At 58.8% G+C, this 115343-nt stretch carries 102 protein-coding genes and 3 pseudogenes (1 of these 105 running past the window's edge); 50 read left to right on the forward strand and 55 right to left on the reverse strand.

From position 1 onward, the window contains the following. Positions 1–323: 323 nt before the first annotated feature. Positions 324–464: a hypothetical protein gene (locus AB4Z52_RS12765; RefSeq protein ID WP_442218289.1), complete on the forward strand. Its 141-nt coding sequence runs from the start codon at positions 324–326 to the stop codon at positions 462–464. Positions 465–521: 57 nt separating this feature from the next. Here AB4Z52_RS12765 and AB4Z52_RS12770 read toward each other — a convergent pair whose 3' ends face one another. From AB4Z52_RS12770 to AB4Z52_RS12780, 3 genes are all read right to left on the reverse strand, one after another. Further along, entirely contained in the window at positions 522–1829 is a 1308-nt protein-coding gene (locus AB4Z52_RS12770; RefSeq protein ID WP_442218290.1) for a UDP-glucose dehydrogenase family protein, read from the reverse strand. A 256-nt stretch (positions 1830–2085) separates the two neighbouring features. Further along, positions 2086–3021 (reverse strand): glycosyltransferase family 2 protein, encoded by a 936-nt coding sequence (locus AB4Z52_RS12775; protein WP_442218291.1) that lies wholly within the window; start codon positions 3019–3021, stop codon positions 2086–2088. 193 nt (positions 3022–3214) lie between these two features. Beyond that, complete coding sequence (locus AB4Z52_RS12780) at positions 3215–5476, reverse strand: polysaccharide biosynthesis tyrosine autokinase (RefSeq protein ID WP_442218292.1); 2262 nt, start codon at positions 5474–5476, stop codon at positions 3215–3217. A gap of 746 nt (positions 5477–6222) precedes the next feature. Between AB4Z52_RS12780 and AB4Z52_RS12785 the strand changes: the two are divergent. Beyond that, positions 6223–6465, forward strand: a pseudogene (locus AB4Z52_RS12785) (transposase); the annotation flags it as partial. Positions 6466–6650: 185 nt separating this feature from the next. Here AB4Z52_RS12785 and AB4Z52_RS12790 read toward each other — a convergent pair. Then, entirely contained in the window at positions 6651–6791 is a 141-nt protein-coding gene (locus tag AB4Z52_RS12790) for a hypothetical protein (RefSeq protein WP_442218293.1), read from the reverse strand. Positions 6792–7033: 242 nt separating this feature from the next. On the opposite strand from AB4Z52_RS12790, the gene AB4Z52_RS12795 reads away from it, so the two are divergent. Beyond that, positions 7034–7813: a glycoside hydrolase family 16 protein gene (locus AB4Z52_RS12795; RefSeq protein ID WP_442218294.1), complete on the forward strand. Its 780-nt coding sequence runs from the start codon at positions 7034–7036 to the stop codon at positions 7811–7813. A gap of 734 nt (positions 7814–8547) precedes the next feature. On the opposite strand, the gene AB4Z52_RS12800 is transcribed toward AB4Z52_RS12795, so the two are convergent. Next, positions 8548–8775: a hypothetical protein gene (locus tag AB4Z52_RS12800; protein WP_442218295.1), complete on the reverse strand. Its 228-nt coding sequence runs from the start codon at positions 8773–8775 to the stop codon at positions 8548–8550. A 594-nt stretch (positions 8776–9369) separates the two neighbouring features. Between AB4Z52_RS12800 and AB4Z52_RS12805 the strand changes: the two genes are divergently transcribed. Further along, positions 9370–9609, forward strand: coding sequence for a hypothetical protein (locus tag AB4Z52_RS12805; protein WP_442218296.1), 240 nt, complete (start codon positions 9370–9372; stop codon positions 9607–9609). Between the two features lie 372 nt (positions 9610–9981). Here AB4Z52_RS12805 and AB4Z52_RS12810 read toward each other — a convergent pair whose 3' ends face one another. Both AB4Z52_RS12810 and AB4Z52_RS12815 read right to left on the reverse strand, forming a co-directional pair. After that, a complete protein-coding gene (locus tag AB4Z52_RS12810; protein WP_442218297.1) occupies positions 9982–11118 on the reverse strand; it encodes a helix-turn-helix transcriptional regulator in 1137 nt (378 codons plus the stop codon). Positions 11119–11535: 417 nt separating this feature from the next. Further along, positions 11536–12387, reverse strand: coding sequence for a glycoside hydrolase family 16 protein (locus tag AB4Z52_RS12815; protein WP_442218298.1), 852 nt, complete (start codon positions 12385–12387; stop codon positions 11536–11538). Positions 12388–12531: 144 nt separating this feature from the next. On the opposite strand from AB4Z52_RS12815, the gene AB4Z52_RS12820 reads away from it, so the two are divergent. The 7 genes from AB4Z52_RS12820 (at position 12532) to AB4Z52_RS12850 (ending at position 22301) form a co-directional block, all read left to right on the forward strand. Then, positions 12532–13983, forward strand: coding sequence for a hypothetical protein (locus tag AB4Z52_RS12820; protein ID WP_442218299.1), 1452 nt, complete (start codon positions 12532–12534; stop codon positions 13981–13983). After that, positions 13980–15275, forward strand: coding sequence for a polysaccharide pyruvyl transferase family protein (locus tag AB4Z52_RS12825; protein ID WP_442218300.1), 1296 nt, complete (start codon positions 13980–13982; stop codon positions 15273–15275). The genes AB4Z52_RS12820 and AB4Z52_RS12825 overlap by 4 nt, the downstream gene beginning before the upstream one ends. Positions 15276–15468: 193 nt before the next feature. Then, positions 15469–16176: a Crp/Fnr family transcriptional regulator gene (locus AB4Z52_RS12830; RefSeq protein ID WP_442218301.1), complete on the forward strand. Its 708-nt coding sequence runs from the start codon at positions 15469–15471 to the stop codon at positions 16174–16176. 327 nt (positions 16177–16503) lie between these two features. Beyond that, a complete protein-coding gene (locus AB4Z52_RS12835; RefSeq protein ID WP_442218302.1) occupies positions 16504–17274 on the forward strand; it encodes a LuxR C-terminal-related transcriptional regulator in 771 nt (256 codons plus the stop codon). Between the two features lie 156 nt (positions 17275–17430). Then, positions 17431–18414: a hypothetical protein gene (locus tag AB4Z52_RS12840; RefSeq protein ID WP_442218303.1), complete on the forward strand. Its 984-nt coding sequence runs from the start codon at positions 17431–17433 to the stop codon at positions 18412–18414. 533 nt (positions 18415–18947) lie between these two features. Next, on the forward strand, positions 18948–20033 hold the full coding sequence (locus AB4Z52_RS12845) for a glycosyltransferase family 4 protein (RefSeq protein ID WP_442218304.1): 1086 nt from the start codon (positions 18948–18950) through the stop codon (positions 20031–20033). 363 nt (positions 20034–20396) lie between these two features. Then, the gene (locus AB4Z52_RS12850; RefSeq protein WP_442218305.1) at positions 20397–22301 is read left to right on the forward strand and encodes an amino acid adenylation domain-containing protein; all 1905 of its coding nucleotides are present in this window, start codon (positions 20397–20399) and stop codon (positions 22299–22301) included. A 355-nt stretch (positions 22302–22656) separates the two neighbouring features. Here AB4Z52_RS12850 and AB4Z52_RS12855 read toward each other — a convergent pair whose 3' ends face one another. From AB4Z52_RS12855 to AB4Z52_RS12875, 5 genes are all read right to left on the reverse strand, one after another. Beyond that, positions 22657–23076: a hypothetical protein gene (locus AB4Z52_RS12855; protein ID WP_442218306.1), complete on the reverse strand. Its 420-nt coding sequence runs from the start codon at positions 23074–23076 to the stop codon at positions 22657–22659. A gap of 92 nt (positions 23077–23168) precedes the next feature. Beyond that, on the reverse strand, positions 23169–24089 hold the full coding sequence (locus AB4Z52_RS12860; protein ID WP_442218307.1) for a DMT family transporter: 921 nt from the start codon (positions 24087–24089) through the stop codon (positions 23169–23171). Positions 24090–24197: 108 nt separating this feature from the next. Further along, positions 24198–24413 carry a hypothetical protein gene (locus AB4Z52_RS12865; RefSeq protein ID WP_442218308.1) on the reverse strand — a complete coding sequence of 72 codons (216 nt, stop codon included), beginning with the start codon at positions 24411–24413 and terminating at the stop codon, positions 24198–24200. A gap of 109 nt (positions 24414–24522) precedes the next feature. Continuing rightward, on the reverse strand, positions 24523–25620 hold the full coding sequence (locus AB4Z52_RS12870; RefSeq protein ID WP_442218309.1) for a mannitol dehydrogenase family protein: 1098 nt from the start codon (positions 25618–25620) through the stop codon (positions 24523–24525). Next, positions 25617–26525, reverse strand: a complete 909-nt coding sequence (locus AB4Z52_RS12875; RefSeq protein ID WP_442218310.1) for a GntR family transcriptional regulator — start codon at positions 26523–26525, stop codon at positions 25617–25619. Before AB4Z52_RS12875 ends, AB4Z52_RS12870 begins: the two co-directional genes overlap by 4 nt. Before the next feature lie 240 nt (positions 26526–26765). Here AB4Z52_RS12875 and AB4Z52_RS12880 point away from each other — a divergent pair, with 240 nt between their 5' ends. The 6 genes from AB4Z52_RS12880 to AB4Z52_RS12905 all read left to right on the forward strand — a co-directional run bounded on the left by AB4Z52_RS12880 (position 26766) and on the right by AB4Z52_RS12905 (position 34124). Further along, entirely contained in the window at positions 26766–28271 is a 1506-nt protein-coding gene (locus tag AB4Z52_RS12880) for a UxaA family hydrolase (protein WP_442218311.1), read from the forward strand. A 34-nt stretch (positions 28272–28305) separates the two neighbouring features. Continuing rightward, complete coding sequence (locus AB4Z52_RS12885) at positions 28306–29325, forward strand: aldo/keto reductase (RefSeq protein ID WP_442218312.1); 1020 nt, start codon at positions 28306–28308, stop codon at positions 29323–29325. Between the two features lie 186 nt (positions 29326–29511). Continuing rightward, a complete protein-coding gene (locus AB4Z52_RS12890; protein WP_442218313.1) occupies positions 29512–30501 on the forward strand; it encodes an ABC transporter substrate-binding protein in 990 nt (329 codons plus the stop codon). A 97-nt stretch (positions 30502–30598) separates the two neighbouring features. Then, positions 30599–32149 (forward strand): sugar ABC transporter ATP-binding protein, encoded by a 1551-nt coding sequence (locus AB4Z52_RS12895; RefSeq protein WP_442218314.1) that lies wholly within the window; start codon positions 30599–30601, stop codon positions 32147–32149. 29 nt (positions 32150–32178) lie between these two features. After that, entirely contained in the window at positions 32179–33150 is a 972-nt protein-coding gene (locus tag AB4Z52_RS12900) for an ABC transporter permease (RefSeq protein ID WP_442218315.1), read from the forward strand. A gap of 65 nt (positions 33151–33215) precedes the next feature. Next, positions 33216–34124 (forward strand): SMP-30/gluconolactonase/LRE family protein, encoded by a 909-nt coding sequence (locus tag AB4Z52_RS12905; RefSeq protein WP_442218316.1) that lies wholly within the window; start codon positions 33216–33218, stop codon positions 34122–34124. 35 nt (positions 34125–34159) lie between these two features. On the opposite strand, the gene AB4Z52_RS12910 is transcribed toward AB4Z52_RS12905, so the two are convergent. The 4 genes from AB4Z52_RS12910 to AB4Z52_RS12925 all read right to left on the reverse strand — a co-directional run bounded on the left by AB4Z52_RS12910 (position 34160) and on the right by AB4Z52_RS12925 (position 36780). Continuing rightward, the gene (locus AB4Z52_RS12910; RefSeq protein ID WP_442218317.1) at positions 34160–34459 is read right to left on the reverse strand and encodes a putative quinol monooxygenase; all 300 of its coding nucleotides are present in this window, start codon (positions 34457–34459) and stop codon (positions 34160–34162) included. 43 nt (positions 34460–34502) lie between these two features. Continuing rightward, positions 34503–34883, reverse strand: a complete 381-nt coding sequence (locus AB4Z52_RS12915; RefSeq protein WP_442218318.1) for a DUF427 domain-containing protein — start codon at positions 34881–34883, stop codon at positions 34503–34505. Positions 34884–34929: 46 nt separating this feature from the next. Beyond that, positions 34930–36147 (reverse strand): MFS transporter, encoded by a 1218-nt coding sequence (locus AB4Z52_RS12920; protein ID WP_442218319.1) that lies wholly within the window; start codon positions 36145–36147, stop codon positions 34930–34932. Positions 36148–36228: 81 nt separating this feature from the next. Then, positions 36229–36780: a TetR family transcriptional regulator C-terminal domain-containing protein gene (locus tag AB4Z52_RS12925; protein ID WP_442218320.1), complete on the reverse strand. Its 552-nt coding sequence runs from the start codon at positions 36778–36780 to the stop codon at positions 36229–36231. Positions 36781–37185: 405 nt separating this feature from the next. On the opposite strand from AB4Z52_RS12925, the gene AB4Z52_RS12930 reads away from it, so the two are divergent. The 5 genes and pseudogenes from AB4Z52_RS12930 (at position 37186) to AB4Z52_RS12950 (ending at position 41416) form a co-directional block, all read left to right on the forward strand. After that, on the forward strand, positions 37186–37449 hold the full coding sequence (locus AB4Z52_RS12930) for a type II toxin-antitoxin system ParD family antitoxin (RefSeq protein ID WP_442218321.1): 264 nt from the start codon (positions 37186–37188) through the stop codon (positions 37447–37449). Then, a pseudogene (locus AB4Z52_RS12935) lies at positions 37446–37749 on the forward strand (type II toxin-antitoxin system RelE/ParE family toxin). Before AB4Z52_RS12930 ends, AB4Z52_RS12935 begins: the two are co-directional and overlap by 4 nt. Before the next feature lie 361 nt (positions 37750–38110). Continuing rightward, positions 38111–38725 (forward strand): NAD(P)H-dependent oxidoreductase, encoded by a 615-nt coding sequence (locus AB4Z52_RS12940; RefSeq protein ID WP_442218322.1) that lies wholly within the window; start codon positions 38111–38113, stop codon positions 38723–38725. Next, positions 38722–40623: a monovalent cation:proton antiporter-2 (CPA2) family protein gene (locus AB4Z52_RS12945; RefSeq protein ID WP_442218323.1), complete on the forward strand. Its 1902-nt coding sequence runs from the start codon at positions 38722–38724 to the stop codon at positions 40621–40623. Before AB4Z52_RS12940 ends, AB4Z52_RS12945 begins: the two co-directional genes overlap by 4 nt. 55 nt (positions 40624–40678) lie before the next feature. Continuing rightward, positions 40679–41416 carry a transporter substrate-binding domain-containing protein gene (locus tag AB4Z52_RS12950; RefSeq protein WP_442218324.1) on the forward strand — a complete coding sequence of 246 codons (738 nt, stop codon included), beginning with the start codon at positions 40679–40681 and terminating at the stop codon, positions 41414–41416. Here the strand turns inward: AB4Z52_RS12950 and AB4Z52_RS12955 are convergent. Continuing rightward, positions 41413–41589 (reverse strand): annotated as a pseudogene (locus tag AB4Z52_RS12955) (transcriptional regulator); the annotation flags it as partial. The gene AB4Z52_RS12950 and the pseudogene AB4Z52_RS12955 sit on opposite strands and share 4 nt — an antisense overlap. A gap of 68 nt (positions 41590–41657) precedes the next feature. Between AB4Z52_RS12955 and AB4Z52_RS12960 the strand changes: the two are divergent. Further along, positions 41658–41996 (forward strand): transposase, encoded by a 339-nt coding sequence (locus tag AB4Z52_RS12960; RefSeq protein ID WP_442218325.1) that lies wholly within the window; start codon positions 41658–41660, stop codon positions 41994–41996. Here AB4Z52_RS12960 and AB4Z52_RS12965 read toward each other — a convergent pair. The 10 genes from AB4Z52_RS12965 to AB4Z52_RS13010 all read right to left on the reverse strand — a co-directional run bounded on the left by AB4Z52_RS12965 (position 41927) and on the right by AB4Z52_RS13010 (position 53913). Further along, positions 41927–42751: an ABC transporter ATP-binding protein gene (locus tag AB4Z52_RS12965; RefSeq protein ID WP_442218326.1), complete on the reverse strand. Its 825-nt coding sequence runs from the start codon at positions 42749–42751 to the stop codon at positions 41927–41929. The two genes, AB4Z52_RS12960 and AB4Z52_RS12965, sit on opposite strands and share 70 nt — an antisense overlap. 2 nt (positions 42752–42753) lie before the next feature. After that, a complete protein-coding gene (locus AB4Z52_RS12970) occupies positions 42754–43737 on the reverse strand; it encodes an ABC transporter ATP-binding protein (protein ID WP_442218327.1) in 984 nt (327 codons plus the stop codon). A gap of 2 nt (positions 43738–43739) precedes the next feature. Further along, positions 43740–44597 carry an ABC transporter permease gene (locus tag AB4Z52_RS12975; RefSeq protein ID WP_442218328.1) on the reverse strand — a complete coding sequence of 286 codons (858 nt, stop codon included), beginning with the start codon at positions 44595–44597 and terminating at the stop codon, positions 43740–43742. A 4-nt stretch (positions 44598–44601) separates the two neighbouring features. Further along, positions 44602–45606, reverse strand: coding sequence for an ABC transporter permease (locus AB4Z52_RS12980; RefSeq protein WP_442218329.1), 1005 nt, complete (start codon positions 45604–45606; stop codon positions 44602–44604). Positions 45607–45717: 111 nt separating this feature from the next. Next, positions 45718–47619, reverse strand: coding sequence for an ABC transporter substrate-binding protein (locus tag AB4Z52_RS12985; RefSeq protein ID WP_442218330.1), 1902 nt, complete (start codon positions 47617–47619; stop codon positions 45718–45720). 200 nt (positions 47620–47819) lie between these two features. Continuing rightward, entirely contained in the window at positions 47820–49328 is a 1509-nt protein-coding gene (gene arfA / locus AB4Z52_RS12990; RefSeq protein WP_442218331.1) for an arabinosylfuranosidase ArfA, read from the reverse strand. Positions 49329–49557: 229 nt separating this feature from the next. Beyond that, positions 49558–50484 carry an ArsR/SmtB family transcription factor gene (locus AB4Z52_RS12995; RefSeq protein ID WP_442218332.1) on the reverse strand — a complete coding sequence of 309 codons (927 nt, stop codon included), beginning with the start codon at positions 50482–50484 and terminating at the stop codon, positions 49558–49560. Positions 50485–50785: 301 nt separating this feature from the next. After that, complete coding sequence (locus AB4Z52_RS13000; protein ID WP_442218333.1) at positions 50786–51025, reverse strand: BrnA antitoxin family protein; 240 nt, start codon at positions 51023–51025, stop codon at positions 50786–50788. 146 nt (positions 51026–51171) lie between these two features. Continuing rightward, positions 51172–52137 carry a sterol desaturase family protein gene (locus AB4Z52_RS13005; RefSeq protein ID WP_442218334.1) on the reverse strand — a complete coding sequence of 322 codons (966 nt, stop codon included), beginning with the start codon at positions 52135–52137 and terminating at the stop codon, positions 51172–51174. A 120-nt stretch (positions 52138–52257) separates the two neighbouring features. Beyond that, a complete protein-coding gene (locus tag AB4Z52_RS13010) occupies positions 52258–53913 on the reverse strand; it encodes a phosphoethanolamine transferase (RefSeq protein WP_442218335.1) in 1656 nt (551 codons plus the stop codon). Positions 53914–54144: 231 nt separating this feature from the next. On the opposite strand from AB4Z52_RS13010, the gene AB4Z52_RS13015 reads away from it, so the two are divergent. Continuing rightward, positions 54145–54579 carry a response regulator transcription factor gene (locus AB4Z52_RS13015; RefSeq protein ID WP_442218336.1) on the forward strand — a complete coding sequence of 145 codons (435 nt, stop codon included), beginning with the start codon at positions 54145–54147 and terminating at the stop codon, positions 54577–54579. Here the strand turns inward: AB4Z52_RS13015 and AB4Z52_RS13020 are convergent. The 8 genes from AB4Z52_RS13020 to AB4Z52_RS13055 all read right to left on the reverse strand — a co-directional run bounded on the left by AB4Z52_RS13020 (position 54518) and on the right by AB4Z52_RS13055 (position 61199). After that, positions 54518–54745: a hypothetical protein gene (locus AB4Z52_RS13020; RefSeq protein ID WP_442218337.1), complete on the reverse strand. Its 228-nt coding sequence runs from the start codon at positions 54743–54745 to the stop codon at positions 54518–54520. The two genes, AB4Z52_RS13015 and AB4Z52_RS13020, sit on opposite strands and share 62 nt — an antisense overlap. Next, a complete protein-coding gene (locus AB4Z52_RS13025; protein ID WP_442218444.1) occupies positions 54742–55482 on the reverse strand; it encodes a COG4280 domain-containing protein in 741 nt (246 codons plus the stop codon). The genes AB4Z52_RS13020 and AB4Z52_RS13025 overlap by 4 nt, the downstream gene beginning before the upstream one ends. A 65-nt stretch (positions 55483–55547) precedes the next feature. Continuing rightward, positions 55548–56309: a phosphatase PAP2 family protein gene (locus AB4Z52_RS13030; protein ID WP_442218338.1), complete on the reverse strand. Its 762-nt coding sequence runs from the start codon at positions 56307–56309 to the stop codon at positions 55548–55550. 186 nt (positions 56310–56495) lie between these two features. Continuing rightward, on the reverse strand, positions 56496–57986 hold the full coding sequence (locus AB4Z52_RS13035; RefSeq protein ID WP_442218339.1) for an HAL/PAL/TAL family ammonia-lyase: 1491 nt from the start codon (positions 57984–57986) through the stop codon (positions 56496–56498). 4 nt (positions 57987–57990) lie between these two features. Beyond that, positions 57991–58761 (reverse strand): ABC transporter ATP-binding protein, encoded by a 771-nt coding sequence (locus AB4Z52_RS13040; protein ID WP_442218340.1) that lies wholly within the window; start codon positions 58759–58761, stop codon positions 57991–57993. A gap of 31 nt (positions 58762–58792) precedes the next feature. Then, the gene (locus AB4Z52_RS13045) at positions 58793–59497 is read right to left on the reverse strand and encodes an ABC transporter permease (RefSeq protein WP_442218341.1); all 705 of its coding nucleotides are present in this window, start codon (positions 59495–59497) and stop codon (positions 58793–58795) included. 9 nt (positions 59498–59506) lie between these two features. Further along, the gene (locus tag AB4Z52_RS13050) at positions 59507–60232 is read right to left on the reverse strand and encodes an ABC transporter permease (protein ID WP_442218342.1); all 726 of its coding nucleotides are present in this window, start codon (positions 60230–60232) and stop codon (positions 59507–59509) included. Between the two features lie 124 nt (positions 60233–60356). Beyond that, positions 60357–61199, reverse strand: coding sequence for a transporter substrate-binding domain-containing protein (locus AB4Z52_RS13055; RefSeq protein WP_442218343.1), 843 nt, complete (start codon positions 61197–61199; stop codon positions 60357–60359). A gap of 194 nt (positions 61200–61393) precedes the next feature. On the opposite strand from AB4Z52_RS13055, the gene hutC (AB4Z52_RS13060) reads away from it, so the two are divergent. From hutC (AB4Z52_RS13060) to AB4Z52_RS13070, 3 genes are all read left to right on the forward strand, one after another. Continuing rightward, on the forward strand, positions 61394–62149 hold the full coding sequence (gene hutC / locus AB4Z52_RS13060; RefSeq protein WP_442218344.1) for a histidine utilization repressor: 756 nt from the start codon (positions 61394–61396) through the stop codon (positions 62147–62149). A gap of 140 nt (positions 62150–62289) precedes the next feature. Then, entirely contained in the window at positions 62290–62439 is a 150-nt protein-coding gene (locus AB4Z52_RS13065; protein WP_442218345.1) for a hypothetical protein, read from the forward strand. Positions 62440–62525: 86 nt separating this feature from the next. Next, on the forward strand, positions 62526–62660 hold the full coding sequence (locus AB4Z52_RS13070; protein ID WP_442218346.1) for a hypothetical protein: 135 nt from the start codon (positions 62526–62528) through the stop codon (positions 62658–62660). 67 nt (positions 62661–62727) lie between these two features. On the opposite strand, the gene hutC (AB4Z52_RS13075) is transcribed toward AB4Z52_RS13070, so the two are convergent. Further along, on the reverse strand, positions 62728–63462 hold the full coding sequence (gene hutC / locus AB4Z52_RS13075; RefSeq protein ID WP_442218347.1) for a histidine utilization repressor: 735 nt from the start codon (positions 63460–63462) through the stop codon (positions 62728–62730). A gap of 87 nt (positions 63463–63549) precedes the next feature. Then, a complete protein-coding gene (locus tag AB4Z52_RS13080; protein ID WP_442218348.1) occupies positions 63550–64896 on the reverse strand; it encodes a formimidoylglutamate deiminase in 1347 nt (448 codons plus the stop codon). A gap of 100 nt (positions 64897–64996) precedes the next feature. Between AB4Z52_RS13080 and hutI the strand changes: the two genes are divergently transcribed. From hutI to hutU, 4 genes are read left to right on the forward strand one after another with little or no spacing between them, the layout of a single operon-like run. Further along, positions 64997–66307 (forward strand): imidazolonepropionase, encoded by a 1311-nt coding sequence (hutI, locus tag AB4Z52_RS13085; protein ID WP_442218349.1) that lies wholly within the window; start codon positions 64997–64999, stop codon positions 66305–66307. Then, positions 66304–67839: a histidine ammonia-lyase gene (gene hutH / locus AB4Z52_RS13090; RefSeq protein ID WP_442218350.1), complete on the forward strand. Its 1536-nt coding sequence runs from the start codon at positions 66304–66306 to the stop codon at positions 67837–67839. Before hutI ends, hutH begins: the two co-directional genes overlap by 4 nt. Position 67840: 1 nt before the next feature. Next, complete coding sequence (gene hutG, locus AB4Z52_RS13095; protein ID WP_442218351.1) at positions 67841–68641, forward strand: N-formylglutamate deformylase; 801 nt, start codon at positions 67841–67843, stop codon at positions 68639–68641. Positions 68642–68676: 35 nt separating this feature from the next. Next, positions 68677–70350 (forward strand): urocanate hydratase, encoded by a 1674-nt coding sequence (gene hutU / locus AB4Z52_RS13100; RefSeq protein WP_442218352.1) that lies wholly within the window; start codon positions 68677–68679, stop codon positions 70348–70350. Positions 70351–70376: 26 nt separating this feature from the next. Here the strand turns inward: hutU and AB4Z52_RS13105 are convergent, their stop codons facing one another. Both AB4Z52_RS13105 and AB4Z52_RS13110 read right to left on the reverse strand, forming a co-directional pair. Further along, entirely contained in the window at positions 70377–71051 is a 675-nt protein-coding gene (locus AB4Z52_RS13105) for a nucleotidyl transferase AbiEii/AbiGii toxin family protein (RefSeq protein ID WP_442218353.1), read from the reverse strand. A 53-nt stretch (positions 71052–71104) separates the two neighbouring features. After that, on the reverse strand, positions 71105–71308 hold the full coding sequence (locus AB4Z52_RS13110; RefSeq protein ID WP_442218354.1) for a hypothetical protein: 204 nt from the start codon (positions 71306–71308) through the stop codon (positions 71105–71107). A gap of 86 nt (positions 71309–71394) precedes the next feature. On the opposite strand from AB4Z52_RS13110, the gene AB4Z52_RS13115 reads away from it, so the two are divergent. The 7 genes from AB4Z52_RS13115 to AB4Z52_RS13145 all read left to right on the forward strand — a co-directional run bounded on the left by AB4Z52_RS13115 (position 71395) and on the right by AB4Z52_RS13145 (position 79736). Continuing rightward, the gene (locus AB4Z52_RS13115) at positions 71395–71964 is read left to right on the forward strand and encodes a HutD/Ves family protein (RefSeq protein WP_442218445.1); all 570 of its coding nucleotides are present in this window, start codon (positions 71395–71397) and stop codon (positions 71962–71964) included. Positions 71965–72134: 170 nt separating this feature from the next. Next, on the forward strand, positions 72135–73163 hold the full coding sequence (locus tag AB4Z52_RS13120) for a LacI family DNA-binding transcriptional regulator (protein ID WP_442218355.1): 1029 nt from the start codon (positions 72135–72137) through the stop codon (positions 73161–73163). Positions 73164–73306: 143 nt separating this feature from the next. Then, positions 73307–74581, forward strand: a complete 1275-nt coding sequence (locus AB4Z52_RS13125) for an ABC transporter substrate-binding protein (RefSeq protein WP_442218356.1) — start codon at positions 73307–73309, stop codon at positions 74579–74581. A gap of 83 nt (positions 74582–74664) precedes the next feature. After that, the gene (locus AB4Z52_RS13130) at positions 74665–75558 is read left to right on the forward strand and encodes a carbohydrate ABC transporter permease (protein ID WP_442218357.1); all 894 of its coding nucleotides are present in this window, start codon (positions 74665–74667) and stop codon (positions 75556–75558) included. Further along, entirely contained in the window at positions 75555–76379 is an 825-nt protein-coding gene (locus AB4Z52_RS13135; RefSeq protein WP_442218358.1) for a carbohydrate ABC transporter permease, read from the forward strand. Before AB4Z52_RS13130 ends, AB4Z52_RS13135 begins: the two co-directional genes overlap by 4 nt. 8 nt (positions 76380–76387) lie before the next feature. Next, the gene (locus AB4Z52_RS13140; protein WP_442218359.1) at positions 76388–78631 is read left to right on the forward strand and encodes a glycoside hydrolase family 2 TIM barrel-domain containing protein; all 2244 of its coding nucleotides are present in this window, start codon (positions 76388–76390) and stop codon (positions 78629–78631) included. Between the two features lie 25 nt (positions 78632–78656). Continuing rightward, positions 78657–79736: an ABC transporter ATP-binding protein gene (locus AB4Z52_RS13145; protein WP_442218360.1), complete on the forward strand. Its 1080-nt coding sequence runs from the start codon at positions 78657–78659 to the stop codon at positions 79734–79736. Between the two features lie 4 nt (positions 79737–79740). On the opposite strand, the gene AB4Z52_RS13150 is transcribed toward AB4Z52_RS13145, so the two are convergent. Then, positions 79741–80550: a phosphate/phosphite/phosphonate ABC transporter substrate-binding protein gene (locus AB4Z52_RS13150; protein WP_442218361.1), complete on the reverse strand. Its 810-nt coding sequence runs from the start codon at positions 80548–80550 to the stop codon at positions 79741–79743. Between the two features lie 187 nt (positions 80551–80737). Here AB4Z52_RS13150 and AB4Z52_RS13155 point away from each other — a divergent pair, with 187 nt between their 5' ends. After that, positions 80738–82027, forward strand: a complete 1290-nt coding sequence (locus AB4Z52_RS13155; protein WP_442218362.1) for a flavin monoamine oxidase family protein — start codon at positions 80738–80740, stop codon at positions 82025–82027. Positions 82028–82135: 108 nt separating this feature from the next. After that, complete coding sequence (locus AB4Z52_RS13160; protein WP_442218363.1) at positions 82136–84538, forward strand: glucan 1,4-alpha-glucosidase; 2403 nt, start codon at positions 82136–82138, stop codon at positions 84536–84538. Here AB4Z52_RS13160 and AB4Z52_RS13165 read toward each other — a convergent pair. After that, positions 84535–85920, reverse strand: a complete 1386-nt coding sequence (locus AB4Z52_RS13165; protein WP_442218364.1) for a sensor histidine kinase — start codon at positions 85918–85920, stop codon at positions 84535–84537. The two genes, AB4Z52_RS13160 and AB4Z52_RS13165, sit on opposite strands and share 4 nt — an antisense overlap. Further along, complete coding sequence (locus tag AB4Z52_RS13170) at positions 85917–86573, reverse strand: response regulator transcription factor (RefSeq protein ID WP_442218365.1); 657 nt, start codon at positions 86571–86573, stop codon at positions 85917–85919. Before AB4Z52_RS13170 ends, AB4Z52_RS13165 begins: the two co-directional genes overlap by 4 nt. 277 nt (positions 86574–86850) lie before the next feature. Here AB4Z52_RS13170 and AB4Z52_RS13175 point away from each other — a divergent pair, with 277 nt between their 5' ends. Both AB4Z52_RS13175 and AB4Z52_RS13180 read left to right on the forward strand, forming a co-directional pair. Continuing rightward, the gene (locus tag AB4Z52_RS13175) at positions 86851–87834 is read left to right on the forward strand and encodes a glycosyltransferase family 8 protein (RefSeq protein ID WP_442218366.1); all 984 of its coding nucleotides are present in this window, start codon (positions 86851–86853) and stop codon (positions 87832–87834) included. Positions 87835–87940: 106 nt separating this feature from the next. Continuing rightward, positions 87941–88690, forward strand: coding sequence for a glycosyltransferase family 25 protein (locus AB4Z52_RS13180; protein WP_442218367.1), 750 nt, complete (start codon positions 87941–87943; stop codon positions 88688–88690). 36 nt (positions 88691–88726) lie between these two features. Here AB4Z52_RS13180 and AB4Z52_RS13185 read toward each other — a convergent pair whose 3' ends face one another. After that, entirely contained in the window at positions 88727–88981 is a 255-nt protein-coding gene (locus AB4Z52_RS13185) for a DUF2934 domain-containing protein (protein ID WP_442218368.1), read from the reverse strand. Positions 88982–89213: 232 nt separating this feature from the next. Here AB4Z52_RS13185 and AB4Z52_RS13190 point away from each other — a divergent pair, with 232 nt between their 5' ends. The 4 genes from AB4Z52_RS13190 (at position 89214) to AB4Z52_RS13205 (ending at position 91552) form a co-directional block, all read left to right on the forward strand. Continuing rightward, positions 89214–89405, forward strand: coding sequence for a hypothetical protein (locus AB4Z52_RS13190; protein WP_442218369.1), 192 nt, complete (start codon positions 89214–89216; stop codon positions 89403–89405). A gap of 144 nt (positions 89406–89549) precedes the next feature. Continuing rightward, on the forward strand, positions 89550–90536 hold the full coding sequence (locus AB4Z52_RS13195; protein ID WP_442218370.1) for a Tim44 domain-containing protein: 987 nt from the start codon (positions 89550–89552) through the stop codon (positions 90534–90536). A gap of 164 nt (positions 90537–90700) precedes the next feature. Next, positions 90701–90841 carry a hypothetical protein gene (locus AB4Z52_RS13200; protein WP_442218371.1) on the forward strand — a complete coding sequence of 47 codons (141 nt, stop codon included), beginning with the start codon at positions 90701–90703 and terminating at the stop codon, positions 90839–90841. Between the two features lie 501 nt (positions 90842–91342). Then, positions 91343–91552: a cold-shock protein gene (locus AB4Z52_RS13205; RefSeq protein ID WP_442218372.1), complete on the forward strand. Its 210-nt coding sequence runs from the start codon at positions 91343–91345 to the stop codon at positions 91550–91552. 99 nt (positions 91553–91651) lie between these two features. On the opposite strand, the gene AB4Z52_RS13210 is transcribed toward AB4Z52_RS13205, so the two are convergent. The 5 genes from AB4Z52_RS13210 to AB4Z52_RS13230 all read right to left on the reverse strand — a co-directional run bounded on the left by AB4Z52_RS13210 (position 91652) and on the right by AB4Z52_RS13230 (position 99246). Further along, positions 91652–93580 carry a DEAD/DEAH box helicase gene (locus AB4Z52_RS13210; protein ID WP_442218373.1) on the reverse strand — a complete coding sequence of 643 codons (1929 nt, stop codon included), beginning with the start codon at positions 93578–93580 and terminating at the stop codon, positions 91652–91654. Between the two features lie 214 nt (positions 93581–93794). Further along, positions 93795–94094, reverse strand: coding sequence for a DUF6074 family protein (locus AB4Z52_RS13215; RefSeq protein ID WP_442218374.1), 300 nt, complete (start codon positions 94092–94094; stop codon positions 93795–93797). Between the two features lie 105 nt (positions 94095–94199). Then, positions 94200–95948: a cation:proton antiporter domain-containing protein gene (locus AB4Z52_RS13220; RefSeq protein WP_442218375.1), complete on the reverse strand. Its 1749-nt coding sequence runs from the start codon at positions 95946–95948 to the stop codon at positions 94200–94202. Between the two features lie 96 nt (positions 95949–96044). Continuing rightward, the gene (locus AB4Z52_RS13225) at positions 96045–97331 is read right to left on the reverse strand and encodes a DUF763 domain-containing protein (protein WP_442218376.1); all 1287 of its coding nucleotides are present in this window, start codon (positions 97329–97331) and stop codon (positions 96045–96047) included. Positions 97332–97458: 127 nt separating this feature from the next. Beyond that, a complete protein-coding gene (locus AB4Z52_RS13230) occupies positions 97459–99246 on the reverse strand; it encodes an APC family permease (protein ID WP_442218377.1) in 1788 nt (595 codons plus the stop codon). Positions 99247–99509: 263 nt separating this feature from the next. Here AB4Z52_RS13230 and AB4Z52_RS13235 point away from each other — a divergent pair, with 263 nt between their 5' ends. Next, positions 99510–101870, forward strand: coding sequence for a DUF1989 domain-containing protein (locus AB4Z52_RS13235; RefSeq protein ID WP_442218378.1), 2361 nt, complete (start codon positions 99510–99512; stop codon positions 101868–101870). 369 nt (positions 101871–102239) lie between these two features. Here AB4Z52_RS13235 and AB4Z52_RS13240 read toward each other — a convergent pair whose 3' ends face one another. From AB4Z52_RS13240 to AB4Z52_RS13270, 7 genes are all read right to left on the reverse strand, one after another. Then, positions 102240–103577 carry an NAD(P)-binding domain-containing protein gene (locus tag AB4Z52_RS13240; RefSeq protein WP_442218379.1) on the reverse strand — a complete coding sequence of 446 codons (1338 nt, stop codon included), beginning with the start codon at positions 103575–103577 and terminating at the stop codon, positions 102240–102242. 43 nt (positions 103578–103620) lie between these two features. After that, positions 103621–104661 carry a heme-dependent oxidative N-demethylase family protein gene (locus AB4Z52_RS13245; protein ID WP_442218380.1) on the reverse strand — a complete coding sequence of 347 codons (1041 nt, stop codon included), beginning with the start codon at positions 104659–104661 and terminating at the stop codon, positions 103621–103623. Positions 104662–104718: 57 nt separating this feature from the next. Next, positions 104719–105684, reverse strand: a complete 966-nt coding sequence (locus AB4Z52_RS13250) for a PDR/VanB family oxidoreductase (protein ID WP_442218381.1) — start codon at positions 105682–105684, stop codon at positions 104719–104721. After that, a complete protein-coding gene (locus tag AB4Z52_RS13255; RefSeq protein WP_442218382.1) occupies positions 105681–106283 on the reverse strand; it encodes a dimethylamine monooxygenase subunit DmmA family protein in 603 nt (200 codons plus the stop codon). The genes AB4Z52_RS13250 and AB4Z52_RS13255 overlap by 4 nt, the downstream gene beginning before the upstream one ends. Before the next feature lie 12 nt (positions 106284–106295). Further along, positions 106296–107429 (reverse strand): aminomethyltransferase family protein, encoded by a 1134-nt coding sequence (locus AB4Z52_RS13260; RefSeq protein ID WP_442218383.1) that lies wholly within the window; start codon positions 107427–107429, stop codon positions 106296–106298. A 239-nt stretch (positions 107430–107668) separates the two neighbouring features. After that, positions 107669–107947: a hypothetical protein gene (locus tag AB4Z52_RS13265; protein WP_442218384.1), complete on the reverse strand. Its 279-nt coding sequence runs from the start codon at positions 107945–107947 to the stop codon at positions 107669–107671. A 452-nt stretch (positions 107948–108399) separates the two neighbouring features. Continuing rightward, positions 108400–109629: a glycosyltransferase gene (locus tag AB4Z52_RS13270; protein WP_442218385.1), complete on the reverse strand. Its 1230-nt coding sequence runs from the start codon at positions 109627–109629 to the stop codon at positions 108400–108402. Between the two features lie 309 nt (positions 109630–109938). Between AB4Z52_RS13270 and AB4Z52_RS13275 the strand changes: the two genes are divergently transcribed. The 3 genes in view from AB4Z52_RS13275 to AB4Z52_RS13285 are tightly spaced (at most 40 nt apart) and all read left to right on the forward strand, a layout consistent with a single transcriptional unit that may run on beyond the window. Further along, the gene (locus AB4Z52_RS13275; protein WP_442218386.1) at positions 109939–111291 is read left to right on the forward strand and encodes a polysaccharide biosynthesis/export family protein; all 1353 of its coding nucleotides are present in this window, start codon (positions 109939–109941) and stop codon (positions 111289–111291) included. Positions 111292–111331: 40 nt separating this feature from the next. Next, positions 111332–114592, forward strand: coding sequence for a Wzz/FepE/Etk N-terminal domain-containing protein (locus AB4Z52_RS13280; RefSeq protein ID WP_442218387.1), 3261 nt, complete (start codon positions 111332–111334; stop codon positions 114590–114592). 4 nt (positions 114593–114596) lie between these two features. Beyond that, on the forward strand, positions 114597–115343 hold the 5' portion of the coding sequence (locus AB4Z52_RS13285; protein ID WP_442218388.1) for a glycosyltransferase family 4 protein. Its footprint extends 531 nt past the window's final position; the window shows 747 of its 1278 coding nt (coding positions 1–747); its start codon is at positions 114597–114599; its stop codon lies off the right edge, out of view.

The following is a 115343-nucleotide window of genomic DNA, read 5'->3' on the forward strand; positions in this document are numbered from 1 at the left end:
TTGTGGCCGAGCCCTCCCTCAAATCTGTGTCTTAGAATCTCGCGGACAAGCCGCATATTCAATCTCTCCGCTGGCATCGCGTTCCTTCCTCTCAGCGCACCGAAAGGAGGAGCTTCTCACCAGCAGGAAACCCCGACAAACACCCCAACCAGGGGGCGGCATCATCTCGGAACGAGGGGGCGGTTAATTCTCGGAATTGGGGGGCGGCATCATTTCGGAATCAGGGGGCGGCTTGCCTCGGAATTTGCAGTCGAAATCCTGGGTGAGAGTTTGGAGTATCCGTCGAGCCCAAACGCGCTAGTTTCAGAATGGGAGTACTTGCTATGACCAATCGGTTGAAATGGCTGCTTCTCGCGCTTCTGCTCTCAATCACTTTGTGGGGCGGGTTGATGACGGGCGGTGCGTTGGTCATGAGGAGTTTCAACGAGCAACTCGATCTGCACCCAACAGCCGGCGTTAAGTGAACGAACCGCCGCCCTGGCCGCTACGCGGCGACCAGAGCCGTGCGGCTCCAAACTGTTTTAGCTCTTTTTGCCAACTGAAAAATAGCTGAACCCGTGTCTGCTGACCTCTGCGGCGGGGTAAATGTTGCGCAGGTCAACGACAACCGGCTTATTCATGGTGAGCTTCAATCGCTTGAAGTCCAACGCTCGGAACTCGTCCCACTCGGTGACGATGACGATGGCGTCGGCATCAGCTGCGATATCGTAGGGGTCTTTGCCGTAGACCACCGGGCCGAGCATCCCTTTTGCCGCATCCATCCCCTCCGGGTCATAGGCGTGAACGCTTGCGCCGCCGTCGAGCAGAGCCTGGATGACAGTGATCGACGGAGCGTCGCGCATGTCGTCGGTATTGGGCTTGAAGGTTAGCCCGAGGATTGCCACCTTCTTACCCCGGACACTTCCGCCGCAGGCGGCAATGACCTTTCGCCCCATCGCTCGCTTGCGGTTGTCGTTGATCGCAACCGTCGTCTCGATCAAGCGAAGCGGACTGCCAAAGTCTTGGGCCGTCTTGACAAGCGCCAGGGTATCTTTCGGAAAGCACGAGCCGCCATAACCCGGGCCTGCGTGTAGGAACTTATCGCCAATGCGTTTGTCCATGCCAATGCCTTTGGCGACCTTTTGGACGTCCGCGCCAAGCTGCTCGCAAAGATCGGCGATTTCGTTGATGAAGCTGATCTTCATCGCCAGAAAGGCGTTTGCGGCGTATTTGATCAACTCAGATGTCCGGCGCTCGCAAAAGTAGAGTGGCGCCTCATTGAGATAGAGCGGGCGATAGACCTCGCGCATGGCCTCGATTGCACGGGGATCTTCCGTACCGATGACGATGCGGTCCGGCCGCTTGAAATCAGTGATTGCGGCACCCTCGCGCAGGAATTCCGGATTGGAGACGACGGCAATGTCCCTGTCGGGGAACTCCTCACGGAAGATGCGCTCGATCTCGTCGCCGGTACCAACGGGAACAGTCGACTTCGTGACCACGACCGTGAAGTCCCTGACGGCCTCTGCAATCTCGCGGGCAGCCGCGTAGACATAGCTCAGATCCGCGTGACCATCACCACGACGGGAGGGGGTGCCGACGGCTATGAAAACAACATCGGCGGCTGCAACCGAGGCAGCGAGATCCTTTGAAAAACCCAGTCTGCCAGCAGTGCGGTTCTGTCGGATGATTGCCTCAAGGCCAGGTTCGAAAATCGGCACCTTGCCCGCTTCAAGTGCGGCAATCTTTTCCTCAGACTTGTCGACGCAGGTCACGTCATGGCCAAAATCTGCCATGCACGCGCCAGAGACAAGACCGACATAGCCCGAACCTACCATCACGATGCGCATGAAGCTCGCTCTCTCCGAATTTTGAAACGTTAAGTATATTTAACCATTTGGATAGATGTTGCATCGCAGCAAATCAAGTCAAAACTAGCCGCTATGAATAGAAAATAGACATATTGCCGTTGAAACCCGTCCGTCGCATGATTTTCCCAAAGACAGGACATGACAACGCAAATGACGGCTCAAAAGAGAGCTCGCCACTGCCGCTATGCGCGTATGCGATACAGGGTTGCTCCGTGAGCTTACCTGCCGACGATAGTCAACGCCCGTGTATGACCGCGTACTCCGTATGGTGGTGACCGAACAAAGCGCCAACTTTGCCCAGAACCCTCGCCCCAAGCCGCGCACTTTCAAAGCGTTTGGCCGGGTGCCAGAAAAACAGGATAAACGTCATAGCTGCGACAAGTATCGTGCCACATATCCGAACTGTCTCAATTGCAAATCCGAAGCCGGGTGGGCGATGTTTTAGGTTCACAAGGGTATAGGTGTTGCCAATTCTATAGGCACGCTTGAGCATCCAACTGGCTGAGCAGCGTGAAATCGGCATGTCTTCCATAACCGTTGCGTCGCTGGCCCAGGCGAATTTCATTCCCTCCAGCTTAAAGCCGAGAAGCATATCGGTATCTTCTCCACCAAGAAGGCCAAAGCCGGGATCAAACCACGGGGTCGACCGGCTCCGAAAAATCGACGCCTTAAATAGGATGTTGCTGGTCGCCTCCACCCACTCAATCGGCCCTGTTAAAAATTTCGAGAAGTCCGGCAAGTTCGCCTCAGCTAAATGGGGCGGCACGGGCTTCTCGAAAATGCGCGAGACTGGTCCGCCGACAACGTCGGCACCGGTCCACTGCTGGACAAGCAATAGCTCTTCCAACCAGTCCTCACAGGGCCATTCGTCGTCATCAATCATCGCGATGAAGTGGACGTTGGGATTCTTTAGAGCCTCGGCAATAAGCGCATTTCGTGCCTGGGCAATCCCGCGCTCCTCCACCGCGATGGTAACAATCGGAATGTTGAAGCCCGATGCCATCATCTCTTCGCAGGTCGCGATACCTTCTCTCCTGTCGGAATCGTTATCAGCTACAATGACTTGAAAAGGTCTACCTGTTGCCAAGGCGGATATCGCCTTAAGACACCGGGCGAGACCAGCCGGGCGCTGGAACGTCGGTATACAGATGACGACATTGTAGTCTGACATGTCTGACCCTATTGGATGTCCGTTCTGGATGACGCGAAGAAATTTGCGTTGCTACTGGTAGAGACCCATCGACTTATGATGTCGCCCCTCGAGCATCAGAACCACCCAGCAGTTCTCATGCCGCAGATTTTCCTACCGATGGAGCTCTGACAGGGCAGTGGTTGCGATCGGCCTTAGAGCAACGCTCTTGCTATCAACCTTCATGATAATAGGTAGAATAGCGCGAGTGATAATATTCATCCGAGCCAAAATCGCGATACAACTTCATCTTCTTTGCATCGACCTTGTTAAGAATGACGCCTGCGCACTTGTCGTAGAGGCGCGCTTCGTTGGACAGCGTGCTGCGAACGACCTTGCGTGAGGTGCGCCCCCATTCGACAATCATAAGCACGGTATCGAGCAAGGGACTGATCGCGCGAGCGTCCACGACCGGGCCAAGCGGCGGCAAATCAAGCACGATATAGTCGAAGTTCGATTTCGCCTCGTCGAGCAGCCTGATCATGGCCGGCGAGACCAAGAGCTCAGGCGAGTGCGGGATTCGCCGCTTCACGACGGCTGGGAGAAAAGTGAGGCTTGTCTTTGGATCGACGAAGAGTGCCTCTTTCATTGGCCTTTGTCCTATCAGGACCTCCAAAAGGCCATCTTCGGCACCCAGCCCGATGCCGCGGGTGGCGCCGGGATTGCGAAGATCGGCGTCGATCAGCAGCGTTCGGGCGCCCTGCATCGCAAGCATTTCAGCGAAATTTATTGCAATCGTTGACTTCCCCTCGCCTGGCAAGGTGGACACAATGCCAACTATCTTGCTGCCTTTCTCGCTGCCCTGAAGATCGACGGCGATCTTTGCGCTCCGCATCGTTTCGGCAAAGGCAGAATGCGGGTGGTTGACGACGTATCGAAGAAGATCGCTGTTTGGCTTGACGACACGAAGATCGCCGGTCTGCGCCACCTCATTGATAGGCTTTATCTTTTCGACGAGAGGAGCCGAACCAAGATATTCCAGATCAAGATTTTGCCTTACCTGCTCGCCGGTGCGGAAGAACCGATCGCGGAATTCCCGAAACGCACCAAGACCACCACCGAGAACAATTCCAAGAAAGGTAGCAATCGCGACGACAAGCGGCTTCTTCGGCTTGCTCGGTTTGGTCGGCGGGGTAGCCTTCGTGATTATCCTTGCTTCAGTGATTGGAAACGACTGCTGCTGCGAAGCCTCTTGGAAACGAGCCAAAAAAGTCTGCAAGAGATTCTTGTAGCTATCTGCGGCACGTTCGAGTTCGCGCAATTGAACTTGTGTTTCTCCCGCAACGGCCGATACGCCGCTTGCTTGCGAAACATTCAGTCGCAATGCGTCCTCCTTTGCCTTCGACACCTGGAGTTCGCTATTGTAGCTTTCGGCGATGCGCCCGAGTTCTTCGAACATCTGCCGTTCATATTCTGCCATCTCCGCACGCAGGCGGACCGCTTGAATGTGATCGGGTCCGAGACGATTGGAAATTTCCGTTTCGGTCTTGGAAGCCGCCAAGTACTTCTGCCGCAAATCGTTCGACACGGAGCTGCCAAGGACATCGGTGACGATGGCGTCGGTCCTTTTTGCGTCGATAATGGCCTTGATGCGATCGTACTTTGCCCGCGCCTGCGCCGTCTCAGATTGCACGACGATCAATGCACTATTCAGCTCGGAGAGTTGCTGATCGCTGATAAGGCTGCCGTCCTTTGCCGGCATCAGATTGTGAGACGTCTTGAATTTCTGAACTTCAAGGTCCGACTCCGATGCCTTCTGCTTGAGCTCGTCTATTCGCTCCTGAAGCCAGTCGCTTGCGCGTCGGGTCGCCTCATACCGGGAGTTTAGCTTGTCGACGATGTAGGCATCGGCGTAACCGTCGGCGATCTTGGCTGCAAGGTCGGCGCTTTTAGATGTAAAACTGATGTTCATGACATAGGATCGGCCGACGCGCTCCACCTCCAGACTGTCCAGCAGCACTTCCTTGGCGATAGTTTCGGCGTCCTCCTGTTCGGAGGCCATCCCAAACCAAGCCTTGATATTCAGCAACGACCTGACATAGCCAAGCAGGGAGTTTTCCGATGCCATGAAATCGGCGTTGTTGGTCAGATCTAGTTTCTTGATGACATCGAGCGCAATCGTATCGGACTTGACAATTTCGAGCTGGCTGAGAACCGTTGACTCATCATCGACGGTCACCCCCCCGGTGTCGGAGAGCTGGGTAACAATGCCGCTATTGCCACGCTCGATCAGCACACTGGTTTCCGCGGTAAACTTTGGCGACGCAGTCAGTGCGTATGCGACGCCAATAATCATGAAAATCACAGCAAACCCGGCGACAAGCCGCCACTGACGACGCGCAATGGCGATCAGCCGATCAAAATCTATCGCTTCTATCGGACTGCTACTTTCCCACATGTTGTCGCTGCGAGAGGGGATCTTATCTGGAGACAGCATTCGGGACTCACGTTTTGAAGGGTTGACTATGCCGAGATGAGCATGCAGGCCGAACTTCTCAAAGAGGCTCTCGGAAAAAAATGACGCGACCTTCTTTACGCCGGGAGCCTTACGGCAAATGCAAGCATTTGCCTGTCGGCCAAGGGATGGTCGCGAAAGGTGAGAAATCCTTTCTTCCCTTTCTCCGTCGGATGCGATGCAATCGGATTTCGGCCTGCCCGTTTCGTAGGTTCCAGACGTACCTGTCCTGGCGCTATGTCGAACAACCGTTCCGTACAGTCCGAAGTCGCATCGCATCAAAACGCTAAGATCGAAGGCGGAGGGCATCGATACCCGACTGATTGCCGCATGGCCGCGCGACACCCGTATAGCCCGACGCCGCTTCGAACTTCTGTCGCGCGCCTACGTCGAGGCGCGCTATTCCTCGAAGTACAAAATCGCGATCGACGAGCTCGAATGGCTGACCGAACGGGTGGCGACCCTGCAACAACTTGTTATGCAAATCTGCCAGGAGCAGATGGAAAAAAGTGGCCAGTGACTTATCGCTTGTCGCCGAACCGGAATTGGAAAGGTCCATTCTTAATGGAACAGTTCCTGATGGATATTTCTGCGTGAGTTTCTCACATCCCGTGAGAAGGCAGCAGACAAACCTGAACTCTTGGGCAGCATCGAGCGGGTCAACGGGCATCTTGGCCTGGACTATTTCGCTATGGCATTTTTGCCCCTTGTGAGACCTGCGCGGATGACATGTCACACCGAAGCTCGACGTGCCCGACAACATCACCCTGCTGTTCCTGCCGCCACGCTCGCCCGAAATAAACCTCGCCGAAAACGTTTCGCAATTTGCGCGCTACAGCTGGTTGTGAAACCGGATCTTCAAAGATTACGAGGACATCGTCGCCCATTGCTGCGACGCATTGAATAAGCTGGTCGCACAGCCGTGGACGATCATGTCGATTGGAATGCGCGACTGGGCACACCGGTTTTGAGTAGCCCTCGTTGGTATCAGATGCATCTGACCGTATGGGTAGCGTCTTAGGGTTGCATTCAAGGGGAAGCGACTAAGTAGCGCGGCTTTCGGAACGTGCCGCATATATGGCGCGCGCAACCACGTGCGCGTTCGCAGGCCTACGTTGCGGGCAATATCCGCTGTCGTTTTGGGCTACTTCGGTATTTAACGCGTGCTTGCGGTTTCTTGCCGATCGATCCCGCTGTCGAAGCGCTCGACGACCCATCGTCCGCTCCCGACGATGCCGCCCCACAGCATGACGGAAACTGCGACCGCTGCAAGCAGTGACTTTAATCTATAGCTCAACGACGCATCTCCCTCCACGGCTCACCTTTTGATCGTGATGCCGTCACCCCAAATGCTATTCCCCTCTTGCTACCAATTCCTTTATCACGGTTGGGCGAATAGGCAGAAGGTTAATATAGAGTTAACCCGTATTGACTTGACTGGCTCTCTTCGGATTAGTCCGCTGCGGCCATCGCCGGGAGTATCCTCTATTACCTACTGGCAGTAGTCTTTGCTCAACCCATTTCTGAGGAACTGGAATTTTGCGCGGTCTGACCCAGGTGATTCTGCTTACTGTTTTGTGTTTTCTTGCGTGCAACGAGGCATGGGCTTCAGGATTTGAACTGGTATGGCGTGATGATTTCGACGGTCCTTCCATGAGCAGGTTGGACGGGACGAAGTGGATTTATGATGTTGGATACGGCAACAGCCTTTGGGGCAACAACGAGTATCAAACTTATACGGATCAAATTGACAACGTTAGGCAGGATGGCCAGGGGCACCTCATCATCACGGCCCGCAGGCAGCCTGATGGACGCTTCACCTCCGGGCGCATCAAGACCAAAGGCCGGTTTGCTCTAAAGTTCGGGAAGTTCGAGGCCCGCATAAAGGTTCCTCGCGGCCCCGGCCTTCTTCCGGCCTTTTGGCTCATGGGAAATGTCGGCCAGTGGCCGGACAACGGCGAGATTGACGTTATGGAAAATGTCGGTCAGTCCCCGAGCACCGTGTTTAGTAATCTCCATGCCCCCGGCTACGCGGCCAGCGGTGATCAGACAGTCTCTGGCAATCTTTCGGATGATTTCCACGTCTACGCGATTGAATGGACACCAGGTCGGGTGTCCTGGCTGTTGGACGATGTCGTTTACAAGACCGTCACCAAGGACGACATCCCTGCCGGAAGAAAATGGATCTTCGACGATCAGCCATTTTACATGCTGTTAAATGTAGCGGTTGGCGGCGACTGGCCCGGCCCCCCGGTTAACGATGCCTTGCCTCAGAACATGGTTGTGGATTGGGTGAAGGTCTCGGCTTATGAGCCCTAGATAAAGAGGATGAACGTCCGGCTCGATCTGGCCAATGCTGACGCACATATCGAGATCGGCCCCGACGAGGGGAAAGCGCGCTTAGGCAGGGTCTTGACCCATTTTGGCACATCTGCAATGTTGCTAAAATGGCAACGAAAACATCGCCAATACCGCCGCCCGTTCACCCAAACAAAATCGCCGTCTTCATTATGGCGGAGATCGGGGTTGCGTGCGTTTACACAATAGGCCTGATGAGTTTGCTCATTTGTCTCCCAGCGCTGACGTGGCGTGCCTTATGCCGGAAATTACAGCGCGGCTGATCGAAACCCAATATTGTCCTCCTGAGACCAGACCAAAGTGGCCGGCCCGTGCGGCCATAACCGTTCAGAGTTTGCTGGATGTTCTGCTGCTCTGCCGTCCTCAGGGAGCAGGAAGCTGCGATGCGATAAACGCCCCATAGGAGTGGAACTATTGATCCGTCAGATGGATGCCGTCGGGCAAGAAGAGCTCTTTGCTGTAGCCGGGCGCAAACCGGTCGTATTCGATCGTTTCGACGGCGGGATACCTATATCTATATGAAAGGCCGATACCATTGGAGGATTTTCACCAGGCGATCGCCAGCTCAGCAAACTTCGGAACAATCGATACCTAGCTTTACCCAAGGATTGGGCAACACGGCTCTTCCGCTCTGTCGGCAGACTTGTGACTTCAAAGCCCTATTCGCCGGGCCCTGAACTTCCTCCACCATCCGTTCAATTTACCTTGGAAAGCACTGGATGAAGGACCAGTTCTCGGAAGAATTCGGCGCGCGCGACTGCTTCCGTGTCGACAAGATCGCCAATCGACATCAGGATCTCGTGCCTTTTCCAGCCGATAGCTACATAGCGCTCGACCAGCGCGGTAACTTCGCTTGCAACGGCACTTTTGCATTCCACCAAACGGTCGTGGTCATCGGTATCAAGCTTAGGACAGCTGAACATCGCAATACTCCAGATGGACGAAGGCATAGAGTATTCACTACATTCCCGCTTCACCTAACGCAATTACTGCATCGCAATATCAACAAATATATTGGAAGATAATCGTTTAAGCTGCTGATATTTCCACCGTTATTTTAGACATGTTTAGTATCTATAATCCTTTGAGTTGTTTGCCTGTTATTATCAATCAATAGTTTGCTGCGCTGCACATATGTTCTTGCTGAATACCGACGGCGATAAGTTGGTCCAGTCTTGTCTTGAAAAATTCGCGGTCTCCGGCGACGGCATATCGCCGCAACTCTATGCGATGTAACCGCTCAATACGAGCGAGGCCTCTGTGCCCTTTTTTCGTTGCCGGCATGCGCCATCATCGCGATGATTGGTTCGGATTCGGACCGAGGACCAATCTGAACGGCTCAACACCTGATGCGAGTTTAGCGTCCCAACCCTTTCGCCATGGTCCCAGACGAGACCTTATGCGACGTTCTGAGCACGAATGGTGAACATCCTTGGCTCACTCGCACGTGCCCAGCGTTGGCGCTGGCACGTCACGTCTCTCGATCAGCTTTTCGACTTGGTCCAGGAGATCGCAAGTTGACGTTCGCGCATGGTCTCCCACTAGGCGCTGAGCACGGGAAGCGGCGACGGCGCAACGGCTGGTATTGCGTTCTTTCAGAGCTGTTGGTATCGCTCGAGCACTTCCGGCATGCCCAGCCGCCCAGTGATCCACTCCTCGATCAACGTCTTCACCATCGGATCCTCGTCGATGGCAACCCCTACCGATCGTATTCTGGCGAAGACGGTTTCGGCAGCGGCACGGCGTTGATCGGGTGATGAAGGGTCGCGCCTAGGTCCTGACCCATGCGCTACGCCGCGCTATGAGCAGCCAAAACTGAGACCCGATCATGGGACTTCCGGCCGAGCGGTTTCGGTTGGGTTCCAGTCCGGATATGACCACTAGAAAGCCACCGCGATCCCGGCGGCGAGCATCGCCGGTCGCGGTGGTGTGACCCCCAAGAACAGGTCGTTCGAAGTTTATTGCAGTGCGAAAGACGGTCATCCACCATTTGATGGATGAGTTTCAATTCTTTGCCCAGAGATGGACAGAAATTCGATGAACATCCCGGGCCAACTCTCAGCGCAAATCAACAGAGAAGGTGGAAACCGTCAGCGAACCGCGTTCGAGCCCAAAATGCGTCCTCCTTGCTACCGAGGCGGGGTGATATCGGAGACCCGCGGCAGGGTGTTTAAGAGTTGGACGAGCTCGCCCTGGCGGTTGGTTTGGGTTTTTTGAAAAACGGCATTCAACTGGCTCCTAACAGTGGCCTTGGCGACGCCAAGTTCCGCGGCTGCATCTGTCAAGCTCATACCGCCGCCAAGCCGGATGGCCAGACGGGCTTCGGCCGGCGTCAAGCCGAAGAGATCACGAAGAAGGTCGGCTGACGCGCGCGTGCTCCTGGCCGTATCGCTCAGCAGCACAAGGACGGTCGGGTGGCGGTCGAGGCTCCAGCGCCGTGATCGGCCCAGAGGGACGCAAAGGACAGTTAGTGATTTGGCCTCATGTTCGCGGTGAACGGTCAGGGCCCCGCCCTGTCTTTGGCTCACCTTGTCTATGCCAGATGCTTGGGCGAGCAATTTTTGGAGTTTCTTGGTCTGGTCGGCGCGAGCGCATCGCAACCGTCCTTGGCTGATCGAGATGCCTGAATTAATGGATGCCAATAATCTTTCCGCCGAGGCGTTAAGATTTGTGACCGCGCCATCGGCCGTTGCGAAAATCACGCCGTCATGAAGCTTGTCTATAGCCTCCAGGGTGAGGTCCGGGCATAACTCGGATCGATCCAGCTCGACCCGAATCTGCGCAGTGCGCCGAAGATGTGGCGACAATCTCCGTAAGAAATCGAGCGCCGGCGCATCGAATTCTCCACGAGCCCGCGAGCGAGCGAACACAGCGAAGGCGGTGCGATCGGTGCGTTTGAGCAAGGGAAACACCACGCAATCCCCGGTGTCGTGTAGCGTCGCCCATTCATTCGCAAAGACGTCGTGCCGCCGCTGGTCGGGAGCCATCACCCGTCGGTCATGGATCACACCACCTTCCGCAGCTTTGAGGGCCAGGCTCCATACATAACTCTTGCTGGCGTAGTAGGACGCGAAGCTTGTGATCGCCTCCTGATCATAGCCTGTGACAGAGAGGAAACCAGGCCGGCCCGCTGCATCGATCCCTAGCATGCCGCCGCGGCCGCCCACGGCTTGGTCGATGGCAGCCATCGCCGCGTGCCATAGATCGGCATCGAGCACAGCGGAGTAGATCTTGTCGATTACCTGGCTAAAAGCTTCAAGCGACATCAGCACCTCTTCATGCGCCCGTACCCAAAAAACTCATACGCTCAGGCATTTTCGAGCATTTTGGCCAATCATGAGCATCGCATTCAGTGTCCAGGCATCGTGCAGGAGATATGAACCGACGACAATAGCAGATTCCGTTCATCAGCCTGTGAATCGGCGGCAAACACTGACCCCCGGTTGATTCGGCATTAAGCGCCTGATAATGCTGATCGATTGATAGCGCCGGTGGGGTCATCATCGGCGCCGGTTGGCCCCACCGATTTTCCGAATTGTTGTGAAAACGCAGCGCCTTTCCCTCCTCGAGCGAGGGGTCAGTGTTCACCGCGGATTCACAAACCTTTACCACCGCCTCGGCCGAATAGCTCGATGACTGCCGAAGCAGTCGTCGAGCGCAAGCCGGCAGAAGTGTTCTGCGCTTTAATTGAGAGCATAGGCGCGGACGTAATCGACCGACATAAAGGATGGATCAGGGGCAACCATCTTGGTTACGCCGTCCACCATGCCCAGATTCAGCAATATATAGAGGGGCTGGCGATATTCTGGCTGTGTCTTGGTCTTCCAGGCTAACTTCCCGTCAAAGTACATCCGGACATATTCGGAATCCACCTTCACGCCATAGGTATGATATGCGGTGGGGTCGGCGGTTTCGAATACGTTGACGCGCGAAAAATCCGAATAGTGGCTGCCGTCCTTGTGCCAGACATGGACTGTCGACGAGTAGCCATTCGGCTTGTCGCCATAGTATTCCATCGCATCGATTTCCGCCGTCGACTTGGAGCGGTCTTTGCCGATCAGCCAGAATGCCGGCCAAAGCCCTGGGCCCGACGGCAGGCTCGCCCGCATCTCAAAATATCCGTACTGCTGGGAGAAGCCATTCCCGTCTCGATCGACGGACGCCAAAAGCCCCGAGCGCCATGTGCCGTCGGACGATTTCGACGCTTCAATTCTCAGGATCCCGTCTTTGACAGTAAACGGAAACTTGTCGGTCGGATCGGCAAATTGCGCGCCACCGAAATCACCGGCCCAGGGCGTGTGTGCGATCCAGCGGGTATTGGGACCCCATGCCGAAACGTTGATCTCGTTGAACTGGTCTTCGAAGGAGACCTTCATTCGGCCGATATCGAGCTTGTCGCCAGTATCGCCCGAGACATAGCCATCGGCGTAGGTCGGCAGCGCCAGCATAAGGCACGCAGCCGCGGCGACGGCGCCCAGTAGGCGCCGGCGGAACAAGGACAAATCGGCGGATGTCGTCTTTGGTGAGTTCATCATGGCGCGACGCTAACTGCAGGTTCCGTCACGGTATAGAACCCATTTTGGCGCATGCGGTACCGCAAAGGGCTTAAAGGCAGGCGTAAATACAACACCACTAGCGCGTGTTAGCCTGAAAACAGTCAAAACCGGGCGGAATTCCGCATGACCTTCCAATTTCTGGGTTTCCTCACCGTTATCATCGGGGTGGCGAGTTTAGCCGCGCCTGTCGGCTGGGTTTTTACCATTTTGATCATCTCAACCGTGTTCGGTTCGGCTGCCGCGTTCAATCTGCCGGCGCTCGGCGGCGCCTCTGTGCTCGTCCCCAGCCTTTTCCTGCTATTCTTCGGGATGAGGGTCTTCCTTGCCTTCGGCGAACAACAGCTCTTTGCTGCATTCGTCTTCCCCCGCGCAGGCTTCATACTGCTGGTCCTGACGACATTCGGCGTGGTGTCGGCGCTATTCTTCCCACGGCTGTTTGAGGGCTTCACTGAGACCATGATCGTGGAACGATCGATCGGCGCTCGCAGCTTGATCTCTCTCCAGCCCTTGCATTCCACGTCGAACAACATCACGCAATCGGTCTACGCTGTCGGCGGCCTTGTCTGCTTCGCCTTCACCTTCGCCTTTTTCCGACGAGCGGCCCAGCCTTCGATCTTTGTCAGCGCGATCATTATCGTCAGCATCGTCAATCTTTCTTTCGCCGCGCTCGATATCGTCACCTATTTCTCGCATACGGAATACCTGTTGGACTTCCTGCACACGGCCAATTACGCGCTCTTGACCGGTTCGGAAAAAGGTGGGTTGAAACGCATTTCCGGTTCGTTCCCGGAAGCCTCGGCCTTTGCCGACTTCACGCTCGTCCTGTTTGCGATCACCGCAAGCCTATGGCTGGACCGCGTTCGCTCGCGCATGACCGGAGTGTTGTCCGTGCTTTCCCTTCTCGCCCTGGTGCTTTCCACCTCGGCCACCGCGCTGCTGGGTCTTGGGGCGGTTCTTCCTGTCCTGGTCGCCCGTTCGCTGGCGGCATCGCACCGGGAGCCCGGAGGAGGGCGACCGGTATTCATAGTGGCGATGATCATCGCGGTCCCGATGATTGCGCTGTTCGTGCCGATCTTCATGCCCGATGTGGCAAACAATCTTGTCGAATTCTTCAATGAGATGGTGTTGTCCAAGGCAGACAGTGACTCTGGCCGCGAGCGTTTCATGTGGAATGCCATGGCCTATCAAACGTTCCTGGACACTTCAGGTCTGGGAGCCGGTCTTGGAAGTGCACGCGCGTCGAGTTTTGCGCTGGTGCTTCTATCGAATCTCGGCGTTGAGGGCGCCCTGATTTTCCTGGTCTTCGTGCTTGTGCTTCTTGCAGCCAACACGAAGTCCAGATTGTGGGTATCGACAGAGGCGTCTGCCGTCGCACGCGCCTGCAAGGTTGGTTTCCTGGCCGCTTTGACCACGGCCATGACATCGGGCACCGTCTACGATCTCGGGCAGATGTTCTACATTCTGGCCGGCACGATCGCCGCCCTGACGTCGCCGCTACCTGTACTGGCTGAAAGCCTTTCCCTGGAACGGCGACGATATTTGCAACAGCTTGCTATGCTGGGAGGCTGGCGGTGAAAATTCTCATTTTTAATGTGAAATACAGCGAAAATCTGGGTGATGGGCTACTTGCCATATGTCTTGAAAAATACCTCGGCAAGGGCGATGCCGGCGTCGAGATCGAGACGATCGATCTTGCCGGCCGGGAGGCCTTCGGCACGAGCCGAAACAGGCGGCAATCCGCAATCAGGATTCTTCACCAGCTGCCGCCTTTTGCCAGGCGAATGGCGGTGGAATATGTCCTTGGTCGATCGCTTCGCAAGTTGCGGCGGAAATGGGAGACGAAAATTGCAGCGGTTGATGCCGTCGTCATCGGTGGCGGAAACCTTTTTCAGGACGACGATCTGAATTTCCCGCTCAAAGTCGGAGCACTGCTCGATTGCGTCCGGCAGGCCGGGCGTCCTTTGGCGATCTATGCCGTCGGTGTCAGTGGACAATGGTCCGCGCAGGCCAAGGCGCTGTTCGAACGTCTCTACAAGACCGAGATCGTCCATCTCTCCGTCCGCGACAATTTTGCAAGCGACAACTGGTCGAAACATTTTCCCGATGGTCCCCAAGCCGAAATCTTTCCCGACCCGGGCTTGCTCGTCAGACATATGGTCGATCCGAGCGGCGTGCACTTAGAGACGAACGGCAAGCATGTTGCAGGAATTTGCGTGACCGAGCCGATTATTCTGGAACGTCACGCCAGCCAATCGGTGTCCGCAATTCCCTTCAGGGATGTCAACGACTACCGGGACCTCATCAAACTGCTTATCGCCGGCGGTCATAGGGTCTGCGTGTTTTGCAACGGAGCCGCGGAGGACCAGGCCTTTGCGAACCAGATCATCGGTGAGACCACGATGGCAAAGCACGTGGCCTCTGGGCGGGTCGAACTTGCCGAACGTCCACGTACGCCGGAGGAACTGATCAATATCCTGACCTCGACCAACGTCATTCTCGCCCACCGTCTCCACGCCTGCATTGCGGCATATTCGCTAGCCATCCCACATGTCGGATTGGGTTGGGACAAGAAGGTCCAGGGGTTTTTCCAATCCGTCGGACGAGAGGAGTATTTCATAAACGGAGCGGATGCCTCGGTTCGCAATGTCTGGCTGCGGCTCCTTGCCGCAGAGCGCGAAGGGATAGACGCCCTGAAGCATGCTGCTGTGCTGGAATTCGCACAAACTGGCCTTTCGCACCTGCGGCAAGCGTTGGAGTGCAGAATTAAGAATAATTTCCCAACAAGTTCCAAAATATACCGAGAAGGTATTACCGCATCCCTGGATGTAGCTAATCACAAGTCATTGCTCTCGAGGAATTGGATATAAGCATATCTTGTGTTTCAGAACCTGCGTCTTAGCCAAAAGAATTGTAAAATAGTTTTGACGTTTATCCACATACGCAACATAGATTAAGAGCCAAGCCGAAAGTTGCGTGTTATATACTTCCCCTACGTAACGTGACATAGCTGTGGAAACACAAGGGCGGCCTCTCCTTAGGTCACTCGCTATTGGGGGAACGATGGTGAGTTTGATTTTATCTGCACACAAGCGATCAAAGCATATCGAGTCCAAACAGTATAAAACGGAGATGACGGGCGGTATTTATCGCCACTATTCTGCCGGAGATGCCATATTCGAAACAGACAGCGATACATCGCGGATGCTTTTTCTTGTCGGCGGCTGGGCAGTCTGCAGTAAAATGCTGCCCAATGGCACGCGTATTGTTGTCGACTTCGCGTTAAGGGGCGACATGCTTTTCCGCACATCGACGGAAATGGCGCAGGAGTCGGTCCAGGCGCTTTCGGATGTCACCGTTTATGAACTGCCGGATTTCAGCTTCAGCGACGTCGGCAGGACTTCGCCGAAGCTCTACGGCATAATCCTGAAAGAGCTGATGCGGCGCCAAGCGCGCATGGGCGAACGACTGGCCAATATCGGCCGCCGCGATGCGTTGGAGCGCACCGGCCACCTTCTCCTTGAGCTCGCAACGCGCGTCGGTGCGCCGAATTCCCGTCCCGATTTCGATGGTTTCGAATGCCCTCTGACCCAATCCGACATGGGAGACGCGGTCGGACTCTCGACCGTGCATATCAACCGCGTCTTAAAAGACATGCGCCTTAATGGTTTGCTTTCGTTTCGAAATGGGATTGTCGAATTTTTCGATCGCCGCAAGCTGGTCGCTATCGTCGATTTTGATCCAAGTTATTTCACGCAACAGTCGCTATAGCTCTGTATAATCGTTACAATTTTATTGTTTATCGATCAATTTATATTGCAATATCAAGCAACACGTCACCAAAGTTTTATATAGCGCTCTATATTTCAATTATTTCGAGATATTTATTTACTGTATATTAACCTGTGTTAATGCCGACATTTTGGAATGCGAACATATTCTAAATCAGGTCTAGTGGAAGTGAATTTTAACCTTTGCACGAAAGCAGGAACGTTGCTCGCATCGCCGTGCAACCTGCTCTTCCAGGAAGGGGTCAGATGCACTTTTACTTGTTCCCAAACAAAGCCGCTCAAGTAGCGTAACAGTAGGAGTCAGGCCATGGACAGACAGTCGTTTTCTAATGAAAAGTTCGGAACAGAAACCGCCACTCACCTAATTTCTGTCAGAGCACAGGAGCCAATTCGAGCGCTTGCGGCGTCGAGGCTTCAAAGCGATGAGGATGATGAGGCAAACTATGTGTTGCTGATCGACCCGCGCGCTCTGGATCGTGAGTGCCTGTCGCGCGGCCTTACAGACTACGATTCATCGATGACCATCGTCACGGTGGGCTCTTTCGAGGAATGGCAGAGACTGCGAATGATGCACGAACCTGGCGCCATTCTTTTCATGATCGGCGGCAAGAAGGTAACCGACACGGACATCAGCGAACGGATTTCAGGATTGACGGAAAGGTTCAAGTCCGTGCCGCTGATCGTCGGGGCTGAAAGCGACGAGCTGGCACAGATCCTCAAGGCGCTGGAATGCGGCGCCAAGGGCTACATCCCGACCAGCGTCCGCATCAACGTCGCCGCCGAGGCGATTGCCCTTGCTCGTGCAGGCGGGGTCTTCGTGCCCGCAAGCAGCATCCTTGCCGCCAAGGAGGTGATTGCATCGGTCAGCAACAGTACTCATCCGACCGACAGCCTTTTCACGCCGCGCGAAGTCGTGGTGGCGGAAGCGCTGCGACGCGGCAAGGCGAACAAAATCATCGCCTATGAAATGGACCTTTGCGAAAGCACAGTTAAGGTTCACATCCGCAACATCATGAAGAAGCTCAACGCCACCAACCGAACTGAAGTCGCCTACAAGATCCGGGAAAGCGTGAGATAATTTTGATGCAACATGGAAATGCTTCCCGACGGCCCGAAGGAATTCGGCCGCGGGGAGTTCCGTGTCTATCGCGGCAAAGGGCCGCAAGCGTCGCGTAAGCATAGGAAGCCAGACTGAAGCATCGGCCGAGCTCTCGGCGCTTCAGGGGATCTGCGCGTGACAATTCTTCAACAGAACTTCAATGGTGCTGCGCAGCTTCCAACCGGCGATTTCTTGAGAGAGAAGGCATCCGGGCCGGCTCCGGTTTTCATCTATCAGCCATACATTGCCGAAGGCGATCGAGCCCAACTCCATGAACAGGCGCTGCCGTTCAACATTGCGTTCAATACGGGTTCCGACACCCGCGAGTACGAGCTCTTCAGGACTTTGCACGCCCACCACCGGCAGGCAGCCCCCGAAACCGACATCTTCTGGGGCCTCGTCTCCGGCAAGTTCGAGCTGAAGGCTGCCTCGACCTTTTCCTCGTTTTTGCAGGAAGCAGAGAGCGCGCGCCAGAGCGGCGCCGATTGCTACGCCTACAATCCGATGATCGGCCTTGCGGCAATCTACAGCAATGTCTGGGAACAGGCGCTCATGGGCGGCCACCCGGGCATGGAGAAGATCTTCGAGCATCTGGCAGCTCGTGGCGTGCCTGTCGCCACGCCGCAGAACAGCGCCACCTTCTTCTTTTGCAACTACGTATGCGGAAACGACCGGTTCTGGTCCGGCTACTTTCAATTCTGCGAACGCATCCTGAGCGATCTCGACGAGCAGGCCCGGCTCGGCACGCCAGCCGGACAGGTCTACGGCGGCGGTGCATCCTATGGCAGGGACAGCAAGGCCAAGATGCGACCCTTCGTGATCGAGCGGCTGCTTGGAACCTATCTCAGGCAGGCATCGGAGCATGGCCTGAAGGTGGCATTTCACAAGCCTGGCCTCAGCAACTTCGAATGGAAATTCGGCGCGCGGTTGGGGGGGCTTTTGCACCATCTGCTCGAATGCAAGGAAAAGTTCTTCGCGGCCAGCGATGCCGCGACGCTCGAAGTCTGGCAAAAGGGGCGCAAGCCGCTGATCCAGGAGCCGCACCTGATCTGGCAGATGGACGACCCGCCGGGCTGGATGCCTCGCAGTGCCGCCAGGCGTGATCAACCGGGAAGTTAGCGGCATCCGCCCAAAAGGATGAACGAGGGATAATTGCGTTCGCCCCGCCGGCGCGCGCAATCATAGGCCATGGCACCACCACGCAAGATCATCAAATTGCAGAATACCACGCCGACCGCCTGGCTGATCGAGCGCCTGGGCGCTGCGTGCCTCTATGCGATCGTATTTTGCGTATGGCTGACAAGTGTGAGGCGGCGGGCGGCTACAAATCACCGGCCTGCCGGACGCCCATATGGACTTCGCGCATATTTCCTCGAAGCGACCGCAATGGTACGCATCCTTTTCCTCATGAGCCTGGCGTCGATCCTAAGGCTCAAGTGACTACAGACACTGCGTTGACGACGTACCCCCCAATTTGTTCTTGTCTACGTACCGCTCCCGCTTTTGGAAAATCCAGTGACCGGAATTCGCATTGTCCGGCCGATCATACCTGCCCTCTCTTCTGTTGAAATCCGCCATCTGACCGGACTTCGCTAAGTCTTCTTTCACAAGAATCATGGAAAGTGGCTGGAACCGCAGGAGATATCGTCGGCGTGCAGACCATCACAATCAATGGCCGCTTCCTTGGCCAACCACAGTCCGGGGTGCAGCGCTTTGCCCGCGAACTGACATTGGCGCTCGACGACAAGATTGCCGCGGGTGAGGTACCGGCAAGCCTGATGGGCGCGAATTGGCGGATTGCGGTGCCACGCGGGACGCCGGTCGACATTGCTCTCAAGACTATTTCTGTCGATATATTCGGCTCGGGTCCCGGCCACCTGTGGGAGCAGTCCGCGCTCCATTACCGATCGCGCGGGGGGCGGCTTATCGGCTTCGGCGGCAGCGGTCCGCTCTTTCACCGACGGCAGGCCGTCGTCATCCACGACGTCACCATCTTCCGCCACCCGCAATCCTTCAAACGCAGCTATCGGCTTTTGCATGGCGCGATCGGCTCGGTGCTCACGCGAACCGCGAAGATTGGCACCGTCTCCGAATTTTCGCGCCGGGAGCTCGCCTTGGTCTTTCGTGTGCCGGTAGCAGGCATCGATGTCATCTACAATGCGGTCGACCATTTCGAAGCGATCGAGCCGGACGAACGCATCATCGACAAGCTGGGCCTTGCCCCAAATGGCTTTTTTCTGCTGGTCGGGACCATAAAGCCGAACAAGAACCTGGATTTCGCCATCCGCGCCTTCGAGGCCCTGGGCAATGCCGGGCAGAAGCTCGTGGTTGTCGGCGGCAGCGCCCCAAGCGTGTTCAGATCGAGCAATGCGGCATCGACGAGTACCATCCTTTATCCCGGTCGACTGACCGATGCGGAGATCGTAGCGCTCGAGCGAAATGCGACCGCCTTTGTCTTCCCAAGCCTCTACGAGGGCTTTGGCATCCCCCCCTTAGAAGCGATGACCCAGGCATGCCCGGTCCTCGCAGCCGACATCCCGGCGGTACGCGAAGCCTCAGGCGCAGCGGCGCTCTATTTCGATCCGACGAAGCTGGAGGAACTGACAAACGCCATGCGGCGGATATCCTCCGACCAGCTGCTGCGCGAGCAGTTGCGTACCGCGGGCAAGACCAACGTCGCCCGCTTTTCCTGGAGCAACAGCGCCGATCGCGTGCTCGATATGCTGGCCGAGCTCTGACGGCCTGGTCCATCACTCGAACATGTGACGGCGAAAGGCCGCCGATTTACCCGACACTCGCAGTGTCGGGGTAGCAGGACATACGTCTTTTGAGACGATCGTGGCCATTTTGGATGAAAACCTGTTCCTATTCCTGAGTTGAGAAAACCTCAGCCAGCCGTATCCTTGTCACAACTGACGACTGAAGCCGGCGGCTCGAGGGAATGTGGGCCGGCGCGCTCCAGCATAGGGGTAATCCCATTCGTGCGCATACGTCGTTTCGATCGCTAGAGATAACGTCAAGCTGCAGGCAGATGCTTGTCTGGAGGCAGCGGTTTGCAAGGGAAGAGCACCTGCAGTTCGAGCAGGCTCCATGGAGTACGCATGAACATCGCCAACAGAATCGCCGCTGATATGCCAATCCACTTGCTCATCGCCGAGCAGGCGATGTTGCACGCAAATCGGATGGCAGTGACCTGCGACGGTATCTCGATCAGTTACGGCGAACTCAATATACGAGCCAACCAGCTTGCACATCGATTGCAGCGGCTCGGCGCCGGCCCGGAAAAGCTTGTTGCGATCGGCCTCGAACGTTCGATCGACATGGTCGTAGGCCTGCTTGGCATACTGAAGTCGGGCGCAGGATACCTGCCGCTCGATCCGAGTTATCCTCGAGAACGGCTCCAATTCACGCTTGATGACGCGGCACCCATCGCTCTGGTCACGAGCTCGACAAACCGCTCCTCGCTTCCCGAAAACGACATGCGGGTGATCCTCATCGACACGGACAGGCAAAGCCTGGAGCTGGAACCTGCAGGCGAACCTGTCATCGATGCTGACTTGGACGCATTGGCCTATGTCATTTACACGTCGGGCTCGACCGGTCGCCCCAAGGGCTGCCAGGTCACGCATCGCAACGTCGCGCGTCTCTTCACCGAGACGGAGCACTGGTTCGGCTTCGGCCCTGCGGACGTCTGGACATTTTTCCATTCGCATGCCTTCGACTTTTCCGTCTGGGAAATTTGGGGCGCGCTGATCTATGGCGGACGGGTGGTCGTCGTGCCCTATCTCGTCAGCCGTTCGCCGAGCGATTTCCTGCAGCTGCTTATCAGCGAGAAGGTCACGGTTTTGAACCAGACACCGTCGGCGTTCCGCACGCTGATCGATGCCGACCGACGCGCCGCCCTGCCCGCCGACAGCCTTTCGCTGCGCTACGTCATCTTCGGCGGGGAAGCGCTGGAGCTCCAGATGCTCCGGCCGTGGTTCGAACGCCACGGCGATACACAGCCGCAACTGGTCAACATGTACGGCATAACGGAGACGACCGTGCACGTAACCTACCGGCCGATTGATTGGTCCGATGTCGAAAAGGGGCGCGGCAGCGTGATCGGCTCTGCGATCCCCGACCTTCGAATCTATGTGCTCGATGAGCAGCGCATGCCGGTGAGCGTCGGCGAAATCGGCGAGATGTATGTGGGCGGCGGCGGCGTGTGCCGCGGGTACCTGAACCGTCCGGAACTCACCGCGGAACGCTTCATAGAATGGGCCCGGGCAGGAGGCCCACGACAGCGCCTCTACAAGACTGGCGACCTGGCACGGCAGCTTCCCGACGGCGATCTCGAATATCTGGGGCGCAGCGACCATCAGGTGAAGATTCGCGGTTTTCGCATCGAGACCGGCGAAATCGAAAGCCTGCTTGCCAAACACATCGGCGTCAACGCCTGTGCTGTCATCGCCCGCACCGATGGACCGAGCGGCGAGGCGCGGCTGGTCGCCTATGTCGTTCCTTCGCAAACAGCGGCAACATCCTCGCAACTGCGGGAATATCTCTCGCTCAGCTTGCCGGACTTCATGTTGCCGTCCGCCATCGTTGAAATCACCGCACTGCCGATGACGGAGAACGGCRAGCTCGACCGCAAGGCCCTGCCCGCCCCCGCCGTTGCGTCGGCACCACTCATTCCGGAAGCCCGTGACGCCATGGAACAGCAGATCGCGGCGATCTGGTCGCGGGCGCTCGGTGTGCCTGACGTGAGTGTCAGCACCAATTTCTTCGATCAGGGCGGTACGTCGCTGCAGATGTTTGCGGTGCTGAGCGAGATGCAAAGCGTCTATCCACAGCTGCAGATGAACGATCTGTTCGAACGCCCTAATATAAAGGCACTGGCAAATTTCATCAGGGGCAATGCCGTTGCTCAAAGAGCGGCACCCGACAGCGGACAACCGCGCGCGCGCCAGCAGGCTGAGGCGCTGGCCCGCATGAAACAGCGCAGGCAGGCCGACGCCAGATAGTTTGAAATGCCCTCATCGACAGCCGTCCTGTGACTGACGAGCGGTTGCTGCGCCGTGCCCTGTCACGCGTCGCTTCAATTCCCACGTACAAAAGGCCGCGCAAAACGAAAAAGCCTGCCGCGGGAGGAGGTGCGGCAGGCTTTCGAAAAGAACCGATCAGCAACTGGGAGGAGGAGTGTTGCCGATCCTATAGACGACCCTGGGAGGAGGAGTAGGTCGCCTAATAAACCGAAGCTCTGCGGGAGGAGGTGCATTGCTTCGGTAACTGGGAATATACGTCATCCCTGCTCAAATCATAGGCAAGAATTTGCAATGCAGCTATGTGCTATGCGCGCAGCGGGCGGCTGCGATTTGGCTATTCGGGATCTTGATAGACGTAGGAGGCGCACGTTTCCTCGTCGCTCGTTGGTGATTTGTCGCCGGTGAAGACGGCGACCGCCGTCAGGCCCTTGCCGGCTCCCCAGGTCGCCAGATAGGTCACATCCCCTTCCCCACAAAGTCGATTGCCGTTTTCGAGTTCCGGATCTGCCGGGTCTTTGATGCTGTAGACCGATGCCCCGACCTTGCGCCCTTCGACGCGAAAGTGGTCGCTGACGAGGGCCGAGAACGCAAGCTGCTGACCATTGGCGAAAACAATGCTGAAATCATCCATGGAAATGTCGCCAGTGACGCTCTCGGCGGTCTTGCTATAGGCCGTGTAGTCATCGGCGTATGCGCCGGACGTGCCGCCGGCAACCATGACGACGAGAGTTGCAGCTGTTAGTTTCTGTTTCATGGTCGCCTCTGTGCCTGATCCATCACAGATATTCAGCAAACCTTTATTTAACTTCAACGCCATCAACGATGTCCAACCTGCAAGAGCTGGTTTCAATGTCCATCGCGCGGCACCGCGTCCGTCGGAATCTCTTGATCGACGACCGCCTTTCGATGGAAAATGAAAAGGCCGGCAAAGACGATGATCGCCGATCCGATCAGGATCTGCCGCCCCGGAGCATCTCCAAAAAACAGGAAACCGAACAGGATCGCCCATAAAAGCAGACTGTACTGGAGCGGGGCGAGAAGCGATGCCGGCGCCAGCTTCAGTGCCCGGGTGATCATGAGGTGGGCGCAACAGGACACAATGCCGAGCAGCAACAGTGCGACGACGTCGACCGGCGACGGAGCGGTCCAATGGCCGACCGAGAGAATGATGCCCGTTAGAAACGCGGCGACAGTCTGCCAGGTGACGAGCGTGGCATCCGTCGTGTTGCGCAGCGTCCTGTTCAACACCAAGGTCAGGGAATAGGAAAAACTGCCCACCAGCGCGAAAATCGACGACCAGGACAAGGACGCTGCGGACGGATGAAGGGCTATCACCACGCCACCAAATCCGATCAGGATTGCCAGCCAGCGCCGCCAGCCGACCTTCTCGCCGAGGAAAAGATGCGAAATCGCCGCCACATAGATCGGGCCCGCCATGTAGAAGGTCATGACGTCGGCAAGCGGCAGATGGACGACGGCGGCGTAAAACAAAGTCACGTCGGCGGTTGCCATCAAGACCCGGAGCACATGCAGACCGGGACTGTGAACCTTGATAAGTGCGTTAAGGTCCTGGCGCGCGAGCATCGGGCCGAGAATGAACGCGGCACCCGCCGATCGCATCAACAGCACCTGTCCAACGGAAAAGCTGCCGACCAGCCACTTGCCCATCGCGTCATTCAACGCGAACATGAAGTTGCCGATGAGCATCAAGACGATCCCCGCCAGAACGGCGTTCGCACCAAGAGGATTGAATATTTTACGGAACATTGGGACGGTACTTGTTGGCAACGGGATCGCTGCGCCCTCTTAGCCCTAAAGAGGTTCAAGGTTCAACCGCGATCGCGCTCCGGCGACGCCACTAACTTGCGACGGCCTTCAGGTATCCAGGAATTTGTTTTTCGCCAGCTGCCATTCGCCGCTTTCGTCCTTTTCGACGCGCTTGTTGCCGCGATAAAAGACCGGCTTTCCGAGTTTCTTGTCGATGGCATAGCGGCTGGGTGAATATTTGGCCTTTTCTCCGCCATTGATGAAGGCCAGCGCCTCCTTGAATTTCCCGGCCTTGTACAAAGCCATGAACTCATCGTCCGCCATCGCGCATACTCCTTCGAAGGTCCGGCCAGAGCCAGATCGATGCCGGGCTCTGACAAAAGCTCCTTCTATGCCGACGAAAGCAGTTTGTCGAATGACCCCACAGCATCTCTCAACGCGCCGACTGCGCGATCGCGCTCAGTTTCGCCGCCGCTATGCCGGACCACGTCATGAAGCCTTCAAGGCGACGGACAATCTTTTCCTGATGGTTCTGGGCGATATCGCTGAGCCTATGATCGAGGAAGGGATTTTCGAAGCGGTCCATCGTTGTGCGGACATAGGCCTCCGCCTGATCCCCCATTTGCCTTGCCGCGAACCCGGGGATGACCTCACTTCGATAGATGTCCAGCAGAAAGCTCTTGGTATCGGCATCGCCGAGCATCTCGCGGACGGTAAGATCGGTCGGGCGGCCCCCCTCTATCCATTGATTTGCCAGGATTGTGTGTCCGAGATTGAGGATGAAGAGCTTCAGATGCTCGAAAGGCGCGATATCGTCGGCCACCACGATCGCCGGATGGCTACAGGGCAAAGTCTGGCCTGAGACGCGCTGGATCGCCCAGAGCGCATAGGGCTCAGCCACGGCACCGGCCGGCTTCAACGCTTCCGATACGATGCGATCCACCAGCGTGTTGCAGAAGATTACATCCGTCCTGATCCAGTCGCTGAAGTCGGAATCCCGATACCAGCGCTGCGCAAGGCTTGCCACGATACCGCGCAGAACCTCGCCGTTGTTGCTGATCAGTTCGCACGGAAGCACTGTCAGCGGCGCCTTGTTCGCCCGGAAGCGGGAGTGCAGGAGTACCGCGAGCTTGCCGGGGAAGGATGTCGGCAAGCCTTTAGGCAGCTCGTCGTCTTCTCCGGAGACATCGTAGCCGCGATCGGCGGTGTTGCAAAGAACGAGTTCCACTTCCTCGACGAAGACGCGTTCGATCTCGGCCCAGTCCGCCGCGGCTGAAAGAGCACGGCGTACGCTCGTTACCCGCTGCGTTCGATTGACCTGCTCGCCGTTCTTAATACCGCGAATACGAACTGGAAAGCCGCCGTCAACGGCAAGTCCGAAGAGCCTTTCTGCCCGGTCGGCAGAACTCGTCGTCTGGACGACGGTCACAGGTCCGAGAGCCTCGCCTTTTTCCATCGCTTCGCTGATGAAGAGATCGGCATGCGCTTGCAGGAAGCGACTGGTACCGAATTGCATGATGGGCGTCTTCATGGGGTCTCGGTCTCCTCGGCGATGTTTTGTGGAATGGATTGGAGCAAGGTCTGGCGCGCCGAGGCGAGATGCTTTCGACAAGTGGTATCGATCCGCTCGGGGTCGCCGGATTTCAGCGCCGCGATATAGTCGAGATGCTCGCCAATGGCGCGCGAATTGCGTTCCCTGGCGAAGGCCTTGTTCCATTGGTAGTGATAGTGGAAGACCACCGAAATCACATCGTAGAAATCCGCGATAAATCGGTTCTTCGACGCGCGATGGATGAGCAGGTGGAATTTTTCGTCGAGTTGCGAGAACTCCTTGTAGTGCGCGTCGAGTTTCGCCAATAACTCGTGATGCTCCCGCTCGATTTCCGCAAGATCCGACCAGGCGGGATGATCTGCCGGCAATCGTCCAAATTCCGCTGCAGAATGCAGCTCGAACATTTCGCGCACGTCGGCCAGTTCCAGCGCGAATTCGCGGGTGAAGCCCTTGAGCACCCAATGGCTGTTCGGACGCTTCTCGATCAATCCGAAACGGCTGAACCGGATGAGGAATTCCCGCACGCTCGTGGTGCCCGAGCCGATTTCGCGTGCCAGCTCCAGTTCGTTGATCTGCATCCCCGGCTGTGCGTCATCGGAGAGAATGCGAAGCATGAAGCTGCGTTCGATAATGTCGTGGAGCGAGTTCGTCTCCTCCTGCGGAAAGAGGTCTGCGTCCGTCGGCTGGCGCAGCACGATCTTCTGGCGCTTGTTCCAACGGATGATTCCCGCGTCGCTGAGGCGCAGCAGGATGGCGCGCGCGGTGCTCCGGCTGATCCCGAGCTGGGCTGCGATTTCAGGCTCAGAAGGCAACGCGGCATGCGGTTCCAACACCGCAGCATAGCGGTTAAACGCCTCCTTGAAGAGCGTATTCTGTCTCGCCATATTACCCCGCTTTCCGCAATGCCGGCCTTGGTCGCGGTTCCGGGAAACCTCCGAATGGCAACCAAATTCTAAAGCTTCGCAACTCACCCCTGTCGATCAGAGCGTTCGCTGCGTGCGGCTGTTTCTCTCCCGTCTCGGGGATCGATTTTTCCCCGTTGACTTCAAAATGTTTATTGTAGATAAAAAACAAAATCAATCCGCGATCGCCAATGTAGCAGTCGCCAGATCAGGGAGATGATGTTGAACAGCCAGCCTTGGATCATTCTGTCTGAAGGCGACAACGTAGCCGTAGCGACAGCGGCCCTCGCCCCGGATACCGTGATCGCCAACGGCGTTCTGACCCGCGAGAAGATCGATCCGGGCCACAAGGTCGCCCTTAGGGATATTGCCATCGGCGCCGCCGTCGTGAAATACGGCCAGGCGATCGGGCGCACGACAGCCGAGGTCAAGGCCGGCGACCATGTTCACAGCCACAACCTGCATTTCGAAAACGACCGCCTTTCAGCGACCGCCTCCGCACCGCCGGATGTGGCGACGCAGGCCGACAAGGCTCGCACCTTCATGGGGTACCGCCGCGCCGACGGACGTGCTGCGACACGCAACTATATCGGCATCATCGCCAGCGTGAACTGTTCCACCACGGTTTGCCGCGCCATTGCGGAAGAGGCGAACCGGACATTGCTGCCCCACTATAGCGCCATCGACGGCTTCGTGCCGATCGTCCACGACCAGGGCTGCGGCATGAGCTCCACGGGCGACGGCATGGCAACGCTGCATCGGACGCTTGCCGGCTATACGCGCCATGCAAATTTTGGCGGCGTGCTGATGATCGGCCTTGGTTGCGAGGTCAACCAGCTGACGCTTTACGGCCAGAGCGGCGCTGGCGCCAGCAAGCGCCATTTCAACATTCAAGATGCCGGCGGCTCGCGCCGCGCCGTTGCACTGGCGATGGGTGTGCTTAAGGAAATCTGCCAAGAGGTCGGCCTCGCTCGCCGCGAGCCGATCCCCGTCGGCGAGATCATTATCGGCCTTCAGTGCGGCGGCTCCGATGGTTTTTCAGGCATTACGGCGAACCCGGCTCTCGGTTCTGCTGCCGATATCCTTGCAGCGGCAGGCGGCACCGCCATTCTTTCGGAGACATCCGAGATTTACGGTGCGGAACACCTCCTTCGCAGCCGGGCCGTCAGCGAAGAAGTTGCCGCCAAGCTCGACGAAAAGATCGCCTGGTGGGAGCGTTACGTAGCGCTGCACGGCGCCTCGCTCGACAATAATCCATCGCCCGGCAACAAGCGTGGCGGGTTGACGACGATCCTTGAGAAGTCGCTTGGCGCAGTGGCAAAGGGCGGTCGCTCGCCGCTGACCGCCGTATATGGCTATGCCGAGCGCGTCACCGGCCACGGCCTGGTCTTCATGGATACGCCGGGATACGATCCGGTATCGGCAACTGGCCAGGTAGCTGGCGGCGCCAACATGATCGCTTTCACCACGGGTCGCGGCAGCTGCTTCGGCTCGCGCCCTGCCCCTTCGTTCAAGCTCTCCAGCAATTCAGCGCTCTATAACGCCATGGAGGAGGACATGGACATCGATTGCGGCACGATCGCCACAGGCGAGGCGACCATTGCCGGAAAGGGACGCGAGATCTTTGAACTGATGATCGAAACCGCCTCCGGCCGGAAGACGAAAAGCGAGGCCTTTGGTTACGGCGACAACGAGTTCGTGCCTTGGCACCTGGGTGCGACGCTCTAGGACTGACATCTGCAAGCATTGCAAGAGAGAGTTGATGAAGACTAGGCAGATAGGCAGAACGGGTCTTGAGGTTACCGAAATCAGTTTCGGCGGCGCGGCCTTGGGCGGACTTTACCGCACCTGCCCTCGCGATCAGGCGATGGAGACCTTGCAGGCGGCCTGGGATAACGACATCCGCTATTTCGATGTGGCGCCCTGGTATGGCCTCGGTCTTGCCGAGCGGCGTTTCGGCGATTTCCTCAGAGACCAGCCGGAGGGTAGCTATGTGCTCTCGACCAAGGTCGGAAGGCTGCTGCATCCCGTGCCGACAGGTACCGTTCCGGATTACGGCTATGTCGATCCGCTGTCCTTCGACGCCGACTATGACTATTCCTATGACGGCATCATGCGGTCGGTCGAATTCAGCTATGCGCGCCTCGGCCTCAACCGGATCGACATGCTCTTCGTCCATGACATCGGCGTCTACACCCATGGCAAGGCAGGCAACGATCACTATCTTGGCCAGTTGCTCGGCTCTGGCCTCAAGGCACTCGATGAGCTGAAATCGTCGGGCACGATCGCGGCCTACGGACTTGGGGTCAATGAAGTGCCAGTTTGCCTCGACGTCATGGACAAGGCGGATATCGACGCCATTCTGCTGGCAGGGCGCTATACCCTGCTCGATCGCTCGGCGGTCGCGGACCTTTTGCCCCTCTGCAGGAAGAAGGGGACATCGCTCGTCATCGGCGGCGTATTCAATTCGGGAATCCTTGCAATGGGACCGGTGCCCGGCGCGCATTTCGACTATATGCCGGCATCCGTGGAGGTTCTTGCCAAAGTGGAAGGCATGGAACGGGTCGCGCGGCGCCACGGACTGGAACTTGCAGCACCCGCCATGCAATTTCCATTGCTTGACCCGATCGTCGCTTCGGTGTTGATCGGTACCGCAAAGGCATCCAGCCTCAACCGCAACATGCCGCTCTTTGAGCCGCGGTTGCCGGAAAGTCTATATGCCGAATTTGACGATTTCACTCTGGTCGCACCGCCACTTGGAGATGAGGCGGTTCGCGTCTGAAGAGAGTAGGAGCTATTGGCGTCGTCAAAGGACGGCGTCGAGGAGGAGAAAAGCCTGTTCTTGCGCGTCTCGCCCACCGGCGCCCGCGCAATGCATGTGCCCGTTTTTCGGGCGTCCATGGTACCGAGCCGAAGGCGTTCAACGGCGCGGTATGCAGGAGCAAGAGCGCTTTGAGAGGAGAAAACAATGACCATGTTTAAGTCGATACTGTCTCGCCGCACGTTCACTGCCCTTGCCGGCGTGGCCATGCTTGCCGCTGTCACGCCCGTCCCTAGCTATGCCGCTGACGTGACTATCCCAATCATCGTCAAGGATACCACGTCCTTCTACTGGCAGATCGTGCTCGCAGGAGCCCGCGCAGCCGGCAAGGATCTCGGCGTCAAGGTTCCGGAACTCGGCGCCCAGTCGGAATCTGATATCAACGGCCAGATCAGCATTCTTGAGAACGCCGTCGCCGGCAAGCCGGCCGCCGTCGTCATCTCGCCGACGGAATTCAAGGCCCTCGGCAAGCCTGTTGACGAAGCTGCCAAGTCGGTTCCCGTCATCGGCATCGACAGCGGCGCCGACAGCAAGGCGTTCACTTCGTTCCTGACGACCGACAACGTCCAGGGCGGTCGCATCGCCGCCGACGGCCTTGCTGCAGCCATCAAGACAGCAACTGGCAAGGATAGCGGAGATATCGCGATCATCACCAGCTTGCCGGGCGTCGGATCGCTCGATCAGCGCCGTCAGGGCTTCCTGGACCAGATCAAGACCAAGTATCCGAACCTGAAGGTCATCGCTGACAAGTATGCCGACGGCCAGGCGACCACCGGCCTTAACATGATGACCGACCTGATCACCGCGAACCCCACTCTCGTCGGCGTCTTTGCTTCCAACCTGATCATGGCTCAGGGCGTTGGCCAGGCGATTGCTGAGAACAAGCTCGGTGACAAGATCAAGGTCATCGGCTTTGACAGCGACGACAAGACGGTAGGCTTCCTCAAGGAAGGAGCCCTTGCCGGCCTCGTCGTCCAGGATCCTTACCGGATGGGTTATGACGGCATCAAGACGGCGCTTGCCGCCTCGAAGAAGGAGAAGGTCGCAGCCAACGTCGACACCGGCGCAAATCTCGTGACCAAGGCCAATATGTCCGACCCTAAAATCGACGCCCTGATCAACCCCAAGGTCAAGTAACAGCGAAACCACGCCCGGGCACAAACGGACGAGGCTTGCTTTTATCCCGGCCCATCGCAAGATGGGCCGGCGATGCGCGGTGAGGAAGGAGAACTCCATGACCAGCCTTGAAGAGATCAGTCATCGGCATGATGACAGCAAAAAAACAGAGGCGGCCCGCGTCCCCGCAGGCTCACCGATACTGGAACTCAGGGGTCTTCAGAAGAACTACGGCTATGTCGAGGCGCTGAAGCCGGCGACGATCGCGTTTCTCGCGGGAGAAATCCATGCGATTGTCGGCGAGAACGGCGCTGGAAAGTCGACCCTCATAAAGCTTCTGACCGGGGTCATTAGGCGCACGGCAGGAGAGGTCATATGGTGCGGCCATCCCGTGCAGCTGTCGACACCCAATGAGGCAATCGCTCGCGGCATCAATGCCGTTCACCAGGAAGTCGTGCTCTGCCCGCACCTGACGGTCGCAGCCAACCTGTTTCTCGGCGACGAGCTCAATCAGTTCGGCCTCATGCGCAAGCGCGAGATGGAGAAGGCTGCGCAGGTCGTCCTTGATGATCTCGGCTTCGGATTGCCGGCGCCGGCCCTGCTCGGCTCTCTGACGATCGGGCAGCAGCAGCTTGTGGCCACTGCCCGCGCGGCGATGCGCGGCACGCAATTTCTGATCTTCGACGAACCCACCGCCTATCTGACGCGCCAGGAGTCGGCACAGCTTTTCAAACTGATCCGCCGTCTGCAGGGCGAAGGTGTCACCATCGTCTATATCAGCCACCGAATGGAAGAGGTCTTCGAACTGGCAGACCGCGTCTCGGTCCTGCGTGATGGCACGCATGTCGGCACGCGGACCATCGGAGAGACGGACGAGAACGAGCTGATCGCATTGATGATCAATCGATCGATCGAGCAGATCTACCACAAGGAAGCGATCCCGATCGGCGAAACCATCCTCGACGTCCATGGGCTTTCTGGTCCCCGATTTGAGGATGTCTCGCTCACCGTTCATGCCGGTGAAATCGTCGGGCTCTACGGGCTCATCGGCGCCGGCCGCAGCGAATTCGCGCTCGGCCTTTATGGCCGGCAGCCTGTGTCGGCCGGAGAAATTCACTGGCAGGGCAAAAAGGTCGATATCCGCAACGAGCGTGATGCCATGCGCCTCGGCATCGCGCTTGCCCCCGAAAGCCGCCGCGACCAGGGCCTTTGCCTCAACTTGCCGATTGGCCTCAACATCAACCTGCCCGTCTTCGAGCGCCTGAGCAACGGGCCGATGATCAGCCGCCGTGACGAGGCCACCAATGCCGACCGGCAGATCCGCAATCTCAGCATCAAGACGCCTACGCGCCGCGTGCTCGCTTCCAGCATGTCCGGTGGCAATCAGCAGAAGATCGTCATCGGCAAATGGCTGAGCCACGGAGCAAAGCTATTCATCTTCGACGAACCGACGGTCGGCGTCGATGTTGGAACGAAGGCGGAAATCTATCGCCTTTTCGCCTCGCTTTTGAAGCAGGGCGCCGGGATCATCCTGATTTCGTCCTATCTGCCTGAGGTTTACGAGCTTGCCGATCGGCTGCATGTCTTCCGTCAGGGCAGACTTGTGGCGAGCCACGACTATCACAAGGCGTCGCACGAGGAAGTTCTCGGCGAAGCAATCGGCGTTTGAGCGACACAAGAAAAATTGGGAACAAAACCATGACAGTCACCACCACCGAGGTTACCGCCCCCGCACCAGGCCGACGGATGAACATCCTCTTCAGCCTGACGCTGATCGGCCTTCTGCTTTTCCTCTGGATCCTGCTCGGCATCTCGACCGCCAGCTTCTGGACACCGCTCAACATCAGCAACCTGCTGCGCCAAGGGGCAATGACGGCGATCCTGGCGTTGGGCCAGACCTTCGTCATCATCACCGCCGGCATCGATCTGTCCGTCGGCGCGATCGTCGGCTTTACCAGCGTCATTCTTGCCTGGCTGATTCAGGCTGGGGTTCCACTCTGGCTGTCGATCGTCCTCACCTTGCTGATGGGCGTTGCGATCGGCGTGTTTCATGGCTTTGGCATCGTGCGCATGGGTTTGCCGCCGTTCATCATCACGCTGGCAACGCTGACCTCGCTTCGCGGCATCGGCCTGTTGATTACCAACGGCTCCACCATCAATATCGTCAATGAAGGCTTCACCGACTTCGCCCGAGCGGATTTCCTCGGCGTTCCGAGCCTGTTCTGGATGGTCATTCTCGTGGCTATCCCAGCCTATTTCTTCCTGCATCTCAGCCGCTGGGGTCGATATCTCTTTGCTGTCGGCTCGAACCGCGAGGCGGCGCGCCTGTCCGGCGTCAACGTCAACCGCATGATCTATCTCGCTTATATCCTGTCGGCGACCTGCGCTGCCTTTGTCGGCGTGCTCCTTGCCTCGCGCATCGGCATCGGCAATGCGACACAGGCGGAAGGTTGGGAATTGCAGGCGATCGCCTCCTCGGTCATCGGTGGTACCAGCCTTTTTGGCGCAATCGGCTCGGTACAGGGACCGCTGATCGGCGCCTTCATTCTGGCGACCATCAACAACGGGGCGAATCTCCTGAATGTCAACGCCTTCTGGCAGCGGATCATCACCGGCGTGCTGATCATCGTCATCGTCTACTTCGATCAGCTTCGTCGCCGGAGAATGTAGAACCGGGGGGCGCTGCTTTGTGAAATTCGCGCCCATGGGATAACCGGTGAGGAGAGGAAAGTTCGTTGAGCCACTATGAAATCCTCGATCAGCGCTTTAAAGCCCTGATCAATGGGCAGGCGAAGCTTGAGCATCTTTGGAGCGGCGGGCGCTGGACAGAGGGACCGGTCTATGTTCCGGCCGCCCGTCACCTTGTCTGGTCGGACATTCCCAACGACCGGATCATGCGCTATGACGAAGTCGGAGGCGTTGCCAACATCTTCCAGACGCCCTGCGGCCACCACAATGGCCACACGCTCGATCACGAAGGTCGGATCATTGCCTGCGAACACAGCGGGCGGCGGGTCAGCCGCCTCGACCACGATGGAGAATGGCGCACGCTTGCCGATCGCTTCGAGGGAAAGCGCCTGAACTCTCCAAACGACGTCGTGGTCAAATCCGACGGTTCGATCTGGTTCTCCGACCCGACCTACGGTATCGACAGCGATTACGAGGGCTATGCTGCGCTCTCCGAGATCGGCGCATCGAACGTCTACAGGATCGACCCCGGCGACGGCTCGCTGTCGCTGATGGCAAGCGACCTCGTCAAGCCCAATGGCCTTGCTTTTTCCGGCGACGAAAAGACGCTCTACGTCTCGGACACGGGCGCAACCCATGTTCAAGGCCTGCCGGCCGCCCTTCGGGCCTACCCCGTCGGCGGTGATGGCCACAGCCTTGGCCAAGGCCGGCTATTCGCCACATGCGAAGCAGGCCTCTTCGATGGGTTTCGGGTCGATCGCCATGGCAATATCTTCGCTTCCAGCGAAGATTCGGTGCGTGTGTATGCTCCCGATGGCAAGCTCATCGGCCGGATATTGGTGCCTGAATGCGTATCCAACCTTTGCTTCGGTGGACCGCGGCGCAACAGGCTCTACATCACCGCGACGACTTCGCTCTATGCGATCTACGTGAACAGCGGTCCGGCCCTTCGCTGAAGGGGCTGGCCCTCGCAGCGGTTTGGAGAAGGCGATCAGGCAGCGCTAAGGACGTGCACTGCGGCACTGGCAAGAAGATCCTTCGTCGCTGCCGAATAGGCGGCCATATGCGGAGCTGCCCCATGCGCCTTTAATGCCGCCATGCTTTCCCATTTCTCTATGACGACAAACGTGTCGGCGCCGAAGGCCGGATTGGCACCCGCCACATCGACGACTGGAGCATATTCGATGCAGCCGGCTTCGGCCTCCACCGTTGGGACGATGCCCTTGAAAGCTTCGAGCAGCGCATCACGCTTGCCCGGCTGGGCAGTGATAATGGCGACGACGTGGATCATGCTGGTTCCTTGATCGTTGGGAATTCGAAAATGAAATGGAAGATCAGGCCGCAGGCGTTACTTCGATACTATCGACGCGATCGGGATAAAACGCCATGTGGTCCTTGATCTCGGCAACGGCATCATAGGGCGTCTCGTAGGTCCAGATGGCATTCTTCGATCGCTCGCCCCCGGCCGGAACGCTGTAATAGGAGCAATCGCCCTTGTAGGGGCAATAGGTGCTGTGGTCGGTGCGCGCAAGCAGCGACATATCAACATCCGCGCGCGGAATATACAGCACGGCGGGATAGGAAGCCTCCTTCAGCAACAAGGCGTTTCGGCTGTCGGCAATCACGCGTCCGCCGACAGACACCACGACATGCGACGGGGCAGGCTCGATGCTAATCGGATGGTCTATGTTCGGGATCTTGATCGTCTTTTCCATGACTTTCCTCTTGGTGTGACAGAATGGTTGAAACCAGTCCTCAGCTTTACCCGACGGACGATTGAACGGCGGACTGCAATCTGCCGGTGCGAAGAGCCAACAAAACCGCGGCAATGCTTAAGGTTCCGATCAAGATCGCGCCGATATCGATCCCAAAAGCGAGCCCGTACGCTGTTGCGATCATCCCGACGGCAAGCGCAACGATACCCTGGGTCAGATAGGCAACAAGAAACAACGCGGACAGAGTACCGCCGCGATGATGGGCAGGAGCATTGGCGCTCAACAGGTTCAGGCCTCCCGAAAACAGCAGGCTGTAGCCCATCCCTGCAGCGGCTGCGGCGGCGATGAAGATCAGCAAGGCGTGCTCACTTGCCGAGAGCGCCAGAAGCGCCATCGCGGCCACCGATGCAGTACCACCAACGAGGATTGCCGTCGTCGACGCGAGACGCCGCGCCGGGATCGTCACCGCAGCCGCGACCACGGCAAAGAGTGCGATCGTCGCCCCGTTTACCAGCGAGTTGGATGAGCCGATCAGATCATGGGCAATCTGCGCGCCAAGCGACAGCACCACTGCGCCGAGCGCATAGGATGCCGTCACCGCGATCGTTGCCGACGCAAAGATCTCCCTGATACCCCTGGGAATGACAATCGCCTTCGGCCGCCAGCGGCCGCGCGCTTCAGCCGACGTATGACGCGGCAGGAACCAGGTGGCCGCAAAGACCGCAGCAAGAACGAACAGAAGAACCCAGAAATTCAGCCGGGTTGGAAAAGGTGCATATTCGATGAGCGCGCCACCAACGAGCGCCGCACATGTAAGACCCAGCGCCTGCGCAGCCGTGGTCACCGCGCTTGCGCGCTGCGACTGTCCAGGGGCGCTGAATTCAACCATGGCCGCTGCAGAAGGACTTGCGGAAAGCCCAACGCCGAGGCCCATGAAAACCCGACCAATGAACACCCAGAGAATATCCGGCGCGATGGCAAAAAGCAGCACGCCGACCAGGGATGCGCCCATCCCGAGCAACATCGTGGCGCGCCGGCCGACATAGTCCGAAATGTCGCCGAATCCGATCAAAACAAGCACGACGACGATCGGATAGATGGCGAAAATGGCTGTCGTAACCGTGGGCGTCAGACCCCACTCCCTGGCATAGAGCGGGTAGGTCATGGCAGGGGCGGCGCTGGTCCAAAGTGTGTGGGCAACGACAGCAGCCGAGACCCAGAAACTGGCCCGACGGCCAAGCACGGAAGAAGAAGAGACTTTCATAGGAATGCTTTCACGCCGTGGGCAAGGTTTCGTGGATGACATGAACGAGGCATCGGCCACATGCCGCCGCCTCCTGATCGATCAGTGCAGGATCGTCGAAAACAGAATTTTCTTGAAACGATCCACTGGTTCTGGACTGCGTTCGGCCTTCGCCAAGAGGTTTGCACCCTGCAACGACGAGACGATAAACGCAGCGACCTCCTCGCATTCGAAGTCTTGGCGCAATTCGCCAGCTTTCACCGCGGCCTCCAGACAATAGGCGATCGCATCGCGAACCTCGGCGAATACCTTCAGCAGCTTGGCCCTGATCGCCTCGCTATGGTCGGTTGCCTCGGCTGTGAAATTGCCGAGAAGGCAGCCGTTTCGCATGTTTTGCTGGTTCAGGCGATTCCTGCTTCTGTCGATATAGTCGGCAAGTCTTTGAAGCGGCGGAAGCGCATCGTTTCGAAGCGTGTCTCGTATGACGGCTTGGCTCCTTGAGAAATAAAGGTCGATCACTTCCAGGCCAAATACCTCCTTAGAGGCAAAATGGTTGGTGAACGAGCCCTGCGGCACGCCCGCGGCCTGGACGATGTCGCGAACGGAAGCGTTGGCGAAGCCATGCGCGTGCACGACCTGCAGACCCTCCGTCAAAATTTTGTCCCTGTGCGACGGCTTTGCCATATCTGGTATCTCGAGTGAGAAGCTTCGATCGCTCCTATATGGACGTCCGTATTAGAATTTCAAGCTTGCTAAACTATAAGGCTAACAGGAAGGTTGATTGCGGCATCATTAAACTTCTATCATGGATAGAAGCGCTTACTTAAATTGGTGACGATAGAGATATCTGAAAGGCACTGTCCTATGGGGTCAGCGAGAGCCCGATTTTCCGGACTAATGGCTAGCATCTGTGAGCTGTAAAAATCCAGTCTCCGCTGCGTGGCGCGGATCGTGACTACGCTCGTCGACCACACCCCCGGGGACGCCGGTCTGTCATGTCAGGATCGCTGATAACTATTATCGGGTCATGATATAAGATCGCAACAGGAAGGTACCAACATGGCAAGCAGCGCAGACCTCGGGAAACGTCTCGAAAATTACGTATCCGACCTTGTGAGAGCCGGCCGCTATAACTCGCGCAGCGAAATTCTGCGGGAAGGGGTGAGGCTGCTTGAAGAACGCGAAAAGCGCCTAGCCGTTTTGGATGCCGCGATTGAACGCGGCCTTGCCGACGCAGATGCTGGACGGGTCAAGCCTATCTCTGAGGTTGCAAAGCGCCTTACCGCTAAATACGAGCGCATGGCGCAAGATACTGGCAAGTGAGGGTTGTTTTCTCGGCCGAAGCGGAATCCGACCTTGAGCGGATCGGCGACTATATTGCCGCCGACAACCCGCTGAGAGCGGTGAGCTTCGTTAACGAGCTGGTCAAGCGGTGCGAGCGGCTAAGTGATATGCCGCGCGCCTATCCTCTTGTCCCGCGTTATGAGCATACGAATGTGCGCCGCCTTCCTAATGGGAACTATCTCATTTTCTACCGGGTCGATGAGCCAGGTCGTGATCGTGCACGTCCTTAATGGCGCCCAGGACTACGAAGCCCTCTTGTTCCCAGGTAACGAGAGGTAGGCGATGTCCTGATAACGGGACTTCAATGCCCGGATGCCTTTTCAAGATCTAAAGGACAAGCCATAGCTACTCTGTCGTCGTCTTCACTTGTGGCGCAGCGGTTGCTAATGTTTGAAAAAAGATAAAGATCTCATCGATCGCGGATTGTGAGATCCTTGGTCGCCAACTGCGAGCAACTGCCATGCAAGCACGGCGCCAAATCGCGCGCCTTGACGCCGCATGAACCAAAGCCTCACTCCCAGATCTTGTTTTCACAGCGATAAGTTTACGGTGCGCACGCCGCCGATCGGCGACATCGACTTGACGTGGCGAAGGAAACGACAGCAGTTTGTCATTCATTCCCGATATTAGCCGAGGTTCCATGGCAAGAGTGCTTGTTCTGTTCGTCCACCCAGGTCAACGCCATTCCAGGGTCAATGTGGCCATGGCCAAGGTCGCAAAATCGGTGGACAGAGTGACCTTCGTCGATCTCTACGCCGACTATCCCACCTTCAACATCGACATCGATTTCGAGCAGGCGCGATTGCAGGCACATGATGTCATCGTGTTTCAGTTTCCGATATACTGGTATTCGACACCGGCGCTTTTGAAGGAATGGCAAGACCTGGTTCTCGAATATGGGTTCGCCTACGGCCATAATGGCGACAAGCTGAAGGGCAAGATATTTTTGCCCGTCGTCACGGCCGGCGGGCCGCAGGACGCCTACGGGGCGACCGGGCGCAATCACTTTAGTTTGCGCACGCTGCTGTCGCCGCTCGAGCAGACGGCAAATCTCTGCCAGATGCGATACATCCCGCCGCTGGTGCTTTTCTCCGCGCATGATTCCAAGAATGATGGACGGGCAGAACGCCATCTCTCAGCCTATCGAACCCTTTTGGAATCGCTCAGGGACGATCACTTTCATCTGGAAAGGGCACTTCAGAGCGACCTGCTCGATCACGAGAATTTGCCCATTCACCAAGGAGAAGAGCGATGAACGGATTCGTCTTCCAAGCTTTCATCTATCTCCTTGCAGCGGTTGTCTCGGTGCTTGTCGCCAAGCGGTTGGGCCTTGGTTCCGTGCTCGGCTATCTCATCGCCGGCGTTCTGATCGGTCCAGTGCTGCACCTTGTCGGCAACGAGACCGAGGACCTGCAACACTTTGCCGAGTTCGGCGTCGTGATGATGCTCTTTCTCGTTGGGCTCGAGTTGCAGCCGCGCGCGCTTTGGGAAATGCGCGCCAAGCTGCTGGGGCTCGGAGGCCTGCAGATCGTCGCGACAGCGGCGCTCGTCATGGCGATCAGCATGCTGCTCGGCCAGGTCTGGAGCGTGTCGCTGACGGTCGGCTTCATATTCTCCCTGTCTTCGACGGCCATTGTTCTTCAAACCCTGGGCGAGAAGGGCCTGCTGAAGTCGGACGGCGGCCAGTCAAGCTTCTCCGTGCTCCTGTTCCAGGACATCGCCGTCATTCCCATGCTGGCGTTGATCCCGCTATTGGCGCTTCCTGAGCTCAGTCGCCTCTTGCAGCATACGCCAGCAGCCGGTGGGCATTCGACGGCAGGGCTTTTGGACGGGCTGGCAGGCTGGCAGGTGACGATCATCACCATCGCCGCAGTCGCCTTTGTCGTGGTCGCCGGCCACTACCTCTCCCGGCCGATCTTTCGGATCATTGCGGCCTCCAAGCTGCGCGAGATTTTTACCGCCGCCGCACTGCTGCTGGTCATCGCCATCGCACTTTTGATGACGCTCGTCGGCCTATCGCCCGCTCTGGGCACGTTCCTGGCTGGTGTGGTCCTTGCCAACAGCGAATTCCGCCACGAGCTTGAAAGCGACATCGAGCCTTTCAAGGGCCTGTTGCTCGGCCTCTTTTTCATTACTGTCGGCGCCAGCATCAACTTCGAGCTGTTGTGGGCAAAACTTGCCATCGTCGTGGCATTGACGCTCGGGCTGATGGCCGTGAAAATCGCGGTTCTGCTTGTGCTTGCCCACCTGTTCAAGCTGCGGGGATCGGACAAGTGGCTGTTTGCCATGGGGCTCGCACAGGCCGGCGAATTCGGGTTTGTTCTGCTTTCCTTCACGGTACAGAACGCAGTCCTGCCTCAGGAACTGGCAGCCGTGCTGCTGCTCGTAGTCGCACTTTCGATGATGCTGACGCCGGCGCTTTTCATTGTCCTCGACAAATTGATCATGCCGCGTTTTGACCGACAGCAGGCAGAAGACGCCGACGACATCTCCGAGCCGGCGATGGTCATTATTGCCGGCCTTGGGCGCTTCGGGCAGATCATCAATCGCGTTCTGCTTGCCAACGGCCACAAGACCGTCGTCCTCGACTATCAGGCCGACGTGGTGGAGGGCCTGCGCAAGTTCGGCGTCAGGTCCTTCTTCGGGGATGCCGGCCGGCCGGATCTGCTTCATTCGGCGGGCCTTGCCGGCGCAAAGCTGCTGGTGGTCGCAATCGACGACCCCGACCGCTCGGTCGAAATCGTCAAGCATGCCAGGCGCGAAAATCCGGGGCTACACATCATCGCCCGCGCCTTCGACCGAGGCCATGTCTACCGCCTCTACCAGGCAGGTGCTAACGACATCGTTCGTGAAGTCTTTGACAGCTCGGTTCGCGCTGCCGGATACGCATTGGCAGCGCTTGGCATGCATCCCTACGAGGTCGAAAAGAGCAAAACCGTTTTCGTCCAGCAAGATCGGGCGGGACTGCGTCAGCTAGCGCCGCTATGGAAGGAAGATGTCCCGGTCTTCAACAATCCGGAATATATTGCAAAGGCCAAGGAGATTGCCGAACTGCTTGAGGCCGCAATGCTCGGCGACCGCAGCGCGTTGCATGACAAGACGGAGCGCGGCTGGACACCACCCGATGTCAGCGCCGCCCTTGAAAAGGGTTGACGCCGTCGATTTCCGCGGCAGTTTGAAATGAGTGGACAGAACGTTGGAACAGAAGATGCAGCACGACAACGCCATCGCTCGCGAGCTTATCCCAACAGGCGCGCTTCGGCTCGGCGTCGTCGCGGCGCCGGCTCTCTCGGCGCTTTTTGTGGTCTATGACGACGACACCAAGAGCTATCACGGCGTGACCATCGATCTGGCGCACGCGCTCGCTTCGGAGCTCGGCTGCCGCCTGGAGATAGCCTGTTTCATGAACTCCGGCGCATGCACCGATGCGTTGAAAACGGGAGCCATCGATGTCGGCTTCATGCCGGTCGACGACGAACGGCGCAAGCAGGTAGCATTCGGGCCGGCCTACTATATTCTTGAAAGCACCTATCTTGTGACGGAAACCTCCGGAATCAATACCCTGTCAGAGGTCGATCGCCCGCAAGTGCGCGTTGTCGGCATTGCCAACACCACGACAATTCGCAGCGCCGCGCGCAGCCTGACCAAGACTGTGCCACAGGTGGTCGATACGATTGCCGAAGCAGTCGAGCGGATACGAACCGGCCAGGCGGACGCATTCGCTTTGTCACGCGAGGCTTTCACGACACTGCTTCCACAATTGCCCGATACGCGGATCCTCGAAGGCGGTTTCCAATCGACAGGGATAGCGATCGCCGTCGGGCGTGGGAAGCCGCACGCCCTGTCATTCGTCAGCGCTTTCATGACCGATGCGAAGGAGTCAGGTCTCGTTCGACGGGCACTCGATGCCGCCGGCTTCAAGAACGAACCGGTCGCGCCGCTTTAGAAATAGAGCGACATGACGATATCCTGGTCGAAGTCGCCGAAGCCCTTGCCGAAGATATTGAGACCACCTGGGTTGCCGGCGGTTTCGTCGATGCCGATGCGAAAGCGGATCCAGTGATGGTCCTGAAGACCTAGCCAGGTGATCGTTTGCGTCGAGACGATTTCGCCGTCAATAGGCTTTGTCGCACGAACGGGAGCGTGGCTGATATTTAGCGTGCGTTTTCGCCTTCGGGATGTCCTGTATGCCTCATAAGTTCAACGCCGATTGGCGACTTAAGATCGCCAGATGGAAGCATCGGGTCACAAATTGGATCGCGCATAGCGAGAGCCTGCAGCGGCGCGGTGATTTGACGATTTGGGTCAATGATGAGGTGCTTTGTCTGCGGTCCGCGTCTCGCCGCAGTTCGCGGGATGGCCAGCAGAAATATTCGGATCTGGCGATCACACTGTGTTTGACCCTGCGTGTGGTCTACAGCAGTTCCCGCGCTCGGAGAGAAACGGTGGATATGGGTCAAGTTGTCGAAGATTGCTGGATCTTGGGGCCAGTGGAAAGGACAGCTTCCTTCAGCGCGCGTGAATAGGGATGTTGCGGATTGTCGAGAACTAGCCGCGCCTCCCCTTCCTCGACAATTTCGCCCTTTCTCATGATGACGACGCGATCACTGATATAGTACGCAGTCGCGAGATCGTGCGTTATGTAGACGATCGACAGGCCGAGTTCCTTCTTCAAACGGCCAAAGAGGTTAACGATGGCCATTCTCAGCGAGGCGTCGACCATTGAGACGGGTTCGTCGGCTACCAGAAGCCGTGGTTGCGGTATGAGCGCGCGCGCGATTGCTGTGCGCTGCAACTGGCCGCCCGACAGTTCGTGGGGAAACCGGCCTCTCACCTCGGCTAGGGTCAGTCCGACATGCGCGAGTGCGGCGTCGGCCATACGCTCGACCTCCTCCCAGGTCGGCTTCTTACCGTCAGGAGAAAAATTCTTCGCCGTTTCGAAGAGGTAGCGGTCGACCCGCTTCAGCGGGTTGAAAGCCTCGAACGGGTTTTGCAGCACCGGCTGGACATCCCTCATGAACGCACGGCGCTCGACCCTGCCGTGAATCGCGACGGGCAGTCCCCGAAAATCTAGCTTTCCTTCTGTTGGCTTCGTCTGGCCGAGAATCATCGCTGCAATCGTCGACTTTCCCGAACCGGATTCGCCGACTATCGAGAGGATCTCGGGCTCCCGTCCAAGTGTAAGGCTGACATCGCGGACGGCAATGATTTGGCGCCGGCTGAGCAAACCACCCTGGCGATAGACCTTAGTGACATGCGAGAGCGAAAGGAGATCGTCCAAATTTATCCTCCCGTTACAGCAAAGCAGGCAACGCGCCTGTCAGGCTCAATGGTCACCATCGGCGGCACCTCTCGGCTGCAAATGTCCATGCGCTTCGGGCACCTCGGATGAAACCGACAGCCTTCCGGCGGCATGGCAAGGTTTGGCGGCCTTCCTTCCAGCGAGGGCCGTGCGGTCGTATCGCCGATGCGCGGAAGGCTGGCGACCAGATGTTGTGTGTAAGGATGAAGTGGCAATTGGAAGAGGTTGCGAGTGGGTGCCTCTTCAACCAGGCGGCCGGCATAGACGATTCCAATGCGGTCGGAGACGGTGGCATGCACGCCCATGTCATGGGTGACAAACAGAAAGGAGGAGCCCATTTCTCGCTGGATTTCGCGGATCATCGTCAATACGTCGCGCTGCACTATTACATCGAGGGCCGTCGTCGGCTCGTCCGCGATGATGAACTCCGGCGTCAGTATGGTGGCGAGCGCGATGGTCATGCGCTGGCGCATCCCGCCGGACAACTCGTGCGGATAGGCATCGAGAAGATCAGGATCGAGCTTCAGCCGCTGCAGATGGTTGGCGACTCGGTCGAAGAAGGTGGATCTTTCAACTTTCATGTGGCGAAAGGCAAAATCGGTAAACGAATGGCGAATGCGCCGCACCGGATTGAGCACGTTCATTGAGCCCTGCATGATGTAGGACAAATGCCGCCACCGCAGGGCTGCCCTCTCATTCGGGGTCATGGCATAAATGTCCTGCACGCCGCCGGCGAAATGAAATGTGACCGCGCCCGAAACGACCCTGAGCGGGGGGCGAATAGCCCCAGCTATGGTCTTGATGAGCGTCGTCTTCCCGCTGCTTGATTCACCGGCGATGCCGTAGATTTCGCCGCGCCCAATCGTCAGACTGATGTCGTCCACGGCGCGCACTTCGCGATCGATGCCGTAGAGGAAAGCCCTGTAGTAGGCCTTGAGGTTCTTTACTTCGACCACGGCTTCCATGCCTAGCCTCCCATCCGGTTCAGCCGACTGCGCGGATCGTTGTACTCATTCATGGACATCGAGAGCATGAAAAGCGCCATAAATAGCACGATGATGGCTGCGACCGGTGCGGCAACCCACCACCATATTCCGGCGATCAACGCCGAATGGGCATTGGCCCAGTATATCATCATGCCCATGGTCGGCGTTTCGATATCCGTGAAGCCGAGCACCGACAGCGTGATTTCCATGCCGATCGACCAGATCATGTTGTTCATCGTGGTGGCAAAGACGATCGGCAGAACGTAGGGCAGATGCTCGCCGACGAGAATCTTGCGCATGCTCATGCCTGAATAGACGCTCTGGATCGTGAAGGGTCGGCTCTTCAGGCTGATCGCCACTGAGCGGATCAGGCGGGCGTCATAGGACCAGCCGAGTGAGGCCATCACGACGATGAGAACGCTCCATGTCATTTCGTCCTTCAGCACGAAGTAAAACAGGATCAGCACCGGAAATTGCGGAATGACCATGATGCTGTCGTTGATGGCCATCAGCACCCGGTCGACAGGGCCGCCGAGGTAGCCCGCGACCAGACCGACCACCAGCGAGATGATGCGAGACAGGAACGCCACCCCGATACCGAAATAAAGCGTATTCCTAAGAGCCGTCGTAAGTTGCCAAAAGACATCCTGCCCACGCGAAGTCGTGCCCAGCCAATATTGGCTGTCGGGCGGCATGTCCGGTGGCAGAAGATAGATATCGGAAGGACCGTAGGGTGAAAAATAGGACAGGATCACCAGGGCGACGATCACCGCAAACAGCAGCAGGCCGCAAAGGAATTCCACATTCTGGCGCGCGAGGTCGCGGATGATCGTAAGCATGCTCCTATTCCACCTTGATGCGCGGGTCGATCAGCGGGCTCAGTATGTCGATGATGAACACGGCTGCGGCGACACCGACGATGGAAAGCGCGCTGAGCCCTAGCACGAGGCTGTAGTCACCGGCGTGTACCGCCGAAATCAGCAGGTTTCCGATGCCGGGAAAGCCGAAGACAATCTCTGTGATGACCGTGCCGTTGAAGATCGCCCCCAGGGACATGGCAAGCCCGGTGAATTGCGGCACCATCGCGTTGCGCGCCACATAGGAAAGCAGGATGCGGTTTTTTGGCACGCCGCCAAGCTCGGCGAAAACCACGTAGTCTTCGGTTACGATATTGGACACTAGGGCACGCATCCCGATCAGCCAGCCGCCCGTGCCGACGAGGATCAGCGAAAGCGCCGGCAAGATCGAGTGCCGCAGGATATCGAAAACCAGGGCAAAGGACAGTTGCAGATTGGTGTTCATCTCGTAACCGCCGTTGATGGGCAGGATCGGCCAGAGATAGCCGAACAGGATGATCAGCACGAATGCGAGAATGTAATAGGGGATCGGCTGCATTGCGATGAAGACGAGGCTGACGGTCTTGAGGACGACGTTTTTCCGATAGTAGCCCGCAAGCGCTCCAATGGTGTTGCCAAGGACGAATGTGATCAGAGTCGAAACCGTCATCAGGCCGATCGTCCATGGAAGGGATCTCAGAATGATGGTCGACACAGGCGTCGGAAAGGCGGAAAGCGAGGGGCCGAGATCGCCGGTCGCAAGACGCGTCCAGAAGTGTAGATATTGCTGCCAGAGCGAGCCCTCCATGCCATAGAGCTCGCGAAGCGACTGGCGCATGAGGTCGACGGCTCGGGGATCGGACTGCCCCATCTGCTGGATCGCACCGATGCTCTGCTCGACGGGATCGATCGGTGTCAGATGGGTGATGAAGAAGGTGGCGGAAATGCCGAGAAACACAACGAGGAGGAACTGGCCGAATCGCTTCAATACGAAAATGGGATAGGACGCCATGCCGCCGTTTTCCTTGCTGCTTGCGCTCTCTTCAAAAGGGTTCGCCGGACCCATTTGACGTCCGGCGACAGGTGCCTGACGCGGTGCACGCCGCGTCAGGGTTGGGAGGATTTATGGCTGCGTCGGCTTCAGCTTGACCATCATCAGCCGGGAATTCGCCCAATTGGGAACCGGGTCGGTATAGGGATCGGCGATCGTCGGATAGCCTTTCCAGTAGGTGGTATCCATCGACGTGAACACGTTGTAGGACATCAGCGGAATGGTCGGCATTTCCCGCGCGACAAGCTTCAGATAGTCTTTGCCGAGCTCGACACCCTTGGGATCGTCGGCGCTCACCCGACGAATGTTCTCGATAATCTTGTCAAGTTCGGGATTGGACCAGCGCTGCCAGTTGCGGGCCGCCTGGTTCTCGCCCTTCTTGGCAACAAAATCCGAATGCCAGCTATCGAGGAAGAACGATAGATCGGGATCGCCACCCCATGTCTCCACGCTCCAGGCGATAGCGACCTGAAAATCACCAGGCTGTAGTGCAACCTGCCAGAGATTTACGGTCGGCACGGCCTTGGCGTCGAGACCGAAGGCTGCCCATTGCTGGGCGATCAACGTGCCCGCGCGGGTAAAGACCGAGCGAGTATCGCCCTCCACCGTCAAGCGAATCTTGAAGGGCTGGCCGTCCGGCGTCATCCATTTTCCGCTAACCTTCTTGAAGCCGGCCTTTTCCAGCAGTTCAGTGGCCGCCTGCGGATCGGGCTTCCACCAGCCGTAGCCGAAGGCCGTGCTGATGGCGCTCGCATCGGTCGGAATCTGATCCTTGTATTTGGGCTGCTTACGCAGGATATCAGCGATCTGCTGGCCAATCGTCGGATCATACGGTTTGATCTTGCGCTTGCCGGTATCGACTTCGAAGTCCTTGAGCCAGTTCTGCAGCGGCGCCTGGTAATCCTTCATAGCAATCGCCGTCGGCGGAACGCCAAGCGCTGAAAGAGTAGCGGCCCCCCGGTAACTCGCCATGTCGACCGCCCGGATATCGATCAGCAGCGCGAGGGCCCAGCGGACATCAGCGCTCTTAAACAGCGGATCCTGTGTATTGAAGATCACCGCCGGCAGCGTCGGATCGGGATGGGCGAAGGGGAAGCCCGGGAACCAGCTTTCGCTCGTCTTGGATTTCTCTTTCAATGTGAACATGCCCTCAGGCGTGTTGTCGTGAATGATATCGAGATTGTGCTCCAGCTGGGCAATCGTTCGTTTATCCGGCGGGCCGGGATCGACATAAGTGACATATTTCGGGCCCGGGTTGCCAAGGCGGGCGAGCGAAGTACGCTGCCAGTCGTCGCGCTTTTCCCATGTGTACCACTTGCCCTGCGGGTCATAGGTTTTCAGCTTGTAGGCGCCCAGCGAAACCGGATTGGCGAAATCGTAGCGAACCGGATCGGCTACCTTCTCGAAGACATGTTTCGGCATCATCCAGGCGCCGTTCCATCGTACGGTGAAGATGGCGTGAAAACGCGAATTCGGCTTCTTGAGCTTGAATACAACCGTGTAAGGGTCCGCCGCCTCGACACTGGCGACCTGCACGGAAAAGGCCGCGCTCCAGTTCATCCCCGGATGGTCCATCTGGGTCTTGACCGTGTAGACCAGGTCATCGGCGGTGAACTCCACGCCGTCGCTCCAGTAGAGTCCCTTGCGCAGCTTGACCGTCATCTGGGTGAAGTCGTCATTGTATTGTGGCTTGTCAGCGGCGAGCGAATTGTCCCAGGCCGAGCCACCGAGCCCCTGCTCAGGGTCGATGTACCAAAGCGTATCCATCGTCAGCTGCTGCACGCCGGTCGAAACACCACCGCCGCCGTTGACCCAGACATTGAACCAGCCGGGATTCTTGATTGTCCCTTCCGGATTTTCGACGATCAGAGTCTCCTTGCGTGGCAAGGAGGTGTAGTCCTCGGCCTTGGCAGCCGCGACGAGGCCGAACGCGGCGAACGCGACACCGAAAGCAAGCTTCTTCCACTTGTGCATAGTCTCCTCCCTAGTTATCCATCGGACGGCACGCCAAGCATGCCGTGGCTTTCAAACTCCCTGCATCAGCCGAGCCTTGAACAGATCTTATCCAAACCGGCTTGCAATAAACCACCGTGCCGACAAGCATCGCCTCCTCGCGACGTGCCGGACGTCATTGCAGACCGAGGCGCGTTTATTGGCGTCTCGGCGGCCAGCTGTCATACCGACAGCCGGATCACGCTATAGGACAACGGCTTCAGCGTAGCGCGAAGCCGACCATCCTCGATCGTTGCGTCACCCACCTGAATGGGAACGACTGCATTGGGCCGAGACGCCGTATTGACCGCCTCAAGCTTCTCGTGAACCATCTGGTGTTGCTCGATGACGCGAGCGCCGGGGAAACCTTCTAGTCGGGTGTCGAGATCGAGCGCGGTGTCCAGATGGCGGTTCACGGCAAATAAGGTGACCGTTTTCGCAGTGGCATCATGGACGGCGGAGACGTCGAGATAGGGCACGTCATCGGCCTCATCGCTGTCATACGTCGGACCGTCGGTGACCAGGCGAAGCGCGAAGCCGCGGCCATATTTCGAGGCGAAATACAACGGATAATAGATGGTCTGCCGCCAGGCGGGACCGCCGTTCTCCGTCATGATCGGCGCAATCACATTTACGAGCTGCGCGATGCAGGCAATGCGCACGCGATCCGAGCGTCGGATGAAGGTGTTCAGAATGCCGCCGACCTGTAGAACGTCCTCGAAATTGTAGACGTCTTCGAGGAGATGGGGGGCGTCCGGCCACTCGTCGCGCGCAAGGATGTCCTTATCCTGCTGGTTTGAATGATACCAGACGTTCCACTCGTCGAACGAGATGCCGATCGTCTTCTTCGAACGCTTCTTCGCTTTGATATAGTCGATCACGCCGCCAATGGTGCCAATATAGCGATCGAGCTTCTCCGCTTTTGCGAGATAGTTGAGCGTGTTCTTTTCGCGATTGGCGAAATACATGTGCAGCGAAATGTGGTCCGCGCTGTCGTAGCACTGCTCCAGAACCTGTGCCTCCCAGTCGGGATAGGTCTTCATCTCCGAGTTGGAGGAACCGCAGACGACCAGCTCCAGCGACTTGTCGAAACCGCGCATCGCCTTAGCCGTCTCGTCGGCCAACCGGCCGTATTCGTAAGCAGATTTATGACCGACCTGCCACGGACCGTCCATCTCGTTGCCGAGGCACCACAGCTTCACGCCATGGGGCTCGGCCCAACCATGCTTACGGCGCAGGTCCGACCAATAGGTGCCGCTGGGGTGATTGCAATATTCCACGAAGTTGCGCGCTGCATCCAGACCGCGCGAACCCAGATTGACAGCCAGCATCGGCTTGGTGTTGGCCTTCTTGCACCAGTCGACGAATTCGTTGACGCCGATCTGGTTGCTTTCACGCGTGCGCCAAGCAAGATCAAGGCGGATGGGACGCTCCGAACGGGGTCCCACCCCGTCTTCCCAGTTGTAGGCGGACACGAAGTTGCCGCCGGGATATCGGCAAAAGGGAGAATTCAGATCCCGGACCAATTCGATGACGTCCTGGCGAAACCCGTCCGCGTCGGCCGTCGGGTGACCTGGCTCATAAATACCCCCGTAGATCGCCCTACCCAGATGCTCCAGAAAGGAGCTGTAAAGCCGGTCGTCGATATCGGCAATTCGGAAATCACGATGGATGACCACTTGCGCCTTCATGGCTAACCTCCCATATATATCACAAATCTTGTTCTTATACCTTGATCGTGATACAATTTCGGCGGCCAGTCAATGCTTAATTGACCTCGATTTGTGGAGACAAATACACCCGATCAAAGGAGATAAATTCGGAGAAAAAGATTATTTTATAAATACTTAATTGAAACGGCTACTAGAAACAGAATGCCCGTGGGTATCAACGCCGTAAATCACAATTTATGATATAAACTCAGGAAAGGTCGATCCGCATCAGAATGTCATGGCCGTAGTTGCCGAAGCCGCGGCCAAATATGTTCACGCCGCCGGTATGGCGTGCATCGTCGGCAATGCCGATCCTGAGCCGGATTGACGAATGTTGGCTAATAGCAAGTTCGTCGATAGTGACACCCGACGCGGCAACGCCGTCGATGAAGGTACCTTTCTTAGAAATCCGCCATGTCTTGAGCTTGCCATATTGGGAGCCCTCGAGCTTCCACCAGCTCGGAGTGAAGGCGCCGCGCTTGTCGCCATAGTCCCCGGGCGACGTCCATGTGCCGACGGCGACGCCGTTGACCCAAAGCGTGATATCCGAAGGCCAGTCGGGATTGGTTCCGGGGACCTCCGAGGACAGCTCCACTGAAAACTCGATAGCATTGACGCCCTTGTTCAGAATCTTCGCATTGTTGGGAAACTTATATTCTACGTGGCCACGTCCAAACCACAGGAGACCGGCTTGCATGCGCTGCGGATCGAGAAAGTAGTCCGGCACGTCCAGCAGCCCAATCACGCCCTCGGTTGAGCAAAGCCCACATGGCGCATGGGTCTCGCAGCTAGTATAGAGGCCGATAGGCATCGCTACCTCTATCACGTCCTCGTTGCGCTTTAAGGTCGTATCCTCGAAGCTGAGAAGAACCTCGTCATAAAGCGCTGAGCAGACCTTCTGGTACCCTTGGCGCGCTTTTGTTGCCTTACTTTCGATGAGGCCGGCCTCTTCCAGGATCATGATCCCCGTCGCAACCGTCGATTGCGGCAAGCCCAGCAACCGTACGATTTCATTCACATTCATCGGGCCTTTGGAGCACAGCAACCTTAGCATGTCTACGCGAGCTGGTGCCGAAAGCGCTCGCAACGCCGCAGGGTTCTCACCGGCATGGATAGTTAGAAAGCCGCGTTTCATTGGTTCCTGAGGTCCTCATCAATCGCCTTCATTTATATCAGCATTTGTGATTTAACAAGGCTCTCGGGTAGCCACGGATGGAACTTTGATGTTCGCCATGTGACGTCACGTTCAAGCAATTGGCTGCAGGTGGTTGCTCGCTTTCAGTTTTGGCCCGATCGCGGCCTTCCACCTTGACTAAATTCGGACGTCCCAAAGTCAAACGCGCTGCCTGAGAAATGCCGGCGCAGAAGGTATCTCACCTGCGGTTTGATCTGTGCAATATAGCCGCCGTGCAGCCGACTGAATAAGAGATCAACGGTTAGGAATCGGAGAGCTTGTCCTTGAGGGCTTCGCGCAGGGTGTCGTTCAGACGGTCCTGCCAGCCGGGACCCGCCTGCTGAAAATATTCCAATATGGTGCGGTCGATTTTGAGTGTGACGAGCTCTCTGGCATTGGGAAGCGTGCGTTCGATTGCCGGCGGGGCGGCCTTCTTGACCGGCTTGAACAGTGCTTCGGCAGCATCCATCGGATTTACCGGCCGGCGTGGAGGGTTTGCCATCGATTAATGTCCTATTGGCCTGCATCCAGAAAGGACGCGTCTGTTGTCGGGGAGAAACGTCGTTCGCTCTTGGATGATTGTCTCACCCTGGGATGATCAATCTAGGACAATAGGTCAATACGGTCCAACCAATCTCCGTCGCAGGATCAGGCGCTTTCCGGCTCCTCTGTCTCAGGAACGGATTGAACGCCCTCCTTCACCGTCGGCGCGCGACCGAGGATCTGCCGCGCTCCCCTTGCCGAAAAAGGCTGCGCAATCTGGGCAAGGAACCCCTTCGCTACGCGACCGCTGATGCCGATATTAATCGAAGACGGGCGTGGCGGATTGAAATAGGTGCCAAAGATCTGGTCCCAAAGCACGAGGTTCTCACCGTAATTGGTATTTCCCTCCGCAAGCAGCCTCGAGTGATGCCAGCGATGCAGGCGCGGCGTGCTCAGCACCCAGTCCAGCGGCCCTGTCCTGACGTCGAGATTGCAGTGGGTCAGAAGACCTATGAAGGCCGTTACCGCACCGATCCACAGGAAGACCGGCAAGGGCGCGCCAAGCAGATAAAGAGGAATCTGGCTGAGAACGATCTTGAAGAGCGAATCGACGAAATGAAACCGACCGGTGTTGACGACCCACAAACGCTCGACACTGTGATGCAACGCGTGAAATCGCCAGAGGGAGAGGTTTTCATGCGCGACGCGATGCGCGACATAGAGCCCAAGTTCGGCAACGATGAGCCCGAGGCCCACCTGCGCGAAAAGCGGCCATTCATCGGGCCATAGATGGATGCTTGTCGGCAATAGCGGCAGCGCCACCGTGGCAACTGCCATCGGGAACGACGTGCCGATGGCAGCGGCGATCTGCACACCGCCCTTATTCAACAGGGTGTGAGCAAAATCGTTGAAGGTCTCGCCATCATGGGCAAGCCACGTCCGCTCATAGGGCATGATCCGCTCGGAGACGCCGATGAGAATGACGATGCCAAGATAGACCACGTTGAACCACAAAAGCGGCAGCGACGTGCGAAATGCCAGATAGGCACCGACCAGGCCGCCGAGGAAAAAAGCAGGCCAGAGCAGATACGAGACAACGGTATAGAGACGTCCAGTATCCGATCTTGTCATGCCACGCTCCCCAGCGTTGTGAAGAAGGCGCGGCCGGTGGGCTGATCATCCCGCGCGCCTACCTTGCTGCCTACCTCGACGGTCCCGTCCATTCCAAGTCCTCTTGCGCAAGCACAGCCATCAATGAGCGCTGGCCAGTGTATCCGGCGGCCGGCGGCACTGCGCAAAGACATCGAGCTTGGGATCGTAGACCTTGGTGGCAACATCCATCACGCCGAGCACGCTGTGAAAGAAATTGTCGTGGGAATAGGTCGCATCGGCATGCTTGGCAAGGCAACTCATGTCGTAACCGGCCGACTTTGCCAGGTCGTCGGCGACCCAGACAAGAAAGGGGACATGTGTCTGCTGCGTCGGCGCGAAAAGATAAGGCGTTCCGTGCAGATAGATACCGTTTTCGCCGAGCGATTCACCGTGGTCGGAGACATAGACTACCGAGGCAGCCATCGTCGCCGAGCGTTGCTTCAGCTTGTCGATCACGGTTGCAATGACATGATCGGTGTAAAGGATCGTATTGTCATAGGCGTTGGTAATTTCCTCCGGCGTGCAGCTGCCGAAATCATTGGCGCGACAATCCGGGGTGAAGCGGCGGAACTCGTCCGGATAGCGCTGGTAGTAGGCCGGGCCGTGGCTGCCCAACTGGTGAAGGACCAGAACGCTGTCGCCCTTGACGCGGTCGAGCCAGCCATCCACCTTGTCGAGCAGGATTGCATCGAGGCACTCACCCTCCTTACAGAAACGCGGATCGTTCAGATTGGGAAGATATTCGTAAGGCACACGATCGGTGACACGGTAGCTGCCGGTATCATTGTCGAGCCATGAAACATCGACTTTTGCATAGCCGAGCACATCCAGCAGGTTCTGGGTCGCGAGAGCCTTGCGATGCGAATACTCCGCGCGCGGATAAACCGAGTACATGCATGGGATCGATGTGGCGGTCGCCGTTCCGCAGCTGCTGGTATTCGGGAAATAGACGACGTTGCGCTTTTCCATCTCCGGGTTGGTCTTGCGCGCATAACCGCCGAGCGAGAAGTTGGCGGCGCGCGCCGTCTCACCGGCGACGATGATCGTCACGCGCGGCTTGGCGGCGCTATTGACCCTGTGCGCATCGGTGCCGAGCGGTGCGGCGACGATACTGGAATCCTCCTGGGCGCCGACGGCGTAGCTCACCGCCCCACGCAGCGGCATGAACGGATTGAGCGTTGAAATGATATCGCGATGTGCACGACCGACGCCGGCAAAGGTCTTGTAGAAACTCAAGCCGGCAACGGCAAAGATGGCAAAGCAGGAAAGGATCACCACCGTATTATGGGCAAGCTTCGGCAATATCCGGCGATGGTCGATCCGCACCCAGGCAACCAGCAATGAAGGCAGAAGACCCGTCAGCAGCAAGTGCGTGACGAATCGGACGGTGATCAGGTGGCCGGCTTCAGCACCGGTTGAGACCGCCGCGTTGCGGATCATTTCCTTGTCGACGATCACGCCGAACTGGTCGGTGAACCAGGACGCCGCGGACGATACGAGAACAAAGAAGATCAGGATCGGCTTGGTCAGGTATTTCGCCGAAAACAGGGTCACGACAGCCATGAAGAGCGCGGAAATGCCAACGACGAATGCCACAAGGGCCGGCGGATCGAACACAAGGTAGTCATACGCCTTGGTCCAGAAAGTTTGGTTGGTGACCAGCAGCAAATAAAGCGTGGTCAAAAGGCAAAGCGTAATGCTGCCGAGTGTCGGGCGGGCAAATGGCGCCCAACCCCCGTTGGTACGATCGTTCAATGAATTGTCTCCGGCATAAAATGGCGTCTTGAACCGATGTTGATCCCCACAGGGCGGTGTCCCCTCCGCCCGGATGTTGAGGCACGAACGCGATCGCCTTTACTAAGATTTACCTGAAATACGATTGCGATCAACACAGTTGGGGTGTCACCCACAAAATCTCAAGGGTTCGCCTTCAGGTGATTGTCAGCATGACCGGTCATCGTTCGCCTTTGCGAAGCGGAGCCGTCATTGCGAATACTCCTGGTCGAAGACAATATGCTGATCGGCAATGCGGTGCGCGACCATATGGTTGCGCATGGCTGGAAGGTCGATTGGGCGACCGACCTGAAGTCGGCGACGGCAGCCGTCGATCAGACGCGCTATGGGCTCGTTCTTCTCGATCTCCGCCTGCCCGATGGCAACGGCTTGGATCTGCTGCGACACATGAAGGATGGATCGCCCCTGCCGCCGGTGATCATCATGTCTGCCTACGATCAGATTTCCGATCAAATCGAAGGGCTGCGCATCGGCGCGGTCGATTATCTGATCAAGCCATTCAATCTCGATGAACTCGTTTTGCGCATCGGTCGAATTGCCAATCGGCTTGAGAAAGCGTCCGATATTAACCGCCGCCTTTTCGCGACGCCGCTTGCGCCGCTCGCAGCAGGCTCGCACCGAGAATAACAAGACATCCGACCAGAAAGACCACACCGATGAAAAGGCCGTTGATATGGGCGACCTTGACGGCGACGATCGCCGCGATGATGAGGGCAAACGCTGAAAGTGCCAGAGCACCGTCATCAACGAACAGGTGAAAGATTTCCAAAACCGTGCTTTTGATGACACTCATGGGCTTACCGCGCTATTGCCAAGGCGGCGCAACGTTCTGACCGCCAGAAAAGAAAATATGGCCAGGACCGCCAGTATCCCCAGCAGCGATAGATCCGCACCCGGCCAGTCGGCGCCAAGCCCCTCTCCGATCCAGAAAACGCCGAAAGCGCTCAACAGCAGCCCGACGACGAACTTCAGGCTGTTTTCCGGGACGGCAGATAACGGTTTGTGTAACAGAAATCCTGCGCCGGCGACCAGCAGACAGGCAAGGGCCGCACCGGCGCTTGCATATCCGATCATGCCGTTTCCAGCCCCTGTCGCGATGACGATGAAGACGACCTCAACGCCTTCGAGCAGAACCGCCTTGAAGGCGACCGTTGCCGCAAACATGTCGGCCCTCCTGTCCGCCGCCTGCCGCGTCAGGCTGTCAACCTCGGCGCCGAAGGCCTTCGCCTCATCGTGAAGGGCAATGAAACCGGCGGCCCGCAGAATGGCTTTTCTCAGCCACCGCAGGCCAAACAGCACGAGCAGCGTCCCGACCAGAAGCTGGATGAGATCAATCGGGATGAGGTTAAGGAGGGGGCCTAGGAGAACCACCAGGGCGACGAGCACGGCAAGCGCTACCGCGGACCCGAACAGCGCGGGCCGCCAGCCTTGCGTGATCCCGACGGCCAGAACAATCGTAAACGCTTCAACCACTTCGACGAAGGAGCCGAGAAACGATGCAATGAAGGCGGAGGCGATCGTGGTCGTTATCACGTTGTCATTTCCGTTCGAACATCTCTTTCAGTATCGCTTCATGTCATCATGTCAAGGCATGCTTAAGCGGCGTCACGGCGGTGATGCAGAGTTTCCAAGATGACGAGTACGCCGGCAAAGATGACCACCGAAGAGAGCCAGCCCAAAACCGCATCGGAAAGATAGTGCGCGCCGGTCAGGACCCGCATGGTCGGGATAACAATGGAAATAACCGCCACGGGAAAGCCCACCGGCAGCCGCCAGCGCTCCGGCAGAAGCAGAATCAGGCAGAGCAGCCAGCCGGCGGAGGATGCCTCCCCGGATACGAACGAACAGTTCTTGAGACATTTGCCGGCGAACGAGCCCGCTTGGACAAAATCGAGATTGCCCCCGAAAAGGATGGTATCGCGCGGACGCGGGCGGCCGCCAAATTCCTTCAGGAGCAGATTTACGAGCAGGCCGCACCCGATAGCCAAAGAGAGCAGAGAGGCGAGAACCATCTTCACTTGAGGCGTCTTCCAGTCTTTTCCAAGCTGCCACAACGACACCACGATCAATCCCAGCAAGCCTGCCACTACGACATAAGGCAGGATCAGGAGGACCGTTCGCGCCGCAACAAAAAACGGATCTGTTTCCAGACCGAATATGCCGCAGGTCTTATCGATTGCATCGTGGACAGTACAGCCACGCGGCGTAAACACACTGCGGGCTGCTGCTATATCAATCTGTGGAAACGTATAGAAAATGTAGAGAAGCGCCCACCAGAGGGCCATGAGCGATACGAACGAAACCACGGTCGTGCTGATCCTCGCCGACTTTATCCAGGAACCGGCATAGTTTTGCATCTCGAAACGCGACCTTCCGCAACTGCTTTCCAAAGGACGGCTGCCACCTCAATTCGCTTGATCAAGCGCCGCCACGCCAACCTCAAGTCAGTGCCGTGTTAGAAACGAAAGCTGACGCGAAGCTGACGCGTGGTGGATTTGATAGCATAAATCCTCGCTCGCTGTCCTGTCTCGGCGATCTGCGGATCAAGCTGCGGGAGGCGTGGTATCCCGCAAAAGGCTGCGCATCGCCTCCATATCACCGGCCAGCGGCCGATCGTCGGCGTAGTGTGCAATTCGGCCCCTGACCGCCTGATAGATCGCATCCGTGCCGGCGGCGCGAGGAGCGGTGCCGTCAAGGAAATCATGCGCCTGCGCTGCGGCCATCAGCTCGATCGCCAGGATATATTCGGCGTTGTCGATAACGGCGAGGAGCTTGTTCGCGGCCGCCGTCGGGTGGGCCAGAAAGTCCTCCTGCAGTGCCGATGTCAGGCCGCTGTCAGTGCTTGCGGGCGCGGCCAGACGCCGATTTTCATTGCTGAGCGCTGCGGCCGTATATTGTGCGATCATAAGGCCGGAATTGCTGCCGGCGTCGCTTGCCAGAAATGCCGGCAGGCCGCTTACCAGAGGATTTACAAGCCGGTCCATCCGCCGTTCGCTGATCGCGCTGATCTGCGCCAGCGAGATCGCAAGACTGTCGGCGGCAAGGCCGAGGGCTGGCGATACCGCGTGGGCCTCTGAGGAGACGACGGGATGCTGCGGCGTACCGGACACTGCAGGATTGTCGGAGACAGAGGCCAGTTCCTGGTCGACCGCGCGGGCAGAATTGTCGAACACGTCGCGCGCAGCGCCATGGGCGTGCGGCACCGAGCGAAGGCTCAAGGCATCCTGCGTCCTTTTACCAAGCGCTGCCGCGACAATGCCGCTTCCCGCAAGCCTTTTGCGCAACGACGCCCCCACGGTCGCCATTCCTTTTGAAACCTTGAGCGCCAAGACCTCTTCGTTGAAGGCGGCCATCTGACACCCGGCTGCTTCGAGCGTCAGCGCTGCGATCGCATCGGCCCAGTCGAGCAGTCGTTCGGCGCGGGCGAGCGCGATGCTCGAAAGCCCAGTCGCGCAGGCCGTGCCGTTGACGAGGCTGAGGCCTTCCTTGGCCCCTAGCACCAAAGGCGACAGGCCGATCGCGGCAAGCGCCTGGCTGCCGCTCATCCGTTTGCCGGCCACCTGCGCCGTCCCCTCGCCGATCAGCACGAGCGCGTTGTGGGCGTTGTGCGTCAGGTAGCCCGCCGAGCCTTTCGATGGCACGTCGGGAATGCAGTCTTTTTCAAGGAAGGTCGAAAGATGGCGAATTACGTCCGTCCGGACCCCGGAATGACCATGGGAAAAATTGGCGATTTGAGCCGCGATAATGGCACGCACCTCGCGTGGCGCCAGTCGCTCGCCGACACCGCAGGCGTGGCTGAGAATGATGTTGCGCGAAAGCCTGCTTTGGGATTGTCGATCGACGACCGTGTCGGAAAGGGCGCCGACGCCAGTGTTGACGCCATAGGCGCGCACGCCGCTCTCGACGATGCTGTCAACGATGCGGCTTGCCTGCTCGACGCGCTCCCATACGGCAGGCGCAAGCGATAGGTCGGCACCCTCAGCGACAGTGGCGATGTCGCGCCAGCCAAGGACGGTCTCAATGGTCACGGTCATGATATCAGCTTCCGAAATGTCCTATGAACTGGCGAAACGCCGGCGACCCACCGCCGCCGAACATCTCGTCCGGCGTACCTGTGCTGTCGACCAATCCCTCGCGCATGAACACGACACGGTTGGACACATTCCGGGCAAAGCTCATCTCGTGGGTGACAACCAGCATGGTCATGCCCTCCTCCGCCAAGGCCCGCATGACGCGCAGCACTTCTCCCACCAACTCGGGATCAAGCGCCGATGTCGGCTCGTCGAAAAGCATGACCTTCGGCTTCATGGCGAGCGCACGGGCAATCGCGGCGCGTTGCTGCTGGCCGCCGGAAAGATGCGCCGGGTAGGCATGGCGCTTGTCGGCGATGCCGACCTTTTCGAGCAGTGCTTCCGCCTCCGCGATGCATTCGGCCCGCGGCCGCTTCAGGACATGCAGCGGCCCCTCGACGACGTTCTGCAAGATGGTCATATGAGACCAGAGATTGAACGACTGAAACACCATGCCGAGTTCGGAGCGAATATGATCCACCTGTTTGTGGCTCGCGGGCCGGGTCTTTCCACCCTTGTGGACCATGCGGATCAGTTCGCCATCGACCCAGATCTCGCCGTCATTGGCAATCTCGAGCAGGTTGATGCAGCGCAGGAAGGTGGATTTCCCTGAGCCGGACGAACCGAGCAGCGAAATGACGTCGCCGTCCTGCGCCTCTAGTGAAATGCCGCGCAGCACCTCGTGGGTGCCGAAGCTCTTGCGGATATTGCGAACCGAAAGTCGGGTTACGCCGGGCATGGTCGTTCCAATCTTGGTAAGGCTCTTGACGTCATGCCCTCAGCGCCTGGGGAACGGCGCGACGATGGCGGGACAGGCGATATTCCAGCAGGCCGAGAGCCTGCAGGATGATGAAATTGAGGGCGAGGTAGATGATCGCCGCGCAAAGGAAGACTTCCATCGTGCGGTAGGTATGCGAGATCAGACGTTGGGCGACGCCGGTCACTTCCCAGACGGTGACGAGGCTTGCAAGCGCCGTCGACTTCATCATCAGGACGATCTCAGTCGAATAGGCAGGCAGCGCATGGCGAAACGCGACCGGGGCGATGACGCGGCGCACGAGCAGGAAACCGGACATGCCGATCGAGCGCGCGGCCTCGATCTCCTTTGGCGACACGGCTCGGATACCGCCGCGGAAAATCTCGGCAGAGTAGCCGGCGGTGCAGAGCGCCAGCGACAGCACCGCGCAGACAAAGGGCTCGCGCAGCAAAGGCCAGAGGAAACCGTAGCGGATGAAGCCGAACTGGCCGAGGCCATAAAAGACCAGAAACATCTGGATGAGCAGCGGCGAGCCGCGGAAGACAAAGATATAGGCCTTGGCGAGGGCGGCCAGGATCGGATTGCCGCCGACCCGCATCCAGACGATCACAAGGGCGCCCAATCCGCCCACAAAGATCGACAGGAAGAACAGCGCCAGCGTCATCGGCAGCGCGGCCAAAAGCGTCACCATGGTCTGCGAGAGAAAGGCGAAATCCATGATTAATCCTCAGGCCTTGCCCATGGCCGCGGACGGCATGCTGCGGTTGGCGCGTCGTTCTGCGCGATTGAAGACCTGGTCCGACAGGCTTGTCAGGATCAAATAGAGACAGCCGCCGACGATGAAGAACAGAAAATATTGCCGCGTCGAGCCCGCTGCGACCTGACTGGCGCGCATCAGCTCGGCAAGGCCGGTGACCGAGATCAGCGCCGAATCCTTGAGGCTCAGCTGCCAGACATTGCCAAGACCTGGAATGGCGAAGCGAAGCACCTGTGGCATGATGATCCGGCGAAAACGCAGATCGGCGCTCATGCCGATAGCCGAGGCTGCCTCAAGCTCGCCCTTGGCGATGGCAAGATAGGCGCCGCGAAAGACTTCCGCCTGGTAAGCGCCTGAGATGATGCCAACAGCCAAGGCACCGGCGGCAAAAGACGGCAGGCCGAGGAAGCCCTCATAGCCGAGCGCCTTGCCGATCGACGTGATCGCGCTCGATCCGCCAAAATAGATGAGATAGATGATCAACAGCTCCGGCACGCCGCGAAAGACCGTGGTGTAGACGTTACCGAGCGCCACCGCCAACACATTGCCCGAAAGCTTTGCGCCGGCAACGATCGTGCCCAGCACGGCGCCGATCGCCAATGCGGTCGCCGTAACGGCAAGTGTCATCGCCGTCGCGGCAAGGAGCAATGCCCCCCATCCGGTCGAGCCGAAGCCTAGCAGTTCCAATGTTGCCATTGTCGGATTCCCGTCGCGTGCCAAGCGCCCTTTCGGGAGCTCGGAGCATAACATGAGCGTACCTGCATAAAAGCTGGAATGTTCGACGCTCCCAGCGCAAAGCCGGGAGCGCAGAGCATGCTGCTTATTGCGGGCTGACGTCCGTCTTGAACCATTTCATCGACAGCGTCTTGACCGTGCCGTCGTCGAGCGCGGACTTGATCGCCTTGCTGAACATGTCGCGCAGGTCAGTGTCTGCCTTGCGAACGCCGAGGCCCTCGCCGACACCCCAGATCGGGCCGGCAATCTGCGGACCGCTGAAGGTGAGCGCACCGTTGGCGGCCTCAAAAGCGGTTGCGAAGTAGACTGCGTCGTCGAAGCCGAGGTCTATACGGCCGTTCTGTAGGTCGAGATCGCGATCGGCTCCGGTCTTGTATTCGCGGATCGTGGCGATGTCGCCGAAGTTGTCATAGACGAACTTGGCATAGACGGTGGCCGCCTGGATGCCGATGGTCTTGCCCTTAAAGGCGGCCTTCAGAGCATCGATCTCCTTCACGCCGGTCTGGCCGGGGGTCATCTTGATCGTCGCGCCTGTGCCGGGAGCCTTGGCGAGCGGGCTATCCTTGGCAACCGCGAAGGCTGCAGGGGTTGCTGCATAGGGAATGGTGAAGTCGATGACCTGCTTGCGCTCGTCTGTGATCGATAGGGCATCCATGATGATGTCGAACTTGCCGGCGTTGAGCGCCGGGATCATGCCGTCCCAGTCGGAAGCAACGAGCTTGCACTCAATCTTCATCTGGTCGCAGAGAGTTTTTGCAAGCTCCGGCTCGAAGCCGCCAAGCGTGCCGTCCGCATTGGTGAGGTTCCAGGGCGCATAGGCGCCCTCGAGCGTGATGGTCACGGTCTTCCAGTCCTTGGCCTGGGCCGCCGGACCGGCAAGAACGCAAAGCGCCATCGCGCCAGAAATAAGCAGTGTGTTTATCTTCATCGATGATCTCCTCTTGAGGTCGAAAATAGCCTTGTTAATGCAAATGCCGGTCTTTGCCGGCTTGCCCTCGATGAATAGCCAAAGCTGGCCAAACCGTTCGGGAGGTTGTATAGGGTACCATATGAGATTTTTTATGTTATGCAAGTGTGAAGTAGATTTATAAGCCGATTTTGTCGTTGCACAAGGAATAGGCAATGAAGCCACCGAGCGAAATGAAGCGCGAGTTGAAGGAAAACGACACGTCGCCGCTCTATGTCGGCGTGAAGCAGGTTATTCTCGACCGCATCCAGAGCGGCGCTTGGCCTCCGAAATTCCGCGTGCCTTCCGAGAATGAACTTGTCGTCGAGCTTGGCGTCAGCAAGATGACAGCGAACCGGGCATTGCGGGAACTTGCCAATGAAGGCGAACTCGTTCGCATTCAGGGCGTCGGCTCCTTCGTTGCCGAGCGCAAGGGCTATTCGGCGCTTTTCGAGGTGCGCAACATCGCCGAGGAAATCGCCGAGCGCGGCCACGTCCACGAGGCGTCGGTGATCGTGCTTGCCCAGGAATCAGCCTCTCCAGAGATCGCGGATGCGTTGGAACTTCCGATCGGCGCGGCCGTCTTTCACTCGCTGATCGTTCATAGCGAGAACGGCGTGCCGGTGCAGATCGAGGACCGTTTCGTCAATCCTGGAGCAGCGCCAGACTATCTCGAGCAGAATTTCGGCGACATGACGCCCAATGCCTATCTGACTATGGCAGCGCCTCTCAGCGGTGCGGAACATGTCGTCGAGGCAACGATGCCGCGCGCCTGGGAATGTAAGCTTCTGACCATCCTCAATACCGAGCCATGCCTGATGATCCGCCGCCGCACCTGGTCGGCCAAACAGGTCGTCTCGGCCGCCCGCCTCGTTTATCCCGGCCATCGCTACCGTTTGCAGGCACAAAGCGGCAAGACATTCGAGGAATAACGGACCTTCGATGTTCCATATGGAACCTAGGATGTTCGTTGCGAAATTTACGAACATTCCGGTGACGACGCCTCAAAATGCCCCCCGTCATGTGGTAGATGACAAACTTCAGCCACACCGATGAACGGAGACAATCACAGATGGCAATTCGCCCCCTTCTGATCGGCCTCACCCTCATCCTTGCATTGGTGCTGATCATTCTCAGCATTCTTCTCATCAATCCGACCCACCCGCTTCACGAACCGCAGGGGTTGGTGCCCTCGCAGACGGGTGCCCGTCCGCAACAGTAGGGGACTTTCGGCCCTTTGCGGTGCCGACTACGGAACCCCTGCCAAGATCGCGCGTTTCACGTCCTGGTTAACAAGGATTGAGTCGCATGCGCGTTATGATTGTCGTCGTCATTCTCATGGTGGGATCCGTGCTCAGCCTTACGATGCTGCGGGCAGGAGATGCCCAGACAGCCCCCGGCGGCAAGCTGGAAGCGACGGCCCAACAACCGCCTGCAGAATAATTCGTCGATTGGACGATATACCTTCACCAAAAGAGCAGCCGCGATGAAAGCCCTTGCCTAGACCCGATCAATTGGACGGGCGGGATTGCTCCGGCGCAAATCGTGCCACCAGCGCGTGGCGATCGCCGGGGTATATCAGCCTGACATGCGTGATAGGCCCCGCACCGCTCCAGGTGCGGCGTTCGATCACCAGGCATGCCGTGCCGCTGGCGATCTCCAGCGCCTCAGCATCGTCGGCGCTTGCCGGCATTGCTCGGATCATGTGCTCGGCCGTGCTCCACGGAACCTGATTGATCAGCCATTGCCCAGGCGCGACACGGCTGAAATCCACCTCAGCCGCCTCCGGAACCGCGGCAAGGCTGATGAGGCGCTGCTCCAGGCAGAAGGGTTTTCGACCGGCGTGATGAATACAGACGATTTCCAGCACGGAGGCTGCGGTCGGCACTTCCAGCCTGCGAAGATCGTCGGCCCGGCGCTTGCGCTTGCTGCACCGGATCAGGCCATAGGAATAGGTCAGGTTGAGCGACAGGACCTCCGCCTTGATATCGTGTATCTCCAGCACGGCTGACTGGGCCTGCGGCTGGGTGACGAAGCTGCCGGAGCGTTTGCGCCGCTCAATCAGACCTGCCTTGGCAAGCTGGGTCAGGACCTTGTTCACGGTCATCCGCGAGCAATCATAATGCTCGGCCAGATCGACCTCGAAGGGAATGCGATGGCCCGGCGGCCAATCGCCCGAGACGATGCTGCCTTCGATATCGCTGAGGATGCGCTGGTGCAGGGTCGCTTCCTTGACTGCGGTCATCTTATCCCGTTACTTCCTGGTCTGAACGGCGGCACCTTAGCGTTGAAAGCGTGTACAACCCCTTGACGACGCTCAGCTTGACGACGCTCAGATCGCGAGGAGTTCCTGCAGCGCCGCACGGAACCGCGCCGAGACCGCTTCGCGCTTGATGTGACGTCCGCTCGTTACCTGCTTGCGACCGAGGGCCCAGACGCAGTCCACCTTCACTCCGGCGGCAAAAATCCAGCTATCAAGCAACTGGTCTCCCGCCAGATAGGGGCAGGCGTCGATATCCAGCGACACGATATCGGCATGGTTCCCGACGGAAAGGCCCGCAGGCGCCTTCAGCGCCTGTCCACCGCCGACCACGGCATGATCAAACAGCGCACGCGCCGTCGAGCCACCCGGCGTCGCAACGACATTGCGCGCACGCAGAGCCAGACGCTGCGAATATTCAAGCTGTCGCAACTCATCGGGCAGCGAGATCAGGATGTTTGAATCCGAACCTATGCCGTAGCGCCCGCCTTGTCCGAGAAAAAGCGGCGCCGGGAACGTGCCGTCGCCGAGATTGCCTTCGGTGATCGGGCAGAGGCCCGCAACGGCATTGCTGAGCGCCATCCTTCGTGTTTCGTCATCGGTCATGTGGGTGGCGTGGATCAGACACCAGCGGCCATCGACGGAGGCGTTGTCGAGCAGCCATTCGACCGGCCGGGCGCCGGACCAGGCGAGGCAATCCTCGACCTCTTTCACCTGTTCGGCGACATGGATGTGGATAGGGCCGTCGCCTGCAAGTTCGACCGCGAAGGCGAGCTCCTCCGGCGTCACGGCCCTGAGGCTGTGCGGCGCCAGACCAAGCACGGCGCCATCCAGGCGGTCGGTCACCGCTCGGCAGCCCGCCATCAGCGCCTCAAAGCTTTCCCGGGAATTGATGAAGCGGCGCTGACCCTCGATCGGCGCCGTGCCGCCGAAGCCTGAATGGGCGTAAAGCACCGGGAGCAATGTCAGGCCGATACCGGTCTCGGCACTGGCAGCGCCGATGCGCCCTGCCAATTCGGCGATGTTGCCATAGTGGCGGCCGTCCGTGTCGTGATGGATGTAATGGAACTCGCCGACGCGGGAGAAACCCGCCTCCAGCATTTCGACGTAAAGCTGCGCTGCGACTGCTTCCACGTGCTCGGGCGTCATTGAAAGCGCGAACTTGTACATCACAGTGCGCCAGCTCCAGAAACTATCGGAGCCCGGCCCGCGGACTTCGGCAAGCCCTGCCATGGCGCGCTGGAAGGCGTGGCTGTGCAGGTTCGGCATCGCAGGCACGATAACGGCGTGGCGCTCATCATCAGCCCCGGCCGCAGCGCCGATTTCGATCGACGCGATCCGGCCCTTTAACAGCGTCAATGCCACATCGCGATGCCAGCCATCCTTAAGCAATGCCGAGCGGGCGTGAAGTTTCGTCATGGCCGGGCCTTTCCTTTTTGGTGCAGAAACACAAAATTCCACTTGTCACCCTAACCATTATGTATATACATGTTTAGCCATAAGGAAAGGCGCAAAGCTGATGACTGGGAACAATTTTTCCGAAAGCAGCGAAGAATCCAAGGGCAAAATCTGCCTCTGGCGCAACGCACGTCTGGCGACCCTTGCCGAGGGCCGGCCAGGTCTTGGCATTGTCGACAAGGGAGCGGTTGTCACCGAGGGCGATCGCATCGTCTTTGCAGGACCGGAGAGCGAACTTCCCGCCTCGGCGATCGAGAAGGCCGAAATCAATGACCTCGAAGGCCGCTGGATCACCCCCGGCCTCGTCGATAGCCACACCCACATCGTCTATGGCGGCAATCGCGCCCGCGAGTTCGAAATGCGTCTCGAGGGCGCGACCTATGAAGAAATTGCCCGTGCCGGCGGCGGCATCGTCTCCTCCGTCAACGCCACCAACGCGCTTTCGCAGAACGGCCTGGTTGCTGCCGCCCTGCCCCGCCTCGATGCGCTGCTTTCAGAAGGCGTCACCACGATCGAGGTGAAGTCCGGCTATGGATTAAACGTCGAGGCCGAACTGAAGATGCTGCGCGCTGCCCGCGCGCTCGAAAACGTCCGTCCGGTGCGCGTGGTTACCTCCTATCTCGGGGCTCATGCGACGCCTGTGGAATATAAGGGCCGAAACGGCGACTATATCACCGACGTCGTGCTGCCGGGGCTGGAGCGCGCCCATGCCGAGGGCCTTGTCGACGCCGTCGACGGTTTCTGCGAGGGCATTGCGTTTTCGACCGTCGAAATCAGCCGTGTCTTCGACAAGGCAAGGCAGCTCGGTATCCCGGTCAAGCTGCATGCCGAGCAATTGTCAAATCTCGGTGGCGCCAAGCTTGCCGCATCCTATGGTGCGCTCTCCGCCGATCATCTCGAATATCTTGACGAGGAAGGCGCGCGAGCTATGGCAGCGGCAGGAACGGTTGCCGTGTTGTTGCCGGGCGCTTTCTACGCAATCAACGAAAAACAGAAGCCGCCGGTTCAGATGCTGCGCGATGCCGGTGTGCGCATTGCCATCGCCACCGACTGCAATCCGGGCACATCGCCATTAACGTCACTGCTGCTGACCATGAACATGTCGGCGACGCTGTTCAGGTTGACGGTCGAAGAATGCATTGCCGGCGCTACCCGCGAGGGTGCCCGCGCCCTCGGTCTTCTCGGCAAGACCGGAACGATCGAGGTCGGCAAGTCCGCCGATCTGGCAATCTGGGACATCGAGAGCCCGGCTGAACTGGTCTATCGTATCGGCTTCAACCCGCTCCACGCCCGCCTCTTCAGGGGCATCCATATTTTCGAAGGCGCCAGCATCTTCAAAAGCGCCCATACTTTTGAAAGTCCAGACCGATGACCATCACGCTCCACCCCGGCTCCGTTTCACTGAAACAGCTCGAAGCCATCTACTGGACCGGCGAGCCGGCGGTCCTCGATGGCGCCTTCGACGCGGGCATCGTCAAGGCAGCCGCTCGGATCGCCGAGATTGCCGCCGGCAACATGCCGGTCTACGGTATCAATACCGGGTTCGGTAAGCTCGCTTCGATCCGGATCGACAGTGCAGACGTCGGCACCCTGCAGCGCAATCTCATCCTCTCCCATTGCTGCGGCCTCGGTGAGCCGCTGGCAGACAACATCGTGCGGCTGATCATGTCGCTGAAGCTGGTCTCGCTTGGCCGCGGCGCCTCCGGGGTGCGACTTGCGCTGATGAGGCTCATCGAAGCCATGCTCGAAAACGGCGTCATCCCCGTCATTCCGGAAAAAGGTTCCGTCGGCGCTTCCGGCGATCTGGCGCCGCTTGCCCATCTGGCGGCGGTCATGATGGGCGAAGGCGAGGCCTTTTTTGCCGGCGAACGACTTCCCGGCAAGACGGCCTTGGACAAGGCCGGGCTGACACCAGTGGTGCTGGCCGCCAAGGAAGGCCTGGCGCTGATCAACGGCACGCAAGTCTCGACGGCGCTTGCGCTTGCCGGCCTGTTCCGCGCCCATCGTGCAGCGCAGGCAGCGCTGATTACCGGTGCCATGTCGACCGATGCCGCCATGGGCTCGTCCGCGCCGTTCCACCCTGACATTCATACGCTGCGCGGCCACAAGGGCCAGATCGATACCGCCGCAGCACTTCGCGGCCTGCTGGCCGGCTCCGCCATCCGCGAAAGCCATATCGAAGGCGATGAGCGTGTGCAGGACCCCTATTGCATCCGATGCCAACCGCAGGTCGACGGCGCCTGCCTCGACTTGCTACGTTCCGTTGCGCGCACGCTCGAAATCGAGGCCAACGCTGTCACCGACAACCCGCTTGTGCTTTCGGACAATTCGGTCGTCTCCGGCGGCAATTTTCACGCCGAGCCCGTCGCCTTCGCCGCTGACCAGATTGCTATCGCCGTCTGCGAAATCGGCGCCATTTCACAACGTCGTATCGCCCTGCTGGTCGATCCGGCCCTGTCTTACGGGCTGCCGGCTTTCCTTGCTAAAAAACCAGGATTGAATTCCGGCCTGATGATCGCCGAGGTTACCTCGGCTGCCCTGATGTCCGAAAACAAGCAGATGTCGCATCCGGCCTCGGTGGATTCGACGCCGACCTCCGCCAACCAGGAAGACCATGTGTCGATGGCCTGCCACGGGGCCCGCCGCCTGCTGCAGATGACCGACAATCTGTTCGGGATCGTCGGCATCGAGGCGCTGACGGCAGCACAGGGCGTCGAGTTTCGCGCGCCGCTCTCCACCAGCCCGGAATTGACACGAGCCATCGCAACGATCCGCGGCGCAGTCGCGACGCTCGACGAGGACCGCTACATGGCAAACGACCTAAAGGCTGCAAGCGATCTGGTTGCATCCGGCGCGCTGAATGCCGCAATATCCGGCAATATCCTGCCGGCGCTGGAGGCCTGAGATGTCCGTGTTCGAAGTCCACCAGGGATCGTCTCCCGTCATTCTCGGCTTTCCCCACACCGGCACCGACGTGCCGCCGGCGATCTGGGAGCGTCTGAATGCCAATGGCCGGCAGCTTGCCGACACCGATTGGCACATCCACCGGCTTTACGATGGTCTCCTGCCCGAGGTGACGACGGTACGCGCGACCTTCCATCGCTACGTCATCGACGCCAACCGCGATCCCGCGGGCACGAGCCTTTACCCCGGACAGAACACGACAGGGCTGGTGCCGGAGACGGATTTCGACAACCAGCCAATCTGGACCGAAGGCCAGGGGCCTGGCGAGGCCGACACCGCCGCCCGCATCGCCGATTTCCACGCACCCTATCATGCAGCTCTTGCCGCCGAAATCGTGCGCGTCAAGTCGATCCATGGCATTGTCGTGCTCTACGACTGCCATTCGATCCGCTCGCACATTCCCTTCCTGTTCGATGGTCACCTGCCGGATTTCAACATCGGCACCGACAACGGCAAGACCTGCGATCCGGCAATCGAGGCGGCAACCTTTGCGGCGGCCTCGTCGGCAACGGGCTACAGCAGCATTCTGAACGGACGTTTCAAGGGCGGTTGGACGACGCGCCACTATGGCCGGCCTTCGACCGGTGTCCATGCCATTCAGATGGAACTCGCACAATCGACGCATCTTGCCAGCGAAGCACCACCGTTTGCCTATGACGACGGCAAGGCCGAGAGATTGCGCGTTCACCTCGCATCCATTCTGTCGAGGATCGAAGCGATCGCGCTCGGCCTCAATCGTTAATGAAGCTACAAAGCCCAACCACGGGGGATTCCGCCATGACTAACTCACGCCACAACATCCGGGAAATTCGCGCGCCGCGGGGCAACGAGCTCAATGCCAAAAGCTGGATGACCGAAGCGCCATTGCGCATGCTGATGAACAATCTCGATCCAGATGTGGCAGAAAACCCGAACGAACTGGTCGTCTATGGCGGCATTGGACGCGCCACGCGCACCTGGGAGGATTTCGACAGCATCGTCGCGACGCTGAAGACGCTGACGGAGGAAGAAACGCTGCTGGTGCAATCCGGCAAGCCGGTCGGCGTGTTCCGCACCCACAAGGACGCGCCACGCGTCTTGATCGCCAATTCCAATCTCGTGCCCCATTGGGCCACCTGGGACCATTTCAACGAGCTCGATAAGAAGGGCCTTGCCATGTACGGCCAGATGACGGCCGGCTCGTGGATCTATATCGGCACGCAGGGCATCGTACAGGGCACCTATGAGACCTTCGTCGAGGCAGGTCGCCAGCATTATGGCGGCAGCCTCAAGGGCAAGTGGATCCTGACCGGCGGCCTCGGCGGCATGGGTGGCGCCCAACCGCTTGCGGCCGTCATGGCTGGTGCCTGCTGCCTGGCAGTCGAATGCAATCCCGATTCGATCGATTTCCGCTTGCGCACCCGCTATGTCGACGCGAAGGCCGAAACGCTCGACGAGGCGCTGGAGATGATCGACCGCTGGACCAAGGCCGGCGAGGCCAAATCGGTCGGCCTGCTCGGCAATGCCGCTGAAATCCTGCCCGAGATGGTTCGCCGCGGCATTCGCCCCGACATCGTCACCGACCAGACATCCGCGCATGATCCGATCAATGGCTACCTGCCGAAGGGCTGGACCATAGCCGAGTGGAAGGCCAAGCGCGAGAGCGATCCAAAATCCGTCGAAAAGGCAGCCCGCGCCTCGATGCGCGAACATGTCGAGGCGATGCTGGCATTCTGGAACGCCGGCGTGCCGACGCTCGATTACGGCAACAACATCCGTCAGGTCGCCAAGGACGAGGGCCTCGAAAACGCATTCGCCTTCCCAGGCTTCGTGCCGGCCTATATCCGTCCGCTGTTCTGCCGCGGCATCGGGCCTTTCCGCTGGGCTGCGCTGTCTGGCGATCCTGAGGATATCTACAAGACCGACGCCAAGGTGAAGGAACTCACCCCCGGCAACACGCATCTGCACAACTGGCTGGACATGGCGCGCGATAGGATCGCGTTCCAGGGCCTACCGGCTCGCATCTGCTGGGTCGGCCTGGGCGATCGCGACCGGCTTGGGCTCGCCTTCAACGAAATGGTCAAGAACGGCGAGTTGAGCGCGCCGATCGTCATCGGCCGCGATCATCTGGATTCAGGCTCGGTTGCCTCGCCAAACCGCGAAACGGAAGCCATGAAGGATGGCTCCGATGCCGTATCGGACTGGCCGCTATTGAACGCGCTGCTCAACACGGCCTCGGGCGCTACCTGGGTTTCCCTGCATCACGGTGGCGGCGTTGGCATGGGCTTTTCGCAACACTCCGGCATGGTCATCTGCGCAGACGGCACGGACGATGCCGCCCGCCGCATTGCCCGCGTCCTCTGGAACGATCCGGCAACCGGCGTCATGCGCCACGCCGATGCGGGCTATGACATCGCGCTCGACTGCGCCAGGGAAAAGGGGCTTCGTCTGCCCGGGATTTTGGGCAACTGATCAAGCCTTTAAGGCCTGCGTCCCCGTCAGGGGGACGCGGGACCGGCTGCCAACGCGTCTGGCCAGAGACGGATCACATCCCGCCGCAATGCCGAGATCGCGCGAACCGCGTCCTCCTGCTGCATCTGCAGCGCATCGATCACATGCTGCCGTTCGGCGCCGTCATGAAGCTTGTTGACCACCCATGCTGCCTTGTGCGCGATATCGGCACCATAGGCAGCTTCAACCTTCGCTACAGTCTCGCGGGGAATTTCACCATGGTGGCTGATCAGCATTCCGAGATCGATAGCGTCGCGATAGGCGACGGCGCGATCCTGACATCGATCCGCATTGGCGAGCAATTTCTCCGCCATCATGTCCCGGGGCACCAGAATTGGCACCCCAAGCGCCGGGTCCAGTACGCCCTCAAGCGTGATACGGCTCTCCCGCGCGATCTCGAAACGGATAGTCTGATCGTCAAGCGTGATGAATGTCCTCACGCCGTATTGATCGACGCGAACCTCGCGGAGAGCCTCAACGGGTGCGGCAAAAAATCCGCGCACCCCTTCCTCGACAGCGAGGCTACGCAAGATGCGATATCCCTCCGTCTCGCTGCAAAGAAAATCGACGTCGAGCGACCGGCGATACCCGCCGAGGGTCATGACGATTGCCGTTTCGCCGCCAAACCAGCAACCATTGGCAAGCAGGAAATCGCGATCCATCAGTCGCAGCGCCTTGGCGATAATTTGATGCTCGGCTCTCCTGAACGAAACAGTCACGAGACGAGCAACTCGCCATGGCCGAAACGCTCAGTCAGATCGCGGATCAGGGCTGTCTCCGGTTCGGTCAGGTGGTTGCGATCGACGAAGCGCCAATTGCGCTCGTATAGTGCAAAGACTTCGGCGGCGGTAATCGGACGTGTGGGATCCCGGTTCCAAGCGAGCAGTTTCAGCTCGGGAAACTCCGCTGGTATGATCATGCCATCGGGTTCAGTTGCCATAGTGAACATAAGATAGGTCAGAACGGCCGAAAGTGAAAGAGATCAGGATGTCGCCTTCGTCCCCATTGAAAATTTTGAGAAACAAAGACTGCCGTCGCATGCCCTGGAAGAACGGCGGTGGCGAGACGGTGGAGATTGCCGTTTTCCCCGAGGGCGCCGCCCTTGCCGATTTCGATTGGCGGGTCAGCATGGCAACCGTTGCCTCCGATGGGCCTTTCTCCGTCTTTCCAGGCATCGACCGGACCCTTTCAATTCTTGACGGCGAAGGCATGACCCTGTTCATCGAAGACCGCACGCCCGTATGTTTGACGCGTGAAAGCGAACCACTGCCCTTTCCGGCAGATGCCGCAACGTCAGCAACACTCGTCAACGGCGCGATTACCGATCTCAACGTCATGACACGGCGCGGCGTCCTTTCTCACCGTGTCGAGCGCCTCGCTGTCGACGGCACGATCGCGCTTGGCCTGACAGGCGAAACGATGCTGCTCCTTTGCGAGAGCGGCGGCGTGGACCTTGAACTCGACAAAAGTAGTGGGAGGCTCGGCGAGCGCGATTGCCTGATCCTCGGCACAGGAGGCAAAGGCGTGCTGCGGCTATCTGGAAGAGCGCTCTGTTACGCCATCCGCATCCGTTGAGGTATCCTCGACAGGCAATCCAATCGACGGCTTGCAATCACAGCGGAGCGTAGTAAAAATTTACTAATCGACCCCGCTTCGATTCATCCAAGCAATGGCGATGTGTATTGCGGCAGATCTAACCTCGCCGTGAAGGGCCATACTGCGGCGGCGACAAGGCAAGACGTGCGATGGTAACGATCAAGGAAATAGCAAGTGCGGTCGGCGTTTCGTCTGCCACCGTATCCCGCGTTCTCAACTATGACGCGACCCTGTCGATCTCTTCGAGGAAGCGCCAGGCCGTCATCGAGACGGCCGAGGCGCTGAACTACGCAACGCCGCGCAACCGCAACCGGGCCAACGGCATCAATGGAGCACTGCAGGCTTTGGTGCCCGGCGCCGGCAAGATCGCGCTCGTGCATTTCCTGAGGCCCCCACAAGAGCTGACCGACCCATACTACATCGGCGTGCGGCTTGGCATCGAGAACCGTTGCCGCGCGCTGCAGGTCGAGGTCATGAAACTCTATCACACCGACGTCATGCCAAAGGCCACCTTGCTGCACGACGCCTCAGGCGTCATTGCCATCGGACGACACACCGACCAGGAAGTTGATTGGCTTCGGGAGCACAGCCGCACGCTTGTATTTGCCGACTTTTCACCCGCCTCAGATATTGACGACAGCGTCGAAAGCGATATCATTCTGGCGATGCGCAAGCTTCTCGCGGCGATCCGCGACCGGGGCTATCGACGCATCGGCTTCATTGGCTGGATCGAGGACATCAACCAGATTCCGCACCATTTCATCGAACGCCGCTGCCGAACCTTTATAAGCTGGATGAAGGAGGCGGATCTCTTCGATCCCGAGCTCTGCATGACCGAAAGGTTGACGCCCGACAGCGGCTACAACCTTGCCCGCGCCATGATGCAGAAGGACAACCCGCCGGAAATCATCGTGACCTGCAACGACAATATGGCAATCGGCGCCTACCGCGCCATGCTGGAACTTGGCCTGAAGATACCGGAAGATGTGGCGATCGCCAGTTTCAACGACATCCCGGTGGCCCAGCTTCTCAATCCTCCCCTGTCGACCGTCCACATTCCAGCCGAACTGATCGGCGAAACGGCCGTCGACCTCTTGCTGGAGAGGTTCTCCGGGCGGGACGTCGCCAAGAAATGCGTGCTGGCAACTGAAATAATCTGGCGCGATAGCACCCGATAATTCGATAATATCTTTTGAATTCAATGACGTAAATTTCTGGGTAAAAATTTACTGAAAATATTGCGTCCCATGCTAATTTAGGGAATACTCTGCGCAGGGACGGGGAGGTCTGTCTCGCAAGCAAGCCTTTTGGGAGGGAAACAATGGACAATTTTCTGCGCGCGCAGCTGCCGCGCATTGCCGGTCTGGCCATGGCCGGCGTCAGCTTTTTTGCGGTAAGCGCCGCCGAGGCAAAACAGATCACCATCTGGTGCTGGGACCCGAATTTCAACGTCGCCATAATGAAGGAAGCTGGATCGCGTTACACGAAGGCGCATCCTGATGTGACGTTCAACGTTGTCGACTTCGCCAAGGCCGACGTCGAGCAGAAGTTGCAGACGGGTCTGTCTTCCGGCGCCGGAGCGGGCCTGCCCGACATCGTGCTAATCGAGGATTACGGCGCACAGAAATACCTTCAGTCATTCCCCGGCGCCTTTGCGGCGATGTCCGACAAGGTCGATTATTCCGGCTTTGCGCCTTACAAGGTGCAACTGATGACGCTCGACGGCAAGGTCTACGGCATGCCGTTCGATTCTGGCGTCACCGGCATGTATTACCGCAAGGACTATCTCCAGGCGGCCGGCTTCAAGCCGGAAGACATGCAGAACATCACCTGGGACCGCTTCATCGAGATCGGCAAGCAGGTCGAAGCCAAGACCGGCAAGAAGATGATGGGCATCGATCCGAACGATGCCGGCCTCGTGCGCATCATGATGCAGTCGGCCAGCGGCTGGTATTTCGACAAGGACGGCAATCCCAACATCACCAACAACCCGGCGCTCAAGGCGTCGCTCGAGACCTTCGGCAAGCTGATGTCCTCGGGCGTCTATAAGCCTGCCGCCGGCTGGGCCAACTGGGTCAGCACATTCACGTCGGGTGACGTCGCAGCTGTCGTGACCGGCGTCTGGATTACCGGCACGGTCAAGGCGCAGGCCGATCAGTCCGGCAAGTGGGGCGTGGCCCCCATCCCGGCGCTGTCGATCGCTGGAGCGACGCATGCCTCCAACCTTGGTGGATCGAGCTGGTACGTGCTTGCCAATTCTGCTGAGAAGGATGACGCCGTCGACTTCCTGAACCAGGAATATGCCAAGGACATCGATTTCTACCAGAAGATCCTGACGGATCGCGGTGCCGTCGGTTCGCTGATGGCAGCCCGCGGTGGCGCTGCCTATTCGGTTGCCGACCCGTTCTTCGGCGGAGAAAAGGTCTGGCAGAACTTTGCCGACTGGCTGGCGAAGGTGCCGCCGGTGAACTACGGCATCTTCACCAACGAGGTGGATGCGGCGGTAACGGCGCAGGTTCCGGCAATTGCCAAGGGCGAGCCTATTGACGATGCGCTGAAGGCGATCGAGCAACAGGTCAAGACGCAGATCCAGTAAGGGTCGCAGCATCTGCAAAATGGCTGGGGCGGCCTTCGGGCCGCCTTTTCCAGCCGCGTTGTCTACCGCTTTGAGGAATATCGATGGCCCTTGCCCGTCCCGGCGGCGTCCGCCGCTACTACGACATCAATGGCTGGCTCTTCGTCGGACCGGCGCTGGCGATGATCGCCATCTTCATGATCTATCCGATCCTCTGGTCGCTCTGGATTTCCTTCCAGTCCGGCCGCGGCATGATGATCAAGTTTGTCGGTTTCGGCAACATCGTCCGGCTCGTTCACGATCCCGTCTTCCTGAAGGCGCTCAGCAACACGATCATCTTCTTCGTCGTGCAGGTGCCGATCATGATCCTGCTGGCCCTCGCGCTGGCGGCTGTCCTCAACAGTCCGAAGCTGATCGGCCGGGATATGTTCCGCACCGCCATTTTCCTGCCCTGCGTTACATCGCTGGTTGCCTATTCGGCGCTCTTCAAGGGAATGTTTGCCGACGACGGCATCATCAACAGCACGCTCGAAGCCGTCGGCATCATCGCCTCGCCGATCCCGTGGATGACTGACAGTTTCTGGGCCAAGGTGCTGATCATCATCGCCATCACCTGGCGCTGGACCGGCTACAACATGATTTTCTACCTCTCGGCCATGCAGAATATCGACAAGTCGATCTACGAGGCCGCCCGGATCGATGGGATCAACGCCTGGGGCCGGTTCTTCTACATCACCATTCCGCTCCTGAAACCGGTGATCCTCTTCACGTCGGTCATCTCGACAATCGGCACGTTGCAACTGTTTGACGAAGTGATGAACATCACGCTCGGCGGCCCATCGGATTCGACGCTGACGCTGTCGCTCTACATCTACAACCTGACCTTCAAGTTCATTCCGAACCTTGGCTACGCCGCCACCGTTTCCTACGTCATCGTGGTGATCGTGGCGATGCTTGCCTTCCTCCAGTTCTTCCTGGCGCGGGAGAAAGACCAATGAGCGGCGATCGCATCCGGAATTTCCTTGGCGGAACGCTGACCTATGGTTTCCTTGGCGTCATGTCGTTTCTATCGGTCTTTCCCTTCGTCTGGATGGTGATCGGGACGACCAACAGCTCAGGCGACATCATCAAGGGACGGCTGTCGTTCGGTTCGGCGCTGGTGACGAACATCCACGGCTTCTTTGGCCAGGTTAATGCGCCGCTGATCTTCTGGAACTCGGCAAAGATCGCCATCCTCAGCACGATCCTGACGCTGACCGTCTCGTCCTTTGCCGGCTACGGCTTCGAGATATTCCGCTCCCGCTTTCGCGAGCGGGTCTACAGCGCCATTCTCCTGACCTTGATGATCCCGTTTGCCGCGCTGATGATCCCGCTCTTTGTGTTGATGGGGCATGCGGGCCTGATCAACACCCATCTCGCAGTGCTGCTGCCGACCGTCGGCTCCGCCTTCATCATCTTCTATTTCCGCCAGAGCACGAAGGCCTTTCCGTCGGAGCTTCGCGACGCGGCAAAGGTCGATGGCCTGAAGGAATGGCAGATCTTCCTGTTCATATATGTGCCGGTAATGCGCTCCACCTACGCTGCCGCCTTCATCATCGTCTTCATGGCGGCCTGGAACAATTATCTCTGGCCGCTGATCGTCCTGCAGTCGAACGAGACCAAGACCATTACGCTGGTGATCTCGTCGCTCGCCTCGGCCTATTACCCGGATTTCGGTGTCGTCATGGTGGGCACCGTGCTCGCCACGCTGCCCACCCTCGTCGTCTTCTTTCTCATGCAACGTCAATTCGTCCAGGGCATGCTGGGCTCAGTCAAATAGGAATGAAAATGCGTTCTGTTGTTGCTTTCAACGAATCCTGGACTTTCCACGAAGGCTTTACGCCAGCGCTTGCGCAAGCCCTGAGCGCCGGCCAAGCCGTCAGCCTGCCGCACAACGCCGTGGAGATGCCGTTCAACTACTTCGACGAAAAATGCTACCAGCGCGCATTCACCTACCAGAAGGTCCTGCGCTGGCTGCCGGAATTTGCCGGCAGCGAAGTTTCCCTGGTTTTTGATGGCGCCATGGCGGATTCTGTCGTCTATCTCAACGGTGAAGAGATCAGCGCCCACAAGGATGGTTACACCCCCTTCGAGGCACGGCTGACAGGCCGCCTTGTTGAAGGCGACAACCTGGTCGTCGTGAAGATTGACGGCAGCGAAAACCCCGAGATACCGCCCTTCGGAGGCCGCATCGACTATCTGACCTATGCCGGCATTTATCGCGATGTCTGGCTGAAAGTGACGGATCCCGTCTCGATCGCCAATATCAAGATTGAGACGACCGAGGTCCTCAGCGATCGGAAGTCGGCGTCCGTGCGCTGCGATTTCTCCAACCCTGAAAATCTCGTCTTCAGGGGGACCGTGACGGCAACCCTTCGCGACGCCAATGGAGAAAAGCTGGCAACCGCTCATTCACAAACGTCAGGCGGCAGCGTTACCCTGGCGTTCGAGAAGCTGACCGGCCTTTCGCTCTGGGACATCGACAGCCCGGTGCTTTATGAAATCTCAGTCGAACTCGCAAGCGATCAGGGGTCGGATCGGTACACGTCTCACTTCGGCTTCCGCACGGCCGAGTTCACCGCCGACGGCTTTCGCCTCAATGGCCGAAAACTGAAAATCCGGGGCCTCAATCGCCACCAGGCCTATCCCTATGTCGGCTATGCCGCCGGGCGCTCGGCGCAGGAAAAAGACGCCGAGATCATGAAGCACACACTGAAGTGCAATCTGGTCCGCACCTCGCACTATCCGCAATCGAGATGGTTTCTTGATCATTGCGACCGCATCGGCCTTCTCGTGTTCGAGGAAATCCCGGGCTGGCAGCATATCGGCGGCGAGGAGTGGAAGCAGGAATCGGTGAAGAACGTCCGCCGCATGATCGAGCGGGACTGGAATCATCCCTCGATCATCATCTGGGGCGTGCGGATCAATGAATCCAAGGATTCCCACGATTTTTACCTCGAAACCAACCGCGTGGCGCATGAACTCGATACCACGCGGCAGACAGGCGGCGTCCGTTTCATCCTCGATAGCGAATTTCTCGAAGACGTCTTCACCATGAACGACTTCATCCTCGGCAACGAGGAACTGCCGGGCCAGAACCGGCCGCGCACGGCGCTGCGCTCGCAACAGGAATGCACCGGGCTTACCAAGGTCGTACCTTACCTCATCACCGAATTTGGTGGTCATATGTACCCGACCAAGATCTACGACCAGGAGCAACGACAGGCAGAGCACGTCCGCCGTCATCTCGAAGTGCTCAACGCCGCCTATGGCGATCCGAACATCTCGGGCGCGATCGGCTGGTGCATGTTCGACTACAACACCCACAAGGATTTCGGCTCGGGCGACCGCATCTGCTATCACGGCGTCATGGACATGTTCCGCGAGCCGAAGTTCGCAGCCTATGTCTACGCCAGCCAATGCGAACCATCCGAAGAGGTGGTGATGAAGCCGGTCACCTTCTGGGCCCGTGGTGAGCGCAACATCGGCGGCGTGCTGCCGCTGATCATCCTTACCAATTGCGACGAGGTCGAATTGCGTTACGGCTCGCTTGTCAAACGCGTCGGTCCCGACCGCGAGACCTTTCCGCATCTGCCGCACCCGCCCGTGGTCATCGACCATCGCCATTTCACCCGCGATGAGCTTGGCGTCTGGGGCATGCAGTGGGAAGACGCGCATTTCACCGGCTTCGTTGATGGGCAAGCCGTGGCCGAACTCGACATGGTGGCCGACCCCCTGGCGACGACGCTCGAGGTCAAGGCCGACAGCCAAACCATCCGGTCACACGACCGCGACAGTACGCGCGTCATTGTCAGGGCGCTCGATCAGGTCGGTTCGCGCATGCCCTTCCTCAACGACGTCGTCTCGCTCAGGATCGACGGTCCTGCTCGAGTGGTTGGGTCGCAGACAATCCCCTTCCAGGGAGGGACGACCGGGTTCTGGCTCGAATCGACGGGTCTGCCCGGCACAATCACAGTCGAAGTCTCGTCGTCGCGCTTCGCGCCGACGACAGTGAAGCTGGCTGCGGTCTGATGTCAAAAGGGAAAGCGGGCACGCCATGAGCGATCTGACACTGCGCAATATCCGCAAGACCTTCGGCACCCTGGAGGTTATCAAGGGCGTCGATCTCGACGTCAAATCAGGCGAGTTCGTCGTCTTCGTCGGCCCGTCGGGCTGCGGCAAATCTACACTGCTCAGGATGATTGCCGGGCTTGAGGACATCTCGGAAGGGACGCTCACCATCGGCGACGTCGTCGTCAACGACGTCGATCCGTCGAAGCGCGGTATCGCCATGGTGTTCCAATCCTATGCGCTCTATCCGCACATGACCGTGCGCGAAAACATGGGCTTCGCCTTGCGTTTCGCCGGAGTGCCGAAATCAGAAGTCGCAAGGCAAGTGGCAGAGGCCGCAAGGATACTCGAACTGGAACCGCTGCTCGACCGAAAGCCCAAGCAGCTATCAGGCGGCCAGCGCCAGCGCGTGGCGATTGGCCGCGCCATCGTGCGCCACCCGAAGGTGTTCCTGTTCGACGAGCCGCTATCCAACCTCGATGCAGAATTGCGCGTGCATATGCGCATCGAGATCGCACGGCTGCACAGAAAGTTGGCGACGACCATGGTCTATGTCACACATGACCAGGTCGAGGCGATGACGCTCGCCGACAAGATCGTTGTCTTAAGGAGCGGCATCGTCGAGCAGGCGGGCGCGCCGCTCGAACTCTATGACGACCCGGCAAATCTTTTTGTCGCCGGCTTCATCGGATCGCCGAAGATGAACTTCTTCAATGGCGTGATCGAGCGCAGTGACAGCGGGGCTTTTTCCGCGCGACTTACCGATTTCGGCGGTGCGGTCATTCCACTGGCGCTGGGCGGCAATGCGGCAGCGGGAACGAAGATAACGGTCGGCATTCGGCCGGAGCATTTCGACGAGACGGGCTCGGCATCCTTGCCGATGGTAATCGACATGCTCGAACATCTGGGCGGCGAGACCTTCGCTTTTGCGCGATATGGCAAGGGGGAACTTGTGACCATCCAGAGCCGCAACGGCCGCGATCTGAAATCCGGCCAGGCCATCGAGGCCCGTTTTGATCCCGCAAAGGCGCTGGTGTTCGACGATAAGGGCCAGCGGCTTCGCTGAGCGCTCAAGCGACTGTGGGGTAACCAATCGCGATTGCCTGTCGCTCGAGATCAGCGAGGCGTTGGTAGTCGGCGTCGGACAACAGCTCGAAACGACGGAGCGACAGCGTGTCGCGGATCTCTACAAGCGCTGGCGCGTCGGCGATCGCGGCGAGGGTCTGCCGCAGGACGGTGAGTTCGGCATCGCTGGTGCCGGCAGCGGTTACGAACGGCAATCCCGGCCCGCTCCCGGTCTTTGCAAGCACGCGAATGTTTCGCAGGCGAGACGGCTCGAAGTGGTTGGTATTGCCGAAAGTGACGCAATCGATCGAGGCTATGTCGGCCGCGCCGGCCGCGACCGCATCGATGCTTGCCAGATGGCTGCCGGTCTCGACGACCGAGGAAAAGAAGCGTTCGCCATGCGCAAGCGATGCGATGGCCGCGCGGAAAAGATTGGTGCCGGAATTGCTGCCCGGATCGTTGATTGCAGCAACCGTGCCCCTGGCCTCTTGCAACGACTGGAATTTGGAATCATCGCGAACGATGATGAAGCTCTGGGTCAGCGGGCCATCGCAACCAGGCAAACCATAGGCCGGCGTCGCCACCAGCCGCACCTTGCCGCGCAATAGCTTCACATAGGGAAATCCACAGGTCTGTGAGAGCAGGAGGTTCGGCCGCAGCCATGCCTCATCGTAGTCCACACCCTCGTCGAGGCCATCGGGAACATCATGCACGCCGGCTAGCTGAAGCTCGTTGCGGATATAAGCCCACAACATCCTGGTTGCTGCGACGAGTGGTGGGTGGCTGGAATACATTGCAAGGCTTGCAAGTCGCATCGGATGATCTGGTCCCTGGAATTCGTCCGGCCAACAGTGATAGGCACCGGCGCACAATCCATCTCCGAAAAACCAATGGATGCCAAGGTGTGTTTGCGCGCAGGCCGCTTGGTCGCAGTCGATGATGGGCCTTGGCGTGGCCTGGGCAGACGTGCAAACTCGGCCGGGTGATGCAATGGAGAATTAGATGTCCGATTCCCGAGATTGGCAAGGCGATGCCGTGGATGTGGCCATTGTCGGGGCTGGTGCTGCCGGCGTCGGCGCAGCCCGTCGCCTGCAGGCCCTGCGCCCGGATCTTTCCATCCTTGTCCTTGAGGCCGGAGCTCGCGTTGGCGGCCGGGCCTGGACCGTCAGGCCACCGCTTGTCGAGGGCAGCCCGATCGATCTTGGCTGCGGCTGGCTGCATGGTGCCCGGACCAACGTCTGGAAGGCGATAGCCGAAGAGATCGGCTTTACGGTGGACAAGACGCCAGCTCCCTGGAGCGAAGGTGGGCAAAATCTCGAGGCAACGATGCCAGGCGGGCAAGAGGCAAGGGCTGCGATCGGTGCCTTCTTCGCGCACGCCGAGCAACGCCGCGGGGAAAAGCCAGACCCTGCCCTGTCCGATCTGCTCGAGCCCGACAACCCGTGGAATGATCGGGTTGAGGCTATCGGAACCTTTTTGAACGGCTCCCCGCTAGATCAAGCGTCACTCGAGGATTATAACAACTACCATCCCGGACCGGGTCCCGATTGGCGCATTCGCGAAGGCTACGGAGCGCTTGTTACCGCTTATTCCCAGCCTGTACCTGTCGCACTCGGCACCATCGTCACCCAGATCGATCATCGCACCGCGGATCACATAGCGGTCGAAACGAACCGCGGAACAATCCGCGCGCGCGCCGTCGTCGTTTCGGTCTCGACCAATGTGCTGGCAAACGAAGGCATTCGCTTCGACCCTCCCCTGCCGGAAAAGCTCGAAGCCGCAGCAAGCCTGCCGTTGGGGCTTGCCAACAAGCTCTTTCTGCACACCGGCACGACGGACGGTCTGCCCGTCGATGCGCACCTGATCGGCTCGCTACATCGAAGCGCGACAGGCAGTTACCAGCTCCGACCGTTCGGCAAGCCTGTCATCGAAGCTTATTTCGGCGGTCCGCTCGCCCACGAGCTCGAAAAGGCCGGGCAGGCCGCTGCGCTGTCTTTCGCGCGCGAGGAATTGGCCAGCCATTTTGGACATATCATTGCCGGCGAACTGGAAGTCGCCGCCATGTCCGCCTGGGCGGCAACGCCCCATATCGGTGGGTCCTACTCCTACGCCCGGCCGGGAGCATCGCCTCAACGCAGCATCCTTGCAGCTCCAGTCGACAACCGTCTGTTTTTTGCCGGCGAGGCCTGCTCGCCTTCTCGGTTTTCGACGGCGCACGGTGCTTATGAGACAGGAGCGGCGGCGGCAGAGAAGATTGCGACGTCAATTGCCGGGGGGGTAGGACGCAGTTAGAGGGATGAAACAAACTCCGCGGTGACATAGCTTCCACCGGTCGCTTGATTTCAAGCCGAAAGTCGGCACGATAGGGGTCAATCGTGCAGCGCAAAATGGATCAGTGATTTGACCGACCGAATAGATCCTCCCGGCGCCCCGGGAATAACGCCCCGTTGGACCTCAAGCGACAAGAGCGGGGTCGGAACTGCCGCGAACCCGGAGAGCAGGGTCTGGTTTACGGTCAGTCACGGCATCCTCAACGAGATTTACGCGCTGCGGCTCGATACCGCCTGCATCCGCGATTTCGGCTTCGTTGTCACCGCGCAGGATTATTTCTCGGACGAGAAGCGCGATGCGGACCATACGGTCGAAATGATCGAGGATGGTGTTCCCGCCTTCCGACTTGTCAACACATCGAGAGATGGCCGCTACAGGATAACGAAGATCATTTTGGCCGATCCCGACCGGGAAGTCGTCCTGCAGGACATCCGGTTCGAGGCACTGATCGGGCATCTGGCGGACTATCAGCTCCATGCGATCGTCGCGCCGCACCTGGTCAACGCCGGCAGCGACAACACGGCCTGGTATGCGGATTTCAAGGGGCACCAGCTGCTTTTCGCCGAAGGCAGGGGAACGGCGCTTTCAGTTGCCGCAACGGTTGCGTGGACGGCACGGTCGGCGGGCTATGTCGGCACGTCGGATGGATGGCAGACGCTGTCACGCGGAGAAGGACTGATCGCAGAGTTCGAACGCGCCGAAAATGGCAATGTTGCCATATCCGGTACGCTGGATCTTTCCTCCAGCAACGGCCATGCCCTGGTCGCAATCGGCTTCGGCTCTCAGCCCGAGGAGGCTGCCTTTCGTGCCATTCTCAGCCTGCAGCACGGCGTCGACCCCGCCTTGAAGCGTTACCGGGCGGGATGGCGGCAGTGGCAGCGCGGACTACTTCCCCTGGACGAGCCCCACGACGCCACTCAACTCAACAAATACCGCGTCAGTACATCCGTTCTGGCGACCCACCGCGACGACGCGTCCGGCGCGATCATCGCCAGTCTTTCCATCCCGTGGGGATCGAGCAAGAGCGACGACAATCTCGGCGGATATCACCTGGTCTGGACGCGCGACCTGGTCGAAACCGCTGGCGGACTGCTGGCGGCCGGCGCCAGCGAAGAGGCGAAAGCCGTTCTCGATTACCTGGTCGTGAGCCAGGAGACCGACGGTCACTGGGTGCAGAATTCCTGGCTCGACGGCCGTCCCTATTGGTATGGTATCCAGCTTGACGAGACTGCATTCCCGATCCTGCTCTATGACATGTTGCTGCGGGCCGACGTGCTCGGCCCCGCCGATGCCGTTCGCTATGAAAAGATGATCGAGAGCGCCACAAGCTTCATCATCCGCAACGGGCCCGCGACCCAGCAGGATCGGTGGGAGGAAGATGGTGGCTATTCGCCATTCACGCTTGCAGTCGAGATCGCCGGGCTTCTGGCCGCGGCGGACGCCATGGATGCGGCGGATCGGATAGATGTTGCCAACTATATCAGGCAAGTAGCCGACGGCTGGAACGAACAGATCGAAACCTGGACCTACGCAACCGACACCGAACTGTCACGCCAACTCGGTATCGACGGCTATTATATGCGGATCGGTTCTGCGACGGGGGACGGCTTGTCGAGCGCCCGCGGTCTCATTCCAATTCGCAACAGGGCTGATGTCAACGAAATGCTGGAAGCCGGAATGCTCGTCAGCCCCGACGCGCTTGCCTTCGTGCGCTTCGGCCTGCGCGCTGCCGACGATATAAGGATGGTGAATACCGTGGCGGCGATCGACGCGGTGTTGCGGCGCGATCTCCCGGCCGGCCCCTATTGGTATCGATACAACGACGACGGCTACGGCGAACAGCCCGACGGGTCACCCTTCGACGGGGCCGGAATTGGCCGACTGTGGCCATTGCTCACCGGAGAGCGCGCCCACTACGAGATCGCAGCCGGCAGGCTTGCCGAAGCAGAGCGGCTGCTTGCGACAATGGAGGCCTCCGCAAGTCCGGGCGGCCTGTTGCCCGAGCAGATCTGGGACGGCGAAGACATCCCCGAGCGGGAGCTGTTCCTCGGGCAGCCTTCCGGTAGCGCGATGCCGCTGGTCTGGGCCCATGCCGAACATATCAAGTTGTTGCGGTCGCTGCGCGACGGTGCAGTCTTCGATATGCCGCCCCAGACCTTTCGCCGCTACGTGAAGAGCAGGCCCGCACCCGCGCCGATCGTCTGGCGCAGAGCATCGCCGATCGGGCGGATCGACGTCGGGCGGGTCCTGCGGCTCGAGTTCATGGAGCCGGCGCGCGTTCATTGGTCGAAGGACGAGTGGTCGACGACCACCGACACGATTGCAACGGACACCGGACTGCAAACCTATCTCTGCGACCTGCCGACGCGGGACCTGAAACAGGGCTCAATCGTGCGTTTCACCTTATTCTGGTTGGCGCGAGATTGCTGGGATAGCGCCGACTTCGCCGTGGCCGTCGGAGCTGAAGGTTAGGCTACCTGTTCTCTCGGCAGATCCAGATTGATCCTCAGGCCCTTGCCCCACGACGGCGTGGTAAGCTCGATCGTCGCTGCAAGCCGGTCGACGATATCCGCGACGATGGCAAGGCCGAGCCCTGCCCCTTCGGTGTGCAGCGTATCGAGCCGATAGAAACGCTGGAAGACGGCTTCGCGCTGGTCGGCCGGGATGCCGGGACCATTGTCGCTGATGGACAGCCGGCATTCTTCAGGCCCTGAGGAGACCAAGACTTCAATCCGGCCGCCAGTAGGGGTGTATTTGATCGCGTTGTCGATGAGATTGCTGATCATCATGCGCAGCAATGACTCGTCGGTCTTTACCTCGGCCTGCTCGTCACCCTTGAGCACGGCGTCAAGCTGCCGTCCATTGAGCACGCTGCCGAACTCAGCAAGCACCGACGCGGCGACGTGATAGAGCGAAACGGGGACAAGCTCCAGCGGATGATGGCTGACCCTTGCCAACCGCAGCAGCTGTTCGATCAGATGCATGGCGCGATCGTTGCTGGCGACGAGATCGGAGACAATCGCCTGACGTTCCTTGTCCGTATCGACATTATCAAGCATTTGAAGAAGCAGCTTCACGCCGGCCTGCGGCGTCCGCAATTGATGCGCAGCAAGATCCGAAAACCGCCTTTCGAGCGTCAGGGAACGTGCAAGCTTTGACAGAAGCTGGTTGATCGAGCGGCCCAACGGCAGGAGATCGCGCGGCAGGTCTTCGACCGGAATGGCGGAAAGATCATCCGGCGATCGCGTCCGAATATCGCGCACGAGGCCGTGGATCGTACTAAGGCCGCTATTGATGCCGAGCCAGATCAGAAAGCCGATGATCGGGATCAGGATGAGCAGCGGGAAGAACAGATTGAGCAGGATATTGGCGACCAGCGTCTCTCTGAGAGCGACTTTTTCGCCGACCTCCATGACGATCGAGCTATTTGGGATCGGCAAAGTATAGACCCGCCACGTCTCGCCCTTGTAAGGCACGGTCGAAAAACCCTCCTTCTGCTGCGGCACCTCGGAAAGGAATGCGGTGCTGTTATAGACAAGGATCTGGCCATCGACCCATCCACGAAACATATGCGCATCCGCATAGTCGTCGGCGTCCTCGTTAAAGGCAAGCTGGTTGTCCATGTTGAAATCGATGTCGTCGATGCGCTTCGGTACGCGATCGAACGGCCGCTTCAACTTGTGCTGAAGCAGGCCCCACAGCACGTTCGCGTCGTTGATCAGCTGGGCATCGTAGATGTTATCGATCTCACGCGTCGCGCTGTTGAACGCAAAAGCGCCGACGATGACGATGGTGACGATCACCACTGGCGCTATTCTGAGGAACAGCTTGCGTGTCAGCGTCGAGGTATTCATCGTTCAATCATATATCCAACGCCGCGGATGGACTTGATGAGGTCCGCCCCGAGCTTCTTGCGCAAATTGTAGACCGTCACTTCGATCGTGTTACTCTCGACGGCGTTGTCAGCGTCATAGAGCGCATATTCTATGTCGTTCTTGGTGACGTAGCGACCATTTCGCTCCATCAGCAGCTTCAGCAAATGAAACTCCTTCGCCGTGGTATGAACCCGCGCGCCGTCCCTCAGGACCACCATTGCCGATGGATCGACCTCGACGTCGCCGCACCGGATGACGGTCTCAATTCGTCCTTCCCTTCGACGAATGAGCGCTCGCAACCTGGCCAAAAGCTCATCAAGGTCAAATGGCTTGACCATGTAGTCGTCGGCGCCCTCGTCCAATCCCTCGACCTTTTGGCGGGTTCCGTCTAGCGCGGTGAGCATCATGACCGGCACGCGGTTGCCTTTCTGGCGAATGCCCTTCAACACACCGATGCCACTGAGCTCAGGCAAATTTATATCGAGGATGACCGCCGCGAAATGAGAACTCTCCAGCGCCAGAAGGCCTGATTGGCCATCGCGGAGCCAGTCCACGCCATAGGCGTTCTTCTCCAGCGCCTTTTTCAGTGATGAGCCGAGAATATGATCATCCTCAACAAGCAATATCCGCACGATCCACCTCAATCCGTTCGAAAAATCTCATAGCCCGAATTGCGTCGAAACTGCGCCCGCAGATGGCCATGTGGTCCAATCTACCTTCATTTTTCAAAGGCGCCAGCAACAACCACAGGTCGCACAGCATATCCTGCACATTTCATTTCAACATCAGCTTGAGGTGTTAGGAGGCCTCGAACCTACTCGTCCGGAACGACGGCTGGATAATCCCTTGCCTGTCGGCGCCGGTAACCATGATGGCGGACAACGACCGAGCCGGCCCATTGGAGCACGAATGCACTCGTCTGTCAGCGAGAAAACCCCCGGATCTTTCGCTGTCGTCGCCTGCGCCGACGCCAGGATGCTGCCTGCGGCCTGCTGCGCCTTGCGCTCGGTCCACCAAAATCTGACAGCCGTCAAGGCGAGGCTGTTTCTTCTGGCAATAGATGTCGATGAAAACCAGGTCGTCGATATCGAAAATTTCGCCCGGCATCATTCCATCAGCATCGAGCTGCTGCGCGACACATCTCCCAAGGCGGAAGGCGCTTCGCTCGGCCGCTGGTCGCGCGCCACGCTGGCAAGGCTCTATCTGGACCTCAACCTTCCGTCCACCATAGAGCGGCTTCTCTATATCGATGCCGACGCCATCGCAGTGTCAGGGCTCGATAGTCTTTTCAATGTCGATCTCAAAGGCAAGCCGCTTGGCGCGGTCGATGACTATCTGATGCCCTTCTCCGCAAAGATCGAGCGTCGTCAGGAAAAAATCGGCATGCGGCGGGGTGCGCGCTATTTCAACGCCGGCATCCTTCTCTTCGATTGGCAGCAATGCCTGCGGCACGGCTTGATAAAGCAAGCAAGAGAGACCTTCGAGGCACAGCCGGAGATATTCGAGGCGCACGACCAGGATGTCCTCAATATCGCCTTCGAAGACAATTGGCAGGTACTGGACCCGCGTTGGAACGCCCAGACCGGCATCCTGCCTTTCATCAAGGAACCGGGCATACGCCATTTCACGGGCCGTAAGAAGCCGTGGCAGGCGACGGTTCCCTGGCCCCACCGCAAGATGAAGGCATATTATTCAAACCTTCTTCAAGACACGCGATGGGCGTCGTTCTGTCAGCCATCCTCGCGGCTTTCCGAGATGGGAGGCCTGGTATCCTACTGCTTTACAAGACTGACGACGCGCTCCAAGGCGACGAAGGTGCGCCATTATTTTGCCGGCGCCACCGAACAGGCTCGGCCGTCTCCACAGCCCTTATCCGGCCAACCAGCCATCTGATCGGGTGACGGCAAGCCATGACAGACGAAAGAAGGCTTGATCCCATTTTCTGCTAATGCGAAGGCAATCCGTCGCTTAGCCCACGCATCGAAGAAGATCAGAGCGGATGCCTTCGAAACCACTACCGGTCTACGTCATCAATATCGACCGCACCTATCATCATTTTGTCGATATCCTTGAACAGGCAGCAGATGTTGCGGTTGAGGTGCAGCGCATTCAAGGCGTAGACGGTTCGCTGATCCCGCGCGAGACCTGGGTCGATGTCGATCACAGGAAATTCGTTCGCCGTCACGGCAGAACGATCCTGCCGGGGGAGTATGGCTGCTACCGCAGCCATCTGATGGCGCTTGACCAATTCGTGAAAAGCGGCAGGGAAGCAGCGGTCATCATAGAAGATGACGTTTCGTTCGAGGCAGATCTGCCTGCAAGAGCAGATGCCTTGAGAGCAGCACTTCCCCTCGCCGAAGTCATCAAGCTCATGAACCATCGCTGGCCGGGATTTCGGCCGCTTGCGAAAACCAATGAAGGCGATGTGGTAGGCCGCTGCCTTTTCGGACCACAGGGGTCAGCCGCGGGCTATATAGTCACGCACCGCGGAGCCGAGAAACTTCTGAAATCAATGCGTGTCATGTCCTTGCCGTTCGACGTTGCGCTTGAGCGCGGCTGGGACATGAAATTGGCGATCTACTCAACCGCCAGCAATATGTTGAAATTCGATGGCACTCGCAGCACGACATTGATCGGCACGCGCAGCGACTATCGCGCGGCGAAGCTTCGGCCCATTGGCCGCCTTCGGGCCTACCTTTTCCGCACCAGCGAACTGTTTCGGCGTCTGGCGTTCGTCTTGCTCAGCTAAGGACGCTCAATTTGAACCCGGCATCTCTCCCGCAAGTCAGAAAGGCTGGCGCGTCTGTTCTGTTCCGGTCTGCGGCCGGTCGATGTTAGAGGCGCGCAGCAGGCGGCTCGTCGACGAAACCAGCTTGGACAGAAGCTCGCTTCCATCAGCCGAAGCCTGGGTGCGCTCCAGCCTGTCGAACTCGTTTGAAGCCTGGACCCAATGTTCAAAATCGCGGCCGGCCGGGCGACCGCCCGCTTCCCACAGGGCATAAGCACGTTTGCTGATCCAGTCTTGTCTGGAACGGTTCATGGCGGACCTCTGGAGGCTTGTGAAAATGCTCGATACTCCGCCTTAACGCCAGGAACTCGAAGCAGTTCCAGCCATTGAAAAATGTTGTCCAGGCTTGATGCGACCAACGAACACGACCATTGAATTTGAAACTTTTTCGCTCGCCATGTGTTCGATTGCCAATGACTATCGCCGCCAAGGAACAGGCCGGCGCAAAACAGAAGACGGTCGCAGCATAGCCTAGGAGACGCTGGTGGAAGAAAAACAGAGGGCCAAATATTCGAAGGAGGAAAAGCGGTTGCAGGCCGAAAATGCAACCCGGGTCGCCGCCGAGGAGGCGGAAACTACAAAGAAAGCGAGGGACGCCAAGACTGCCCGTTTGCGGGAGTTGCGGTTGGCAAAGGAGCGCGAAGAGCAGTCCAAAGGCAAGCAGGAGAAGAAATAGGGGACGCAAGCCTGGCAAAGGGATCGCCTCGCTGCGCGATGTGGCGCGGCTCAATACCGGTGGGCGGACAATCAAACTTATAACTGTGAAAGTTTACACCTATATAGGCTACCTCTAGTCCAATCGCCTCTGACAGGAAAAGCAATGCCCACAGTTTCGCGTCTCGCCCATCTGGCTTTCATATTCGTTTTTGCTCTGGCGGCCTCCTTCGCCACCTTCGACGATGCGCAGGCCCGGCGTGCTGGCGGTGGCGGCTTCGGCAGTCGCGGGACGAGAACATATTCGGCTCCGCCGACGACCAGCACCGCGCCGACCACGGCCGCTCCCATACAGCGCTCGATGACGCCACAGCCGACGACGACGCCGCAAGTGGCGCCCCAACCGGGCATCACTACTCCACGCCCGGGATTTTTCAGCGGCTTTGGGCGCTCGATGATCGGCGGCCTGCTGGTTGGCGGCCTCTTTGGCATGCTGCTTGGACAGGGCTTCGGTGGCGGCTTCGGCTTTCTCGGAATGCTGCTGCAGATCGCCCTGGTTATCGGAGCTCTGATGTTGGCGGTCCGGTTCTTCGCCAATCGTCAGCAATCGAGCGCCGCTGCGGCGAGCCCGCGCAGTTCCTTTGGTGGACCGCCGCCGGCAAATACCTCGTTCCACATTCCGACGATCGGTGCCTCGGCGGCCCCTGCTCAACCACGGTCCAGCGCGCCCGATGAGATCGGATTGCGCCAGACCGATCTCGATCGCTTCGAGCAGCTTTTGACTGAGATACAGACCGCCTATGGCAAGGAGGACTATGGCACCATCCGGGCGCTGACGACGCCCGAGGCAATGTCCTACCTTGCAGAGGAGCTTGGCGAGAACGCGACCAAGGGTGTGCGCAACAGCGTTTCGAATGTCCATCTGCTCCAGGGCGACGTCGCCGAAGCCTGGCACGAGGACAATGCCGACTACGCCACGCTGGCCATGCGTTACTCGAGCGTCGATGCCATGCTCGATCGCACCACCGGCCGGCTTGTCGATGGAGACGATCGCAATCCAAGCGAGGCCACCGAGCTTTGGACCTTCGTCAGAAAACCGGGATCCGATTGGAAACTCTCGGCTATTCAGGGAACAGAAGTCGCAAGGCATTAGGCGGCTGCCCGGTTTCTGACTTAGATAAGCCTCAATTGATACGGAGAAATTGGTTATCGGCGTTGGCCAGCTTGGCTCGTTGCGGCTCAGAGGTTTTCGGGCCGCCAAACTCTCCGTGTCCGACACAGCAGCTTATCTCAAATTAATAAGGTAGGGAGACTCCGATGGCTAAAGGGCAAGTGAGAAGCAACCGGGAAACTAGAAAGCCCAAGAAGGATAAGGCCGAAAAGTCCGTCTCAGCGGTGGGTTCGCAGGTAAAGCTTGCAGAGAGCGGCCTGAAGCTCGGCAAGAAGGACAAGAGCTAACGCCACCGTCGATTTTAGCTCCTAGCATTGTTTGGAAAATCCGCTCGAGGGGTTTTCCAAACAGCCGTGTTTTGTCACGAAGCTTCGCGTGTCGTTCGGCCAAATGTCGCGGCCTGGAAGCTGCGTCATGTCGCACCATTCGATTGCAGCGATCTCCCGGCCACAAATAATTGGTTTGGAACAAGCTAAGCAGCGAAAAAACACACCGCCTTTTGCGTCTTAGCGATTGATCTCAACTCATTGAAAAAGATGCGCCTTTTTGTTCGACGCAGGGGCTGCTGAACCGCGCGCGACAGTGCGCGCAACTGTCCAAGATCGGACCAGCGGTGAAAACCATCTTGCCCTTGCGTGTGAAATCTCTATTTTCAACAGCGTCGATTTTGATGAACTGTGTTCGATGCAAAGCTCCAAGCGTGCCTGTGACCAACCTCCTCGCAATTTCGATCAAACGAGCCGTGTGACAACGGCTTTCATTCGACGCCAATAAAAGGGAGAGCGTTCATGCCTTCAGGCACAGTTAAGTGGTTCAACAGCACCAAGGGTTTCGGCTTCATCGAGCAGGATGGCGGCGGACCTGACGTGTTCGTGCACATTAGCGCAGTCGAGCGTTCGGGCCTGGGATCCTTGAAGGATGGCCAGAAGGTCAGCTTCGAAGTTGTGCAGGACAAGCGTTCCGGCAAGTCTTCGGCAGATCAGCTGCGCGCAATCTAACCGCTTTTTTTGGTTGACGCGTAACCCGCGTCTGCCGATCGAAATGAAAAAGAGGCCGGTTCGACCCGGCCTCTTTTTTTATTGAGCCAAGTTGGACGATCAATCCTGGCGCTGCTTGGCATTGCCCTTCGGCTTGCCCGGACCCGCGCGGTTGCCGTCTTTCTTGAAATCTGGCTTGAAGTCGGGCTTGCCGGCCTTCTTTGCCCAGGGCTTCGTGTCTGTCCAGGGCTTCTTGTCTGCCGGCTCTGCCATTTTTTCCGCAAGCGTCAGCCCGCGCTCCGGCTTGCGCTCGAACTTTTGCGCCGGCCTCACGTCGTCGCGCGGCGGCCGGTTGTTGGCGGGAAACGATCTCTTCGGCGCTCCGCCATCCTGGTTGCCACGCGACAGGTCCGGCGCGCCATCAAGCGTCTTGACGCGAATGCCCTTTTCCAACGTCTTGTTCGGGCCGATTGCCGCGAGAAACCGCTCGGCTCCATCGGCCGAAAACTCGACATAGGTTTCCTCCGGCTGCATCTTGATAGCGCCGATATCCCGCTTGGTGAGATCGCCGTAGCGGCAGATCATCGGGATCAGCCAACGGGGCTCGGCGCTCTGCTTTCGACCGACGGACAGCGAAACCCAGACCCCGTCGGTGAAATCCGCGCGAGCGGCGGGACCATCCTCGCGTGGCGCTGAGAACTCGTCGCGGCGGCCCTTCTTGCGCTCGTCAGGGATAGCGACATCAACCAGATCTTCCGGCGCCGAATGGCCGGCGCGGTACTGGCGCAGAAATGCTGCGGCAACCTGCTCGGCGCCGTGACGCTCCAGAAGCTGGGCAACAACCGTCTTTTCCTCATCGCGAAGAACCTCCGTCAGGACGGGGTCGGCAAGGAGGCGCTCATCGTCGCGGGCATTGACGTCGTCGGCAGACGGCGGCTTGGCCCAGGTTGCGCTAATGCGGGCATTTTCGAGCAGGCGCTCGGCGCGGCGGCGTGCGCTGCTGGGCACGATCAGAGCACTGACGCCCTTTCGCCCTGCGCGGCCGGTGCGGCCGCTGCGATGGAGCAGCGTATCCGGATTGGTCGGCAGGTCGGCATGGATCACAAGGTCAAGGCCTGGAAGATCGATGCCGCGAGCGGCAACGTCTGTTGCGATGCAGACGCGGGCCCGGCCGTCGCGCATGGCCTGAAGCGCATGGGTACGCTCATTCTGGCTTAGCTCGCCGGAAAGGGCCACGACGGAAAAGCCGCGATTATTGAACCTGGATGTCAGGTGGTTGACGGCTGCGCGTGTCGAGCAGAAGACGATCGCGTTTTGGGCCTCGTAGTAACGCAGGACATTGATGATCGCGTTTTCGCGGTCGGTGCCGGCAACGGTTAGGGCGCGGTATTCGATATCAACGTGCTGCTTTTCCTCGGCGGTCGTGCTGATGCGGACCGCATCGCGCTGATAGCTCTTGGCGAGCGTTGCGATCGAACGCGGCACGGTTGCCGAGAACATCAGCGTCCGTCGCTCCGCAGGAGATGCCTCGAGGATGAACTCCAGGTCTTCGCGAAAGCCAAGATCGAGCATCTCGTCGGCTTCGTCGAGGACAGCTGCCTTGAGTTGCGAAATATCGAGCGAGCGGCGGCGAATATGGTCGCAAAGCCGTCCGGGTGTTCCGACAACGATATGGGCGCCGCGCTCAAGCACACGTCGCTCGCTGCGCATGTCCATACCGCCCACGCAGGACGCGATGACTGCGCCAGTCAGCTCGTAGAGCCATTCCAGCTCGCGCTTGACCTGGAGCGCCAGCTCACGGGTCGGGGCGATGACGAGCGCCATGGGGGCGCCCGCATTGCCGAAACGATCCTTGCCGCCAAGCAACGTCGGCGCAAGCGCCAGGCCGAAAGCGACGGTTTTGCCCGATCCCGTCTGGGCTGAAACCAGCGCGTCGGCGCCGTCCAGCTTCGGATCGAGCATCTGCGTTTGCACCGGGGTCAGTGCTTCGTAACCGCGTTTTTTCAACGCCTCGGCAATCGCCGGAGCGATCCCTTCGAACTGTGTCATGTCTTGTCTTTCGGAATTCGGTTTTCGCGCGCCGGACTATGATCGGGATCGGGCAGGCGCAGATCGCCGCGGCCAACACGTCGCGGGCCTGTTCATTGCCGCGCTACATACGCGCTTCGCTTGGAAAAGTACAGAGCGGCAAAGAGCCGAGCCGGCGTTTGATGATGAAATCGGATGGCGAGGCCCGACCGAGCATGTTCTGCAGCCGCAACAGCTAGCGCTGCATCGTCTCGGCCGGCCGTTCGGACTGGTGCAGGCGCATCATCGCGCCCTGGACGTGGTCCTGGAATTCCATGATCTGCACCCGCATTTCCGCGTCGGAAAAACCAAGCGTCAGCAATTCGTCGGCCAGTGCGCGGCATTGAGAACGCCAATAGACAACGGCCTCTTCGCCATGCTTGCCGTCAAGCTCCTCGGCGCAGCACGCAATCAGCCTCGAGCGCGCCGACAGCGGAAAGGCGATAATCCGGCCATGCGTCGCCGCGGAAGGAAGGTCTTGATGAGCGGCGGCCATTGATTCGTTCTCCTGAGCGTCATCCTTCTCTACAGAGATTGTGATTAATGCTTCGTTTCCAAGCCGTTGGATCGCACTTCTAAGGCGAAAAATGCATTGCATGGGTCAGCCTGCAGCGCTGGTGCCCCTCTGCCTGGCGACATTCATCTCCGAACGCTCCCTGGCAAGATCACTGACCGCGGAGCGCAACGCCGGATGGCGCGACATGAAAATATTGAAGTCGCGCCGCTCCAGGACCAGGAACTGGCAGAAATCGACCGCAACCACGTCTGCCGTCCGGCGCCCGCCGGTCAGAAGTGCCATCTCTCCGAAGAACGAACCGGCAGAAAGGCGAACATTGCCGTTTTCCAGGTGAACCTCGACGGCACCCGATGCAACAAAGTACATGCCGTCTCCGCGGTCGCCGACCCTGAGCACCCGATCGCCGGGGGATGCCGACTTCGGGCGGAACAGCAGAAGAAGCTCTTCCTGCGAATGCTCGTCCACATCAGAGAATATCGGGAAGGTCTCGGCCAGCTGCTGGATCTCCAGTTGATGCAGGCGGTTTCTTTCCTCGCTGGCGATCCGGTTGTTTTCGAGTTCGAAGGAAAGCGCCTCGTGCCTTTCACGGCCATGCCGCTGCGAGAGCTGTGGCCAGGCTGCGTAGAAGTGTGTCCGCAGGGCTTCCGCCGCCAGAAAGTATAGCGGATTGATCGTTATCGAGAGGATGGCGGCAGCAAGGATGACGTCCTGTCCCTCGCGCGGCAACAGGCCAAGCGAAACGCCTAGGCCAGCCAGGATGAACGAGAACTCGCCGATCTGCGCCAGCCCTCCGGCAACCGCAAAGCCAAGGCCGATCGGGTAGCGCAACAGGATGACGATGAAGAACGACAGCAGCGATTTTCCAACGATGATCAGCGCCAGTGCGCCGACGACGGCTATCGGGTTGCGAACGAGGATCGATGGATCGAACAGCATTCCGACGGAGACGAAGAACAGCACCGAAAATGCATTCTGCAAAGGCAGGGAGTCTGCCGCCGCCCGGTGGCTGAGATTGGATTCACTCATGACGACGCCGGCGAAGAAGGCGCCGAGCGCAAAGGATATGCCGAAGATCGCTGTCGACCCGAAGGCGATGCCAAGGGCGATGGCGAGAACCGACAGCGTGAAAAGCTCCCTTGAACCCGTACGCGCCACAAGCGTCAGGAGCCACGGCACCACCCGCGGCCCGAGTACGATGGCGATGATGGCAAAGGCAATGACCTTGACCAGCGTCAAACCGACCGTTGCCATGATCTGCATGCCGTTCACGTCGGCAGCGGATCCCGCCGCACCTTCGGCATGTCCGCCGAGAACCCCTGCCAAGGCCGGCAGCAGGACCAGGGCCAGAACCATCACCAAATCCTCGACGATCAGCCAGCCGACCGAGACGCGGCCCTCGACGGCATCGACGAGATTGTGCTCCTCCAGCGTTTTCAGGAGGACGACGGTGCTGGCGACGGAGAGGCTGAGGCCGAAAACGACACCGGCGCCGAGGCTCCATCCCCACATCCAGCAAAGGCCGATACCCAGAAGCGTCGCAAGGACGATTTGGATGATCGCTCCGGGCATGGCAATTCCGCGAACCGCCAGAAGATCGGACGTTGAAAAATGCAGCCCCACCCCGAACATCAGCAGGATCACGCCCATTTCGGCGAGCTGACCGGCAAGATTGCTGTCGGCCACGAACCCTGGCGTGAAATGGCCGATGACGACGCCGGCCACGAGATATCCGACCAGCGGCGGCAAGCGCAGGCGATCGGCGACATATCCGAACAGCGCTGAGGACACGAAGCTGATGGCAACGGTCGCTATCAATCCGACTTCGTGGTTCACGCCTGCCGTTCCATATTTTAGCCCTATCTTGACAAGGAGCCGAAGCTAGCATCGTGCGGTTGACGAAGTCCACCGGTGAACGGCATGTCTGGCGGGCTAGTCCTTTCGCCTGTGCGTTTCGACGCCCACGCCGCTCACATCCACCGGCTGCTCCCAGCCGAAGACGCTGCGTCCACCGAACTGCGCGGAATTCTCGAATTCACCCGCGATAATTTCCTTGAGGTCGGGACCGGTCACATATTGTTCGAGCCGACGCGACTGATCATCGAGACGTCTTAATGCCTCGAGCTCCTCGGTTTGCCCGAGCCTGCCTTTGTGCACGGCCGACTTCATGACCTTGATTGTTTCATCATAAACCTTCAGCGCAACGGGGAAGGGGTGGCGGTCCTTGCCGCCATGGGCAAGCGAGAAGCGCGCGGGATCGGAAAAGCGACAGGGCGCGCCATAGACAACTTCGGCAACCATCGCCAATGCCTTGACGGTGCGGGCGCCGACGCCGGGCACAAGCAGCAACTGTTCGAAATCTTCCGGGCCGCGATCGGCGGCAGCCGCCAGATTGCCGTGCAAGCGCCGCATGATCACATCACTCTCGCGTACGTCGTGGTGCGCGGGCATGATGAGATAGGGAAGCATGAGCTGATCCGACGCCTTCGTGGCGACGGGCTCAATGCGCGACAGTTCCAGAGCCGCCGCCTCCCGGGCGATCCCGTCTGGCCCGAGGGTTGCGAGCAGATCGAGCTGGCCTTTTCGGGACACATCCGCCCGGCGGTCGGCGAGATTGACGATCTGCCCCTGCCCTCGGCCTTCGATTGCCGCGTGCGGCGAATCGATGAAGCTCTTCAGCCCCTCCGATATCCAATGATAACGCCGCGCCTGCCGGAGGTCCCCGTTCATACCCTGCTGCACGACGACCCAACGGCCATCATCCGTGACGATGAAGCCGTGCAGATAGAGATCGAAGCCATCCTGGACTGCAGCGCTGTCGACCTTGGCAACAAGCCGGCTTGCTGTCGCCATCGCCTCACCGTCGATGCCGACGCGATCGCCGATCGCCAACAATTCGCCGGGTGTCTTTCGCGATTGCGCGCCACGCCCGCCGCAGACATGGATGCCCAGTTCGCCGGAGAGCGGTGTGAGCCCGCGCTTGAGTGCGCCAAGCACGCTGGTGGTAATGCCGGAGGAATGCCAGTCCATGCCCATGACGGCACCGAAGGACTGGAACCAGAAGGGATGGGCGAGCCGGCGAAGAAATTCGTCGCGCCCGTAGTGCTGGATGATCGCCTCGGCAATGACGGCGCCAAGCCGGGTCATACGGTCGCCGAGCCACTTCGGCACCCGACCCCCATGCAGCGGCAGATCGGCGCTCCCTGCCCTTTGCGTCATTGCTTACGGTCCCCTCACTTCAGCAAATCATTTGCTGACATATAATGCCAATCGACGGGCGCGGGAACCAGCCTCGTCCGGGGCAAACGGGCCGGCGGCAATTGCCGCCGGCCCGTATCATCAGACATCACGCCGGCAGCTGGAAGATGACGTTCGCCACGAGCACAACCGCAAGGCCTGCCGCCAGTGCCAGGTAAGGCAGGATGCCCGCCTTCTTAACGCCCAGGTCCTGGCCGACCAGCCCGAGATCATCCATCGCACCTTCCGGGAACCGGCCGCCATCGCGAACGAAGTGACGATAGGCAAAGACCGGCAGGATGAGCGCTGCGAAGATGAAGCCGACCCACAGGGCGTTGGAATAGCCCCAGACCTTGGCACCGGCGCCGAGGAACAGCGCGTTGACGAAGGCAAGTACGGTATTAAGGCCGATGAGCCAGGTCGGCGCCTTCCACGGCCGCTCGACATGGCCAGAATCCATCCTGTGGATCCAGCCGGCATTGAGGTTCAGGAAGTTGAAGATGATATAGCCGACATTGGAGACGGCGAGCACGAAGAAATAGCCCGCGGTGTCGGAAGCGATCGCCAGCAACAGGAGATTGAAGGCGAAATCCGTCCACATGGCGCGCGTTGGAGCGCCGTGTTCGTTGACGTGATCGAGATATTTCGGAAGCCAGCCATCCTTGGAGCCCTGGTAGAGCGTCCGCGACGAGCCTGCCATTGCGGTCATGATCGCAAGGATCAGCGCCATGATCATCAGGATAACCAGCAGCTGGGTGACGATCTTGCCACCATGGACGAGGCCGGCCAGAGCTTCTGCAACACCCGACCCATCGACAATGCCAGGGGAAAGCATGCCGGAATGACCGAGCACACCCTGGAAGGTGAAGGGGATCAGGAAGAAGAACAGGCAGCACAGAAGGCCGGAATAGAAGATCGCCTTGAACGTGTCGGTCTGCGGGTTCTTCAGCTCCCGCGTATAGCAGACCGCCGTTTCGAACCCGTAGGTCGACCAAGCGGCGATATATAGCCCACCGAGGAAGAGCGTCCAGCCACCATTGCTCCAGGTACCATCCGTGGCAGCGTAAGCGGCCGTCGGCGGCAAAAGGTTGGTGACGTTGATCATGTCGATCTGGCCGCTGAAGATCGGGAACAGGCCGATGATCAAAAGCGGCACGAGGACGATGATCGCAAGCCATTTCTGCACATTGGCAGTGCCGAGAATGCCGCGATGCTGGATCGCGAAGATGATCAGCATAAGGATGCCACCGATGATGAAGGTCGCATTGAGGCTGGCCTTGGCAAGGAACGGAATATCGAAGGTCACCAGCGACCAGCTGCGAATGGCAGGGGTAAAGGCAGCAACGCCATCAGCCGAAATCAACGCAGTGATTGCGTCCTGCGGGCTTTTGCCGGCATTTGCCGCAAGCCATTCCGCAACGCGAGGACTGTCAGCCGTTATGCTGCCGGCATGCGCGGTGATCCACTCAACGACCATCTGCGAGTCTGCACCCGGGATCGGGAAGAGCGCGTTGAGAATATAGCCGGCTGCGATGGCGCAGCCGAGTGACAGCACAGGCGACCAGGCGAACCAGTTGCACCAGACCGAGAGCGGCGCGATGAATTTCGAATAACGCAGCCAGGCGGTGGCACCGTAGACCGACGCACCGCCGGATTTGTTGGCGAACATGCCGGCGATCTCGGCATAGGTGAAGGACTGCAGGAACCCCATGACCATGGAGATGATCCACACGACGAAGGCAAGCTTGCCTGTCGTCCCGGCGATACCGCCGATCGAGAACAGCACAAGCGGCGGAACACCGGCGGCCACCCAGAAGGCGCCCTTCCAATCCAGCGAGCGGATCAACCCGCCGCCTGACGCGGCATCGGACCCTTCGGTCTCAACGATAGCTACCATAAACAGTCTCCTCGACCAGTTTGCCGTATCGCGCGGTATGCGCGTTCCCTTATTTTTTGTTGATCGCGCAGGTCTGTTTGCTGGGCCAGCGGCGTCATGAAAGCGCCTCTGGCCCGGTTCCCGTTACAAGCTTTTTTAACCTTCGCTTATTCTCATAGTGAATTTTTTTTCTTAAGGGTCAAGTCCGTCTTTGTTTCTCAACCGCATTTCCGGTGATATAAGAGCGGGAAAATCAGGGAAAACGGCGTTCGCCGGAGGACAAGATGCACGAGCCCGGAACCGTTCTGCAGCCACCGCGCGCAAGCAAGATATATCGGCCCGGTTATGCTGCATTGGCGGCCGGTACTGAGCGATACCGCGTCAAGGGCCGTGGCTCGACCGTCGTGAAGGTCGGCGTCGGCGACAAGGTGACCGTGGCGGACGTCGAGGGATGCCAGCTTTGCGAGGTCAGCTTCGTCGACAGAAACGGCCGGTTCGAGCCGGCGGCTCTCGGGGTTCCGTTTTCCGGGCCTGCAATCGGCCTTCGCGACATTCTGTCGAGCGACAGTGAAGGCACCCGGCGAACGCTGGCGGCACTTGAGCGACGCGGCGTCGATCTTGGTAAGGCCATGGCTCTCACACTTTTCGGGGGCACCTCGTCGTCAGGCGCGTCGGCGGAGCTGACGATGGCACTCGACGGGCTGCTAATCGTCGCAGCCCCCGGCGGCCCGATGGATGCGGAATTGCAGAACACCGCGACCGCGATCGAGGTCTCGATCACGCGCGCGCGTCGCATCCGCACTTATGAGGAGCAGCTTCCCGAGCCGATGGCTGATCCACTACAGGAGCTGCGGATAAAGGCGGCGACGGCCTCGGCCTATTTTGTCAAGGCAGGCGAATTCATCCAGATCATCGACGTCGCAGGCCGCCAATGCACCGACTTTCAGGCATTTGCGGCGCGCAAGGTAGACAAGGGTCTCGACAGAGCGCTCGACGCGACCGTCACGCGCACCCTGCTGGGGCGCAGCTATCCAACGCCGGGGCTTCCCTCCAAGGGATTTGATCGCGACTTCGAGCCGCTGGTCGAGATCGTGCAGGATACGGTCGGCCGGCACGACGCCTTCGCCACTGCCTGCAATTCCCGCTATTACGATGACATGGGCTACCCCGGCCACGTGAACTGCACGGACAATTTTAACGCGGCGCTCGCGCCCTATGGCATCGCACCGCGTAAAGGCTGGGAAGCGATCAACTATTTCTACAACACCAATATCGATCATCAAAACCAGCTTTATCTCGATGAGCCCTGGTCGCGTCCCGGCGATTACGTTCTCATGCGGGCGCTGACCGATCTCGTCTGCGTCTCCTCGTCCTGTCCCGACGATATCGACGCGGCCAATGGCTGGGACCCGACCGACATCCACGTCCGGACCTATTCGGACAGCCAGAAATTCACACGAGCGGTGGCAATCAGAATGACCCCGGATGCAGAGCCAGAAATGACGCAAGAAACGGCCTTCCACCCCCGTCTTTCAGGTATGACGCGAAACTATTCCGAATATCGCGGCTATTGGCTGGCGAGCCGGTTCAACAATGACGGACCAATCGAGGAATATTGGGCTTGCAGGGAACGCGCCGTGGTCATCGACCTGTCGCCGCTTCGAAAATTCGAGGTGACCGGACCGGACGCGGAAGCGCTGCTACAATACTGCATGACGCGGGACATCCGCAAATTGTCGCCAGGCCAGGTGGTCTACACCGCCATGTGCTATGAAAACGGCGGCATGATCGACGACGGCACCATTTTCCGGTTGGCGCAAAACAACTTCCGCTTCATCGCCGGCGACGACTTTTCCGGCATCTGGCTGCGCCAGCAGGCTGAAAAGATGGGCTTCAAGGCCTGGGTTCGCTCATCGACCGACCAGATGCACAACATCGCCGTCCAGGGACCGAAGAGCCGCGAGATCATCAAGGAGATCGTCTGGACGGCGCCTGTGCAGCCGGCGATCGGCGAGCTTGAATGGTTCCGCTTTGCCGTTGGCCGCATCGGGCATTTCGAAGGCGCTCCGGTGGTTGTCTCCCGCACCGGCTACACCGGCGAACTCGGCTATGAAATCTTCTGCCACCCAAAGGACGCCCTCACCGTCTTCGACGCTGTGTGGGCCGCGGGTCAAAAGCACGGCATTAAGCCGATGGGCCTCGAAGCGCTCGACATGGTGCGCATCGAGGCAGGCCTGATCTTCGCGCATTATGAATTTACCGACCAGACCGACCCCTTCGAGGCCGGCATCGGCTTCACGGTGCCGCTGAAGTCGAAAACCGAGGATTTCATCGGCCGTGACGCCCTGATCGGTCGAAAGGAAAACCCGCGCTACAAGCTGGTCGGCCTCGACATCGACGCCAACGAAACCGTCGTCCATGGCGACACCATCCATATCGGCCGCGCCCAGATCGGCGTCATCACCAGCTCCACCCGCTCGCCGATCTTGAAAAAGACGATCGCGCTGGCACGGGTCGATGTCTTGCTTTCTCAGGTCGGTACAGAGGTAGAAATCGGCAAACTCGACGGCCATCAAAAGCGTCTGCCGGCAGTGATCGTGCCATTTGCGCACTACGACCCACAGAAGCTGAAGCCGCGGTCTTGAGCGGCTACCCAGCCTTGTGGTTGGCTTCGATATATTTTCGAAGCGCCGCATTCATTCGTGTCCGGTACCTACGCCCATTGGCGCTGAAATGATCCAGATAACCGCTCCGCGCTCGATCTATGCGATACGGAAAATTCGACCACGAACGCTGGCGAGCATGTCGTACCTGGTTTCGCCGTAGTCCTTGCGATCATCGACTGCGACTTTCCGTTCGGCATCCAGGAAACCGATCAGAACCTCAGCAAAATCGATGCCCCGTTCACCTAGCGTCCGATCGCGTTTTTGCGGGTGCCAATCAAATTCCATCAGACGAATAGGGGAGAAATCTAGACTTTCGTCAAGATTTCTCCCCTTCGAAAGGTCAAATTTTCAGTTCTTCAAATAAACATCCAGCGTATCATCCATCGCTTCAAGCCACGGCGTGTGGTGCTTTGGCGCCATGTTGCCGGTCATCAAGGAGCGGTAGCCGTTGTCGCGGAAGCCCATGATGCTTTCGACCTTGTGGTGTTCCCACTCCATGAAGGTCTGGTTGATCCCTTCGATGTCGAAATTCGGATAATCCGTCTCCTCGAGAAGTTCTTTCACATAATCGCCCTGGAACCAGATCATCTGCTCTGCATCCTCGAGCCCATCCTCGCGGGTTCTCCAGGCATCGAAATGGGCCTTCATTTCCGCAGCTCCTGGCACCTTGATGCGACCGAGAATGACATCTCGGGCGTACCATGCCTGGGCGTCGAACATGTTGAACGTGTAGAACTGGTCCTGCATGCCGATATAGAACAGCTGCGGATTTTTCTCGTAGACGACGCCCTTATAGAGGTCGTCGGCCCAGAGCCTATTGGCGGTCTTGAGGCGAAGACTATCCGGCAGGAAAGGGAAATGGTGGAGATAGCCGGTGCACAGGATCAGCGCGTCGACTTCCTTGGTCGTCCCGTCCTTGAAATGGGCCATCTTGTTTTCGAGTTTCTGCAGCAGCGGCCTTTCCTCGAAGCGCTCCGGCCAGGCAAAGCCGATCGGCTTGCTCCGATAGCTGACGGTCACGGACTTGGCGCCGTATTTCCAGCACTGCGAACCGATGTCCTCAGCCGAATAGCTGCGGCCGACGATCAGGATGTTCTTGTCCTTAAATTCGAGCGCATCGCGGAAATCGTGGGAATGGAGCACGCGTCCGCCGAAGGTCGAGACGCCTTCGAAATAGGGTACATTCGGCGTCGAGAAGTGGCCGCTTGCCACGACGACATAGTCGAAAAGCTCGTCATACATCCGGTCGTTGACGCGATCATGCGCGGTGACTGTGAATTTTTTGGTCGCTTCGTCGAAGGTGACCATGCGCACGGGGGTGCTGAAGCGCACCCAGTCGCGAACCTTTGCCTTCTCGACACGACCCTTGATGTAATCCCAAAGTACGGCGCGCGGTGGATAGGAAGCGATCGGCTTGCCGAAATGTTCCTCGAACGAATAATCGGCAAATTCCAGGCATTCCTTGGGTCCGTTCGACCAGAGGTAGCGATACATGCTGCCATGGACCGGCTCACCATATTCATCGAGGCCGGTGCGCCATGTGTAGTTCCAAAGCCCGCCCCAGTCCGCCTGCTTTTCAAAGCAGACGACTTCGGGAATATCCGCGCCCTTTTGCGCGGCCGATTGAAACGCTCTCAATTGAGCAAGGCCAGACGGCCCTGCGCCGATCACGGCAACTCTTGTCATTCCAGTTCCCTCTTTTTTGATTGGTCTTCACCGGCAAGGCAGGTCAATCCGGGAAAATTCCCGGACTGGTCGGCAGGCCGTCATCATAGGTCTTCAGCCAGTCGATCGCCATCTGGCGATAGCGGGTCATGCCCTTGTAGTCGGCGATCTCGTCCGGCAGGGTCGCAAGCACCCGCGGCAGCCGCCTTCCCCATTTTGGAACCGTCACCAGTTCGTTGAGACTAATTAGATAGCAGCGGATGACGAACAGTATGGCGTTCGAACGCGGTAGGCGCCACAGGCTTTGCAGCTCGACGCGCAGGTGCAGCTTCTCGCCGATATTCTCTGGCGTGACCGTCAGGCGGTCGGGGCCCCATTTGTGATAATTCTCGGGGCTGGTGTCGAGGCGCGGATTGATCGTCATCGTCCAGTTCAGCCGCCGGGTGGGTTTGCCCTGCTGCAGGTTCAAGAGGAATTTCAATGCGCGGTCGAAGACACCGATCTGATGGGCGAGCGGCACCGGCCCGTGCCATTCCATGAAATTCATGCCGATGTCGAAATCCAGCGACCAGTCGGCCTGAGTGGTCACCATACCGGCGTCCATCCACAGATTGCCGTCGCGTTGGTCGACGATGCAGAAATCGCCCTGCGCCTGGAGGGTAATGTATTCCATCGGCGGATGGGGCAAGGTCGATGCATCGCCGAAGGTGAACGTATCGTCGATGCCGAGCGGCCGGTTTATCCAGCGCCATTGGTCGCCATCCCTCGTCAGGGAGAAATGCTCGGGGTAATCGGCGGCCTGATGCTCCATCAACAGCTCCAGCGTGTCCCACTGCGCCGTCATCATATGCGGCAATGCCTGGCAACGCAGCGGATCTTCTTTCAGCACCAGCGCCCGGTCATGCATCTCGGCGACGTAATGTTCGTCGACATCGATCAGGTTTTCAAAGACGCTTGCCGCAGCACCTTTGACATGTGGCTCCATGTTGACCGAGTACATGTACTTGTCCTGGTCGAACGGGAATGGAAACCGCCTGATGTTGTCAGGGCTGTTGCGGAAGGTGAAGTCGTCGCGAAACGTCTCTTGCCTGAACTTGATGGTCATCTTCTTCGATCCTTACCGCTGTGTCCGGGCCGCTATGCTCGAGGTGTGTCTTTCGCTTCAAAGTTGAAGTACAAGCTGCTGTCCCTTGAAGCGCGAAACGCAGATCATGATCTTGCGGCCAGCCGCCTTTTCGTCGTCGGACAGGTAGATGTCATTGTGCTCAAGCTCGCCGTCTGAGGATAGGACAGCGGTTTCGCACTGGCCACAGGCGCCGCCGCGACACATGTACGGCGCATCGCAGCCGGCAGCCTCGACGGCCTCCAATATGCTCTGGTGCTCGCCGACGGTGATCGACTTGCCGGATAGCTCCAGCATCACCTGGAACGGCAGGCCCGCCGGAGGCGCCAAAAAGCGCTCGGCATGCAGGTTTTCTTTCGGCCAGCCTGCCTCAAGTGCAGTCAGGAGCACACCATCGATCATGCCGGAGGGGCCGCAGACGTAGAGATGCGTTCCAAGCGGCTGGTTCTCGACGAGGCGGGCAACCGGAATGAAGTTCTTTTCCTCATCGCAATAGATCTTGATCCGCCGCGGGCCGTAGCGATCAAGAAGCTCTTTCCAGAATGCGCCGTGTTCACGCGAGCGGATGGCATAGTGCAGCTCGAACGCCATATTGTCGCGGCTGAACTGCTCCATCATCGCCAGAAATGGCGTGATACCTATGCCGCCTGCGATGAGGATGTGCTTGCGGCCGCGGTGATCGACCGGGAACAGGTTGACCGGCTGGCTGATCGTCAGCTGGTCCCCGGGTTCGACCATATCATGCAGAAAATGCGACCCGCCGCGGGAATTGGCGACACGCAGCACGCTGATCTCGTAGGCGGAGGTATCGTCCGGACGAGACATCAGCGAGTAGGGATTGCGTCGAAGAAGACCGCCGTCGTTCATGGAAACGACGACATGCGAACCGCCCGAAAAGACCGGCATCGGCCCGCCGTCGGCCCGCTCCAGACGAAAGGTTTTCACCGCCGCTGCAACCTTAGTGACCGCCGCCACCCGAACGGCCATTTCCGTATTGAGGCTCAAGGGAATATCTCCTCGGGTTCAGGCGCGGTGCCCGGTTCCTCGGCATCGATGTTTACGCCCTGAAAGGCGCCGAGGCGACGCGAATAATGGTCGCGAACCAGAAGCGGCAGGCCGCAATGCGTGCAGATCACCGGGCTTGTCGTAACACAATCGGTGATGCCCTTGCAGTGAACGCACTGGACGCGGCGGGCAAGTGAGCCGCGATGCTCCGTCTTCAACGAGTTGAAGTCGACACCGAAATCGAGCGTCACCTGAACGATCTGCCCGATGAAGCCCTCCGTCCCCGAGATGTAGATGCGAGTGCCCATCGTCGCGCTTTCGAGACAGGCGCGCAGGCGGAACATCAGCGGCTGCAGCGTTGGCGCCTTCCAGAAGATGTCGGCGCCGAGCGCCGCCAAAGCCATATCGTGATCTTGGGCAGCGGAACCTGCTGGAAGATAAAGGATTTCAGCCTTCTGAAGGAAGCCGGCATCACCTTCGGCCCGCTCGATCAGCGCCAGCGCCCCCTCGCCTTCCAGCACGAACAGGTGCCGCTTCGCGTGAGGGTCTATGTCGATGCCCTTGTACTCCGGTCTGCTCTTAATGCCTGCCACCAACATCGCGCTCGCCCCTCAGCCTTGCGCCGTCCGTTTCTTCTTTTCCGGATCGTCGAAGGTAATGGTGTGGGCGATGGCAGAGGCGCTCACCGACTTGCCCCTGACCTCGAGCTTGGCGCCCTGCACCGCATGTTTGACGTCGACGCGCATGATCGCCATTGAGCGATTGGTGAGTTTGGAATAGGACGGACAGGTGATGACGCCAACCTTATGGCCATCGTCCCAGACCTCGTCGCCGAGGTCCGTCGGACCATCCGCATCGACCAGAAGTCCGAAGATCTTGAAGCGTTCCTTGCCTTTGAGGCGGGCATGCTCCTCGGCGCCACGAAAGCCTGTTTTCCCGGGACTGACCGTGAAATCAAGGCCGAGTTCCCAAAGGCTGTCGCCGGGCTGCTCGTTGGCGAAGGGGTACATCTGCGAATTGTCATAGGGATAAAACAGCAGATAACTTTCGACGCGCAGCATATCGAGAACACTGAAGCAGCACGGGATGATCCCCATCTCCTTGCCCTCGTCGAGGATACGGTCCCAGACCATGCCGGCGTCCTGGCCGCGCACAAAAAGCTCATAACCTCGCTCGCCGGTATAGCCGGTGCGCGAGATCATCACGGGCGCGCCGAACAGCGTCGTTTGCATATGATGGAAATACTTCAGTTCGCGTATGCCGGGAACATATTTCGCAAGAAAATCAACAGCGATCGGCCCTTGAAGCGACAGGTCGTGAAGGTCGTCGTCAAACAGCACGGCACAGTTTCGCCCTTGGGCCTGCTTGGTGATTTCCTCATGGCCGGAGCCGGAGCCGTGCACCAGCATCCAGGAATTCGGACCCGTGCGATAGACGATGCAATCGTCGGTGAAATGACCGCGGTCGTTCAGCATGCATGCGTAAACCGACCGGCCAGGATAGATTTTCGTCATGTCGCGGGTCGTGATGTATTCGAGCACGGCAATCGCGTGGGGACCGACGAGATGGACTTTCTTCAGGCCGGAGACATCCATGAGCCCCGCCTTGGTGCGAACGGCAATGTGCTCTTGGTAGATATCCTTGTCATAGGTCCAGGCGGTTCCCATGCCACTCCAGTCCTCGAGATTTGAACCGAGTGCCCGATGCCTGTCTGCAAGAGCCGAAAACCGCCAACTCAAAGCCATGTCATTCCCCTTGGATATTTCACTATGTGGAAATAATTATTCCTGAGTATATGAGTGTTTTCGCGAACGGCAAGCCCGACAACCGTTTTTTGAACATTGTTATCGCTGCTTTTGAATCGGGATGAAACTCGAGCCGAAATTCAGTTTTTCGGTGGTAACGTTAACGATTCATCAGTCATAAAAGATTCGCTTGTCTGCAAATGCAAATTCATCATTTTAGCGACATGAAAGATATACATTCACCCAAAACCGATCCAGGAAACGTAGAACGTTCGCGTGAATGCGAAGAAGTTCTTACCGTTGCTTTCAAGGACCTGCTTGAACGCGCTGAAGCCGCGGGATGGCAAGAGGCCGAAGTCGCCCTTGTCCTTGCCGATATTGCCGACGCCCATGTAATGGACGTCGCAAAACGACGCAAACAGGCAGAGACCTACAACTAGGTCCTTGTCCCAAAACGGCACACCCATCTCGCTTGGGTAACGCCACCAGGACATGTCGCAGGATTGCAAGCCGAACATGCCGCACTCAATGAATAGTAGCCCTGCCAAGGCCGTCCCGACGGGTAAATAGAAGCAACGATAGCGCCATACCGCTGCTTGCAGGCCCAACAACCAGATGCGCGAAAAAGGTCGAGCAGCAACGGCCGGATCACGTCTGATCGGAAATCCCTTTGTGAAAATATCAAAGTGAAGTGTCGGCGCCCTGACCAGACAAAAAAGCCCGGTGCGGGAGGAGGTGCACCGGGCTCTTGATGATGACCGACAACCTGGGAGGAGGATGTTGCCAGTCGCACGTTGCGTCTCGGGAGGAGTGAAACGCTTCGATAACCAAGATATAGTGCTGCGATGCCCGCGCATCAAGTCACATTATGTTGCATCGCAACATGCCTGTTGCGCCGCGTGAGATGAACGCGTTCGCCGCCGGCCCATCGCGCTACCGACGAGGCAGGCCTTCGAAATCAAGATCGATCTTAAAATTGCGGAGCGTGGACGATAGCGGGCTCTGCGAGCCCCGCATGCGATGGTATGTCCATCGACGGAACCGGCATCGGCTCTTCGACAATGCGAGGCCGCGAAGCGACGTTTGCTCCCACCTTGAACGCTGAATTCTTTCGAGCCAGCAATTCCTCTGATATGACGGACCGCATACTCGTCAGGAAATTCCTCGTACTGAATTGCGCAGCGTGCGCCCGGATCGTCTCTGGGCGAAAGACGCTTTCATCCGCCTCGAAGGCTTCAACCGTCTCGATCAGCGCTTCTTCGGTTTGTTCACCGAACAATAGGCCGGTTTGGCCGTGGATGACCGTTTCCAATGCGCCGCCGCTGCCGAACGCGATCACAGGACGGCCGCTCGCCATCGCCTCCACCGGCACGATGCCGAAGTCTTCCTCGCCCGGAAAAATCAGCGCGCGGCACCGCGCCAGCTTTTCTTTCAGTACCGGGAACGGTGCGCGCCCGAGGAAGGTGATGGTCGGTCCGGCGATGCGCTTCAGCTGCGCCATCTCCTTGCCCTCTCCGATCACCACCAGTTTGCGACCCATCCTGCTAAAGGCCCGCACGGCAAGATCGATCCGCTTGTAGGGTATCAACTGACCGGCGCAAAGATAGAAGTCGTCAATCTCGGAAGAAATGGCAAAATCCTCGACCGATACGGGCGGATAGATCACCGTCGCCGGCCGGCGATAGTATTTGCCGATGCGGGCGTTGACATGGTGTGAATTGGCGACAAAGCGGTCGACGCGAAGACTGGTGTTGACGTCCCAGGCGCGCAGCAAAGGCGCAAGAATTGGCATGAGCAGCCGCGAGGCGAAGCCTGCACTTGATCGATAGAAGTGGTAGTGATCCCACAGATACCGCATGGGCGAATGGCAATAGCAGATGTGGGTGGCATGCGGCGGAGGAATGATGCCCTTGGCGGGACCGGATTCGCTGGAAATTATCAGGTCGTAACCGCTGAGGTCGAAGCCTTCGAGGGCAAACGGCATGAGCGGCAAGAGCGACTGATAATGGCGCACCGCGCCTGGAATTTTCTGCAGGAACGATGTCTTGACCACGTGTTTCCTGATTTTCTCGGAAACCCGGCTTTCATCGTAGACCAGTGTGAAGATATCCGCCTCCGGATAGAGGTCGCAGAGCGCCTCGATAACCTTTTCGCCGCCTCGCATCGAGACAAGCCAATAGTGGACGATGGCAACGCGCATCGGATCTCTCCATTTGAAGATCCATCATCGGCAGAGAAAAGATCGCTTGGACAGAACAACCATTGGCCTCCTGCTGCATCCATAAAGGTAAGGATTATGACCAAATGAACTAAATCGGTATCACTAATACCTGAAACGGCGATGGCGGTGCTTACATCCGGCCATTGCCTCCTCATAAGGGATGATCTCTGTTTATGCCGCAGGGGATTTACTCGCCACCTGTTCAGACGATTAACTTCATCCAGCGTTAGGACTCCAAAATCCGATTGGGATGGATTTAGCGCGCCCGATGAATATGAGATCGTGCCGATGTCGAAGGCTTTTCCAACCTCCATCTCCGCCTGCCGAAAGCTGCCGTGCCTATTCCTTGGCGTGATCATTGTATCAGCAATTGGCAGCCCTCTTCTTGCCGGGCGCACATATGCCGCTTCCGATCCATATAGATTAAAGCCGCAGACCCATGTGAAGGTCGGCGTCGTCGAATGGCTCGCGGCTACAGGAGAATATAAGGAGTGGACAGCCCTCAACGGCGACTATGTCGTCTCTCCGGAAGGCACGATCTCCGTGCCGATGATCGGCGAGATCAAAGTCGACGACAAGACGACCAGTGAACTGGCCGCCGATATCGGCAGCACGTTGAAGCAGCTGACGGGCCTCGCCCAGCCGCCCGTCGCCTCCGTCCAAGTCTTGAAATATCCGATGATATACGTGACCGGAACGGTCGAAAAACCAAGCGAGCTCGAATATCGCCCCGGCGTCACCGTCAAACAGGCAATCGCGATGGCGGGGGGACGCCAGCGGCGCGCCAATCCAACGGGCGAATACTCGGATACGCAGCAGATCACCTATGCCGGTGAGCTCAATCGGATGGAACTGCAGCTGAAGCAGCTCGGCGCGCGCCGGGCCCGTTTATCGGCCGAGCTCAACGATCAACCGACAATCGAGTTTCCGCCGGAGCTGCTAGCGGCTCCCGACGGATCGCCGGTCCAGCAGATCGTCAACAGCGAAAATACTCTCTTCAAGGCTCGCGGCGACGCCCTGCGCCAGCAGCTGGAATCCGCCACCGAACTTGAAACGCTACTCACCAACGAAATTGCCGTCCTCGACGAAAAGATGTCCTCGCAGGATCGGCAGGTGAAGATCGCCCAGAGCGAGCTGGATGACATCTCGAAGCTCGTCGATACCAAGATCCTGACAACATCGCGCAAGACTTCCCTTGAGCGCATCGTCGCCGACATGCAGAGCGGCAAGCTGGATATGGTTGTCGCTTCCATGCAGGCGAAACAAAAGCTCAGCGAAACTCAGCGCGATGCTCTTAACCTCAAGGGCCAGCGCAAGACCGATGTCGGCCAGCAGCTCCAGGCGACGAATGTCGAGATCGAGGACACCAAGCTCAAGCGCACGACGACCCTGCAATTGCTGCAGATCGCCGGCGCCACGGTCTCGAAAGAGCAGAGCCTGAAGTCCGTCGACCTGCAGCCGCTTGAATACTGGGTAACGCATGGCAGCGATGGCGGCGACCCGCAGAAAGTGCCCGAGGGAGCAACCCTGCAGCCCGGAGACGTTCTCGATGTCCGCTACAACGTCTCCGGAAGCATCGATGGCGCGATGGTATCCTCAATCGCGGACCAGCTGCCTCGTGCAGCCGATCAATCGCAATAGCGCGCCCAACATGAAATCCAACGCAACATCGGATAGAACCATGGCAGCTCACGACTTCGGCAACATCGTCACCCGCGAGCCTTTAGATCTTAAATCGTCGTCCTCGAAGGAGTATGTCTCGTTTCGCGATATCGGGACATTCCTGCGCCGCCACGCATGGGTCTTTGCCACTTGCACGGCCCTCAGCCTTGGCATCGGCGCGGCCTATGTGACGAGCATGACGCCGATCTATTCCGCAACGACGCGCTTGGTGATGGACCCGGAGCAGGGGCGGATACAATCGCAGGACTCGTTTAGCGGCACGATCATCATCGAGGCGGCTGAAATCGCCAGCCAGGTTGAAATCGTCAAGTCCGAAGCGATCGCCCGCTCCGTCATCAGCACTTTGGATCTCGACAATGACGCCGAGCTGGTCAGCGGCAGATCCTGGCAATCCATGATCCACGACCAGATCCGAATGGTTATGTCCCTGTTTGGGTCGTCCGAGCCCAAGAGCTCGCCCGACCCAACTTCCGCGCGTGAAGAGGCAACCAGGCGCACCATGGCAGCCTTCCTCTCGCGCGTATCGGTCAGCCGCGTCGGGCAGTCCTATATTCTCGAGATCGGCTATAACTCCACCGACCCGGAAAAAGCGGCGCGTGTCGCCAATGCCACTGCCGACGCCTATGTGCAGACCGGACTAAGCGAGCGTTCAGCCGCGGCCGAGAGCGGCGCCAAATGGTTGGAAACGCGTCTGATCGAGGTTGGCGGCCAGGCGCAGGACGCCGCCATGGCGGTTGAGGAGTTTCGCGCCAAGAACGGCATCATGGACATCGGCAAGCAATCCTCGCTCGACCAGCAGGAGCTGTCGGAGATCAGCAGCCAGGCGCTGACCGCGCGGGCCGAGACCGCCGCCGAATCCGCCAAGCTCGAGACGCTGAACCGCCTGATGTCCGGCCAGACGATCGACGGCAATGTCGCCGAGACGATCAACAATTCCCGCATCCAGAAACTTCAGGAAGACATCAGCCTGGCTACCACCAAGCTGAACGACCTGACCAGCCGCTATGCGCCCGGCAACCCGGCCATCTCCAACGCTCAGAACGATATCGCTCGCCTGAAAGACGAGATGAAGAGCGAATTCGCGCGCATCCAGGGGGTCTACCGCTCGAACCTCGAGGTGGCGCAGACCAGGGAAAAACTCCTTGACCAGCAGCTTGCGACGCTGACCTCAACGGGAACGGACAAAAACCTTGCCCGCGTCGATCTGTCCGAGCTCGAAAGCCGTGCGACGACCTACCGCCGCATGTATGAGAGTATCCTGCAGCAGCTGATCGGCACTCTGCAGAAGCAATCGTTCCCGCTCGGCAATGCGCGCGTCGTCACCGCGGCCACGCCGCCTCTGGGAAAGACCTGGCCGAAGACATCGATCGTCATCCCATTTGCCGGCATGCTCGGAATTGCAGCGGCACTTCTTATCGCCCTGATGCGCGATGGCATGGACAGGCGCATCAATTCGCGAGACCGGCTGCGCCGCGAACTCGGGATCGCCTCGCTCGGCAATGTCCCGGTCTGCGGCAACCGGTCCTTCATGTCTGCCTATGCCGGCAGGTCGAGCCTTGCCGCCTCCAGCGCCCTGCTCCCTCTGCGCTTCGTTCTAGATATGCCGTATTCGCGCTTTTCCGAGGCGATGCGAAGCGTCAAGAGCTCGATTGACTCTTCTTTCCCATCAAAGTCGTCGATCGTCATCGGCCTCACTTCCGTCGGCGCCGGTGAAGGCAAGACCACGATTGCAACCAATCTTGCGCAGCTCTATCGCAATGAAGGCTCCTCGGTCGTTCTTGTCGACGCGGATTTCCTCAGCGCCCAGCTCAGCCGCGTGGCAAACGGTTCCGGCGAGGACTTCGGCATGGAACCGCTGCAGCTTCACGCCGCATCGATGAAATATATGGGCTCCTCGGAAGGTTTCGGCACCGTCGTCGATCACCGATCCGGGCACGTCGGCGGCGAAATGCCGGCGAGCGGCGCGGTTCCGGTATTGACGGTCAACGAGACGGAAAAGCTTGTTTCGCCAACGCAGAGATACGGCCATCTTCCCGCGCTGAGATCGGAGATCGAGCTGCTTCGCAAAACCTACGACGTCGTCATGGTCGATATGTCGGCCTTCGAGGACTCGGCGGATACCCGGACCATCTGCGGCTATCTTGACGGCATCGTCGTTGTGGTCGGCCGATCGAGAAAGATGACTATCGATCGGCTCTCGGGCGCGCTTGCAAGCTTCGGCAGCGGCAAGGTCAAGCTTCTCGGCATCGTCAACAACTGCTGCGACGAGGGCGAGCGGGCCACTTTCGGCAGCTGGGCGCGACGCACACCGCCGCCCCCGCCACGTGCACCCCAGTGGAACCGCGCCGACGACAGGCCAGGCGCGCCGCCGTTGAAGCTCGTCGTCGGGATCGCCAGCACCGGTCGTCGCGAAATATTGGCCGCCGTACTGCCGCATATCTCGAAGCAGACCCGTCTGCCAGATGAGGTGATCGTCTGCGTCGCCTCGCCGGAGGATATCGATCCGCGCTGCCTGTCCGGCCTCGATTTCCCCATCAGGGTGCTGACATCGAAGCGGGGCTCCTGCAGCCAGAGAAACCACATCCTCGATGACATCCCAGATGCCGACATCGTCCTCTTTCTCGACGACGATTTCCTTATGGCACCCACCTATATCGAGGAAACTGAAAATCTGTTCCGGGGTCACCGCGACATCATAATGTCAACGGGAACCGTTCTTGCCGACGGCATCACCGGCCCGGGGATTTCCGTTCAGGACGGCATGAAGCTGGTTGAGGCGAAGGGCCGACGGAAGTCGGAACTGGCTGCAATGTTCAGGCCGATTTACAACGCATATGGCTGCAACATGGCGATCCGCGTTTCAGCGATTGTCGCCGGAAACATCCGCTTCGACGAAAACCTGCCGGCATATGGTTGGCTGGAGGACGTCGATTTCAGCCGTCTTCTCGCCCGCTACGGAGACGTCGTCTGCGGCAGTCAGATGGAAGGCGTCCATCTCGGCGTCAAGTCCGGGCGGACTGCGGGCGTGCGCTTTGGCTATTCGCAGATCGCCAATCCGATCTACCTCATGCGCAAGCGAACCATGAGCATCCGACATGCCGGCGCTCAGATCATGCGCAATCTGTCGGCCAATCTCGTCAAGGTCTGGAAGCCGGAGCCTTGGGTTGATCGCAAGGGTCGCCTCAAGGGCAACGCGCTTGCCTGCCTCGATCTGCTTACGGGCAGACTGGCGCCGGCCAATGTGGAGGCGTTGGATTAGGGCAATGACCGACCGTCGACCCGACCGCGTTGTCATCATCAACGATCGCTCAGCGAAAGTGGGAGGCGCCTCGAACCTGGCTATTCTCTCAGCCGACCTTCTGACCCGTGCCGGCATAGCGGTGACCTATTTTGCAGGCGACACGAGCAGCGACGAACGGCCAGCGGCCGACACGATCAACCTCGGTGGCGAAACGCTGCTCCAGCAGAGCAAGCTTTCGGCCTTGGCCACCGGCCTCTACAACAAAAAGGCCTACAGCGCGCTCAGCGATCTCATCGATCAGGGCGATACGCATTCGACAATCTATCATGTTCACGGATGGTCGAAGATCCTGTCGCCTTCGATCTTTCGCGCGCTGCAGGGCGTGCGGCAACGCGTCGTTTTGCATGCGCATGACTATTTTCTCTCCTGCCCAAACGGCGGCTTTGCCAATTACCGGACCAACGAGGTCTGCAAGCTTAGCCCGATGTCCATGGCTTGCCTGACGACCCAGTGCGACAAACGCGGCTACCACGAGAAAGTCTGGCGGTCCGCCCGCCACATGCTGCGCGAGCAATTGTTTCCCGTCCGGCAAATGCCGGCCAACATCGTGATCGTCCACCAGCGCATGCGCGACTATTTCGTGCGAGCCGGCGTCCACACGAAGGATATCGAAACCATTGCCAATCCGGCCGAGGCGCTTCTGTCCATGCCGGCTTCGCCCTGGCAAAACCACGACTTTTTCTTCATTGGCAGGCTCGAGCCGGAAAAG

The organism is Rhizobium sp. 2YAF20, from assembly GCF_052114685.1.
In the GTDB taxonomy this organism is placed as follows: Bacteria; Pseudomonadota; Alphaproteobacteria; order Rhizobiales; family Rhizobiaceae; genus Rhizobium.

What these genes read in the sequence shown, in the direction of transcription:
- AB4Z52_RS12890 (WP_442218313.1), top strand. Translation starts at nt 29,512, where the DNA reads ATGACCATGTTTAAGTCGATACTGTCTCGCCGCACGTTCACTGCCCTT.
- AB4Z52_RS13110 (WP_442218354.1), bottom strand. Translation starts at nt 71,308, where the DNA reads ATGATCATACCAGCGGAGTTTCCCGAGCTGAAACTGCTCGCTTGGAAC.
- AB4Z52_RS13145 (WP_442218360.1), top strand. Translation starts at nt 78,657, where the DNA reads ATGAGCGATCTGACACTGCGCAATATCCGCAAGACCTTCGGCACCCTG.
- AB4Z52_RS13135 (WP_442218358.1), top strand. Translation starts at nt 75,555, where the DNA reads ATGAGCGGCGATCGCATCCGGAATTTCCTTGGCGGAACGCTGACCTAT.
- AB4Z52_RS12950 (WP_442218324.1), top strand. Translation starts at nt 40,679, where the DNA reads ATGCAGCACGACAACGCCATCGCTCGCGAGCTTATCCCAACAGGCGCG.
- AB4Z52_RS13120 (WP_442218355.1), top strand. Translation starts at nt 72,135, where the DNA reads ATGGTAACGATCAAGGAAATAGCAAGTGCGGTCGGCGTTTCGTCTGCC.
- AB4Z52_RS13180 (WP_442218367.1), top strand. Translation starts at nt 87,941, where the DNA reads ATGCCTTCGAAACCACTACCGGTCTACGTCATCAATATCGACCGCACC.
- AB4Z52_RS12775 (WP_442218291.1), bottom strand. Translation starts at nt 3,021, where the DNA reads ATGTCAGACTACAATGTCGTCATCTGTATACCGACGTTCCAGCGCCCG.
- AB4Z52_RS13105 (WP_442218353.1), bottom strand. Translation starts at nt 71,051, where the DNA reads ATGGATCGCGATTTCCTGCTTGCCAATGGTTGCTGGTTTGGCGGCGAA.
- AB4Z52_RS13040 (WP_442218340.1), bottom strand. Translation starts at nt 58,761, where the DNA reads ATGCCCGGCGTAACCCGACTTTCGGTTCGCAATATCCGCAAGAGCTTC.
- AB4Z52_RS12870 (WP_442218309.1), bottom strand. Translation starts at nt 25,620, where the DNA reads ATGAAGACGCCCATCATGCAATTCGGTACCAGTCGCTTCCTGCAAGCG.
- AB4Z52_RS13045 (WP_442218341.1), bottom strand. Translation starts at nt 59,497, where the DNA reads ATGGATTTCGCCTTTCTCTCGCAGACCATGGTGACGCTTTTGGCCGCG.
- AB4Z52_RS13195 (WP_442218370.1), top strand. Translation starts at nt 89,550, where the DNA reads ATGCCCACAGTTTCGCGTCTCGCCCATCTGGCTTTCATATTCGTTTTT.
- AB4Z52_RS13070 (WP_442218346.1), top strand. Translation starts at nt 62,526, where the DNA reads ATGCGCGTTATGATTGTCGTCGTCATTCTCATGGTGGGATCCGTGCTC.
- AB4Z52_RS12885 (WP_442218312.1), top strand. Translation starts at nt 28,306, where the DNA reads ATGAAGACTAGGCAGATAGGCAGAACGGGTCTTGAGGTTACCGAAATC.
- AB4Z52_RS12815 (WP_442218298.1), bottom strand. Translation starts at nt 12,387, where the DNA reads ATGATGAACTCACCAAAGACGACATCCGCCGATTTGTCCTTGTTCCGC.
- AB4Z52_RS12860 (WP_442218307.1), bottom strand. Translation starts at nt 24,089, where the DNA reads ATGTTCCGTAAAATATTCAATCCTCTTGGTGCGAACGCCGTTCTGGCG.
- AB4Z52_RS12780 (WP_442218292.1), bottom strand. Translation starts at nt 5,476, where the DNA reads ATGCTGTCTCCAGATAAGATCCCCTCTCGCAGCGACAACATGTGGGAA.
- AB4Z52_RS13225 (WP_442218376.1), bottom strand. Translation starts at nt 97,331, where the DNA reads ATGACGCAAAGGGCAGGGAGCGCCGATCTGCCGCTGCATGGGGGTCGG.
- AB4Z52_RS13005 (WP_442218334.1), bottom strand. Translation starts at nt 52,137, where the DNA reads ATGACAAGATCGGATACTGGACGTCTCTATACCGTTGTCTCGTATCTG.
- AB4Z52_RS12920 (WP_442218319.1), bottom strand. Translation starts at nt 36,147, where the DNA reads ATGAAAGTCTCTTCTTCTTCCGTGCTTGGCCGTCGGGCCAGTTTCTGG.
- AB4Z52_RS13030 (WP_442218338.1), bottom strand. Translation starts at nt 56,309, where the DNA reads ATGCAAAACTATGCCGGTTCCTGGATAAAGTCGGCGAGGATCAGCACG.
- AB4Z52_RS12915 (WP_442218318.1), bottom strand. Translation starts at nt 34,883, where the DNA reads ATGGAAAAGACGATCAAGATCCCGAACATAGACCATCCGATTAGCATC.
- arfA (WP_442218331.1), bottom strand. Translation starts at nt 49,328, where the DNA reads ATGAAGGCGCAAGTGGTCATCCATCGTGATTTCCGAATTGCCGATATC.
- AB4Z52_RS13235 (WP_442218378.1), top strand. Translation starts at nt 99,510, where the DNA reads ATGCACGAGCCCGGAACCGTTCTGCAGCCACCGCGCGCAAGCAAGATA.
- AB4Z52_RS12910 (WP_442218317.1), bottom strand. Translation starts at nt 34,459, where the DNA reads ATGATCCACGTCGTCGCCATTATCACTGCCCAGCCGGGCAAGCGTGAT.
- AB4Z52_RS12770 (WP_442218290.1), bottom strand. Translation starts at nt 1,829, where the DNA reads ATGCGCATCGTGATGGTAGGTTCGGGCTATGTCGGTCTTGTCTCTGGC.
- AB4Z52_RS13050 (WP_442218342.1), bottom strand. Translation starts at nt 60,232, where the DNA reads ATGGCAACATTGGAACTGCTAGGCTTCGGCTCGACCGGATGGGGGGCA.
- AB4Z52_RS13000 (WP_442218333.1), bottom strand. Translation starts at nt 51,025, where the DNA reads ATGGCAAACCCTCCACGCCGGCCGGTAAATCCGATGGATGCTGCCGAA.
- AB4Z52_RS13210 (WP_442218373.1), bottom strand. Translation starts at nt 93,580, where the DNA reads ATGACACAGTTCGAAGGGATCGCTCCGGCGATTGCCGAGGCGTTGAAA.
- AB4Z52_RS13255 (WP_442218382.1), bottom strand. Translation starts at nt 106,283, where the DNA reads ATGTTGGTGGCAGGCATTAAGAGCAGACCGGAGTACAAGGGCATCGAC.
- AB4Z52_RS12875 (WP_442218310.1), bottom strand. Translation starts at nt 26,525, where the DNA reads ATGGCGAGACAGAATACGCTCTTCAAGGAGGCGTTTAACCGCTATGCT.
- AB4Z52_RS12940 (WP_442218322.1), top strand. Translation starts at nt 38,111, where the DNA reads ATGGCAAGAGTGCTTGTTCTGTTCGTCCACCCAGGTCAACGCCATTCC.
- AB4Z52_RS13240 (WP_442218379.1), bottom strand. Translation starts at nt 103,577, where the DNA reads ATGACAAGAGTTGCCGTGATCGGCGCAGGGCCGTCTGGCCTTGCTCAA.
- AB4Z52_RS12970 (WP_442218327.1), bottom strand. Translation starts at nt 43,737, where the DNA reads ATGGAAGCCGTGGTCGAAGTAAAGAACCTCAAGGCCTACTACAGGGCT.
- AB4Z52_RS13055 (WP_442218343.1), bottom strand. Translation starts at nt 61,199, where the DNA reads ATGAAGATAAACACACTGCTTATTTCTGGCGCGATGGCGCTTTGCGTT.
- AB4Z52_RS12900 (WP_442218315.1), top strand. Translation starts at nt 32,179, where the DNA reads ATGACAGTCACCACCACCGAGGTTACCGCCCCCGCACCAGGCCGACGG.
- AB4Z52_RS13035 (WP_442218339.1), bottom strand. Translation starts at nt 57,986, where the DNA reads ATGACCGTGACCATTGAGACCGTCCTTGGCTGGCGCGACATCGCCACT.
- AB4Z52_RS12820 (WP_442218299.1), top strand. Translation starts at nt 12,532, where the DNA reads ATGACCTTCCAATTTCTGGGTTTCCTCACCGTTATCATCGGGGTGGCG.
- AB4Z52_RS13065 (WP_442218345.1), top strand. Translation starts at nt 62,290, where the DNA reads ATGGCAATTCGCCCCCTTCTGATCGGCCTCACCCTCATCCTTGCATTG.
- hutC (WP_442218347.1), bottom strand. Translation starts at nt 63,462, where the DNA reads ATGACCGCAGTCAAGGAAGCGACCCTGCACCAGCGCATCCTCAGCGAT.
- AB4Z52_RS13215 (WP_442218374.1), bottom strand. Translation starts at nt 94,094, where the DNA reads ATGGCCGCCGCTCATCAAGACCTTCCTTCCGCGGCGACGCATGGCCGG.
- hutI (WP_442218349.1), top strand. Translation starts at nt 64,997, where the DNA reads ATGACTGGGAACAATTTTTCCGAAAGCAGCGAAGAATCCAAGGGCAAA.
- AB4Z52_RS13230 (WP_442218377.1), bottom strand. Translation starts at nt 99,246, where the DNA reads ATGGTAGCTATCGTTGAGACCGAAGGGTCCGATGCCGCGTCAGGCGGC.
- AB4Z52_RS13205 (WP_442218372.1), top strand. Translation starts at nt 91,343, where the DNA reads ATGCCTTCAGGCACAGTTAAGTGGTTCAACAGCACCAAGGGTTTCGGC.
- hutC (WP_442218344.1), top strand. Translation starts at nt 61,394, where the DNA reads ATGAAGCCACCGAGCGAAATGAAGCGCGAGTTGAAGGAAAACGACACG.
- AB4Z52_RS13280 (WP_442218387.1), top strand. Translation starts at nt 111,332, where the DNA reads ATGGCAGCTCACGACTTCGGCAACATCGTCACCCGCGAGCCTTTAGAT.
- AB4Z52_RS13245 (WP_442218380.1), bottom strand. Translation starts at nt 104,661, where the DNA reads ATGACCATCAAGTTCAGGCAAGAGACGTTTCGCGACGACTTCACCTTC.
- hutH (WP_442218350.1), top strand. Translation starts at nt 66,304, where the DNA reads ATGACCATCACGCTCCACCCCGGCTCCGTTTCACTGAAACAGCTCGAA.
- AB4Z52_RS12835 (WP_442218302.1), top strand. Translation starts at nt 16,504, where the DNA reads ATGGACAGACAGTCGTTTTCTAATGAAAAGTTCGGAACAGAAACCGCC.
- AB4Z52_RS13130 (WP_442218357.1), top strand. Translation starts at nt 74,665, where the DNA reads ATGGCCCTTGCCCGTCCCGGCGGCGTCCGCCGCTACTACGACATCAAT.
- AB4Z52_RS12895 (WP_442218314.1), top strand. Translation starts at nt 30,599, where the DNA reads ATGACCAGCCTTGAAGAGATCAGTCATCGGCATGATGACAGCAAAAAA.
- AB4Z52_RS12980 (WP_442218329.1), bottom strand. Translation starts at nt 45,606, where the DNA reads ATGGCGTCCTATCCCATTTTCGTATTGAAGCGATTCGGCCAGTTCCTC.
- AB4Z52_RS12830 (WP_442218301.1), top strand. Translation starts at nt 15,469, where the DNA reads ATGGTGAGTTTGATTTTATCTGCACACAAGCGATCAAAGCATATCGAG.
- AB4Z52_RS12975 (WP_442218328.1), bottom strand. Translation starts at nt 44,597, where the DNA reads ATGCTTACGATCATCCGCGACCTCGCGCGCCAGAATGTGGAATTCCTT.
- AB4Z52_RS13155 (WP_442218362.1), top strand. Translation starts at nt 80,738, where the DNA reads ATGTCCGATTCCCGAGATTGGCAAGGCGATGCCGTGGATGTGGCCATT.
- AB4Z52_RS12865 (WP_442218308.1), bottom strand. Translation starts at nt 24,413, where the DNA reads ATGGCGGACGATGAGTTCATGGCTTTGTACAAGGCCGGGAAATTCAAG.
- AB4Z52_RS13265 (WP_442218384.1), bottom strand. Translation starts at nt 107,947, where the DNA reads ATGTTCGGCTTGCAATCCTGCGACATGTCCTGGTGGCGTTACCCAAGC.
- AB4Z52_RS13175 (WP_442218366.1), top strand. Translation starts at nt 86,851, where the DNA reads ATGCACTCGTCTGTCAGCGAGAAAACCCCCGGATCTTTCGCTGTCGTC.
- AB4Z52_RS12960 (WP_442218325.1), top strand. Translation starts at nt 41,658, where the DNA reads ATGCCTCATAAGTTCAACGCCGATTGGCGACTTAAGATCGCCAGATGG.
- AB4Z52_RS13140 (WP_442218359.1), top strand. Translation starts at nt 76,388, where the DNA reads ATGCGTTCTGTTGTTGCTTTCAACGAATCCTGGACTTTCCACGAAGGC.
- AB4Z52_RS12765 (WP_442218289.1), top strand. Translation starts at nt 324, where the DNA reads ATGACCAATCGGTTGAAATGGCTGCTTCTCGCGCTTCTGCTCTCAATC.
- AB4Z52_RS13275 (WP_442218386.1), top strand. Translation starts at nt 109,939, where the DNA reads ATGTCGAAGGCTTTTCCAACCTCCATCTCCGCCTGCCGAAAGCTGCCG.
- AB4Z52_RS12930 (WP_442218321.1), top strand. Translation starts at nt 37,186, where the DNA reads ATGGCAAGCAGCGCAGACCTCGGGAAACGTCTCGAAAATTACGTATCC.
- AB4Z52_RS13270 (WP_442218385.1), bottom strand. Translation starts at nt 109,629, where the DNA reads ATGCGCGTTGCCATCGTCCACTATTGGCTTGTCTCGATGCGAGGCGGC.
- hutU (WP_442218352.1), top strand. Translation starts at nt 68,677, where the DNA reads ATGACTAACTCACGCCACAACATCCGGGAAATTCGCGCGCCGCGGGGC.
- AB4Z52_RS13080 (WP_442218348.1), bottom strand. Translation starts at nt 64,896, where the DNA reads ATGACGAAACTTCACGCCCGCTCGGCATTGCTTAAGGATGGCTGGCAT.
- AB4Z52_RS12995 (WP_442218332.1), bottom strand. Translation starts at nt 50,484, where the DNA reads ATGAAACGCGGCTTTCTAACTATCCATGCCGGTGAGAACCCTGCGGCG.
- AB4Z52_RS12855 (WP_442218306.1), bottom strand. Translation starts at nt 23,076, where the DNA reads ATGAAACAGAAACTAACAGCTGCAACTCTCGTCGTCATGGTTGCCGGC.
- AB4Z52_RS13150 (WP_442218361.1), bottom strand. Translation starts at nt 80,550, where the DNA reads ATGCGACTTGCAAGCCTTGCAATGTATTCCAGCCACCCACCACTCGTC.
- AB4Z52_RS12800 (WP_442218295.1), bottom strand. Translation starts at nt 8,775, where the DNA reads ATGTTCAGCTGTCCTAAGCTTGATACCGATGACCACGACCGTTTGGTG.
- AB4Z52_RS13185 (WP_442218368.1), bottom strand. Translation starts at nt 88,981, where the DNA reads ATGAACCGTTCCAGACAAGACTGGATCAGCAAACGTGCTTATGCCCTG.
- AB4Z52_RS13200 (WP_442218371.1), top strand. Translation starts at nt 90,701, where the DNA reads ATGGCTAAAGGGCAAGTGAGAAGCAACCGGGAAACTAGAAAGCCCAAG.
- hutG (WP_442218351.1), top strand. Translation starts at nt 67,841, where the DNA reads ATGTCCGTGTTCGAAGTCCACCAGGGATCGTCTCCCGTCATTCTCGGC.
- AB4Z52_RS12985 (WP_442218330.1), bottom strand. Translation starts at nt 47,619, where the DNA reads ATGCACAAGTGGAAGAAGCTTGCTTTCGGTGTCGCGTTCGCCGCGTTC.
- AB4Z52_RS13125 (WP_442218356.1), top strand. Translation starts at nt 73,307, where the DNA reads ATGGACAATTTTCTGCGCGCGCAGCTGCCGCGCATTGCCGGTCTGGCC.
- AB4Z52_RS13165 (WP_442218364.1), bottom strand. Translation starts at nt 85,920, where the DNA reads ATGAATACCTCGACGCTGACACGCAAGCTGTTCCTCAGAATAGCGCCA.
- AB4Z52_RS13020 (WP_442218337.1), bottom strand. Translation starts at nt 54,745, where the DNA reads ATGAGTGTCATCAAAAGCACGGTTTTGGAAATCTTTCACCTGTTCGTT.
- AB4Z52_RS12945 (WP_442218323.1), top strand. Translation starts at nt 38,722, where the DNA reads ATGAACGGATTCGTCTTCCAAGCTTTCATCTATCTCCTTGCAGCGGTT.
- AB4Z52_RS12810 (WP_442218297.1), bottom strand. Translation starts at nt 11,118, where the DNA reads ATGTCGCTTGAAGCTTTTAGCCAGGTAATCGACAAGATCTACTCCGCT.
- AB4Z52_RS13260 (WP_442218383.1), bottom strand. Translation starts at nt 107,429, where the DNA reads ATGGCTTTGAGTTGGCGGTTTTCGGCTCTTGCAGACAGGCATCGGGCA.